The organism is Capnocytophaga sp. FDAARGOS_737, from assembly GCF_009730375.1.
Classification (GTDB): Bacteria; Bacteroidota; Bacteroidia; order Flavobacteriales; family Flavobacteriaceae; genus Capnocytophaga; species Capnocytophaga leadbetteri.
In genome coordinates, this window is sequence record NZ_CP046316.1 from 2364535 (window position 1) to 2479877 (window position 115343).

The following is a 115343-nucleotide window of genomic DNA, read 5'->3' on the forward strand; positions in this document are numbered from 1 at the left end:
CCGAAATATGGTCTACCAACAGAGAGAGCCTGCCATTATCGGTCAGCGGGTAAGTGATATTAGCGTCGGCATAGAGCGTATTGAGTAATCCGACGCCTCCGCCCACGTATGAGGTGGTGTAATCTTCGCGGATAACCTTAGGTTTTACCACCGCAGGTTTCCCTTTTTCGGGTACGAAAGTAGAAGCTACTGGGACAGAGTTGATGCTGTAGGCTATCTTTTTTTTCTTAACTGTAAGGGAGTCTTTCAGCTTAGCATCTTCGCGTTTTTTGTTGGCATCGGCTATGGTAGGGGCATACGATTTAACCACATCTACCACTTTGGTAGAGAGGCTATCCTTGCGACTTTGCCCTATCGCAGGGAGTACAGTCGCTATACATAAACCTATAAGTGTAATATATCTGTTCATTTTTTATCTCATTTTACTGATGAATTGCTTTTTGCGGCTTCAGCTTTTACGCTGGCAAGTTCTTTCTTAGCTTCGGCTACTACTTCGGGATATTCTTTGAAGTTCTTAGCCACACTTTCTAAAATATAGGAAGCCTGATAAGCGTCTTTTAGTCCGTTAAAGTTTTTAGCCATCACTATCAAGCTCTTAGCAGCCCATTCTTTATGTCCACCATAGTCTTTAGCTATGCGCTGTACTATATCATTAGAGCCTTTGTAGTCTTTGTCTTTATTTTTGTAGAAGGCCTCGTAATACATCGCCTCGGCAGCAAGGCTACCCGTAGCCGTTTTTTGTACCTCTTGGTAGTACTTGCGCGCTTGAGCCTCATTGCCCCCTTGGGTGTAGGCACGAGCCAAAACTATATAAGCATCATTTTTGATACGGGTATCTATCGATTTCTCGCTAAGCACTTTGTTAGCGTACTCTATAGCCTTATCATACAACTTCTCATTGTAGCACACGCGCATTAGGTTGCTCTGTGCATAAGTTTTATTTTGCGCTATAGTAGCAGTCTTTTCGAGCTCTTCGAGGTAAGGTTTGGCTTTCAAATAGCTGCCTGCATCGAGCAATATCTGACACACACGAGTAAGCGAAGGTTCGCCAAACTCACTTGAGCCTGCTTTGGTAACATTCTCATAATGTGTAAGAGCTTCGGCTTTTTTGCCTGTATTGTAGAGGGCTTGTGCTAAGTAGAACTCGGCATTGGTGCGGCGCATTCCGTTAGGGAACTGTTGGAGGTATTTTTCAAAAGCCACAATAGCTTCTTTGTTGTTATTTTGCAGCAACTGGCGTTCGGCAGCCTCGTAGGTAGCACTTTCTAACTCGAGGTCAGTAACCTCTACATAGCCCAAACTCTTTGCCCAAGCGGCGTAGTCATTCACCTGACCCATATCTACATATATCAGTTTGGCTGAAGAAACTGCCTGTGATGCCTCAGTAGTTTTAGGATAATCTTTAGCGATGGCCTTGAAGAGGCTCAGTGCCTTTTGGTTTTCGCCACGGTTATAATACACCAAGCCTTCGCGCAACATAGCACGGGGCACTAATGCATTGCCTTTGTAGTCTTTAGCAAGCTGTTGGTAGTACTGTAATCCTTTGTCGGTATCCCCTTGAGTTACGTAGGTATTGCCTAGTTCGTAAAGAGCATTAGGACGTAGGTTAGAAGTTGGGTAATTTTTGATAAAGCGCTCTAAATCTTCTATCTTATTATTAGGACGATCTACAAACCCATAGCTGATAGCCTTTTGGTAAGCAGCATAATCTTGGTCTGCCGATTTACTTTCTATCAGCTTGTTATACCCCTCCATAGCAGGCCAATACTTACCTGTTACGAAATAAGAGTCGGCAAGGCGCAACATAGCATCGTGCTTGAAGTCCTCATCTTTAGGGTTTTGCTTTAGGTATTTTTCGAAATTAACAATCGCTTCAGCATAATGGCGTTGATTGAAGTTAGCGTACGCCAATCCGTAGAAGGCTTTGGGGTATTCATCAGTTTTAGAGGCTGAAGGATTGGCAAAAAACTGCTGAAAATAGGTTGCCGCTTTGGGGTAATTCTTCAGCTGGTATGCTGCCTCGGCCGCCCAATAGGCCGCACGTGCTGCTATAGCACTATTGTCGGCAATGGCTTTGTCTAAATACGTGAGCGCATCAGCGTATTGCAATTCGTTGAAGAGCTCTACCCCTCTGTAGAAAGCTACTTTCTTGTAGAGTTCGCGGTCTTTTGGATCAGACGATTTTTCTAAGAGACTAATAGCCGCCTGATAGTTGCCTGATGAGATATACGAATCGACTAAGAGCCCTTGGATTTCGTCTTTGTGGTCATTAGGGTAAGCCGTAGCGTAGGCTTGCAGCACACTTGGCACACTCTCATAAGGGTTGCCTATTTCATACCCTAAGCGAGCGTAGTTTAGGTGCGCGTCTTTCTTTATCTGCGCATCAAAATCCATTTGCGAAGCATTTCTGAAAGCGTTGAGCGCCTGCTGTTTCTGCCCTGTCTTTAGGTAGCATTCTGCCAAGTGGTAATAAGCGTTTTGCGCTACTTGGTCATTGCCGTCGATTATCTTATTGAACTGAGCGATAGCTCCGTTATAATCGTTGTTTTTATAGAGGGCATAGCCTATGTAGTAATAATCGGTATTAGAGAATTTGCCTTTCTTGCCTTTATAGTTTTGCAAGTAAGGAATTGCCTCTTTGTATTTTTTGAGGTTGAAGTAACTCTCGCCTATTATCTTGTTCAGCTCTGATACTTCTTGGGCGTTTTTTGTCTTTTTGAGTTGCTTTTCGCCCTCTTCTATCGCCTCTTCGTACAATGCCTGACTGAAATACATATTGGCTTGAAAATAGGACACGTTATTATTAACGCTGTCTTCAGTATCTACTTGCCTAAAGTAGCTCTCAGCCTTAGCATAGTCGTTAGTATCATAGGCGATGTAGCCCAAGTAATACTTAGCATCTGCTCCGTATTCTTTGTGCTGCTGTATTGCCTCGAAGTAAGGCTTAGACTCGTTTTGTTTGCCGGTATTGAAGAGCGCATACCCCTTCTCAAAATAGTAACGGTCTTTCTCCTCTCCTTTTAACGAAAGTGGGTCGATAGCGTTATACCACTCAAGCGATTCGGCATAGTTGCCCTGCTGGAAGTAAAGATGCGCCATCTGTACATAGGCAGCCGAACTAAGCGGCGATTCGGGGTGATTTAGTATGAAGTTATTCACCAAAGCATCTGCTCCCTCTTGGTTTAAAAGGGCTGCAATGGTAGCGATATAATATTCGCTTTGGGCTTTGACAGCCTTATCGGGGTGCTCGGCTTGCGTTTTGCGAAAAAGGTTCTGAGCGGGCTGGTACATCTTACGATTGTAGAGAGCGATAGCTTTCTGAAACTCACTCATCGGCTCACGCACCTCGCTGCTTTCTTGCGACCATAGCAGCTGACTGTATCCCATCAGAACTACTGCTGAAAGAACTATTTTTTTCATAAATGTTGCTTATAATCGGCAAAGATAGGAAATTATTGTCAATTAACTAAATAATTATATATATTTGCAGAAAATTTTAGTCAAAAAAAGTGATTTGTACTATCAGAAATAACACCATTACTCTTGATGATGCGGTGCTCTTCACAGCCCCCGAGAGCTCATTTGCTGACTTTGCTAAGAAAGCACTCAAAGCCCTAAATGTTGAATATCCTAAGTTTTTCAAAATGGATAATCTCTCTAAGTTAGCTTTCTTAGCTGCTGAAGCCGTTTTGAGTCCGCTTTCTACTGAAGCAAAGAGCCGCACAGCACTTCTGTTTGCTAATCGCGCTGCCAGCCTCGATACCGACCTCAAGCATCAGGCTACAATAGCCAATCCGCAGGAGTATTACCCCAGTCCGGCAGTATTTGTCTATACCCTGCCCAATATATGCTTAGGCGAAATCAGCATACGCCACCAACTGCATACTGAGGGTAGTTTCTTTGTATTCGACAGCTATCAGCAGGCCGCTCCGTTCTTGCAAACCTATAGCCAAGCTCTTTTGGATCAAGGTGTAGCTGAGCACGTACTGACCGGCTGGGTAGATTTTTTAGGCGAAGAGTACGAAGCTATTTGCCAATGGATTACGCTAACTTAATTTGCTAATTTGCAAATAGTTCGCTACCTTTGCCGCAAAATAATAATTTTTATTTAGATGGAAGCACTTATTTTAGAATTGAAAAACCGTATTATCGAAGCTTTAAATCTCGAAGACATCACTCCTGAAGAGATAGATGAAAACGCGCCTCTTTTTGGCAGTGGCTTAGGCTTAGACTCTATCGATGCCCTTGAGCTCATCGTGTTGCTCGACAAATATTACGGCATACGCTTAGACGACCCAAAAAAAGGAAAAAAAATTTTTGAATCAGTAACTTCTATAGCCCAATATATCACAGCTCATCGCACTAAATAATGACAAACAAAAAAGTGGTGATTACCGGTGTAGGCATTCTCTCTTCAATAGGCGACTCTGTTGAGGCGCACCTCTACGCACTTACTCACCTCCGCCCCTGCCTAACACGCGTACATAATTTTGAAACTGCTCATAAATATCACATCAAAGTAGGCGAGATTAAGCACACTAATAATGAACTGTCTCGAGCACTACATCTGCCTGCTATCAATGCCTACTCTCGTACTGCTCTTTTGGGCATCATTGCCGCCCAACAAGCGATTGCTAATGCTCGGCTAAGTCCGCTGCACTTAGCGAGTACAGGCTTAGTGATGGCATCGAGTGTAGGGGGAATGGATATGACAGAGCGCTATCTGTATAGCTATGAAGACAATGAGCACTCCAGACGTTATATTAACACACATTATATCGGTAGTATTTCGCACCAAATAGCTGATTATTTTAGACTGAAAGGTGTCGTTACAAGTCTTAGCACTGCCTGCTCATCATCAGCTAATGCACTTATCACAGCCTCTCACCTAATACGCACAGGTAGAGCTGATTGCCTTATCGTAGGAGGCGCCGATGCTTTGTGCAAGTTTACTATCAATGGGTTTCACAGTCTGATGATACTCTCTGATACTGATTGTACTCCTTTTGACGAGCACCGAAAAGGGCTCAATTTAGGCGAAGCCGCTGCTTTTTTGGTATTAGAGTCTGAAGAAAACGCTAAGAGACGCGGAGCGCGTATTAAAGCTGAACTTACTGGCTGGGGCAATGCTAATGATGCTTTTCATCAAACAGCCTCATCTGCTGAAGGACAAGGGGCTTACTTAGCTATGCAACAGGCGCTACAGCAATCAGGATTGCAACCTGCAGAAATAGATTATATCAACGCCCACGGCACCGCTACTCCTAATAACGACCTTTCTGAAAGTCGTGCTTTAGAGCACATTTTTGGAACGCAAGTGCCTGATTTTAGTTCTACTAAACCTTTTACTGGACATACATTAGCCGCTGCTTCTGCAGTCGAAGCGGTCTTCAGTCTGCTAGCACTGCGCAATAGTGTAGTATTCCCTAATTTGAATTACGAAACGCCAATGAGTGAGGTATCTATACGCCCCCAAACAAAATCGGTGCACAAGCCTATCAAACACGTGCTTTCTAATTCATTTGGTTTTGGAGGCAATTGTTCAACCCTAATATTCAGTCGATTTACTAACAGCTAACTCGTTAATATTATGCTACAATTATTTTATCATTCTTCTTCTGAAGCAGGTACTGACGAGGCTGGAAGAGGTTGTTTAGCAGGCCCCGTTACAGCTGCAGCTGTAATACTACCTCCTGACTTTCATAACGAACTTCTTACCGACTCTAAACAGCTAACAGAAAAACAGCGCGACCAATTACGCCCTATTATTGAGCGCGAGGCGGTGGCCTATGCAGTATGCCACGTACTACCTGCCGAAATTGACGAACTAAATATTCTGCGCGCCTCTATTACAGCTATGCACCGAGCCATAGCACAACTCTCTGTTGTTCCTACTTTTATAGCAGTAGACGGCAATAAGTTCGTACGTTACGCTCAGATACCCTATGCTTGCGTAGTAAAAGGTGATGGCAAAATACAAACCATAGCAGCAGCTTCTATTCTTGCTAAAACCTACCGCGATGCTTATATGAGCGACCTTGCGCTACAATTCCCAGAATATCACTGGCAACAAAACAAGGGCTACCCTACCCCTGAGCATCGTAGGGCTATTGCCGAATATGGTGCTACTCCTCATCATCGCAAAACCTTTCAGCTATTGCCTGTAGAGCAGCTTAGCTTGTTTTAGTCAAAAGCTAATTCTACATTTTATGTATCCAAAACTCTGGATTCAGACGGGTGGTATTTTTGTATAAGAAGAATTTCATTTCGGTCTTCCCGTTCGCATTGGTGAAGATTTTGCCAAGCGGGTCTTTAGCCTTTACCTTATCTCCTTTTCGCACATATACATCTATCAAGTTGTAATAAATAGTAATGTAGTTGCCATGGCGCACTTGCACTACTTTATTGCTACCTGGTATCGACTGTATAGCCGACACTTCCCCTTCAAACACACAGCGCGCTTCAGCTCCCTTTTCAGTGGCTATCGTCACACCATTGTTATAGTGTTGCAACTCAGGATACACAGGGTCGTAATACACCCCAAAGCCTTGTGCTTTATACCCTTTTGCCACAGGCCATATAAGGTTGCCCTTATTAGCCTCAAAACTATCGGCTACCTTCCTCGATTCTGGAGTAAGCACAAAGGTTACTTCAGCAGTATTATCAGCCGACGGAGGGGTAGTAGTAACCATACCGCTACCTGTAGCATTCACTCCACTAGCGTTGTTCTTCTGTTCGCGTTTGTTAGCCTCAATAATAGCCAAGCGTATAAGTCGCTGTATTTCTCGGTCTATAGCATTAGCTTGCTTTTGTTTTTCGCGTATCTGACTTTCATAACTACGCTCCACCTCGCGTATGCTTGCAGCCAATTGCTCTAACTCTCTCTTCTCTTGCTGTAGGGTAGCTTGCTCTCGTCGCTGCTCGTCAAGCACTTGGTTCTTCTCATTGCGCTGTGCTACTAATGTATCATTCAGACTCTTTATCTTGTCGGTTTTAGCTTGTATAAAGCCCACCTGCTCCTTGCGGTAATTAGCATACTGCTTCATATACGACAGTCGCTTGTAAGCCTGCGAAAAACTCTCTGACGACAATAAAAAAAGTAATCGGTTTTGTGCTGACTTGCTTCTGTATGACTGTACAATGATTTTAGCGTATTCGTCTTTATGATAAATAAGCTCTTTCTTCAGATTGCGCAATTGGTCTTCATTATCTGCTATTTCTTTTGATAGAAGATTTGCTTGTTGCTGATTGATTTGTATCAGGCGAGTGCGGATAAGTATCTTCTCATTCGCTTCTTCTATCTGCTGAATTGTACTCTTCCGTTGCTGACTTTGTTGTTGTCGCAATGCCGACATCTGCTTGATTTGTTCAAGTAGTGCCTTCTTGCGCTGCTCTAAGTCCTTTTGCTTTGTTTGCCCTATACCCAATAAGGGCACGAACAAAAATAGTAATATGAGTTTAAAAATAAACTTCATCACTTGTCAACTGTTATCTCTTTAAATCCTTCTGGTATTTTAAACGGAAAGTTAATGCTTTTATCGAGTTCTATCCCCTTAAACTCTATGCTTATCTCTGTCTGATTAGCCCCCTCTGTAGCTACAATTTTCAGCGTATGAGGCAACAAAACCTCCCCTACCTGCTGATACTCATAAGTAGCCACTGCCTTTTGCTGCTTAACAGGTTCTAGTACTTCTGTACTCCCTACCCTATATGTATCAGGCAGAAAACGATAGATTACCTCTACAGGCGACTCATCAATGATTTGCAGATTGTAGCGGTTATTCTCTTCTGGCAATAGTTTTACCACTTTTTCTTTCTCAAAATAAGAGGCGTATAAAGCATTGCCTAATAGCAAATTCTGCAAGGCATCAAAATCTACTGTTACCCCTAACAATCTACTGATATAGCTAAAATCACCATTGAAGTAAGTACTGTCTAAACGATTGAAAAATGCGGCTTTTTCTGGAGTGATGAGCACTTTGGCTATACCCAACGGAGCTGACAACCATATAGCCTTGTCTTTTTCCATACGAAATGACAATGGTAACGACTGACTGTTTTTCCCATCATTGTAAGATACCTGCACACTCCCCACAAGGGTCTTAAACGCAGGAAACGATGCCAAGTGATGTCGCCATATTTCTTGCACTTGCTTTTCGGCAGTAACCGTACCAGTAGTACTCACTACCGCCCGCTTTGTCTTACAACCTACGGTCAAAAATAAAAGCGTAAATATTATAAGTAGTTTTTTCATCTTACTATTGTCTAAAATCGTCTCATCGGCAAATTGGCAAATCGACTAATTTACTAATTGCCAGTGCTGCCAAAACCTCCTGCGCCTCTCTCGGTTTCGCTCAATACGCTTACTTCTTCAAAAGAGGCTTGCTCATATCGGGCAAAGACCATTTGTGCTATTCTATCGCCGTGGGCTATCTCAAAAGTTTCGTTAGAGAGATTGACGATAGGCACCTTTACCTCGCCCCTGTAATCGCAGTCTATAGTCCCTGGTGCATTGATAACCGTGATACCGTGCTTAATAGACAGACCACTGCGCGGACGCACCTGCGCCTCATAACCATCAGGTATTTCTAAATACAAGCCCGTAGGCACTAACGTACGCGCCAAAGGAGCCAAACGGATAACCCCCTCAGGCAGATTCGCCCTTAGGTCTACCCCCGCAGCCCCTGCCGTCTGATAGGCCGGCAGCTCGTTAGCTGATGTGTTCTTTATTTTTACTTTCATCTTTTTTACTACATTTTATTAGTTGTGAATTGTTTAAACTCTTCTGTAGTCATTACCTTGCCATCTGGTAATACCACATACATTTCCTCATCTAATATCCCAAAAGCAATTTTTCCTTCTTCAAAATCAGTAACCTCATCAAAACGAGGTGCTAAGATTTGATTTCCTTTGGCGTCAATAAAGCCCCATAGTCCGTCAAGACATACAGCAGCACGCCCGTGACAGAAACTCCTCACTTCATCATAAGTAGGCGTTGCGATTTCTTTGGCTTCTGTATTGATAAACGTCCATTTGCCGCCCTTGTTCACTGCTGCAAAACCTTCGGTAAAGTCCATAGCTTCATCGTATTGCAACTCACAAAGCAACTGATTGTCTGTATTTACATACCCCCATAGCTCATCGCGCATCACAGCAGCATAACCCTCGCTAAAGCGCGCTAAATCTTCGTATTCCGGGCTAATAAGCCATTCGTTTTTCTCATTTATAAGTCCCCAGCAGTCTTTGGTCATTGCCTTAGCGGTTCCTTGCAAAAAGCTCTCCACCTCATCGTACATAGGCTCTATAGCCCACTCGTTTTTGGTAGTGATAAAGCCCCACTTGCCGTCTTTTTTCACTGCACCAAGCGTTTCAAAGAAAGGCATAGACTCTTCGTATTCAAAAGGAATTACCTCCTTGCCTCGTATGTTTATATAACCTGCTTTGCCGTCTCTTTTAGCTGAAGTAATCGTCTTCATAAAAGGGTGCGCATCGTCATAAATAAGCGGAATTACCACTTCTCCTTTTTTATTTACAAATCCTGATTTGCTATTTTTTACCACTTTAGCCAAGTGATTCGAGAAGTAAAACACCTGATCGTAGTACGTAGGCACTAATTCCTTTCCATTAACATCTATCACTCCCCAATAGTTACCTACCTTCACAAGCGCCGACCCCAGCAAAAAAGGAAGCACTTTGTCGTACTTAAACGGACAAATCTCTTTCCCATTACGGTTTACAAAACCCCATTTGCCATTACGTTTGGCTGCTGCCAAATCGTCAGAGGTAAACATAGCTGACTCTTCGTAGTTATTTCGCCACATTTCTTGTGCGGTATCCATAGTAATTTCTTTTTTATTATTGGGCGCAAAAGTACAAAATAATTAGCAATTAGCAAATTTGTTAATAAGCCAATTTGTCAATTAGCAAATTAGCTAACTGACAAATCGACTCATTTTAATTCTAAAGGGTTAACTCTTTAGTGGTTACGTTGCCAGGGCGGTCGGTAGCGGTTATGAGCACCTTACTGCCACTAAGCGCTGCATTGATAGCGGTAGTGGTATATACCCATTTGCCTTCGCTAAGGGTAGCGCTACCCTCTTCTACAGCCGAGTTGTTAGCAGCGACTATCTTCACCTTTACCGTCATCACTTTCGAAGCATCGGCTACCTCTATACTTATCTTCTCGCCACTACTAACCCCAGTATAAGCTGAAGTATCGATATGGTCGATTATAGGGGCTTTCAAATAGTCGGCTACAGCCATTGCATAAGCACTCACCCCTGGGCGTTTAGCCGCTTGGTCAGCATACACTTTTTTGAGGGCTGCGTTTTGCAAAGCGTTTTTAGCATATACAGTCGCTTTAGCAAACTTATTATTAAGAGCGATTTGTTTAGGTGTGCTACTCCCCTTGCGATTAGGATATTTAGCCACTATGGTTTCTCCATTTACTTGTTTGAATACTAATTGATTGCCAATTCCTCCGCTCAAACCTGCGGTTACGATGTTGTTTCTACTTTTTGCCATTTTTTTATAAATTTTTAGGTTAGACTTAAGGGCTTCTCCTTGAAACACTATACCGCACAGAACGTGCACTTTTTCTGGTGATAAGTATCTTTGAGGAGCACCCCTCGTTTGTTTTACGCTGCAAAAGTGCGGCAAAAAATAAAGCCCCGCAAAAAGTTGTCACATCGTGTTACAACCTTGTATCAACGTACTACAGAACTGTCAGAAAAAAGAGGCTATTTATTGTTCTTTATCTCAAAAAAAGTAGTACCTTTGCTATTAAATAAAAACCTTTAAATTATTCAACCAATGAAAGCAGAAGAAATAAAAGAGCTCTTCAAGAAATTTGAAGAAGCCGCTCAAGAAGTAGAGGGCATTGAATGCTGGAGTGCCAGAGATTTGCAAACACTTTTAGGCTATGCCCAATGGCGTAATTTTGAACTTATCATTCAAAAAGCAAAAGTTTCGTGCAGCAGTGTAGGTGAGAATATAGCCTATCATTTTGCTGACGTCAGCAAAACGATACCGATGCCTAAAGGTGCTGAAAAACAAGTAGATGACCTCCTGTTAACTCGTTATGCATGCTATTTAATTGCACAAAATGGTGATAATAGAAAAGAGGAAATCTCTTTTGCTCAAACTTATTTTGCAGTACAAACACGCAAAGCCGAAATAGTAGAACAACGCCTTTTAGAATATGAGCGCGTAAGAGCAAGAGAAAAGCTCTCTCAAACTGAAAAACAACTTTCAGGAATACTCTACGAGCGTGGGGTAGACGACAAAGGGTTCGCAATTATTCGCAGCAAAGGCGACCAAGCCCTTTTTAACCTTACCACTGCACAACTCAAACGCAAAATAGGAGCGCCTGACAACCGTCCTGTAGCCGATTTTCTACCTACTATAAGCATAAAAGCCAAAGATTTAGCTGCTGAAATGACAAGTGTAAATGTTGTAGGAAAAGATTTAAAAGGAATGTCGCCTATACAGAAAGAACATATAGACAACAATACTGCTGTAAGAAATATGCTTATCGATAGAGGCATAGCCCCAGAACAACTACCTCCTGCAGAGGATATTAAGAAAGTACAGCGCAAACTCAACAAAGAAGAAAAGAAACTACTAAAAAATATTTAACTCAATCCCTTTCTAACGACTAACAACTAACGACTAACGACTAATATGACTATCATTCTCAAAAGGGTATACGACCCACAAACTGACACTGACGGCTTTCGCGTATTGGCAGACCGTCTTTGGCCTCGTGGCATCAAAAAAGAGGCTTTAGCATTAGACCTATGGGCTAAAGAGATAGCCCCCAGCACTGCCTTGCGACAACGCTATCACCAAGACGGCAATTTCGAGGCTTTCAAAAAAGATTACACCGAAGAATTAGCCCATAACGAGGCTTTTACTTCTTTCTGCAGCGAACTCAAAAAGCACAAAAAAATCACCCTGCTTACCGCTAGCAAGGTGATTGATAAAAGTGCACTGCCTGTGCTTATGCAGGCTATAATTTCTTATTGTCCTACTGACCAAACGGTATAGCTGTTGGCGGGTACTTTTAGAGTAACCTTGCCATTGCTATCCGTAGCAAAACGCTCGGCTGTATTGCCGGTGTAGTCTATGAGCGTTTTACCCTTAAAATGAGTGGTAATAGTGCGCTGGGCTGGAGCATTGCTATTGTTTAAAAACAAAATAAGCCCAGGACTCTTATCTTTGCCTAAACGCGACACTACATACTCTGTATTAGATGCCAAATGAAATTTCTCTTCCCCCGCCGCTAAACTGCGGTGAATGAGTAACAACTTCTGTATTTTAGCCTTAAACTCAGCATTCTCATAATCGCTGTAGAAAATACAAGGGTACCCACTATGGGTAAGTATGTAGGCATATGCCATTAGCTTCTTATCTTGTGCTATGGTGTTAGTAGGCGACACATCGCTACGCCCATCTACATCGTGGTTGCCTACAAAAGTCACTGCTCTGTCAGGACGCAAGGTGCGCAACATAGCATTCTGACTGGTCATCAGTTTGTGCATATCTTTCTGACTGTCTAACGCCTGTTCTATCGCATAATAACAAGCAAAATCAAAAGCTGAAATGCCTGAAGCATCTACCCATTTTTTAAGGGTTTCTGCATTGCCATCCCAAAGCTCGCCTACCGCAAATCCGCCTACTTCTTTCATCCAATCTCTGATAACCCACGCACCAAAGCCTTTCACATAATCAAAACGCCAGCCGTCAAACTTCATCGTATTCTTATAATACTTAGCTACCGACTCGTCTTTCTTCCACAACCAATCTTGCACGTAAGGCACTTTATGAGCAAGATCTAAAAAGAAATCGCCTCCTTCATCAGCTGCCTCAGTAGCATTAGGGTGGAAATGCTCGTAATTGCGATTAAACTTTTCTGAAGCATTACCGTGTGTTTTATCAAATAGCGTATTGGTTTTCTCGTTGTTTTTATACGGGTTTACCTCTTCTCCTCCCCCATTACAATGGTTTATAACAATATCGGCAAGCACTTGTAAGCCGTTTTCGTGCGCTTTGCTAATTAGATTTTCAAGCTCAGCACGCGAACCAAAGCGTGTCTTTACCGAACCGTGTTGGTTGTATTCGCCAAAATCAAAGTAATCAGAAGGGTCATACCCCATAGAATAGCCCCCCGAAGCTCCTTTAGTAGCTACGGGCAGCCAAAGGCGGTCTACCCCATTGGCTTTCCAATCGGCAATTTTGGGGGTAATCGTATTCCACCACTCTCCTAATGGGGTTACATCCCAATAGAATGTTTGCATCATTACACGGTTGCCATTGTCTATAGTGCTAAGGTCTATAGGATTGACATTTTGCAGTTGGGGAGTATCTTCGCCCTTATCCTTTTTGCAGCTAAGCAAGGTGCAGGCTGCTAATAAATAGATGTATGATTTCATATTTTTGCCGTATTTAAATGATAAAATAAAGGCTGTCCAGATATGTTCGGACAGCCTTTATAAGATTATAATTTTTCTATTTTGTAAGTACCTTTGTTATTGGCATCAAAAGAGAAAGACACATTATAAGTACCAGCGGGTACTTTTATGTTATTACCACCAGATTTTATATCTCCCTCAAGAGCAGCAGCCGGATTATCTGTACTATCTGCCCCAAAGTTAGTACCCCAAGAGTGATTTAAGCGGAATTTTATTTCGCCATCAAGAGCTATATTCTTCACCACCCAAGAGTTAGTACTACCTTCGTAGGTCATTGCTACATCATCATTATCGCCCCAACCTCTGGCACCACTACCTATAATTCCCCAAGAATAGGTTTCGATAGTATAAGTGTTTTTGCTTACGTTGATAGTGATTTTGTAAGTACCTGCTGCTACGGCTATATCAGCCCCTCCTGACGAAAGTGTACCGTTAGAACCTCCGAGGTTTACACCCCAGTCATTGTTCTTTCTGAACTTAATTTTGCCAGCAGACAAAGTAGCATAAGCTACTAAATTGCCGTCAGTAGAGTTCCACATTTTGATATCAGGACCATTCCAACCATTAGGAGTAGCACTACCTACTACGCCCCATTCGCTTGCTTTTATTTCATCAAAGTAAGGGGTTACTTTTAAGGTTTTTGTCGATACAAGACTGCGTTGGTCGCTAAGGGCAGCTCTTACTAACACTCTTACATCGGTTGCTACACCGGTTTTAAGCCCTAAGCCTACCAAATACTCATTCAGCTCTTTAACTGTAAGGGTAAAAGGCGATCTTTCAGCCGAAAGAGGCTTAATTTTACCAGTAGCAATATTCTCAAATTCTACTGTATAAACAGGAGCTAATTGTACGCCCAAATCCTTAGTTTCCCAAGAAACTGTTAGGGCAGTAGTATTTGATTGGGTTTTATCAAGCACTAAAGTAGAAGCCGAGATATTTGATTCTACTCGTGCATTGGCGTTCATTGTCGCCTTTTCTTCGTCTTTTTCGCAGCCTACTAACCATACAAGACTTGCACAGATAGCTGCCGTTTTAAGTATATTTTTCATAGTATTCTTTTTTTAATATCCTGTATTCTGACTAAGGTTTTCATTGGCGGCACGCGCATCGCTCGGTATCGGATACAAGTTTCTATAGTCGGGCACTGCCACCCCTGAAGCGGCTCCACCTTTGAAAGACCAAAGGTAAGAAGCGTTAGTAAACTTGCCATAACGGATAAGGTCGGTACGGCGCAAGCCTTCCCAATAGAGTTCGCGAGCACGCTCGTCTAAGATAAAATCTAAGGTAAGATCGGCATCAGCTATGTTGCCCGCAGCACTTCCATAGGCACGAGTGCGCAACTGGTTGATATAGCCCAAAGCAGTTGCTCTGTCGCCTCCTGTACCACCACGTAATACCGCTTCAGCATAAGTAAGATACACTTCAGCTAAACGGATAAGCGGTAAGTCTGTATCAGGAAAATCTTTAGCAGGGTCTTTGCCAGGAGCACCAGTAGAAGTAATGTTTTTAAACTTAGTTGTAGCATAACCTCCTTTAGTAAAGTCTTTTACGTAATCAGTACTTTCAAAGGTTTGTCCGTCGGTGTGGAACATAGCGCGTTTGTCATTCCAAGCGGTAGGCTCATTATTACCGTTGCGAGTAGAGGCTTCAAACTTATTAACAAATTCTTTGGTAACAGTGATACCACCCCAACCACCATTAAGGCCTAAAGCGGTAGCATTCATATTACCACCAGTAGCTCCGTGCATAATGAAAGCAGTACCTCCGTAAGTTTTAGTGTTAAGCCCATCAAAACTTGCTAAAAATATAAACTCGTTTTGAGCTCCGTTTTTGTTGTTATCAGCAAGGAACAACTCGTCATAAGCAGTACCATTGCCATTAGCATCGGTATTGTTTAAGCGGTAAGACGAAGCGATTACCTTTTTAGCATAAGTGATACACTCGGTATATTTGTCTACCCCTATATACACTTTAGCATTGAGGTACAAGCGGGCAAGTAGTGCTTGTGCCGCTACTGCGTCTACACGTCCGTACTCATTAGCGCGAGCTGCTTTTAGCTTGGTTTCCAAATCTTTTAGTTCGCTTTCTACGAAGTTAAAAAGCTCGGCACGAGAGTTTTGAGTAGGCTTCAAATCAGCTTTTGATGAGGTTATCAAAGGTGCTTTCCCGTAGGCATCTATTACATTGTAATAAGCATAGGCACGAATGAAGCGTGCTTCGGCTATGTAATAAGCTACTTCGGGGTCTGAAGCCAACGCTTGTGCATTGTCGATAAACGAGTTAGCAAAAGCTATTTGTTGCCCCAAACGGTTGTAATACGCATTGGTAAAAGGGTTAGAAGGTGTCCAAGTCATATTATGAAAGTCTGGCACACCTGCATCGCTCCAACGGATGATAGCCTCATCGGTGCTAGCTTCTTGTAGGTAGAACTGCACGCGGGTATATCCGGTAGACCCCTCATCAGCACCCGCTATATCGCCATCACCTGAAGGGCCTTTTTGCCCTGTAAGGGATAATGAGGCATAAATTTTAGCTAAAGCGCTTTTGGCCTCAGTAGCGTTTTTAAATACGTCTTTTTCTGTAAAACTATCAGGGTCAATAGGCTCTTGGTCTAAGTCCTTCAAGCAGGCACTAAGCGAAAGTGCCATTGCAAGCCCTAAAATACTATGTTTGATATATTTGTTCATATTCCTATCGATTAAAAGTTAATATTCAACCCTAACAAGTAAGTTGTTGGACGTGGATACAAGTTGTTATCAATACCAAAAGTAGCTCGATTGGTAGCACTATCTACTGATAATGCTTCTGGGTCTAAACCGCTGTATTTAGTAATCGTCCAAACGTTTTGTACAGTACCATAAAGGCGGATATACCTTTTATCAGTATTAGGGAAGGTATAGCCTAAAGTGATATTGTCTAACTTGAAGAACGAAGCGTTTTCTACATAGTAATCACTATTCCACGCTTGGTCGTTATGGCGTTGGAAAATACTATTAGCTTTGATGTTGCGCAAGAAACCACTATTAGAAGTAATTTCAGAGCGTTGGTCTAAGCGCGATTGGGTATTGTTGTACACATAGTTGCCGATGTTAGCACGAGTAGTGATGTTCAAATCCCAATTTTTATAGCTAAGGTCAGTACCAAAGCCCATAGTTACAGGGGCAAATGGCGATTTGTACAAGTAGCGGTCTCCTTCATCTATTTTACCATTGCCGTTTCTATCTACAAAGGCGTTTTCTACTGGTTTGCCTTGTGCATCATACACTTGTTGGTATACAAAGAAAGAGAATGGTGTTTCTCCCTGACGGTGTAGTTGTACACGGTTGTTAGTACCTCCTTCTATACCACCAGCAGGCTGGTCGTCTGGCATACGAGTGATTTTGTTATCGTTATAACTGATGTTGTAGTTAAAACTCCAACGGATATTCTTTTCAGTATCGCGTATAGGGGTAACGGTAAGACCAAACTCTACCCCTTTGTTTTCCATATCGCCCACGTTAGCATTCACACGGTTTTTGAAGCTGGTGAAAGGGTCGATAGTGGTTTCAGCTATCAGGTCTTTAGTTTGTTTGCGATATACATCGAGTGTACCGGTGATAAGGTTGTTCCACAAACCAAAGTCGATACCAGCATTGAGGGTATTACCAATTTCCCAACGTAGCTTTTTGTTAGTTACCCCTGGGCGGTAAGTTTGATAGAAAGCATCGCCCAATTGGTAAGACGCTCCATCTTGGCTACGTGTGTAGTTAGTAAGGAAAAGATAGTCGCCCAAACCGTTTACGTTACCTACTTCACCATAACCCAAACGCAATTTTAGTTCGTTAAGGGTTTTGTTTTCTTTTAAGAATTTCTCATTGCTAACATTCCAAGCCAACGCCACTGAAGGGAAGTAGCCCCAACGGTCATCTGGGTTTAGCTTAGAAGACGCATCGGCACGAAGGGTAGCGGTAAGGAGGTAACGCTCTTTGTAGCTATAGTTAGCACGACCAAAGAAAGACATCAATACGTTTCTACTCTTGTTGATGTTAGGCACCTCTTTGTTATCACCTGGGTTGATAAAGTAAGAGTAATCAGTAGAATTATCATCAAACTCGAATGATTGATAAGAGTGCCCTAGCATTAGCCCTATACTATGAGTTTCTTTAATCTCTTTCATATAGTTTACGTAGGCATCAAAGAGTTTGTTAATAGCCTTATTAGTATACGAGGTTTTAGCTCCGTCAAACCCTGGAGTTGAGGTAGGCATATGGGGGTCAGTTATCTTATCACCTTGACTCTTGCTGTAGTCTACCCCCATATTTACTGTAGCAGTAATATCTTTGAAGAAAGGCAAAGTATAATCGGCTTTTACGTTTCCTATAAAGCGGTATACTTTTGAAGTATCATCTAAGTATTGTAGCATTGCCACAGGGTTAGTAGGGGCTAAGTTATAACGGTTGCCGTTATTAGGGTCTACCCAAGTGTGATAGTTGCCGTACTTAGCAGGCCCTCCGAATACTGATTGGGTAGGGTCGTAGCCTACTGCTGAACCTATAGCCCCCTTATCAGCAAAGCGGTTTTGCATATAAGTACCATTAGCGTTTAATTCTAACTTCAAAGCTCTATCAAAGAAAGTAGGGTTTAAGCTAATTTTAGCATTAGTACGTTTGAAGTTATCAGTACGCAACACCCCATCAGCATAAGAATGACCTACAGACACACGATAAGGAAGCGTTTTATAAGCTCCTGAAAGTACCAAAGTACTATTGCTCATTGGGGCTACTTGGTAGATTTCTTTTTGCCAGTTAGTATCGGCATTGCCTAAGAGTGCTTCGGCAGCAGGGTTGTTAAGCCCTTTTACGGTTTGGCGGAATTGCTCTGCACTCATCACATCTACATACTTATTAGTATCTTGAATAGCTATACTAGTGTTGAAGCTAATCTTCATATCTTGGTTAGCTTTTCCTTTTTTGGTAGTAATCATAATTACCCCATTGGCAGCGCGCGAACCGTAGATAGCAGTTGAAGAAGCGTCTTTAAGCACGCTCATACTCTCGATATCTTCTGGGTTGATAGAGTTGAAGATACTACGAGAACCGCCTACGCCTCCATCGTTCATTGGCACCCCATCTACTACTATAAGAGGGTTAGATGTCAATGACAAAGAACCGTTACCACGTACACGGATAACTTGTCCTTCACCAGGCGCTCCACCAGTGGTAGCCATTTGTACCCCTGCTATTTTACCCTGAATAAGTTGGTCGGCGTTTACGGCAGGTGCTTTGTTAAACTCTTTGTCGGTTACTAAGTTTACCGAACCGGTGAGGTCTTTTTTCTTCACTACCCCATAACCGATAACTACCACATCGCCCAATTGTTGTACATCTTCTTGAAGTACTACATTGAGGGTAGCGCCTTTTACGGTTACTTCTTGTGTTTTGTACCCCACTGTCGAGATAACAAGTACAGCGCCTTTATTGGCAGTAAGTTCAAAATTACCATCAAAATCGGCAGCTGCCCCGTGCGAGGTACCTTTCACAAGCACACTAGCCCCTGGTATAGGTAAGCCTGTGTTGTCTTTCACTGTTCCTTTCACAGTGATTTGCTGTGCGTAGCCAAAGCTTACACACAAGAAAAATACTACTGCATAAAGTAGTTTGTTCATTTTTACTTTCATACAAATAAAATTTGAAAATTCATCGATTCCTCTCCCCGTTCCCCTCTCCCAAGGAGAGGGGTCAATCCAAAAAGATTTTCCCTTTTCAAAAAAACGGAGGAATTTAATTATATACTTCCCGAACCTTTCCCTCCCCTTGGGGGAGGGCTAGGGAGGGGATTATTTAATTTCTTTAATGCTGATAGCGTAGCCACCACCTTTAGCTGCTGTAAGTTTCAGCTTGGTTTTAGCATTTACTTTTTGTTTGGTAATAGTGTAAGCCTTAGGGTTGGTTTGCCAATCAGCGTTCTTAGCATCGGCATAGATGGTCGCTTCATACTTCTTGTTCTTATCTAAGAAATTAAGCAAGAGTTCTGAGGTATGTCCGTTTTCGTTAGAAGTATTGCCTATATACCAATTGTCGCTGTGTTTGTCTTTGCGCGCTACGGTGATATAACGACCTGGTTCAGCCTCAAGATATACGCTCTCTTGCCAATCTACGGGTACGTCTTTGATGAATTGGAAAGCATCAGCAAATCTTTCGTAGTTCTCAGGTAGGTCGGCTGCCATTTGTAGCGGACTGTACATAGTAACATACAATGCTAATTGTTTAGCCAACGTACTGCGCACCTGACTGGTGTTGTTAGGATTTACATTCTTCACCTCAGTTTCGAGGATACCAGGGGTGTAGTCCATAGGCCCTCCTTGTAGGCGGGTGAAAGGCAATATGGTAGTGTGGAAAGGTTTGTTGCCACCAAAAGCCTCGTACTCAGTACCGCGCGCTGACTCATTGCCTATAAGGTTAGGATAAGTACGGCACAGACCGGTAGGGCGTACTGCTTCGTGCGCATTAAGCATTATTTTGTGCTTAGCAGCTTCTTTTATAGCGTACAGATAGTGGTTGATAGTAGATTGGCTGTAGTGGTGCTCGCCTATAGGAAGTATGTCGCCCACATAACCACTCTTCACAGAGTTGTAGCCGTATTTGTTCATCAACTCGTAAGCAGCTTTCATATGGCGCTCGTAGTTGCGTGTAGAACCTGAAGTTTCATGGTGCATCATCAGTTTTACGCCTTTAGCGTGTGCGTAATCATTAAGCGCTTTAATATCGAAGTCAGGATAAGGGGTTACGAAGTCGAACACATAATCCTTACGATGACCGAACCAGTCTTCCCAACCTACGTTCCAGCCTTCTACAAGTACTTGGTCAAAACCGTGTTGGGCAGCGAAGTCTATATAGCGGCGCACCTTATCGTTATTGGCAGCATGAGTGCCGTTAGGTTTCACCTTAGTATAATCTACCTCATCGAGTTTGATAGTAGGCAGGTCGTCAGTATATGCCCAAGAGCTTTTGCCGGTAATCATCTCCCACCAAACGCCTATGTATTTCACAGGTTTAATCCACGAAGTATCAGCAAGAGCGCAAGGGTCATTAAGGTTGAGGATAAGGCGTGAAGCTAATATATTGCGCGCATCATCGCTCACCATTACGGTACGCCAAGGGCTTTTAGTAGGGGTATAGAGGTACCCCTTATCGCCTTTAGCATCGGGAGTTAGCCACGACTGGAAGATGAAGTTTTTGTCGTCTAAATTAAGGTTCATCAGCGCATAATCTACCAAAGCAGCTTCGTGAAGATTGATATATAAGCCATCTTTGGTTTTCATCATTAGCGAAGTCTGTACGCCAGTAGGCGAGAAAACGTATTGCGACACATTATCGGTCATCGACTGCTTCATAAGTCCGCGAATTTCAGAGAGTTTGCTCTCGTTATAGTCGTACTCTTGGGTGTCGTAGTCGCCAGGTATCCACCAAGCGGTATGGTCGCCTGTCATTGCGAATTGGGTATTCTCTTCGGCTATCACAAAATAAGTGAGTTCTTTCTGTGTAGGGAACTCATAACGGAAGCCTACCCCCTCATTATACACGCGGAAGCGGATATTCATCAGGCGGTTGGTCTTATCTTGTTTTAGCTGTACGAGCAACTCATTGTAATGGTTGAGGATTTCTTTTTCTTCGCCCCATACAGGTTTCCACGTTTCTTTAAAAGTAGATTTGCTATCGCTTACTACTTTGAAGTGGTTCGTTAGCGGTTCCTCTTTTTTAAGAGTAAACCCTAAGGTACTTTCATTAATCACTGGTTTGCCTTTGTACGTCATCTTATAAGTAGGCGTACCGTCAGCTTTCAATGAAAATGAGAGTACTACATTGCCATCGGGAGAGGTTTGCTGTTGAGCTACCGCCCAATTCATAGCCAAAATGCTCATTAACAAAATTATCTTTCTCATTTCTTTTAATTATTTATTCGTTTCAAAAAAGGCTTCAAATCATTCCAAAAAGGGCTCAAAGTTACTAATCTTTCTGTGAATAGCAAATATTTTTAAGTTTTTTTTAAGACAAAGTTATTAACACTTCAGAGTATCAGAGAGTTATGATGATTTGTCAATTTGCCAATTTGCCAATTTGCGAAATTTGCAAGGTTTTGTGGTTTTTGTTGTTAATTTGATAACAAAGGTTCTTCGTTCTTCCTATACTCAATCTATACTTAATATATACTTAATCTATACTCAAGATATGATTGCCGTATTTTTAATAAAAAGGGAAATAATTGATAATTTGACAAATCAACTAATCGGCATATCAAAAAAATATAATTTTAACTTTTATTTGTATTGCTAAATAAGAAATAAGCTGTACCTTTGCATAGAATTTCTTCAGAACTGAAGACAAACAAAATAAAAAATATGAGCAAAAATGTATCTGACCAATTGGTCGAAATGTTAGTACAAGCAGGCGTAAAACGCGTATACGCCATAACAGGCGACAGCCTAAACCCCGTAAATGACGCTATTCGCCGCGATGGGCGTTTAGAATGGATACACGTACGCCACGAAGAATCAGCGGCTTACGCGGCTTCTATGGACGCCGAACTCAACGGCATCGGTTGCTGTATGGGTAGTTCAGGCCCCGGACACGTACACCTTATCAACGGCCTCTACGACGCTAACCGCGCTGGCAACCCTGTGATTGCCATTGCCAGCACCTGCGCCACCCATAAATTCGGCACCCACTGGTTTCAAGAAACCAACCCTTTCTTGCTTTTCCAAGACTGTAGCAAATACGTATACGTAGCCAACACCCCTAAGCAGTTCACTACGATGATGCAACGAGCCATTCAAACCGCTATCAACGAGAAAGGTGTGGCGGTATTGGGGCTCCCTGGTGATGTGGCTGGAGCTGACCTTGAAGAGGTGCCTACAGCTACCCAAACGTTCTTGGCTAAACCGGTAGTTCGCCCCTCTGACGAAGAGCTCGACAAACTTGCGGCTGTGCTTAACGATAGCAAAAACAAGAAAATTGCCCTTTATTGCGGACACGGTTGTCAGCACGCGGTGAAAGAAGTAGAACAACTTGCCGAAACCCTCAAAGCGCCTATAGTAGCCTCTTTCCGCGGCAAAATATTCTTCGACCGCGCCGACAGTCCTTATATTGCAGGTATGAACGGCCTACTTGGGCACAGTTCAGGCTATGATGCTTGTGCTAAAGCCGATGTGCTAGTAATGTTGGGCACCGACTTCCCTTACGCTGAGTTCCTGCCTAAGAAAAGCACTATCATACAAATAGACGAACGCCCCGATATTATCGGTCGCCGTGCCAAAGTAGATTACGGCTTCGCAGGCGATATAAAAGACAGCATCACTGCCCTTTTGCCTAAGCTAAGCGCACGCACCGACGACGGATTCTTGAAAGATATTCACAAAGAATATTTAGATCTTGAAAAATCATTAGACGATTACACCCAAAAGAAAACCGAAGAGAAACAAATAGACCCTGAATACGCGGCTAAGCTTTTGGATAAATACGCTGCCAACGATGCTATTTTCACCGTTGATACGGGTATGAATGTGGTATGGGCGGCACGCTTTATCAAAGGTACAGGCAAGCGCTACCTAACCGGTTCGTTCAACCACGGTTCTATGGCAAACGCCTTACCGATGGCTATCGGGGCTGCTGCCTCGGCTAAAGGCAGACAAGTGGTAGCAATGTGTGGCGACGGTGGTCTCTCTATGCTCTTAGGCGACTTGGCTACCCTAATGCAGTATCAGTATCCGGTGAAAATATTCGTGTTTAACAACCGTTCGCTTGCAATGGTGAAGTTAGAGATGGAAGTATCTGGCTACCTCGATTGGCAAACCAATATGGTAAACCCTCCTTTCGATAAACTTGCTGAGCTGATGAACATCAAAGGCTATGAAGTGACCAAAACCGAAGACCTCGAGGCTACTGTGAAAGCGGCTTTTGAGCACGATGGTCCTACTTTGGTGAACATTTACACCAATCGCGATACCTTAGCGATGCCTCCGCACATCACTTTTGAACAGATGAAAGGCTTTGCCACCAACATCATCAAGAAAATAGGTCAAGGTGATTTTGCTGAAGCTAAAGACAGTATTGCTAATAGTATGAAGCACATCAAAGATATTTTTTAATCCCAGCTGATTAGAACATAAAAAAATCGAACAGTTTATAGCTGTTCGATTTTTTTATGAATAGCCTGCACCTTTGTACATTGAATTGAGATACAAATTTAACTTTTGTTTAACTTATTGAATAAGAAATAAGCTGTATTTTTGTCGCAAATATTAATTCAAAAAATAAATCAATATGAAAAAAAGTATTTTTTTAGCAGCTTCTTTAGCTGTTTTAGCTTTTGCAAGTTGTAGTAAAAGCGATGACAATGACCATAAAAACGATGTGCCTGCCGACCATTATCAGTTGAATAGTGATGGACTTACTTTAGTGAAATGGACAAACAGCAGCACTACTACTCTTGATATGCAAGCTGACAGCAAGCTGCAAAGAGTAAACACTATAGGAACTGAAGCCTTCAAAGGTTCAAATCTTACTTCTATCGTATTTCCTAATAGCTTAAAAGAAATAGGTGAAAGTGCTTTTGCTGGGACAAAACTTACAGGAGGTGTAAAATTTAACACTGCCTCTAATGTAGTTTTTGGCAAAGGAGCTTTCTATTTCTCAGATATAGTATCTGTACAATTGCCTTATACTACCGAAATTTCTAGCAGTATGTTTTCTCACTGCTACCATCTAAAAGAAGTAACTTTTGGAAAAGTAGGGGTTATAAGTAATGGTGCTTTTCACTCTTGCCACGCTCTTACACAGATAGACTTAAGAGGCTCGGGAGTTAGGCAAATAGGCGAAGCCGCTTTTGCTAGCTGTACAGCTCTTACTAAAGTATTCTTACCTGCTTCTGTAGAAAAGATTGATGGCCTTGTTTTCGGATACTGCAAATCATTGCAAAGCATTACGATTGATGCGCTCAACCCTCCTACTTTAGGTGATGATATCTTCTTTAACTTGAGTGCCAACGAAATCCCTAATATCTATGTACCTGCTATATCAGTAGATGATTATAAAAGAGCCGCTAAATGGAGTACTTACGCAGCTAAAATACACCCTAAACCATAAACGGGTAGTCCTCAAAAAGTTTAAAACATAAAAAAATCGAACAGTTTATAGCTGTTCGATTTTTTTATATTATATTCTAAAATTAACTAATGGGCAACTTGCTTGTACACTGCCATTAGCTGCTGATATACGGCTTCGTCAGTAAAATGTTGCGCGTGGGCATAGCCTTTCTCTATCATCTCTTCACGCAAAAGGCGGTCGCTACTGATGCGCACTATCGCCTCGCGTATCTCGTCGGCAGCCTTATCTAAACGAATATAGCACGAATGCGCGCCTCCGGCTTCAGCAAAACAACTACCCTCTGAAGTAATAACCGGCACTCGTGAGAAAAGCGCCTCGATAATAGGGATACCAAAGCCCTCGAATACCGAAGGGTAACAAAAAACCTCAGCCATTTGGTAAATCATCGCCAGCTCTTGCATCGATACCCCCTTGAGGGCTAACACGCGGTGGGATAGGTTATGTGCCTTGCAATAGGCTACTATCTGCTGATAATAAGCGGTTTGCGCTCCTACTAACACCAGCGACAAGTCCGACAGCGGGGCTATAGCTTTTACTATTTCGAGGGCATTCTTGCGGGGCTCTATCGCTCCTACATTCAGCACAAAGCGCGCTGGCAGACTATATTTGGCACGTACAGCAGCTTTTTCGGCTTCGGTATACTCCTGTTTAAACGCCTGATGACAGCCCTGATACACTACTGTTATCTTACTCTCTGGCACTTTCAGATAATCGATAATATCGCGCTTGGTCTGCTCGCTAATGGCTATAATATGCTGCGAATGCTGGGCTGCGTAGAAGAATTTGCGGTAATGTATTTTCCTATCAAAATAGGAATACAGCTGAGGGTAACGCATAAAAATAAGGTCGTGAATAGTAACCACTGTAGGCACGTGCTTGTGGATATTGCGGGGTATCTCGCCTGAAAGTCCGTGATAAATATCAATAGGCAGCTGCCTAGCTATATCAGTTATTTTTACGCTACGCCACAGGCTTTTGAGCTTTTTCCAGAAGAAAGATTGTGGGGTAATTTCGGTAGTTTGGGCATCGAGGGTAAGGCGCTGCGTTTTGGCAGGTTTGGGGTTGAAAAGGAAGAGCTTCCCTACCTTATGTTCTTGTAGAATACGGATAAGGTCTCGGCTATAATTGCCGAGACCACGTGTGTTATGAAAAGCGCGTTTGGCATCAAAAGCTATGTTCATTAGTACGCTCGTTCTTTATTTCCTTCGTAAAAGTTGATAAAGGCTCTGTTTACCACTCTATTGCCTCCATCAGTAGGATAGTCGCCTGTGAAATACCAGTCACCGAGGTTTTCAGGGCAGGCTTTGTGAAGATTATCAACGGTTTGGAAAATCACCACTACTTCTGAAGCGAAGTCTTTAGGCAATAGCAAGTCACGTATTTTATCTGAAATCTCCTCGTCGGTGAAAGGAGCATACACCTCTTTCACATAATTGACTACCTTATCATCGGTCAAATCTACCTGAGTGAGGCTCTTCTTATAAACGTCCTCAATAATATGATAGGTATTGCGCTCTTTATGAAGTGCTAACGCTGCCTGAAAAGCGACCAAGTCTTCCAAACGCGCCATATCAATACCATAGCAGTCTGGGTAACGTATTTGTGGTGCTGAAGATACTATCACTATCTTTTTAGGCTCTAACCTACCCAAAATACTAAGGATACTCTTCTTGAGGGTCGTGCCTCGCACAATACTATCATCAATAATCACTAAAGTATCGCCTTTTTGCAGCGCCCCGTAAGTAATATCATACACGTGTGCTACCAAATCATCACGACTGCTATCTTCAGTGATAAAAGTACGCAGTTTCACATCTTTGATAGCTACTTTCTCTGTACGGACTTTCTGCGAGAGTATAGTAGCATAGTCAGAGGTATTAGCTTGTGCTAACTGTTCTAATTTCTGTAAGTTAAGTTGATTTTCAGCTTCTTCTATCAGTCCGAGATAAGCTGTTTCAGCGGTGTTGGGTATGTATGCAAAAACAGTATCTTTCAGGTTATTATCAATAGCTTGAGCTATACGCGTATAGAGCAATTTGCCCAATGTCTTGCGCTCGCGGTAAATATCTTGGTCGCTGCCTCGCGAGAAGTAAATGCGTTCAAACGAACAAGCTTTACGCTCAGTAGGGGTAAGAATTTCTTTGAGGGTTACTTCGCCATTCTTCTTGATAATAATAGCGTTACCAGGAGGTAATTCTTGTACCGCTTCGTATTTTACATTGAAAACCGTTTGTATAGCAGGGCGTTCAGAGGCTACCACTACTATTTCGTCATCTTGGTAATAAAATGCAGGGCGTATACCAGCAGGGTCGCGCAGTACAAAAGCATCACCGTGACCAAACATACCTTCCATAGCATATCCTCCGTCCCAATACTTAGCAGCACGCTTTAGTATGCGCTCTATATCAAGGCGTTCAGCTATAAAAGGTGAGGCTTGCTGCTTGCTGAAGCCTTCTTCTTTCAGACTTCGGTAGAGTTCTTCCACCTCATCGTCTAAGAAGTGCCCCACTCCTTCCATTACTATTACGGTATCTGTTTTGTCTTTAGGATGTTGCCCCAAGCGCACGAGGTTCTGGAAGAGTTCGTGAGCATTGGTCATATTGAAGTTGCCCGCCATTATCAGGTTGCGGTATATCCAGTTATTCTCTCTGAGGAAAGGGTGCACGCTCTCAATACTATTCTTACCAAAAGTACCGTAGCGCACGTGCCCCATAATGACTTCGCCTATATAGGGGAGTTCTCTTTTCTGTTGGGCTACATCATCTTTGAGAGTAGGATTGGCTTTAAAACCTTTATTGATTCGCTCATTTATTTGCGAGAAAATATCTTGTACAGGCTGTTGTGCATTCGAGCGTATTCGGCTGATGTAGCGTTCACCTGGCGCCATATCGAGCTTGATACTCGCCAAACCAGCACCGTCTTGTCCGCGGTTGTGCTGTTTCTCTAACATTAGGTACATCTTATTGATTCCGTAGAAAGCAGAACCATATTTTTCCTTGTAAAACTCAAGGGGTTTAAGTAGGCGGATTAGCGCAATACCGCACTCGTGTTTTATTGTATCGCTCATTATTAAAATTGATATACTACTTCTAATTTATGTCCCGCAAGGGTGCGTTTGGCTTTTTCTAAATCTTCAGTAAAACCTAAAATATAGCCTCCTCCTCCTGAACCACAGAGTTTTAAGAAATAATCACCTGTGTCGATGCCTTGCTTCCAAAGGGTATGAAACTCCTTGGGTATCATAGGTTTGAAATGATTTAGCACAATACTTGATAGGCTTTTTATATTGCCAAACAACGATTTAAAGCGTCCTTTCAGAAAATCATCTATACAAGCATCAGTATATTTGATAAACTCTTCTTTGAGCATCTTTTGAAAGGCTTCATTCTTCATATTTTCCATAAAAATATGCACCATTGGCGCGGTTTCGCCTATGATGCCACTATCTAAGAGGAATACAGCTCCTTTGCCGTCAGGAGTTTGGGTAGGAATGCCCGTAGGCTCAATGTTATCGTAAGAGTTGATGAGAATAGGCAGACTCAAATAACTATTCAGTGGGTCTAAGCCTGAAGAAGTGCCGTGAAAAAACGACTCCATACGCCCAAAGATAGCTTTTAGTTGGAGGAGCTTTTCGCGAGTAAGGTCATCAATGGCACTAATAGGGTCGATAGCGTATTCGCTGTAGATAGCAGCCACCAAAGCACCGCTACTACCAACCCCATACCCTTGTGGAATACTACTATCAAAGTACATTCCGTCTGCAATATCGGCATTGAGTTTCTCGATATTGAAGCGCACTATAGGGTTTGCCTCATTAGTTAGAGTTTCGAGGTGAGAGGCAAAGGCTTTGAGTGCTTCATTAGACTTGTGGGCATCTTCTCTCTTCTGCCCGTTTGGCTCGCACTCTGCTAGGGTCTTCAGCGTACCCTTATAAAAGTTATAGGGAATAGCTAACCCTTTAGAGTTCTTGATAATACCGTATTCTCCGAAAAGAAGAATTTTAGAATAGAAAAGTTTCATTTTTTAAAAATCACTTTGCAAAAGTACATATTTTTTGTCAATCACAAATATTTTTCTTCTGAAAAATTAAAAATACTCTATTTTTCGTTCTACGTAAAGTATAGGAACGCCCTGTTCATATGTAATCATTTTCACCCAATTACCCTGCTTGTCATCCGTATATTTGTATTCACAAAGATAATTGGTTGAAAACGTTAAATGATAGGTCAAACGCCTATCTGAACCAAACTTATTTAAAAACCCATTTTTTTCACTCTCATTTATCAAAAGATATTCCTCTTTCAGATGGTTGTTTTGGTCATAAGTATATTTAGAATGCCATATAAAGTCGTCTATTTTCTGCGAAATTGCTTTAATGAGTTCTCCTTCTGCTCCATATTCATAAAGCCCTCGCCATATAAGTTGGTCGAATTGGTAAAGTTCTTTATTTACAAGTCTCTTATTGTTATAAATGTATATTTCCTTATACAAAGGGAGGTCTTCTACTTTCTTAAAATTTCTTTGGATAAGCTCTCCATCAACATTATAAGTATAAGTGTAGATTGTTTCATCTTTTGTTTTCAGGTCAAGTACTTCCTTTTCTAATTGCCCTTTGGTGTTATAAATAAGGGTATCCTTTGTCTCTAAAAAGTCGTGTACAAACGTCGATTTATCAATAAGGTGATTCTTTTTGTCGTAAGTATACACTATTTTCTTAGGTGATACAGTATTATAGAGCCATTTTTCAGTTATAAAACCATTTTTATCAAAGGTAATAGCCGAAGGGATAATATTTACTAAAAAATGTATGAAAAAAGCTTTTACCCCCATTCGTTCCATTTCGCTGTACTGTTTAATTTTTTCAGGAGGATAAATTCCTTGAGAGAAAGGGGTGCCTTTGATAAAATCGTTATCTTTTGCCTCAGCAAAATAAATAGAAGTTTTCACCGATTTTACCTTGCCTTTTAAGCCTATTTTAGCCCAGTCAGTAGGTACTGATTGGGCATAGGTACTCAAGGAAAACATTAATAGAAATATGTAAAAGAGTTTTTTCATTACTTTTGATAGCTTTTTATGAGTAAGTCTATTTCTTGCATTACTTCATTATGGGGTATCAAAAGCCTATTATCTGCTTGTGTTATACCCTCATCTAACGCTTGCAAAAGAACTTCATCGTCTTGCAAAGTTACCTCCCCATAAGGGTTCTATTTCCACCCCTATCGTAGCAAAAAAGTCTACTATTTGCTGGTACTGATGATAATCAATACTATTACACTATAGTATTCATTTATTGTTTATTTTCTAATTAACTACTTCTCCTGTTTCTATATTAATCTTTATAGATTTAATTCCTTTTTCACCATTCAGTAAGGTGTAGTTTTGCATAAAAGTCCATACATTCCCATTTTTTGAAACACTAAGATTATCTAATCTTGTGTTCTTAGGAAATGAATTAAAAGATTTTACACTATTACTACTTAGCTCCCATTTTTTAATATTATCTTTTAGATTAATTCTGCTGAAAGAATCTCTGTAGAAATATATAATTTCCTCAGAATTCAAAAGGAAATAGTATTTACTGAAAGATGGATCGTCGCTATCTAAGTTATTCACTAACTTTAATTCTGTTTCCGAAGCATATAATAGTTCCCAATTATTGTCATAGAAGAAATATCTACTAAGCTCTCTACCATTAATAGCTATTTCTGTATGTATCTTAAAACCAAATTCTCCCCATATTTCAATATTCTCAATTCGTAAAAGTCTATTTTTGAAATCTATTTTTTTAAGAGTTTCTTGATTAAATAGATATATTAAATAATAATACCTATTTTGAGCATAAGGATCTTTATTCTCTTTGAACGCCATTAAAAATATATTATTATTACTCTTTACTATATTCCAAAGCAGCTGATTTGTTTTTATATATTCTGTTTCTCCAAATCCTTTATCGATAGAAATACTTTCAGGGATATTGACTTTATATTCTTTTATAATTTTACTATTCTCTATTTTATATAGTAACAATTCTCTCTCTGTTTTTTGAGTAATATATGTTATGTCAGTAAAAGTTCTATGGTTTGATCCTGTTTCATTTTCCTCAAATAAGTGTCCATCTACAAAAATTAATGAATAGCCTTTCTGTACAAACCTTATATTAATAAGTTTATCATTTGTATTCATTAATTCTGCTTCAACATCTTTATTGTCAAAAGGTAATTGTTCTATTTTATTACCCTGAATTTTTAGCAATGTAACTTTTCTATCTCCTTTTAATGTAATATACTCAACAGCATTTTTGGTAAGAGAATTTTCCATATATCCTAAAAGATTCCAATCATTATCGTATAAGAACCCTTTTTCATACAATGTACGTTCCTTTCTTATTAAATAACCCTCACCCTCCCTTTTTCTTATATCAAATAAAAGAGTTTTCTTCTCTATTTCTTTAAATTTATTATCATGAAAACAAAAAGCTTTACATAATAACCATCAGGAAAGTTCACATCTCCTATCCAAGCAAAAATACTTCCATCTTTATGCTTCATTATATTAGACTTAACTTTTGATACTTCAATTGTTCTTCCCTCTATCTCTACAGCATTAGGAATAGCTTCTTGATGTTGTACTATTATTTTTCTATCCTCAATTTTATAAAAGTAAAAAGTATTACCTTTTCTACCACTTATAAAAGTAGATTTCCCTTCTTCTAATGCTCCTGTTAGTTGAATGTCATTAGGAATACCTGCTTGTTCTGCTAAAAGTTCAATCCCGTTTTTAGACCTATGACCACTATCTGGTTTTTGCTCATCTTCTTTCTTAGAACAAGAAAAAGATAGGGTTATCAAAAACAAAACAAAAATAATTAGAGATATTTTTTTCATCGGTAAAATATTTTTTATGGGTTATTATTAAAAAACTTTGCCAAAGGTGCCAGCCGCACGGGCTATAAACCTTTGGCAAAGTGTATCATTAGCTTATGATTTTGCAACTACTATTCTTGTTGTTACTTCGTCGAAGGCTATTTCTTCTCCCTCTGGCAGACTCTCTACAAAACTGATGCTATCAGTAAGGGTTTCGTTCTTGATATAGGCTTCGTTGGCTGTAACGGCTGCTTGTAGGGCAGGTTGCGCTTGAAGGCGTATTTGTATACGGTCGGTGATGTCGTAATCGTTGTCCTTACGGATATTCTGAATGCGGTTCACCAACTCACGGGCGATACCCTCTTGGCGCAATTCAGGGGTGATGTGAATATCTAAAGCTACCAACAGACTGCCTGCGGTGGCTACCAACCAGCCTTCTATATCTTGGGTACTGATTTCTACATCGTCCAAACTTAAAGTAACTGCTTTGTCGGGTAGTTGCAAGCTGTATGTTTGTGCTTTTTCAAACTGTGCTATCTCTTCCTGTCCAAAGGCTTGTACCGCTGTGGCAATAGCTTTCATATCCTTGCCAAACTTAGGGCCTAAGGTCTTGAAGTTCGGCTTGATTTGTTTTACCAATATACCCGATGCATCTTCCAAGAGTTCTATTTCCTTCACATTCACCTCGTGCTTGATGAGGTTTGCTACGGCTTCTATTTCGGCACGCTCGGTAGCGTTAGCTATCGGTATCATTATCTTTTGCAAAGGTTGACGCACCTTGATGCTTTCTTTCTTGCGCAACGATAGTACTAAGGACGAGATTGTCTGCGCTTTCTGCATCTTGCTTTCCAATGACTTATCGATGTAGCTTTCGTTAGCTACGGGGAAGTCGGTGAGGTGTACACTCTCTTTGTTTTCTTTACCGGTAACGCTCACCAAGTCTTTGTATAATCTATCGGCATAGAAAGGTGCTACAGGCGCCATCAGTTTGGCGATGGTTACTAGACAGGTGTAAAGCGTTTGGTAAGCGGCTATCTTGTCTGCTTCATACTCCCCTTTCCAGAAACGGCGACGTGACAAGCGCACGTACCAGTTACTGAGGTTTTCTTGTACAAAATCTGAAATAGCGCGAGTAGCGCGGGTAGGCTCATAATCAGCATATAGTGCATCTACTTCTTTGATGAGGGTATTGAGTTCCGAAAGTATCCAGCGGTCTATTTCAGGGCGTTCAGCCAGTGGTATATCGGCTTCAGCATAAGTGAAGCTGTCGGTATTGGCATAGAGCGCAAAGAATGAATAAGTGTTGTAGAGCGTACCGAAGAACTTACGGCGCACTTCGGCTACCCCTTCCAAGTCAAACTTGAGGTTATCCCAAGGGTTAGCGTTAGAAATCATATACCAGCGAGTGGCATCGGCGCCATACTCGGCTATGGTAGTGAAGGGGTCTACCGCATTGCCCAAGCGTTTCGACATCTTTTGTCCGTTCTTGTCGAGTACCAAACCGTTAGACACTACGTTTTTGTACGCCACACTATTGAATACCGAAGTAGCAATGGCGTGAAGTGTATAGAACCAACCGCGTGTTTGGTCTACCCCCTCCGCTATAAAGTCGGCTGGATAGGCGGTGTGATTTTCTATATAGTCCTTGTTTTCAAAAGGATAGTGCCATTGTGCATACGGCATAGACCCAGAGTCGAACCATACGTCGATAAGGTCACTTTCGCGGTGCATTGGCTTGCCTGAAGGCGATACGAGCACTATGTTATCTACTATATTTTTGTGCAAATCTACCTTATCGTAATTGCTTTCGGAGTTGTCGCCCACTACAAAATCTTTATAAGGGTCAGCAGTCATCACGCCTGCCGTGATAGCTTTTTGTATTTCGGCTTTTAGTTCTTCTACCGAACCTATGCAGATTTCCTCTTGCTTATCGTCAGTACGCCAAATAGGTAGCGGGATACCCCAATAGCGCGAACGCGAAAGGTTCCAGTCGTTAGCATTTTTGAGCCAGTTGCCAAAACGCCCTTCACCGGTAGCCTTAGGTTTCCAGTTGATGGTTTCATTGAGCTCGAACATACGCTCTTTGAAATCGGTTACACGTACGAACCACGAGTCGAGCGGGTAGTACAGCACCGGTTTATCAGTACGCCAGCAGTGCGGATAGCTGTGTACGTATTTTTCTACTTTGAAGGCTTTGTTTTCTTCTTTGAGGAGAATCGCTAAACTCACATCCCACGATTTTTCAGGCGCTTGCCCTGCATCGTAATACTCATTTTTGATATATTTACCGGCAAAAGCCTCCGGAATATTGTGCCCTTCAATGAATTTTCCTTGCAAATCTACCAGCGGAATGAGGTTGCCGTGCGCGTCTTTTACCAACATTGGGGGGATACCATATTCTTTGGCTACACGGGCGTCATCAGCACCAAAAGTAGGAGCGATATGTACGATACCTGTACCATCATCAGTGGTAACAAAGTCGCCTGCAATCACACGGAAAGCCTCAGTAGGGTTTTCGGCAGGAGCCCACCAAGGAATAAGTTGCTCGTAAGTAGTACCCACGAGGTCTGCGCCTTTGCATTCTCCTAATATTTGGTAAGGAATTATCTTGCTTTCAGGCGTATAAGCTGCTAAGGCTTCTGCATCACCCTCTACGAACTTTTTGCCGAATTGTTTTGCCAAAAGCGGTTTACCAATGATGATAGTAATGGGCTGAAAAGTATATTGATTGAATGTTTTTAGCAGTACATACTCAATCTCTTTGCCTACAGCTAGTGCGGTGTTAGAAGGCAATGTCCAAGGGGTAGTTGTCCAAGCGAGGATATGGATAGGCTCGGTAGGGTTGCCCAATAGTTTGGCTGCCGCTGCTGACAATGCTTTCACTTTGAACTGTGCTACAACAGTAGTATCGCTCACATCGCGGTAGCAGCCCGGTTGGTTGAGCTCGTGCGATGACAAGCCGGTACCTGCCTTAGGCGAATAAGGCTGAATGGTATAGCCTTTGTATAGCAATCCTTTATTGTAGAGTTGTTTCAAAAGCCACCAAACGCTTTCCATATATTTGGGTTTATAGGTGATGTAAGGGTCTTCCATATCCACCCAATAGCCTATCTTCTCGGTAAGGTCGTTCCAGATGTCGGTATAGCGCATCACGGCCTCCTTACAAGCCTTGTTGTAGTCCTCTACGCTTATTTTTTTGCCTATATCTTCTTTGGTAATACCGAGTTCTTTCTCTACCCCGAGTTCTACGGGCAAGCCGTGGGTATCCCAACCTGCTTTGCGTTTTACTTGAAATCCTTTCTGAGTTTTATAGCGACAGAAAATATCCTTAATAGAGCGCGCCATCACGTGGTGAATGCCAGGTACGCCATTAGCGGATGGTGGTCCTTCAAAAAACACGAACGGAGCAGCACCCTCGCGTGAGGTGATACTCTGCTCAAAGATGTTAGCGGCTTTCCAAAAAGCCAATATTTCTTCTGCTATCTTAGTAAGGTCTAAGTGTTTGTACTCGTTGAATTTCATATACTTAGTTTTTAGTCGTTAGACATTAGTTTGCGGCAAAGATAAAAAATATTTTTTGATTTTTAAAACTCTGGAAATGGCACTACACAATTTCCTCCTGCTATTGATTGCTGAGTAAGTTCTGCTATACACGACCATAGGGCGCCATCATATACATTTTGGTCTAATGGTAAGCCATTCTTCAGGCAGTACACCAAGCGGTAATCCATTACGATGTCCATTGGTTTTTGGTCAGGAAGTAGTGTGCGTAGGTAGGCTGTTTCGCGATAGTAAGGGTGTTCGTATTCCTCTAAATAAGCCGTAATTTCATCGGGAGTAAGCTGTTTTTCCTCTCTATCGTCAAAATAAAGCTGAGGGGCAGGATATTTCTGTATAAAACCTTTAGTGCCACTGAGCATAAAGATACGCGAGTAAGGACGCGGATTGGTTACATCGTGTTGTAATATTATAGTTTTGCCTTTGGCGGTGCGCAACAGACTTATATTCATATCGCCAGTGTAGTGTGCTTGGGCTTCTGCCGAATTTTTGCCAAAATGCTCTTCGGCATATTCGCGCATCCCTACAGCTAAAGACGACATCGATACAAGACTCTCTAAGCGGTCGGTGCGCAGTATGCCCATCGCCTGACAAATAGGCGCGATGCCGTGCGTAGGATAAGGATTGCCCTCAAAGGTTTTGCTGTACTGCATTCGCCACTTGCCCCGCTCTATATCGCGGTCTGTCTGCCTAAAGTTTAAGTGTCGTAAGTCGTGTATATAAGCCCCCTCTGCGTGTACTAATTCGCCCAGTCTGCCCTGTTTTACCAGCTCAATGCTCATCAATTCGAAGTGGTCATAACACACATTCTCAAGCATCATACAGTGCCGTTGCGTTTCTTCAGCTGTGCGGACGATACGCTTACAGTCGGCTATGGTCATTGCCAGAGGCACTTCTATAGCTACGTGCTTGCCACATTGCATTGCATAGATAGCCATAGGGGCGTGTTGTTGCCAAGGAGTCGAAATATAAAGAAGATCAATATTAGGATGTTCACATAGTTTTCGCCAGTCATCAGGAGCGGTATAATAGGCTGGCTGCACGGGTAGATGTGCCGTAAGGGCTTTTACTTTTTGCATAGCTTCTTCGCCCACCTCAGCTATGGCAACTATCTGCACCTCTAACTGCAAATAGCGTTTCACTGCCTCAATACCACGCACTCCTACACCTATAAAGGCAATGCGCAGTTGTGGTATCGAAGCTACAGAAAGGTTAAAAACATCCATTTTTTAGTTTTAGTTGAATACAATTTTCTTGCCGTCTTCAGCCAAATGTACATTAGGGAACACCTCTTGAGCTTCGGCTTTGAAAAGATTGACATCAGCATAACGCGAAGAGTAATGCCCTAATATCAAGGCTTCGGCACCGGCATTCTTAGCGGTAAGTCCTGCTTGGTAGGCTGTAGCGTGCATTGTTTTAGCGGCTAACTCTTCGTTGTTTTTTAAGAAAGTAGATTCGTGATATACCACCCTTGCTCCTTGTATATCAGCAGCTAACCCTTCAAAATAGAGGGTGTCACTACAATAAGCATAGCTTTGCGGACGTTGAGGTGCAAAAGTAAGTACCTCATTAGCAATAACCTCTCCACTATTCAATACTACATCTTTACCATTTTTGATATTCTGATAGTCGCATACTTCTATTTCAGGGTATTGCTGTATAGCATCCATATTCAGTCGGCGTTCTCCTTCTTTTTCCTGAAAGAAAAAACCATTAGTATACACACGATGTTGTAGTGGAATGGTGCGGACTGATACTTTATCATCTTCATAGAGCAACTCAGGCTCTTTGCCAGAAAGTTCGTGAAAGTACAAAGGGAAAGGGGTATAAGCACCCCCCAGCTTGAGGATAAGCAGCACCGCCTCTTTGATACCCTTAGGTCCGTAGATATGCATTTCTGCCTCGCGCCCTAAAAGTTGAAAAGTAGAGATAAGCCCAAAAAGCCCATAGAAATGATCGCCGTGCAGATGCGATATGAAGATATGCTTAATGCGAGCAAACTTAGCATTGGCATTGCGCAATGCTACTTGGGTAGCCTCCCCACAATCTATCAAGAAGAGGTGTCCGCGCATTTCTAGCAACTGAGCCGAAGGGCGCGCGTTAGAGCGAGGGGTAGCGCTATGGCAACCCAATATTGTTACTTCCATAAGTCGCGTTCTATTTCGTCTATTTCTATAAGGTCGTAGGCTTCTTGCAGAGAGGGAGCTAAATTTAGTTCTACTTCAGTCCCCTCATATACTAATTCAGCACTTACCACCGCTATTGATTTTTGGTGTTTTTTGCTATGCTGTTTAGCTATAGATACTAAAGGCTTTAGGTCTTTTGCTGTCCACTTTTCATCTTCTGAAAGCAGCAAAATAAGGTGCTGAGTACTAAGGGACTCCTCTTCTTTAAAACGACTCACAAAATCAGCTACCTCCTCCTTTCTTAAAGCTACTTCAAGAGTATTTTCTTTCATTTTCTATTTATCAATGATTTGCTAATCTATTAATTGACACATTGTCTCATCAGAAAATTGTCTTATCGACTCATCAACTAATATAGGGTAATTTGCATCTTCATACCTCTCTACAATATCTGTCAGTACCATTAGTTCTATATAGTTAGGGTCGTTTTCAGAAGTTTCATCAGAGACCAATTGCAAAAGCTCTCCAATCCGTGCCATTATTGCATTATATTGTATTTCATTCTCTATCATAATGTTATATTTTATTTATACTCTCAATTTTATCGTATTCTTTATGAGTACCTAGAAAACGTATGTATATAATTTTAGGCACAAATAAAATATGTACTACTAACCGAAAGTGATTCCCTTTTATATTAAAAACAAATCTACCATTACCTACAGCATCTACACTATTAAAGTCTCTTTTAATATCTGCATAACAAGACCACTCTGCAATCATTGCCTTATTATACCAATCTTCAAGAGGTATTTTTGCTTCCGCGTGCTTTGTATAAAAATCAATAATAGTTTTCTTAGCAATAATTCTCATTGGTTATGTTTTTCAAAAATTAGTTAATTAGCTAATTATATCAAAACCGGTATATTTTCTGAGTACTTCTGGCACTACTATGCCTTCAGGGGTTTGGTAGTTTTCTAGAATACCTGCCAACACACGAGGCAAAGCAAGCGAACTACCGTTGAGGGTATGCACTAATCGGTTTTTGCCTTCGTTATCTTTGAAACGCAATTTAAGTCGGTTGGCTTGGAAAGTTTCGAAGTTAGACACCGAACTTATCTCTAACCATTTCTCTTGAGCTGTAGAATACACCTCAAAATCATAGGTTATTGCCGAAGTAAAACCTAAATCACCACCACACAAACGCAAAATATGATATGGCAACTTCAACTCATTTAGTATGCCTTTCACGTGCTCTATCATTCCCTCAAGTGCTTTGTACGAATGGTCAGGGTGCTCTATACGCACGATTTCTACCTTGTCGAACTGGTGCAAACGGTTCAGTCCGCGCACGTGTGCCCCATAGCTACCAGCTTCTCGGCGGAAACAAGGCGTGTAGGCAGTACAACAAATAGGCAAATCGCTCTCATTGAGCAATGTATCTCTGAAAATATTGGTTACAGGCACTTCAGCTGTAGGAATAAGGTAAAGATTATCTACCCCTACGTGGTACATCTGTCCTTCTTTATCAGGCAACTGACCGGTACCATAACCTGAGGCTTCATTTACTACGTGAGGTACTTGGTATTCGTTATAACCTGCTTCAGTATTCTTATCGAGGAAGTAGGTGATAAGGGCGCGCTGCAGTTTTGCTCCTTTACCCTTATAAACAGGAAATCCCGCCCCAGTGAGCTTAACACCCAATTCAAAATCAATGAGGTCGTACTTCTTAGCCAACTCCCAGTGAGGCAAAGCGTCCTTGCCTAAATTAGGTATTTCGCCTGCTTCAAACACCACCACATTATCAGCCTCTGAGGTACCTTCGGGCACCAAGTCATTAGGGATATTAGGCACACGGTATAACAATTCGTTTAGACTCTCAACAGTACCATTAAGCGTATCGGTTAGCGTTTTAATAGTATCTTTTAGAGTAGCTGTTTCAGCTTTTAGCGCATTCGCTTTTTCAGTCTCTCCTGATTTGAAGAGGCTACCTATTTCCTTAGAAAGTGTATTCGATTTTGCCAACGACTCATCAAGCGCCAGCTGAGTGCTGCGGCGTTTCTCGTCTAAGGCGATAATTTCATCTATAAGCCCCAACTCTTTGAAGTTGCGCTTTTTAAGTCCCGCAAGTACGCGGTCTTTCTCTTCTCTAATAGTGTTTAGTTGTAACATATTTTTTTAATTAACAAGGTAGAGACTATAAGTATTTTAAACTTTGCCAAAGCCCATAAGTAAAGACTTTGGCAAAGTATATGGCGTTCCTAATTACAAAGCAGTTGCAAAAGCAATAAGACCAAAGATAATACCTGGTAAGTTTGCTAATAATATAGGATAGTCACGTTTCGGTTTTTTGAAGAAACCATACACCACCCATAATGAGCAGTTAATAGCTGCTACCAAAGGCTGTACAGGATTTCCTTTGTGTCCTGCAAGGTTATCACCGATTTGTGGTATGTATGACACATACATACCAATTGAAGCAGCCATAGCTACCCAACCCAAAATGTTAAAAAATTTACTATTTTCCATATATAATTATTTTTATATTGCTTATTTTATTGGCAAATTGACTCATTTGCTCATTAATTATCCTCTTCTATAGCAAACAGAAACGCTTCTTTATTCACTACTTTTTCAGCAAAGTCAGCAATAGAATTTTCTGTCAGCTCTTTTCTAAAGTTATCGCGGAAAGGCTGTACCGAAGTGTGTAGCGGACAAGGTTTTTCATCAGAACAAGGGCGTAGGCTCATTGCACATTTTATAAACTTATCAGCCTCGCCTATCTGTTCTACTACACGCATTAAGGGTTGCTCTTTCTCGTCATCGGTCAGCCAAAAGCCACCTCCAGGCCCCTTGTTAGAGCTTATTACTTTCTTGCGCACTAAGGCTTGAAGTATTTTTGCTAAAAAAGGGAGTGGTATATGTAGCGCATCGGCTACTTCTTTTACCCCTATACGCTTGCTTTCTGATGAGTTAGCGGCAAGATATATCACTGCATTGATGGCATATTTGCTTGAATTAGATAACATAATGTTTTCTTCTTTATTTTCTATTTACAATTTATCTATTTGTCTACTAATTACCAATTTTTGTATCTCAGTAGTCCCCTCGCCTATGGTACATAACTTAGAGTCGCGGAAGAATTTTTCTACCGGAAAATCTTTTGTATACCCATAGCCTCCGTGTATTTGTATAGCTTCAGTAGCTACGCGTACGCACATTTCAGAACTGTACATCTTAGCCATAGCCCCCGATAGGGTAACGCGCTGATGGTTGTTCTTTTGGTAAGCCGCCTTGTGTAGCAAGAGCTCTGAGGCTTCTATTTCGGTAGCCATATCAGCCAGCTTAAAGCCCACCCCTTGTAGCTCGATAAGGCGTTTGCCAAACTGTACGCGCTCTTTAGCGTACTTCAGTGCTGCCTCGTAAGCCCCTTTAGCAATACCGAGTGACAGTGCCCCTATAGAGATGCGTCCGCCATCTAATATCTTCATCGCTTGTATGAAGCCCTCGCCTACTTCGCCCAAACGGTTAGCATCGGGTATTCTACAATCCTGAAAAACAAGCTCTGCCGTTTCGCTAGCACGCATACCGAGTTTGTTTTCTTTTTTACCACTGCTAAAACCAGGGGTTCCTCGTTCTACTGCAAAGGCAGTGATAGCGTGCTTATCGCCTTTCTCGCCAGTGCGTGCAATAACGACTGCTATCTGCCCACTTTTGCCGTGAGTAATGAAGTTTTTAGCCCCATTCAGTACCCAGCTATCACCGTCTTTTACGGCTGTAGTAGCCATACCGCCAGAGTCAGAACCTGTATTGTGCTCAGTGATACCCCAAGCGCCTATCCATTCACCTGAAGCCAACTTAGGCAACCAACGCTGTTTCTGCTCTTCATTGCCAAAACTTAAAATATGATTTGTACAAAGTGAATTATGAGCTGCTATAGAAAGCCCTATCGAAGGGTCTACTTTAGAAATCTCTTCTACTATAGCGATGTAATCGTGGTAATCTAAGCCTGAACCACCATATATTTCAGGCACTAAGACCCCCATAAAGCCTAAATCGCCCGCTTTTCTGAATACCTCTATAGGAAATTCCTGACTTTCGTCCCATTCCATTACGTGTGGACGTACATACTTTTCGGCAAACTCCTTAGCAGCTTGAGCTACCATTAGCTGTGTTTCTGAATAGCTAAAATTCATTCGTTAATTTCTTTTCTTTATTAAATTGCAAAAGTACAAAAATAATTACAACTAGCAAATTTGTTTTTTTAGTTGTCCACGTACAAATACAAGGCTAATCTTTTGATGCGCGCCTCATCAAACCCCTCTATTTGCAAAAGGTCATCGAGGTGTTTGAACATTCCTACCTCTGAGCGCAAGCCTATTATTTTATTGCTTTCGCCATATTTTATGTAGGGTATCTTGCTCAAATCGTATCTGCTTATCGCATTGAGGTCTTTTTTGACTATCACGGGTGGTGTTTTCACCTCAAAACGTGCTGCCACTCGCTCATATACTTCTTTTTCAAGTCCGTATACCTCTGCCACTTGGTCTATATAGGTAAAACCTTGTAGCTTTTCTTTGTATTTTAGTATCCTGTTAGAAAATCCCTCGCCTATACCGTATATTTTCATCAATTCCTCTTGAGTAGCGGTGTTGATGTCTTGCTTTTCGAAGTGCTGTGCGGCTGTTTTCTGCTCACTCTCTTTTCTCTTGTTTTTTACCCATTCGGGGAAACGAAAGGCAGGAGCTATACGGCGGAGCAGACTATCAGAAATACCCGTAACCCGCTGAAACTCTTCAGCAGAATTAACGTACTTGCCTGCTGCGCGAAATGCCTGCAGCTTATCGAGTTGCGCTGTGGTAAGTCCTAATTTAAAGCCTTTATAATCGCTGATAAAATTAGGATTAAAAGGATAAATAGTATCTTTATGGCGTGCTGCCAGCTGCCGTAGCGAATCTAACTCCTTTTGCAAACGAGTATCTTCGACCTCAGCAAATGATGACGAGATAGGCCAATAATAAAACACCAGCTGCCCTACAACCATCAATACCAAAAGTGCTAAAATACCTCTATTGCGCTGATAGTCAAAAAACATTTTTCTAAGGGTTAATTACCTCTCTGCCTAACGACTTCATACAAAAAGACGGCACAGGCTACCGATACATTTAGCGACCCTATTTCGCCTTTCATTGGCAGTTTAGCTTTGCTATCTACCACTTTCAGCACAGCAGGTGAGATGCCCACATCTTCTGCCCCCATTACGATAGCGGTAGGCACGCTAAAATCTTCAGCATATAGCAATTGGTTAGTCTTTTCAGTAGCGGCTACCACCCTAATGCCACTACCTTGTAGGTAATACACAGCATCGACAAGGTTTTCTACCTTACAGATAGGCACCCGAAAGACAGCCCCCGCAGAGGTTTTGACAGTATCGGCCGTGATGCTCACACTACCGCGCTTAGGGATAATAATACCCGACACCCCTGCACATTCAGCCGTACGGATGATAGCCCCAAAGTTGCGCACATCCGAAAGGTGGTCTAAGAGCAGGAAGAGTGGTGTAGCCCCACTTTCGGTAACCGATATTACCAAATCCTCAAAATTGTGGTAATCAACTGGCGAGAGGGTAGCCACTACCCCTTGGTGATTTTTCTTAGTAAGGCGGTTGAGCTTCTCGACAGGTACGTACTGCACCGGCACTTGTGATTGCTGCAATAGTGATAGCAGTTCTCTGAAAAGGTTGCCTTGCAAACCTTTTTGCACAAACACCTTATCGAGGGTTTTACCTGCTTCAAGCGCTTCCATCACCGCCCTAATGCCATATATTTGATATTCTTGTTCTTGCATTAACTATTAGTATTTTCTTTAAACTCTTCTGTGAAATCAGAATAATCCTCTATTTTGAAAGCGCGTATATCTCTGACTGAAAGACAAAACCAAGAGAGTTTTTTCAAACTTTGTATCGCTCTGAAGAGTGTTCTTAAATCACCTTCTGTGGCATAAGTACTCCCCTGTATCCAATAAAAACCATTTTCTTCTAACACTTTCTTTATTTCAGCATAAGCATTGTTATAAGGGTCTTTATAGTGCTTTTTAAGCTCAGAGATAATTAAATCAAAAGCTATAGCGTGCATAATTCTAAGGCTTCTAAAGGTTTAAACATATCTTCTTTTTCAAAAAAAAGCTCTCCTATATCAGTTTTCACATTGATAACTACTCCTACAAAAGGATTATTATCTATCTGCGTAACCGTAGCCTCTACCCAATCGGGTTTGCCTGTAAGTTGTGGGGATACCCATACGCGTTCCCCTACTCTAAATATACTTTTCATATATACTATTCCTTTTTTCAGAAAAGATAATACTGCTATTTTACTTTATAGAAATCGTTCCTTTTAATTTCTTAGTTTTAGCCTCTACATTTATGGTACCTGCTTTATCGCCTGCTTGTACCATCATTACTAATTTGCCGTTGAAAAGGTGCATCTTAGGCAAGTGGAATTGATCGGTGCAGGTAGCATCGCCATTAGCAGCAGCACGATAAGTACCCGCACCTTTTACGGTAAAGGTTACTAAATCATTCACTGTAGGGCATAGATTGCCGTCTTTGTCTACCGCCTCTACGGTAATGAAAGCCAACTCATCGCTATTAGGGCTGAGTTCTGTTTTGTACTCGGTGCTGAGGCGCAAAGCGTAAGGCTTGCCAGCGGTATGTATCTCTTTTTCGGCTACAGCCTTGCCATTGTCGTCATAAGCTACTACCTTCAGAGTACCAGGTTCGTACTTAGTATCCATCCACATTAGGCGGTAGCGTTTTTGTCGGTTTAGGTCTGACGGATTGCCGTCTTTCTCTTTCTCCTCTATTTTTATAGAAAGGTCTTTACTGCGTTTGCCTTGACTCTTACCATTGATGAACAATTCAGCAGAAGGGTAGTTAGTATAAACGAAGATAGGAGTTACTTCACCTTCACGCCCCTCCCAGTTCCAATGCGGTAAGATGTGTAGGGTTTCGGCTTCTTTATTCCAGTGTGAACGATATAGATAAAAACGGTCTTTAGGAAGTCCCGCTAAGTCTACTGCCCCAAAGTAAGAACTATGTGAAGGCCATTCTACGTAATAAGGCGTTGGCTCGCCGAGATAGTCGAAGCCTGTCCAGATAAACTCGCCTATCATATAAGGCAAATCCTCTTGGTGTATCCAGTCATCTTCGGGCAAGTTAGACCAACCGCAGTGCTCTACGTCATAAGAAGAAGATTGCATATCGGGGTACTTAGCCATTGATTTGCGCTGTACTGGGAATTTGTACACTCCACGCGAACTAACAGTAGAGGCTGTCTCACTACCCAACAACAAGCGTTGTGGCAATTTCTTATAGGCTTCTTGGTACTTAAACGGACGGTAGTTAAAACCTACCAACTGCATAGTAGCAGCCATATTGTTGCGCAAGATGTCGTGCGGTCTGTCCATACCATTGCTCACAGGGCGTGTAGGGTCGAGCTGCTGTATGATGCTCTGTAGGTAGTAGGCTACTTGCGAGCCACTCTCTACACTTTGTTCTTCTACCTCGTTGCCAATAAACCACATCAGCACGCTGGGGTTATTGCGATAGTGCTTCACAAGGTTCGTAAGGTCTTTTTTAACCCAGTCTTTGAAGTACAAATGATAGCCATTCTCTACTTTAGGTATCGCCCACTCATCAAAACTCTCTACAGCCAATAGCATACCCATCTCGTCGGCTAAGCGTACGTATTCAGGGGCAGGCATATTGTGTGAGGTACGGATAGCATTAACGCCCATATCTCTTAAAATTAGCAATTGTCGGCGTATTGCACTCTCATTAACAGCCGCACCCAAAGGACCTAAATCATGGTGCATACACACCCCTTGTATTTTAATTTTGCGATTATTCAGGTATAAACCATCATTAGGCTTAAGCTCTATAGTGCGAACGCCAAAGGTAGTAGTTACCTCGTCTTTCAGCTGACCGTCTTCATAGAGTTTGGTAACGGCTTTGTAAAGATTAGGCGCGCCGATGTCCCACAAGCGAGGCTTATCGATGTACATTTCTGACGTAATCTTATCGGTAGTATAAGCCGTTGCTTTGGTATTAGTATGGGCTACTCTTTCCCCTTGTTGGTTGAAAATAGTAGTTTCTGCCGCAAGAGCCCCTTTTTTAGCTGATACAAATTCTGTATTTACCACTACTTTAGCAAAGTCTTGGGTTACTTCGGGCGTAGTAATCTGTATGCCCCATATAGGGATATGCGTTTTATTTTTGGTGATGATATGCACATTGCGGTATAGCCCTGCCCCTGGATACCAACGCGACATTTGGGTTAGGTTGTTCAGACGCACCGCAAGGGTATTGTCTTTAGCTTTTACATAAGGAGTAATATCTAAGAAGAAAGTGTTATAGCCATTGTGCCACTCACCCGCTTTCTGTCCGTTTACAAATACTTCTGGATTGCTCATTGCCCCATCGAACTGTATGAACACCTGCTTATCGGCAGAGAGTTCGGGCACATTGAACTGCGTGCGATACCAGCCCACGCCTACAAAGGGTAGTCCGCCGGTACGACCTGTATGCTCAATAGCCGCTTTTTGTCCGTCTTGCTTAATAGCGGTGCGCTGAATGTCGTTTTCCATATCAAAAGGGCCATAGATAGCCCAGTCGTGAGGGACGGTTACGCGTTGCCATTTAGCATCGTTATAAAGCGTTTCGGCTGCTTGAGGATCATCCTCTCTGCTAAATTTCCACCCTTTCTGAAGGGTCTGTTGTTGCGCCCAGCCTGTAGCAGTAATGCCCAACAATAGTAAAAGGTTGATTTTATTCATTTTTTAATGTTTAATTTACGATGGTTTTAGGTAAGCCTACCTTTTCTAATTTTTCATTTACACGCGCTAATTTTTTAGTAAAAATAGGTGCATTTAGATATTTGTCTAGAGAGGTATCTACCTCTAAGACTGTATAATGAGATGTTTTTCTCAATGGCTTTTTCACCATAGGGTGATTGTTTATTTGTTTTTCTTTTGTACTCATAGTCTTTATTTTCTTTTTATCGCAAAGCCTTCATAATTAACTTTAGGGCGAAATTCCTCCCATTCTCCATTCAAAAGGCATAACAAGTGAAAATCTCTCATAACAATATCAAAGTATTTTACAATTTTCATTTGGTATAACCTTGTTCTGGATGGGGTACTCCCTTCAGCGTACACCCACACATCAGGAAAAAGTTCTGTGAAATCATAAATAACAGAAACAACAGTATTTAATACCTTTTCTGTATCTCCGTTATTAGAAACTACTTGATCATCTAATTCTCCGGTGATAGGATTTTCATCTACAAGTCCTAAGTTATAGAAATTGTTTATATTAGTTTCTTGAAAAGAGATGATTTTGATAATCTTCCCTTTGCTTCCTTCACTAATAAAATTATAGATAAGAGCTGTTTCACCAATTTTCACTTCATATTTTGGTAGATTACTCATAATAAAAAAGGTTGTTAATTTTCTATCTGCAAAGGTACGAAAATAATTCTAATCACAAAGTTTTATAAAAGTCGCGACTTTGTTGTTATCATTCGTCTTTCAGTTGCCAAGTTTCTTCTACTTCCCAGTTGGCACGGAGTTCTACTATAGGGGGGAAGTACCATACCCTTTCGGGCTGTCGCTGCTGTAGGAAGTTACCCGTATCCCAACGGCGGTTACCATTGCGATCTTCTATCAGGCGCAAACGCAACTTGGCAGGATTGACATTGGCAAATACGTATTCCACCTGTGGCTTTTCTATATACAGCTCTTGCAGTACCTCGGTAGCTTTCTCATTAGTAAGCTGTAACAATATCGGGAAAGAAAGTTTACCCTCTTCAGCTTTTAAGTGGAGCTTAAATATCGACAGGTCTTCCGCTTTTTTAGTGGAAAGTTTAATATTCAGCGTGTCGTTAGTGGCGCCGAAATAGTCCGTCATAGCGTGGGGCAACGCCTCGATGCGGTATTGCTCATCGTTTTTCTTATCGAATAAGAGCGTGTATTGCAACTGCGTGCTATCTAATACCGCCTTGAAAGGGACAGCTTTCGCCAAAGAGTCTTTGCCTTGCAGTATTTTTATCTTAGCAGGGTCTACTTTTGTCAGTGGGATATTGCTTCTGAAAGCAAAGTCTTTATACATAGGCAGGTCGCCAGAAAAAACGCTTTCTATCTGCAAGCTATCGGGTTTAACGTCCTTGCCCTCTTTCAGCCTCAGGCGAAAAGTATCTACCCGCTGCTGATGCGCCACCGTAAAGACAAGCGAGTCTTTCTGACTGGGTTGATACCAGAAGTGCAGCGTATCTTTCTTAGCGTCTTTGGCTACCGTATAGCGAAAGTCGGGGGTAGTGGGCGATATAGGAGTAATCGTTACCCCCTTAGTGCCACCGTCAAAACCAAAACTAATACGGTTGGCCGCCGCTTGGGTAGGGCGATGTGCCTTATAAGGAAGCTCTTCTTTAAACAATCGCAGTTTAGGATAGGAGCCCTGTGGCTTACCCTTAAGGTCTTCGACTGTAATGGGTTCGCTTAAGAAGGCTATCTTATCGTCTTTGGGGTTAAACAGATAGTCGCCCCCCTTATCCTTTAGGGCTATCAGCTTATATTTACCCTCTTTAAGGAACTCAAACACAAAACTGTGAAGACTATCGAGCGTGGTGGTAACATAGGTAGGCTTGTGTTTGTAGACTAAAGAGTCTTTGTACTGCTCGTTATAAGGGTAGAGCATCAGGGTAACCGATAGGTCAGCTTCAGGCATCAGCGCATCGGTGACATCGCCCTCGTACCAAAGCGAATCGATAGTGGCTCCGGTAGAAAATACGTATTTGAAGTCGGTGTACGGATTGCCCTCATTATAATCTTGTATGCTATTGCCAAAATTAAGCACGTAGGTAGTGTTAGGCTTGAGGGTATCGAGCAGACTAATGTCTAACTTGCGCGAGGCAGAGGTAGGCGATATAATAGGGAACGTATTCATAGGAGGCGAAATGATAAGCTGCTTGCGCAGGTCTTTCGTCACCACAAATTCGTCAAAAGAAAGTCGGATGTGCTTGCCGCTGAAGTTAGTAGTGCCAGAGGGCGGAAAAGCCTGTAGGAGCACAGGGGGAGTAGTATCTTTATCTCCTCCGGTAGGCGAACCACGTCGGGCACACTGCCACAAAGTCAGGGCAATGGTAAATATTAATAATAGTATGGGTAATCGGTGTTTCATATTAAAATGTTACTAAATCTCTTGCTATAAGTGCCTCTTCGCCTATGCGGCTGGCTACCTGCTCGCCTTTTTGTCCGTGTAGGTAAACCCCTAAGATAGCTGCCTGTAACGCCCCGTAGCCACGTGTGCGCAGTGCGGTAAGCATACCGGTGAGCACATCGCCACTGCCTGCGGTTGCCAACGCGGGACAGCCGGTAGTGTTTATCCAAAAGGCATCGCCGTCGGTAATCATCGTATAAGCATCTTTGAGTACTAAGACTACTCGGTGTTTCTCGGCAAAGGCTTTCGCTTTGGCTAACTTGTCATAATCATCTGTCCATTTGCCTATTAGCCGCTCTAACTCTTTAGGGTGAGGGGTGAGTATAGCCCCTTGTGGTAATGCCTGACAAAGTTCAGGCTGCTGCGCCAACAGGTTGAGCGCATCGGCATCTATCACAAACGGAGTATCGGGGTATTGCGCAAATAGGTCGGCTAAGGCAGCTGCTGTATCGGGGTGCGTACCCCAACCTACGCCTACGCCTATAGCCGAAGGGGTAAAAAGTATTGGTATGCTGCTAAAATGCTTATCGGTATCGCTGGTAAGCACCATAGCCTCGGGCAATGCCGTTTGCAGCACTGTATAGCCACAGGCGGGTATGGCGACCGTGAGCAAGCCCGCACCATTTCGGAGCACCGCCGTACCGCTGAGCACCACAGCCCCCATTTTGCCATAACTACCCCCTACTAACAACGCGTGTCCATAAGTACCTTTGTGACTAAAGCGCCTGCGGGGCTCGAGGTGTTGGCTCTGGCGTATCTCGGCTATCATTGCAGCGTCTACGCAATGGTACTCGCTAAAAAGTTCATCAGCATAGTTATCGCCCCTTTCGGCTAAGGCACATACCTCTAACACTTCGTATTTGCCGATAAACTTACCGGTACTCGGCAAGAAGAACGGCAGCTTAGGGCATTGAAAGGTAAGCACCATATGAGGATGCACAAAAGCGTGCGCATCGGCAGGAGGCATATCGGTAGGCAAGCCCGAAGGCATATCGACGCTCAGCACATAAACACGAAAGGCAGCCTCTAGATTGAGCCAATCGAATAGTGCTTGTAGCCACTCGGGCAGGTCGCCTTTGAAGCCTATACCAAAAACAGCGTCGATGACTACCTCTTCGAAATTGACTACTTTGCTGTAATTGTGTTCGTCTACCGCTATAGGCTGTACCCCCATAGCGTGCAGTAGCGACTCATTTTGCCGATACTCGTCAGACGAATGGCTGCCCACTTGCAGTATATATACCGTTACCTGCTTGCCAGCCTGTATCAGCTTGCGAGCGAGTGCCAAGCCATCGCCGCCATTATTGCCCTTACCAGCGAGAATGGTAAAGCTATTGCGGTCGGACAAATGCTGCTGTATCCACTGAAAAAGCAGGTCGGCAGCACGCTCCATTAAGCACCAAGGCGAAACCTTATGAGTGCGAATGGTATAAGCGTCGAGCTGCTTTAGTTGTTGGGAAGTAAGGAGGTTCATACTGATTTGACGATTTGCCAATTGGGCGATTTGCCGATTGGGCGATTAATTTGGCAAAGGTAGTATATAATTGGCAAATGCGCAAATTTATTGATTTGGCGATTGGGCGATTTGCCAATTTGACGATTTGACGATTAGATGGGAAGGCTGGGAGGGCTGGGAGGATTGGGAAGGCTGGGAGCTTCGGTCATCCTTCGGTGATGGTAAAGGGAAGGTGTATCTTACCTATAGCGAATTGAAGGCAGATTTGCTAATTTGTGAATTTGGTAATTTGCTAATTATTCTTACCTTTGTAGCCAATTCATATTTCACAATAAAAAAATGGTTCTATCCTCTGAAATTTTTAGGGCTTTGCAACACAAGCTGAAAGTAGGCAACCGGCGCGGCGTTCACCTCAACGCCATACCGGCTAATTCGCGTTATAAATTTGATATTGCGCGGCTGTCGGCTATCTTCAAGAGCTTGCCCGAGCGCTTGGTGCTGGATATGCTTACGCTGCGCAATGTTAAATTTTCGTTTTCTATCTACGATACCGAAAGTACTAATATAGACCAACGAGGTGCTGCTACTCCCCCAAAAACAGCCGATGAAAACCCCGAACTGCAAAAACTCGTTACCCATATCGAAACGCTTATCTTTCAGAATGAAGTAGTTAGCGCTGAAAAGGGTATCAACACTTTGGGCTTTGGCTTCCCGATACTGCTGCGCCGCGACAAGAGCGACGGGCAGCTAACCGCTGCCCCTATACTGATATGGTCGGTGAAGATGAAGCCCACTACCCAGATGAATACGTGGGAAATAAGTAGGAACGAAGACGACCCCATCTACCTAAATGAGGTGCTTATCAACCACCTGCAGAGCGATTCGGGGGTAAAACTTTCGCCCATACCCGATGAGATGCTGGAAGACGGCAAGATAGACAAGCCCGAACTGCTAGCTATCTGCACCGAGATACTTCAGCAGCTAAAAATAGAGCAGAATTTAGATTTTCTGCTGAATAACTACGCCGAAATTCCGCCCCTTAAAACAAAAGCCGAATACGAAGCCCTTTTGCCCAACAAAGGCGAGGGTATGATAGAAAAATGTGGTATCCTGTCGCTCTTCGAGGTGCAAAAACAAAATATCATCAATGATTATGAGGGTTTAATCGGCAACTTTAAGGCGGAAGATATAACCCCTTCTACGGATTTTCAAACGCTGACCTCTGTACCCACCGACCCCTCGCAGCAGTATGTGCTGGAGCAACTGAAGCAACAGCGCAAAGTCCTGATACAAGGTCCTCCAGGTACGGGGAAGAGCCAAACGCTAACGGCTATACTCATCAATGCGCTGCAAAACAAGCAGAAAACGCTGGTAGTGTGCGAGAAGCAAACCGCCTTAGAGGTGCTGTACAACGCCCTGCAGCAAAAAGGGTTGGGCAAGTACTGCACTATGGTGAAAGACGCTATTGCCGACCGCAAGCTGATAGTAGAGGCGGTACGCCAAACCCTCGATGCCCCCGACTTTAGAAAACCCTCTGCCGACAACCCTACACAAACGCTAACAGAGCAGATAGTCACCCTACAAAACCACAAAGCGGCTATCAATGCTATTCACCACAAGCTAAACCAACCCCTAATAGCCGGACAGAACTGGACGTACATAGCTGCCAAGCTATTAGAATACGCCCCTGATTGCGAGGCTATAGACCTCAGCGGTGTACACTTTCAGTTCACCGATGAGGAATGGGCTACCCTCAAGGCGCTATGGCAAGAGGGCGAACGCCTATACGAAGATTACCGTCCTTATGCTAACACCGACTTTTTAGCCCCCGACACCCTAACGGCGCAGAACTTTTTTAGCACTGAACAGCAGCTCGCTACGGTCTTTAAGCAATACGAGCAGCAGTGGGAGACCATCTGCCAAACGGCTATCGCCTACCGCCAGCAATATGAGGCAAAGCGCAAAGCAGCTTTTGCGGCACAGCTCACCACCCTTGAGCAGCATCGCACCGAGTACGAGGTGCTAACGGCTACCCTCGCCCCTACTTCCGATGTGTTTATGCCGCAGAAAACCGAAGGCTTTTTCTACCGATTGGCAGCCGTATTTTCGTCAGCAAAGAAAAAAGCTATACGCACCCAGCAGCGCCTACAGCAGATAAGTCAGGAGATAAAAGCGCTAAGCGTACACCGCAATTTTTCGCCTATAGCTATCAGTGCCGACCTATGGGCTAATAAGGCTGCCATAGCCGATTACAGCAGTGCTATTGCGCAAGCCCAAGCCGATTTTGCCGACAAGGTAGCAGCTGACTTCGCAGCCCTCGACCTGCTGCACTATACCGACCCTGCCCTAAGCGACGACAGCCTACCCCTGCTACAGCAGCAGGTGCAAGCCCTAAAAAGTGCCATACAGCGCGACGGCTGGCTACAGGCGCCCCAATGGGGGACTACTTATGCCGATTTTGCTGCCTTTATGCAGCAGACACTCGGCATTTATAAGCAGTATATGTCCGACCCCGCTCACCCGCTAAAGGCTACCTATCAGTGGCACAGTTGGTATCGAACTCTTAGCACTCTGCAACAGCAATGCGTAGCTGCCTTGCGCCCCGTAAAGGCGTGGGAAGCCTCGCTACTGACGGTATATTACCCCTTACTACAACAGCAGCACGCCGATGAGAGTCTGAACTTCAGCACCCATACTTACAGTCACTTTACAGCTGAAATGGAGCGTTTTGCCGCCACTCAGCACGCTTTTATACAGTATTATTGGGACGAGGAGCAGCGCCGCACCGTTAAGGCTTTTGAAAAGCAACACTCAGCACTAACGGTAGCCAATCTGTACAACAAGCGCAAGAGCGAGAAGCACAACCGACTGACATTGCGACAAATAGCCCAGCAAGATATAGACCTTTTCACCAGCTTCTTCCCTATCGTACTGACTACCCCCGATGCGTGTTGCAACCTATTTGAGGGCAAGCACTTCTATTTTGATAATGTAGTGTTTGACGAGGCGAGTCAGTTAAAGCTAGAAGACAATCTACCGGCTATGCTAAAAGGCAAAACCATAGTGATAGCGGGCGATGAGCACCAAATGCCGCCCTCTAACTATTTTAGCAAAGTATTTGACGGCACGGCTGAAGACGAAGAGGACGAGGACGAAAGCGACACTTCGCCTGCTGTGCTCTCTAGCAAGGAGGCAATGCTAAACATAGAGTCGTTATTAGACTATGCTCTTGAATATCAGTTCAGTAAAAACCACTTAGATTTTCATTATCGTTCGCGCCACCCTTATCTGATTGATTTTTCTAATCACGCTTTTTACAATGCTCGTTTGCGTCCGTTGCCCAATACGAAGCCTTTTACCCCTATAGCCTTTGCTCAGGTAGATGGCACTTTTGAAGAGCATATCAACAAAGAGGAAGCCGTAGAGGTTATTCGTACCCTCGAGCGATTAGCCCCGCGCGGTGATGGCAGTTATCCTTCGGTGGGTATTGCGACTTTCAACATCACTCAGCGCAACTACATACGCAAGCAACTACTGCTGAAGCAGCAAAACGACCCCGCTTTTGCTCAAAAATTCAGCGCCCTTGAGCAGGCTGGGTTATTCATCAAAAACCTTGAAAACATACAGGGTGATGAGCGCGACATCATCATACTATCGGTAACCTACGGGCGCAAGAAAGATGGTAAGTTCGTACAGAGTTTTGGTCCGCTGAACCACAGCAAGGGCTACAAACTGCTGAATGTGATTATCACCCGCGCCAAAGAGAAGATATACGTATGCAACTCGATACCCGAAGAGGTTTTTAGCAACTACAAAGAGGCTTTGGCTACCGAGGGAGCTAACAACCGACGCGCTGTGCTATACGCTTATTTGGCTTATTGCAAAGCCGTAAGCACTGGCGATGAACAAGCGCGCGCCGAGATACTCAGCGAGTTAGACCGCTATGGGCATACTCACGCACAGGCGGCAACGGCAGGCGAAGAGGCGTGGAAAACACAGACTTACCTAAGGTTGAAAGCCAAACACCCTGACAAAAAAATAACCCCTGACTATCCGTTTGGGGGGTATACTATCGATATATTATTAGCGCCCGATGCGGGCAAACCTATCGCTATAGAGTGTATGAGTAAGCCGCTATATGAAGGGGAGTTAGCTTATTTGGAAGATTTGCACAAAGAGAAGATATTAAGGGGGGCAGGCTATGAGTATGAAAGGATATGGGCGGTTAATTAGGTGATTTGGACTCATATAACATCCCCCCTTTGCACATACTCCGCTGTGCCAACTCGCGGACTTCCTTCGAAGGGGGAGATGTGATGGTTAGCATACACGAGCCTCATAATAGTATAATATACCTTATATTGGACTCTTGGGAGATTTAAGTCATAAAGGTAACTTTTTATTATGTTTTGGACTCATATAACATCCCCCCTGCCCCCTTCAAAGGGGGAGATGTGATGGTCAGCATACACGAGCCTCATAATAGTATAATATACCTTATATTGGACTCTTGGTAAAGGTAACTTTATTATATCCTGAAAAGTGCATTTTTTGTCCTAAAAGTGATGCTAACATAATGCATTTAGGTTGTATCTTTGCCCTGTGATATTTTAATTTAAATAAACTATGAAACAGCTAATAATATTCATTCTTATCATTCCTCTATTGGGAATGGTACCCCCAGACGAAAAAAAACAGCGGAAGGTAGTAGAGCATTATGTAACTACGCTTCTTAATACCGAAGACGAAAACATTAAAGATGTATTTTCTTTGATGAAAATAACAGAAGAACACGAAGAAAGGCTGATGAATGAGCTAACGGATATTCTTTTATTTTTAAAAAAACAACTAAAAGGGCATAAGTACAAAATCTTAACCTATTGCCAAGCGTATAAGAAAATTGCAGATACTTTTGGAGATCCCTTCCCCTCAGAGAGAGGAGATATTTATTATATATATGATATCACTGAAGGTGTTGTACTTTGGTTTGCTCCGGTAGTAGTAAATCGCAATAACGAGATTATTAGTTTTACTATAGGTTTTAATAACGATAGGCAAGAACTTTGCTTTATATACCTTTAGAAAAGAAATAAAAAATAAAAAACAGAAAACATATTACTATGAAACATCTTATAATAGCTATTCTTATCATTCCTTTATTGGGAATGGTACCCCCAGATGACGCGCAAGAAGAACGAAAGGTAGTGGAGCATTATATCACTACGCTTCTTAACACTGATGATGAAAACATTAAAGATGTATTTTCTTTAATGGAAATAACAAAAGAACACGATAAAGAGGAAATGGATGCGCTAACCAATTTTCTTTTAGAGTTAAAAAAACAACTAAAGGGGCATAAGTACAAAATCTTAACCTTTTGCCAAGCACGTAAGATACTCAGAAAGAAACAACACTTATATCCTTTCCCCTCGGAGAGAGGAGGTACGTTTTATATTTACGACCTTACTAAAGGTATCGTACTTTATAAAGCAGCGGTAGTACTAAATAGCTATAACGAGATTATTAGTTTTGCTAGTGAAGGTGAGAATGATGATGTGCACTTTATATACCTTTAGGAATGTAAATGATAGATTCAAGTTATAATGGTGTGCTCTTTGTAAGAGGTCTATCTTAGGAGATATCTTTGTAATCTGAAAATTAATGTTTTAATTAACGTGAGTTAAGTACATCTTTTTTAACTCACGTTAATTAATTAAAAGAATATTTTACCAATATGAAAAGAGAAAATTTATCTAAAATATTTATAGCTTTATATGTAATGCTATTAATTATGTATGTGTCAGTTATCATATTTGACTTTCAAAAAGAATATTTTGCTGACTCTTATTTAATGAATATAGTAGTACTTATTACTTTACATTTAGTAGTGCCTTTTATATATTCTGAAAAATATAAGGAGGGTAAAACAGTAGCCAATGTAGTGCAGTTTCTTAAGAATCCATTCTTTATAGGGTATTTTGTGTTGAGTAGCCTATATCTTTGCAAAAGTATTGTAGATTATCAGTGGTATGAAATTCTTATAGTAAATGTAGTAGCAATCCCTATAGTTATTTTTATTTTAGAGTTATTAAAACAATATATAGTGAAACATTATAAAGCAGCATACTATGTTATTGTTTGTTATTTTATATTGTTTCTGATATTTCTTACAAAACTTATTTGTTTTTAAAGTTTTTAGAAACTTACGAGAACAAGAAAAAAAGCAAAATATGAACGTGAAGCAAATCCTAACGATCTTTGTCATTAGTATATTAATGTTTTTTAGTGGGTGTAACTCATTAAAAAGAAGAATAGTTGTTGGTCAAGAAAAAGTAGGTGTAGAAGGCGAAGACTATACTCTTCATTATTACAAAAGGAAAATAGGAAGTAGAGGTTTTTTGAAAATTAATGTAACGGAATATGGTGAGCCTCTTTCAAAAAATGAAATAGCAATTAGAATTAATGGTATTAATATTTTAGGAAAAGAAGAGCCTTCGTATTATCTTGATGTTAATAAGAAATATAATTTTTATATAATGGGGGTAGGTGCTGGTAAGTACTTGTATATAAATAACGTAAAGGTAAGAGAAGGAGATTCTATTATACTTAATGTACATTTAAAAGATACTTTATGGATTGAGTAAAGTAAGAATGAAGCAACGAACGAGGAAGACTGGGAGGAATGGGAAGGCTGGGAGGAATGGGACTGGTGGGAGCGGTGTAAGAGAGAAGAGCAAGAGCGCAAATAGGCTTAGAACCCACAAATGAAATTCTTGTTTAACCTAAAAAATAAATGTTTTTTATGAAACCTTTTTTAAAAAGAGATGTAAGAAGCGCTATATTTGTTGTTACCCTTCTTACTGCAGGAGTTAATATTGCTTACATTGTAGTAACAAATCTTGAACCCAAAGTATTTTGGACTATGATGATTAATGTCTTTATATGCCTATCTACTGGTATATCTGCTGGTATAGACATTTACAAAATACGAAAAAAAGAAGAACAAGAGCGTGAAGAAAATCGTAATACTATCTGTAATTAGCCTTTTAGTGGCCTTTAGCAGTTGTAATACTTTTAAAAGACCCCTTAAGCCACACGAGAAAATAGGTAAAAAAGGAGAGGACTATACTATTAACTATTATAAACTAAAAAAAGGAATAACAGGGCTCTTGCACATCAAGGTTATTGAAGATAATAAGTTTGTGCCAAGCGATAGATGGTTATTAAAGATTAATGGAGTATCTATTCACCGCTTTCAGGAACCCTTTTATTATCTTTCTCCTAATCGGAAATACAATATACGAATAATAACCTTGGGAGAACATAAAGCTTTATATGCCTATAATATAAAAGTAAGAGAGCGCGATTCGATAGTGCTTACTGTACATCTAAAAGATACAGTGCCAACAAAGGGTTGTAGGTAGAAATATTATTTTTGACTTACGAACAAGTATCTTAATTTGCTAATTATTAATTGATTAAAAAAAATATTCAAAAAAAAAGCTGCAAAAATTTGCAGTTTTGAAAAAGAGTTGTACCTTTGCACCGTCAATCATTGAGAAATTCATCATTTGCGGGTGTGGTGAAATTGGTAGACACGCTAGACTTAGGATCTAGTGCTTCACGGCGTGGGGGTTCGAGTCCCTTCACCCGCACTTGCAAAAGGCTGCCAATTATGGTAGCCTTTTCTTTTTAGTACCTTTAAAGATTTGCTAATCTGCTAATTATTTTTTACTTTTGCACCATTAAAAAACAACAACCTAATGATATATTATGCTATTCTCTGTATAGGTGTGGCTGTGCTGCTTTATATGATTATAAGGCAGGGCATTGCTAACTTCAAACGCGAAAAGGCAATAGAAGAATTGCGCGAAAAATGGCAAAATGCCTTAGTAGACGAACGCCAAACGCGAGAGGTTATTATGAACTTAGTGCGAAACACTTATGGCGAAAACACTGTTAGCGCCATAGAAAAAGGACTATATGCCGAGGGTATGCCTAACTATTTAGTGAAAATGGCCGTAGGCAGACCACGCGAGGTGCAAAGTGCCGTATTTCAGGGGGCTACTACTGAGCGTTGGCATTATAAAACCCTTACTCTTACCTTTCAAAACGGCAGACTTATAGGCTGGGAAAGTGTTGATAACTCTACTCCAAAAGCAGGAATATAATGATGTTAAAAGATTACTACGAAATATTAGGCGTAAACCAAAAAGCCTCGCCTGAAGAAATCAGAGAGGCGTATAAAAAACTTGCCAAAGCCTTTCACCCCGACAAGCATCAGGGTGATACGTTCTTTACTGATAAGTTTAAAAGCCTACAAGAAGCCTATAACATACTGTCTGACACCAATAAGCGCCGCGACTACGACAACCAATTGGTGTCGCAAATGAACAAGTCGGCGGCACAGTCTGCCCCAAGTAGTAGCAGCGAGCGCACCAGCACGGGCGAGTCAGCCCCGCCTTCGACCTCAGTTATCGACCTGCCTACGCTCATCGATATGTACTTCAACAAACGCATAGCTACTGTACAGGCACGCAAGTTTTACGATGGTTTTCTCGCTACGCCTCGTGAGCGACACATCACTTGGCTGAAGTTTATCATCGTTTTGCTTATCATAGGGCTTAACCTACTGCTATTCAACCCCTCTTGGGGCTTTCTGAAAGACTTACTACCCTAATTAAACACTAATTTATTTATTTTTGCTACCTGATATTTTCTCTATACAAACAGATGCCGATTTTGTGCAGGCTGCCCTACAGACTTTTGGGTATCAGTACCAGCACAATCAGGTGTACCAACGCTTTTGCACCTTGCTTGGTCGTACTCCAGACAAGGTGCGCGAGCTTACTGACATTCCGTTTCTACCTATTGAATTTTTTAAATCAGAAGCTGTTTACTGCGGAAATGAGCGTCCTACAACGGTATTTACCAGCAGTGGCACTACAGGCAGTCAGACCTCGCGCCACTACGTGAAAGACCTCGCAGTATACCAACAGAGTTTCCGACAGGGATTTGCTGATTTTTATGGGAATATAGAAGAATATACTGTTTTAGCATTACTCCCCTCCTACTTAGAGCGCACAGGCTCTTCGCTCATCACTATGGTTGCTGACCTTATAGAGCGGTCGGGCAGTGCTGATAGCGGGTTTTACCTAAATGAATACGACTTATTAGCCAAAAAACTGACCTCTTTAGACTGCAGCGGACGCAAAGTGCTGCTAATAGGGGTATCGTTTGCGCTATTAGACTTGGTAGAGACCCATCGTTTTCAGCTAAAAAATACGATTGTAATGGAGACAGGGGGAATGAAAGGAAGGCGTAAGGAGTTAATACGCGAAGAGTTGCACGCTATATTGTGCGAAGGGTTTGGAGTGGAGTATATACATTCAGAGTACGGAATGACTGAGTTGCTCTCGCAAGCCTATTCAGCAGGGAGCGGGCTTTATGAATCGGTGCGTTGGCTAAAGGTGCTGATAAGAGATACTAATGATGCGCTAAGCTACCAACGCCCGCTAAAAACAGGTGGCATCAACCTTATTGATTTGGCAAACATACATTCGTGTAGCTTTATTGCTACCCAAGATTTAGGTCGTTTGCACCCCGATGGCAAGTTTGAAGTACTCGGTAGGTTTGACAATGCCGACATCAGAGGCTGCAATCTACTAATCGGCTGATTTATCAATAGTTAAATCGTCTTTTAGCTTCTCTATTTCTTTCTGAGTTTCTTGCACTATGTCGTTATGAGGGGTAACCTCATTTACACCGCGTTGTATTTCGTTTTTAATTTCATCGGTAGCCTCGCGTACTTGTCGGGCGGCTTTGCCTAAACCACGCGCTATCTCTGGTAGCTTATCAGCCCCAAAGAGGATTAACACCATAAAAAGAATAAAGAATATTTCTGAAATGCCCATAGTTGATTTGTCGATTTGTCGATTTGTTAATTAGTCGTTGCTAACAAGCTGATAGACTAACTGTTCTGCAAAATTACATTTTTTTCTTCACAAAATAGCGATTTTGATATTTTTTTTATACCTTTGCCCGTATGAAAAAGGTAAAATATTATTATGACCCCGAGACGCTTTCGTATAAGCGCATTCGGAATAAGAAGCGTACAAAAGTGCGTAACGCCTTGATTTTCTTATTAGCCGCCGCTCTTTTTGGAAGTATCTTATCACTGATTATTATCAATTCTCGCTTGTTTTTCACCCCTCGCGAGGTGATGTTAGCACGCGAGATAAAAGCCTACGAAACCAACTACGAAATCTTAAACAGAAAGATGGAATTGGTAGAGCAGGTATTAGCCGACGTACAAGAGCGCGACAATAATATGTATCGGTTGTACTTCAACGCCCCTATCATACCCGATAGCGTGCGCAAAGGGGGCTTCGACCCTAATAAATATAAAGACTTAGAGAAATTAGGTAGCTCTAAATTAGTAGCCAATACCACTAAACGTTTGGACAAACTTCGGAAACAGTTAGTTATACAATCTAAATCATTAGATGAAATCAACAAGCTATCTAAAGAAAAAGAGAAGTTTTTGGCCTCAATACCTGCTATTCAGCCGGTAAACAACAAGGATTTGAAGCGTATGGCATCGGGTTATGGCTGGCGTTCTGACCCTTTTACTAAAGCGCGCAAATTTCACTACGGTATGGACTTTTCATCGCCACAAGGCACCCCTGTATATGCAACAGGCGATGGGGTAGTAATACGTGCTGACGACGGTTCATCGGGCTATGGCAACCACATACGCATAGACCACGGTTATGGCTATGTGACCCTCTACGGGCACCTTTCGGCCTATAATGTACGAGCAGGGCAGCACGTAAAGCGTGGCGACCTAATAGGCAAAGTGGGGAGTACAGGGCGTTCGGAAGCCCCTCACTTGCACTACGAAGTGATAAAAAACGGCGAGCACATCAACCCTATACACTTCTACTACGGCAACCTATCAGCTGACGAATATGCTGAAATGCTACGCGTATCTACCCAAGAAAACCAATCTCTTGACTAACGGATAATGGACATCAATCTACCTGATAAATTGTATTACTCTATAGGTGAAGTGGCTACTGCTTTTGGCGTAAACTCTTCGCTTATACGTTTTTGGGAAAAAGAATTTGAGATTATCAGTCCGAAGAAGGACACTAAAGGAAGTAGAAAGTTTTCAGCCGACGATGTGAAGAAGCTGCAACTGATTTACCACTTAGTAAAAGAACAAGGTTTTACCCTTGAAGGAGCACGTCAACGGCTAAAAGATGAAAAGCAAAAGACGCTTTCTAACTTTGAGATAGTAGCAAAATTAGAAAAGATAAAACGAAAACTCGTAGCACTAAAAGAGGCAATGGATAATTAAAAAAAAGAGATTGCCACATAAATGAGGCAATCCCTTTTTAATATCTGATTTTTGTTTTATTATTTCACTCCGTGCATCATACGTTGTAGCTTCTTGTTGAGCAACACCATACCCAATCCACAGAGAATTACAAATCCTGAAATAACAGTAAATACGATACTAGGGCCTAGCTTTTCTACATATGAAGCAATAACACCCCCAGCAGCATTAGCAAAGAAAGCAGCGGTCATCCAAACCCCCATTAAGAGTCCTGCCAATTTAGGAGGAGAAAGTTTCGTAACGATTGAAAGCCCTACTGGCGACAAGCATAACTCGCCCATAGTGTGCGTTAAGTAAGTAAGTACTAACCACGCAAGGCTTGCTTTTACTGCCATATCAGAAGGATCGTTGCCTATACTACCCCCGCGTTCGTACACAGCTCCTAACATAAAGAAATAGCCTATACCCAAGAGGATTAAACCAGTACCCATTTTAAATGGTGTAGTGAGCGTTTGTCCGAACTTGCTATTCCAGAAGCTCGCAAATACAGGTGCTAATACTACTATAAATAGCGGATTTACTGATTGGAACCAAGCGGTAGGTATTTCAAAACCACCAACCACACGGTCTATAAACTTATCGGTGTAAAGGGTAAATGACGAACCTGCCTGTTCAAAACCTGCAAAGAAGAATATCGCAAAGAAAAAGTATACAAATATAACTGCGATACGCTCTTTTTCTTCCTTAGTAAGCGGTGCATCAGACACTTCAACATCAGCCACTTTTTTCTTACCACCTTTAGGGTGTAAGCCCAAATCACCAAGATATTTTTGCGCAAATAAAAGAAATATAACTTCGCTGACAAGCATACCTATAGCAGCTGCCAAGAAACCGTATTTATAACCGAATGACATCACTACTTCGCCTGTTTCGGGGTTAGTAACGTTGCTTGCAAAGATATTGTCAGTAAGCAACCCTGTAAGAAGCGGTGCTAAGAAAGCCCCAAGGTTGATACCCATATAGAAAATAGAGAAAGCTGAATCGAGGCGTTTATCACCAGGTTCGTAGAGACCCCCTACCAAAGCTGAGATATTAGGTTTGAAGAAACCATTACCAATAATCAGCAAGAAGAGCCCCAAATAAAGCCCTATGTGCGAGTGCATAGCAAATAACACAAACTCACCAAAGAACATAATAAGCCCCCCGAGTAGCACTGCTTTGCGTTGCCCTAAGAAATTATCGGCTATCCAACCACCAATAAGCGGCGTAAAGTAGGTAAGCCCTGTAGCAAACCCGTAAATAAGACTCGCTGTTTGGGGGTCGAATGCTAGACCGCCTTCTAAGAATGTTTTGGTAAGGTAGAGCATCAAGATGCCTCGCATACCGTAATAACTAAAGCGCTCCCACATCCCTGTCAGGAACACTAAGTAAAGCCCCTTAGGGTGCTTCTTTTTCACATTTTCTACGTTTGTATCCATTGTATAATTAGTAATTAAAAAAGTTCTATTTTATAAATTCTCTTCTATAAATTGGGTCATTTTGTGGTATAGCTGCCAGCGTGTGCTGCCGGTATTATCGTATATACCGTGATTGCGGTCGGGGTAGATGAGCCAATCAAAATCTTTGCGCTGAGTGACCAATTGCTCTATGAGCGACATTGCGTTTTGCACGTGCACATTGTCATCGGCAGTACCGTGCACAAGCAAGTATTTACCTTTTAGCTTATGGGCGTGTGTAAGCGGCGAATTGAGGTCATACCCTGCTGGGTTTTCTTGTGGAGTACGCATAAAGCGCTCGGTATAGACCGTATCGTAAAAACGCCAGTTAGTAACAGGGGCTACAGCTATTGCCATCTTGAAGATATCACCTTTTTGGAAGATACAGTTGCTCGACATAAAGCCCCCAAAGCTCCAGCCCCATATACCGATTCTACTTTTATCTACATAAGAATAATTCCCCACTATAGTAGCCACTTCGGCTTGGTCATCTACCTCAAACTTGCCTAACTGCTCATAGGTGCATTTTTTGAATTCTTCACCACGATAGCCCGTACCGCGACCATCTACACAAAGCACTATATAGCCTTTCTGGGTGAGCATAGCGTGCCAAAAATCGTTCATATCCCACCATTCATCAGCTACCTCTTGCGAGCCAGGGCCTGAATACTGATACATCAGCACAGGGTATTTCTTCTCTGGGTTGAAGTCAAAGGGCTTCATTATATAAGCATTGAGGGTAGCACGAGAGGTTTTTACCTGAAAGTATTCTTTAGTAGGTAGCTGGTAGCCTTTTAGTCTTTCAGCAAAAGCATTGTTGTTAAGTATCTCTTTCAGCTCTTTGCCATTGGCTGCGTGCAGAGTATAACGTGGCGGGGTAGTAGCGCTGCTAAAAGCATCAATATAATAAGCAAAGTCACCGCTAAAAGTAGCCTTATGTGTGCCTGCTACTGCCGAAAGAGTGCGTTGGTTTTTACCATTGAGCCCCACTGCACAGATAGCACGCTGTATGCCATCGGCTTGGGTAGCTTGGTAAAACAGCTGTTTGTTTTTGGCATCATAGCCGTATAGGTCGGTTACCTCTGTCTGCCCAAAGGTGAGCTGTCGCACGCTCTTACCCTGTGCATCGCAGTGGTAAAGATGATTATAGCCATCTCTCTCTGACTGATAAATAAAGCTATTATCGGCTAAAAAGGTTATTTTGTCATTAATTTCTACATAAGTTTTGCTTTTTTCTATCACTAACGGACGTGTTTGAAAAGTTTGAGCATCTACTTGCACTACTTGCCAGTCGTTTTGATGCCTATTGAGCGTCTGTACCGTTAGGTACTTAGGGTTGTTAGACCATTGCAGGCGCGGAATGTAGTACGCCTCTAAAGCTATAGGGGTAGTCTTAGCTTTAGCAAGGTCGTAGATATGAAGACTTACCACCGAATTAGGTTCCCCTGCTTTAGGATATTTAAAAGTCTGCTGGGTAGGATAAAGCCCTGCACCATAAACATCCATTGAAAACTCAGGCACTTGCTGTTCATCAAAACGGACGAACGCCAGCTGTGTACCATTGGCATTCCAGTCGAAGAAGCGCACTGTGCTAAACTCTTCTTCGTACACCCAGTCAGCAATACCATTGATAATCTTATTCTTAGCACCATCAGTAGTGATGCGTTTTTCCTTGCCGGTAGCCAAATCATACACATACAGGTCGTTATTGCGCGCAAAGGCTATCTTCTTCCCGTCAGGAGACACTAACGGACTTTGTATCTTATCATTAGTAATTTTCCGTAGCTTACCGCTAGCCAAATCGTATAGGTAATAATCGGCTATGAATGAATGGCGGTAGATATACTCGCTATTAACAGCGATGAGAAGCTGCTGCTCATTGGGGGTAAAGGTGTAGCTATTCAGGCGCATGAACTGCTTATGGTCAGCCGCCCTAAAGATAGTTTTTACTTTGGTGAGGGTAGCAAAATCATAGAGGTTAATCTCTTGAGCCCCATCAGCAGGACTGTACTCTAACACAGTGTATTGAGGTGCGTGCTGTAGGGTTTTAAGATTGTACATACGGCTCGGGTAGAAAGTGCCCTGCGTCCATATTTTGTCGAGGGTAATAGCGGGTTGCCCCCAAGCTATCCCCGTAAAAAGGGTAATAAGAAGAAATAATATTCTCATAATTAAAAAATAGATGCGTAAAGACGATGCCTCCTGATTAATTTGGCGTCAATATTATGAAATATTTTTTAAATAACGGCTATTGTTCAAAAGATTTTTTTATCAGCATTTCTTAAAATACTGATAATCAAATAGCAAAAAGATAATCGGGCTACTTATTCTCGTTCCAATAGTAGCTATCAGGGTAGATACGTTGCCCGAAGATAGCCGTTCCTACACGCACAATAGTAGCGCCTTCTTCTATAGCTGTTTCTAGGTCGCCACTCATTCCCATAGAAAGCTCCTGAGGATCTACATTAGGCAAGCCAAGAGCGATAATCTCTTGCTGAAGGCGTTTAAGCAGTTTAAAGCAAGCGCGTACCTTTTCGGTTTCGGCACTAAAAAGTCCAATGGTCATCAACCCTTTAATGTGTAGGGTAGGCAGTTGTGCTACCTGCTTCACTAAATCGAGCACCTCAGCGGGGTCAGCCCCAAACTTGCTTTCCTCATTAGAGGTATTCACCTGAATAAAAATGTCGAGTTCCTTGCCTTCACTCGCCAAACGGTTGTGCAGCTTCTGCGCCAAGTCAATACGGTCTACCGACTCTACACAGCTGACCTCATAGCGCAATATCTCTTTGATTTTGTTGGTTTGCAAATGCCCTATAAAGTGATTGGTATGGGGCACATCTTTCAGCGCTTCGTACTTCTCCTTCAGTTCTTGTATTTTATTTTCAGCGATGAGAGTATTCCCAGCCTTAAGCGCTATTTTGATGCGCTCAGGGGTTACGGTTTTAGTAGCCAAAAGTAGTTTTACTTCCTCTGGCTTCCGCCCTACACGAGTACAAGCGGCAGCAATGCGCTGCTTAATAATCTCTATATTTTGTAATATGTTTTCCATTACTTTCTATTGTTTAAACAGGCTCGTTTTCTTCTATAATACCCTCCAGCTCAGCTTTAGTTTTGCGACGCGACAGACGGCGTTTTATAAAGTCGTTTAGGTCTTTACCTTTCACCGAATAGGTATTGAAAAGTAGCATCGGGGTGATTACCCCAAAAGCCAAACACATAGTGATGAAGCCCGTTTGTAAGCCTAATTTAAAGGTTTGATACAGCAAATCAAGGGTCTCTTCCTGAGGCGTTTCAACCGTTACTATCTGAATGATTTTCATCATAAACTCATAGCCGTATTTGCCCGGAATCATATTGATAACTGCCGGAATGGTAAATACGATAGGAGGGGTATGTACGCGGTGTGCAAAATAGACTGCCAAGAGCCCTACAGCACAGGCGCCTAAAAAGGAAGTAATCACTATCTGTTCGGGCATTATAGTGCCCAAAAGCACAAACTTGATACCCCAACCTACACCGCCTAACAAACCTGTAATCCAAAGGGCGCGGCGTGGAGTGTTAAACAATAAGGCAAAACCTATAGAAATCCACATCGACCAAAAGATGCGGACAGAAAGTGCTAATAATACATCAAGGAAGCTCATAACCAAATAACAATAACGCTAAATAAAAACCTAAAGAAATCATAAATACCAAGATAGCTGCGTGGGTAAGCTTTGCCACCCCTGGCACTACACACCCCGAAAGCATATCAATAAACCCATTGATGAGCGGCACCCCTGGCACCAACCATAGCACACAGGCGGCTAAGGCATTGTGATAATGCTCAACCCCTAACAGACGAAAGATGCTCATCACCGACACCGATACGAAAGCCGCCCAACCCCAACAGATATACACGTTAAACTTGCGCAACTGCAGTATGCGTCTGCCTGCTAAGCCTAAGAACGTAGCGAGGAATGACATTCCGAACTCAGCATAACTAGCATTTTCTTTGCCAAATACATAGGCTAACGAGCCGCCGGCAATAGACACAAAAAACCACATTACATACATATTGTAGTGTGGTTTGGCTTTTATAGTAGCTACGTGTTTTTCAATTTGTTCGATAGGCAAATGCTTCTCGAGGACTTCCCAAGAGAGGATGCTTATATCAGATATAGCACTAAAATTCACCCCGTGATGAGGAATAGTGCGTACTACGGTTTCTTTCTCGCCAGTAGCTTTGTCTTGTACGGTGAGAACTATAGCCGAATGCGAATAGAAGCTTTCACAGTGGTAATTCAGTGCGTTAGAGATACGCTCTACATTGCGTTCTACCCTACGCGTATTAGCTCCGCTGGAAATCAACAGTTCATTAATATCCGCAAACAATTTTGCCGCTCTTTCGATAGCCTTCATTCCTTATATTCTTTGTTTTTTCTAAAATTATCTTCGTTATCAGGGCACAAAGGTACAAATTAATTAACAATTTACAATTGATAATTCTCATTTTTGGGTTAATAAACCAGCTCCCCCCCATCGGTAATCTCTTTAAAATGCAAATAGCGCCTGCCTAAAGGCTTGCCGTTTAGCTGCAGCTGCCCATTAGTGCTGCCTTTGCGTATGCTGAAAGTCTTACCATTATCCAAATGCAAAGTAGCTTTGCTAAAGAGGGGTTGCCCTATATAATAGGGGCTATCAGCAGGGTTGATAGGGTAAAAGCCCAATGCACTAAGCACATACCAACTCGACATTTGTCCGCAGTCCTCATTGCCGCAATGTCCATCGGGGGTATTGTGGTATTGGGTGCGCAATATCTCGCCCACTCGCTCACTGGCTTTCTCAGGGTGAGCGGTAAAATTGTACAGATAAGCTACGTGGTGACTTGGTTCGTTGCCGTGTACGTACTGCCCTATCATACCGGTACTAAAGATAGGCAAACGCTCATCAGGGGTAGAAGCAAAGGTAAACATCGAGTCGAGTTTTTGCTCAAAAGCCTCTTTGCCCCCCATCGCCTCTATAAGTCCCGATACATTGTGGGGTACAAACCAACGGTACTGCCAAGCATTGCTCTCGCAGAAATAAGGGGTGTAGTCTTTTGGGTTAAACGGATTGATAAAGGCGCCTTTGCTGTTTCGAGGTCTGAAGAAAGTAGTACGAGGGTCGAAGAGATTGCGCCAGTTTTCTGCCCTTCTGGCAAAATAGTCAGCATCAGTACCCTTGCCTAAAGCAGCAGCAAACTTAGCGATGCACCAATCGTCATAAGCGTACTCTAAGGTCTTAGACACCGACCAGTTTTCGCCCGACTTGTCTAAGTCGTAAGGTATGTAGCCATATTGGCGATAAAGGTCTATCTCGCGTTCATCTACCATTGCGCTGGCACGACAGGCTTCGTAAGCCAGCTTAACGTCCATAGGTATATTTTTAAAGTAAGCATCTACAATCACAGGCACGGCGTGGTAGCCTATCATCATATTGGTTTCACCCCCTTGCATACTCCACACAGGCAGCGTACCATTCTCTTTGTAATGGGCTAAGAAACTACTGATAAAATCGGCATTCGCTTCGGGCTGCAACAGCGTGTAGAGGGGGTGTGCCGCCCGAAAGGTATCCCACAGAGAGAAAGTGTCGTAGCGCACAGGCTCTTTTACATCGCTGTAGAGGTTCGGGGCTAACATAGTTTGGTAGAGCATAGTGTAGAAAATGGTTTTCTGCTGCTCATCATCGCTGGTTACCGTTATTTTCTGCAATTGTTTTTCCCAGAGGGCGCGGGCTGCCTCGCGATAGGTATCAAAAGCAAAATGAGGGGCTTCCTCTTGCATATTCTTATATGCCCCGCTAAGGCTATGCATTGAAAGGGCGGTTTTTACCACTATCTGCTCGCCTTCAGCTGTAGCGTACAGCAGTTCTGCTCGCCCTATCTGGCTTTTGCCGTCTATTTTTTCAGAAAGAAGACTACTTTTGGCAAAAGGTTTTGAAAACTTCATCACAAAGTATACCTTTTGGTCGCGTGCCCAGCCGGTAGAGTAGCGATACCCCTCTAAGGTGCTATCATCTACCACTTTCATATAGGTTTCGGTAGGCTTATCCCAGTTGATACTGTAGCCCAAATCTACCGTTATTTTAGAAGTGTCATCTTTAGGGAAAGTATAGCGCTGCACGCCTACACGTGGGGTAGCAGTAAGTTCAGCACGTATGCCATAGCTACTGAGGTCTACCGCATAATAACCAGCAGTAGCTTTTTCGCTTTGGTGCGAGAAGTAAGAGAAAGGTTTGCCATTATTCTCTTTGATGCGCTCATTAAACCGACTATTGGTCGGCATCACTAATATATCGTATAGGTCGCCAGCCCCTGTGCCCGATAGGTGGGTGTGCGAAAAGCCAGTGATGAGGCTATCGGCGTAGAAGTAACCCGGAATTCTATCCCACCCTGGTATTCCTATATCCGGACTTAATTGCACCATACCAAACGGAGTGGTAGCCCCTGGGTAGGTATTGCCCATACCGTCAGTACCTATAAACGGATTGACGTAGCGGGTAAGTTGCTCATCAGTATGCTGCACCTGTTTGTCAGCTTGGGGCGTTTGGCAGGCCACAAGAGCTAAAAAAGCTACAATAATAATTTTTGAAGTTTGAAGTTTAAGTTTTTGCATTTCTATTATTAGGTTATCCTATTGGTTACTTGTCATTTATCATTGTCATTAAAAAATCTGGAGGAAAAGAGGCTACAGAATGCAGGCAGGCGTGCGATAGTTGAGGGGCTTTCAGTCCGTTAGTGAAAACGGTATCGCCTCTGAATACAAGGGCTTCGTCCCATAGGTCAGCTTTAATAAACTGCTGAAGTGTATGCGCCCCACCCTCTACTATTAGGCTTTGTACCTCGCGCTCGTAAAGCACCTTGCAGAGCTGCGGCAACACCTCTCCGCCAAAATCAATACAGGCTACCTCGGTGCGTTGCCCAAAATGCCTAACGCCCTTATAATCGCGGTCGGCTATAAAGAGAGTTGGTACCTCGTCATTCCACACGTTGAAATCTTTGCGCGTACTTAGGCGCGGGTCAATAATAACGCGCAGCGGACTCTTGCCGTACCAGCTGCGGGTGCTTAGCGAGGGGTTATCAGCCCACACAGTGCCAGCCCCTACGAGTATAGCCGCCTCAGTACTGCGCAACAGATGCACATATTGGCGGGCATAAGCGCCAGTTATCCATTGGGGCGCGATCTCCTGCTTGTGCAAAGGCGCTATCAGTCCGTCGCGAGTCTCTGCCCATTTAAGGAATATATAAGGTCTTTTTTTCTGGTGAAAAGTGAAAAACCGCTTATTAAGCGCCTCGCACTCTTCTTGGCAGACCCCTACCACCACCTCGCAACCAGCTTCGCGCAGCTTCTGTATGCCCCTGCCGGCTACCTTAGCAAAAGGGTCGGTACAACCAATCACCACCCGCGGTATACGATGCGCAATGATAAGGTCGGCACAAGGGGGCGTTTTGCCATAATGGCTACAAGGCTCTAAGCTAACGTACAGCGTACTTTCCGATAGCAGCTGTTTGTCTTTTACCGAGGCAATAGCCCGTACCTCAGCGTGCGCCTCGCCTGCTCGCACGTGCCAGCCCTCGCCTATCACCCTATCGTTATAAACAATAACACTACCTACCACCGGATTGGGGTAAGTAGTGCCTAAGCCGTTTTGGGCTAATTGTATGCATCTATGTATATATTGCTGGTCTGTCATTGGTTATTTAGAAAAGGTCATTTTCGCTGATGCTCTTATCGTGTTTGGTATAAGCGGTAGGTCGTTTAGCGAAAAAGTCGTCTAACTCATTGCTAAATACTTCCTCTTCAAACCACATCATCGGTTTAGCCTCATCGGCACTGATGTTGAAAGGTTTAGTAAGTCCTAACTGAGTAAGCGAGTCGTCTAAGCGATAGCGCATATAGTTAGCGAGGTCTTTTTTGCCAAAAAAGTCAAGTTCGCCTTGCTCAAAAATCCAATCAAGCATCTTGTCTTCTAAAACAATGTAGTTGCGGATAAAGTCGGTAGCATCGGCTTCGGCTTTGGCTTTCATCTCAGGTCTTTCTTCAAAAATCTTCTTGAGGATATAAATACCCGCATTGGCGTGTAGTTGCTCATCTACCGATGTCCAAGCGATGATGTTGGCTACGTTTTTGAGGTATCCTTTAAAGCGTGCAAACGATAGCACAGTAGCAAACTGACTAAACAAAGAGGCATTCTCGATGATAAGGGTAAAGAAGAGAATACGCTCCATAGCGTTTTCGCGGTTTTTAGCCAGATACTCTTTTAGCACCGTGTTGCGCTCTTTGAACACCGGCACTTCCAAAAGGTTTTCGAACTCATTGTTATAGCCTAATACCTCTAATAGGCGCGCATAGGCTTCACTGTGGCGGAACTCGCACTCGGCAAAAGTAGCGCCCAGCCCGTTAAATTCTGGTTTAGGAAAAAGGTCGTATAGGTCGCCCCAAAAGGTTTTAACCGACACTTCTACCTGCGCAATACCCAACAGTGCGCGTTTGATAGCCTCTTGCTCTACGGCAGAGAGGTTTGATTTAAAATCCTGCACATCGGCAGTAAATTCAACTTCAGAATGCACCCAAAATGATTTGTGCATAGCGTTTACGAACTCCATCACCTCCGGATATTCAAAAGGTTTGTAGCTCTCGCGTTTGTCAAAGATTCCCATTGTTTTTGTTTAATGTATATATGTAAATGTACGAGCGGCAAAGATAACAACATTTTTTGTGAAAACAGAAATTAAACTACAAAAAATAATGTAATCATCTCATACAAAGGGTATTATTTTTTTAAACAGAAAAAACAAGAAAAAGGTCATAACCTCATTCCCAAAAACCTATTCCCTTTCACCACTCCCACTTGTCGCTCTTACCTCACCAGTCCCACTCGTCCCACCTGTCCCACTCGTCTCACCACTCCCAGCCCTCTCAGCCCTCACAGCCTTCTCACTCCTCCCACCAGTCCCACATCTTTGCCCGTGCGGCTCGCACTCCCAGCCTTCCCAACCCTCTCAGCCTTCTCATTCCTCCCACCAGTCCCACCTGTCCCACTTGTCCCACAATTCATAATTCCCTTTACACTATTTAGAGCACTTTATAGGCTTAAAAAACTCTTATCTTTATAGTAAGTAAAGAAAAAATAAAGGTTTAGTTCTTTTGTATTTTACTAATTGTAAAGCTATTGTAATTTTAACAACACATTTGAAACATTACCCCATTTCATTCCAATTGATTATTCTTAAAATCTTCAAATATAAAAGGAGGATGTCCTAATTCTTTATATTTCAATTCAGATGGCTTCCTAAATCGCATACTAATATATAACTCAAAAATAGAAAAAAAATGATCTTTTTCAAATAATACTACTTTAATCCACAAAGGATATCTTTCATTAGAAAAAGATAAAAAATCTATAGCTTCTTGAAAATAAAAATATCTATTAATATTTTTTTCTTGTAAAAACCATATTCTAACATAATCGTCAAATGAATTATAAGAAACATTCTTTTCCTTAATAGGTTTTATTATAAACTTATCCTCACTACTAATATTTATATTATTTTCTATTAGTAATGAAATGAGATTATCTCGAAATTCTTTTTTTGTTAATGGCATACCTTACAACTATTTATTTTATCATCAATAACTGTCACGTCCCACCAGTCTCACTTGTCCTACTCGTCTCACCACTCCCACCAGTCTCACCACTCCCAGCCCTCTCAGCCTTCTCATTCCTCCCACTCATACCACAATCACTCGCACCGCCCATTTCATCATTAAGTGCTATTTTTCAGTGTATTAACAGTATTTTCTAATGATAATAACACACCAAAGAGATTTGTATTTATTTCTTCATTTGAAAAACGGACAAATGTTATCCCATATTTTTCTATAGCTTCTTGCCGCTGACAATCTTCTAAGAAGTTAAACTCGTGTATATTGCCATCTACTTCAATAGCCAAAGCCAATTCGTGACAGTAGAAATCTACTATATACCCCAAAATAGGAACTTGTCTATGAAATTCCACTCCTAAAGCTTTTCTTCTTATATGATTCCAAAGAGTTATTTCGCTTGCAGTGCTATGATTTCGCAGATATTGTGCAAAATCCTTTAGTTTAGGGTTGTATGGTATAATTTTGTTTGACATAATTTTGTTGGTATAATTTTATTTATCACAAAGTATTGATTTACTATAAGTTACATTTCCCTTCTATACAGGCCGCTACATCTCCCCATCCTAATGCTCATCTATGCTAACCATCCCATCTTCCGTCACATTCTCCCATCCTAATGCTCATCTATACTAACCGTCGCATCCTCCCATCTTAATGCTCGTCTATGCTAACCATCGCATCTCCCCCTTTGAAGGGGGCTGGGGGGATGTTTTATTTAAAAGATGTGATATCTTATTTACAAAGTGTTATATTCTAAAAGTCTTTACCTAACCATCACATCCTCCCGTCCCAATGCTCGTCTATGCTGACCGTCACATCTCCCCCTTTGAAGAGGGCTGGGGGGATGTTTTATAAAGGATCGATGTTTTTATTTAAAAGATATGATATCTTATTCACAAAATGCAATATTCTAAAAGCCTTTACTGACCATCACATCTCCCCGTCCCAATGCTCGTCTATGCTGACCGTCACATCTCCCCCTTTGAAGGGGGCTGGGGGGATGTCTTATAAATGTGCAACATTAATCATCCCCCTACGAATAAATCCCTCCATTAATATTAATAACTTCCCCTGTGATATAAGAAGCTTTTTTAGAAACGAGGAACGACACAAGGTCAGCAACCTCTTCAGCCTCACCAAACCGACCTACAGGTATCAGCTTTACCAAATCCTCTTCTTTAAGCGAGGATGTCATATCGGTGCGGATAAACCCAGGGGCAATAGCATTAACGGTAATATGCCTTTTAGCGACCTCTTGTGCCAGAGCCTTAGTCGCAGCAATGATAGCGCCTTTGGCAGCCGAGTAGTTCGTTTGTCCTGCGGTACCTTTTACGCCCGATACCGAAGCAATGTTGATAATGCGCCCGTAGCGGTGACGCAACATCTTCTGAATGAAGAAGTTAGTAACGTTGTAAAAACCATCGAGCGAGGTAGAAATAACCTTGCTCCAATCTTCGGGGGGCATCCACATAAAAAGCCCATCGCGGTTGATGCCCGCGTTGTTCACAATCACCTCTACCACAGCGTCTTTGTTATCGTGTTGCCATTGGGTAAGGGCTTTCACAGTGCTCTGGTGGTCAGACACATCAAAGCGAATAATCTCACCTTCACGACCTAATTTTTTAACGTGTCCTAAGGTTTCTCGGGCAGCAATTTCGTTGCTTTGGTAGGTGATAAGCAAGTGATAGTCAGTATCCTGAGCGAGTTTCTCAGTTATGGCACGACCTATGCCGCGCGAGCCTCCGGTAATAATAGCAAATTTTCTCATATTCAGTTACGTTTATTTTCGAGCGACAAATATACGAAACATTTTACTAATTTACAAAATCTTTTTTCTCTCCTTAGGTACCCTTTACATTTGATATAGGAATGATACAGGAAGAGCGAAGAATAACCAAACGAAAGCCGATGAACTGATTTTAATATTTATTTTATAGTTTGGTATAATTTTTGCATTTTATTTAAAGTTATTAACAACTTAAAAGTTAAAAAAATGATGAAAACATTCGTGCTAACAGCTGTAACAGCGCTCTTTGCGTTGGGCTGTGCCCATAAAAAAACTAACTCTTATACTTCTTATCAAAAAACAGAACAAATGGCTGAAAATCAAGACAAATACTATGAGGTGATAGACGAAGAAGAACCTCAATCTAAAACTTATATCTATTTTGCAGGAGGCTGCTTCTGGGGTACTGAGCACTTTTTTAAGCAAATACGTGGCGTACTCGCTACCGAAGTGGGCTATGCTAACGGCAATCGCGACAAAGCCCCTACCTACGAGCAAGTGTGTGAAGGAAATACAAATTTTGCCGAAACTGTAAAAGTTATTTACAACCCTCAGCTTATCGACCTGCGCAAACTCATCGACCTATATTTCAAAATCATCGACCCAACCTCGCTCAACAAACAGGGCAACGACCGTGGCACGCAATATCGCACAGGCATCTACTACACCGATGCCACAGAAAAACCGCTTATCGAGAAAGCTATCCATCAGCTTGCCACTCAGTACACCAAGCCTATCGTGGTAGAGGTATTGCCTTTGCGCAATTTCTATAAGGCTGAAGAGTACCACCAAGCCTATTTAGACAAGAATCCTAATGGATATTGCCATATCTCGCCTGCTATGTTCGAGTTGGCACGCAAGGCAAATCCGGTACCAACTAAGTACAAACGCCCTGCAGAGAGCGAGTTGCGCAAACTACTGACCCCAGAGCAATACGCGGTAACTCAAGAGAGTGCTACCGAACGTCCGTTTGCCAATGAGTATTGGAACGAATATCGCGAGGGCATTTATGTAGATATTACCACAGGCGAACCGCTGTTTATCTCTACCGACAAATTCGAATCGGGCTGTGGTTGGCCTAGCTTCTCAAAGCCTATTAACAAAAAACTCATCACCGAAAAGACAGACACCTCACACCAAATGGTACGCACCGAAGTGCGCAGTACCTTAGGCAACGCTCATTTAGGACACGTATTCAATGACGGACCTAAAGAGTTGGGCGGCTTGCGCTATTGCATCAATAGTGCCTCTCTGCGCTTTATTCCAAAAGAGAATATGGAAAAAGAGGGCTATGGAGAGTATCTAAAATTGCTAGAAAAGAAATAAAATTGTCTATTAGTAATTATTTTGTAACTTTGCCTTTAGAAAATAAAGCAAATACAAGCTATGACAACAAATACAATTACCTTTAAAGAACATTTACCTTTCGAGAAATATCAATCAATAATGAAATTTTTAGATGATATAGGCGTAGAGGTGATAGAACCTGAACAAACTACTTTTTCTGAACTAACGGCTGATGACCTCAAAAGCATTTACCTATCAAAAGAACAATCCAGAATGGGAATGGTAATAGATCATTCTGAGGTACAAAGAGAGGCTATGGAAAGAAGATATTGCAGAAAATGAGAGTAGTATGGACAACAGAAGCGATAAAAAGCTATTATGAAACTCTTGATTATTGGGATGAGCATAATGGCAGCAACTCCTATTCAATCAAAATAATGACTGCAATAGATGTGTTGATAAAAGAGCTTGTAGAAGACCCTTATTTTTTAGGACAATACGATGAGCAACTAAACCTGCATAGAAGAACTATACTAAAAGGTCGATTTCTTATCTATTATGAAATAAAAGATGCTGAAAGTACTATTGAAATACAATATTTCCGCAGTAGTTATCAAAAACCTCTTTCAAATTATAGCTAAAATGAAACCTCTAAAAAAACTCCTATTCTTTTGTATTGCAGCACTATTTTTTAGCTGTCAGCATACCCCACAACGCCCCGTAGAGATGAGCGACCGGCAAATCTTAGGGCTAACAGATAAAGTGCAGCAAGTCACCCTTATCAGTCAGCATATAGACGAAGAGAAACGCGATACTACCTTTCTAACTTTCGACTCCAAAGGACGGATGACAGAGAAAATAGAACATCTGCAAAAAGCAAAAGATAGCATACTCAAAACCAAGTATGTGTATGACGATGTCCAACACACCCGACTCGCCCAAACTTACAAAAGCGATGGAACGCTCTTAAGCGAGGAGCTGGCAACCTATAATGCTTATAATTTCGTAGAAAAGTACACCCTTACCAATGGCGAAACCAAAGAGGTAATAACCGTAGTTTTCAACTACAGTGCCGACGGACTAAAGGCTGAAGCAAAGGCTACAGACGGAAAAGGTGAGCTATTCCTTACCTCTAACATAGAATACAACCCACGCGGACAAGCCGTAAAAGAAGAGGTGTACATCACCAAAGATAAAAAGCACTCCTCTACCACGTATTATGTGTATGACGAAAAAGGCGCCCTAATAGACAAGAAAGATTATAACATAAAAGAAAAAAACATCAGAAATTACACTTTCACTCATACCTACGACAATGCAGGCAATAAGAAAGAAGAACGCATATACATAGACGGTAATCTTAGTATTATAAACAAAACAGAAATCAGGAAATAAAAAGTTAAAAAAGAAGGGAAATGAGATAGGGGTATAAGGTCTTTAAATGGCAATACACACTTTGCAATAAAATCATTGTTTTAAAAGAATTATCAGAAATAAAACACCCTATTCTTTGCAATTATTATTATAAAAACATCTAAAACAACACATATATAGCAATACTAAATAACATAGCCAAAAGTGTTAAAAAAACTATAAATATGTTAAATCTGCGTATTTTGTAGGTAAAAAAATAGGGTAAGATAAAAAAAATAGGTATATTTGCTGAAAATTTTGCAACTTGTGCCTACGTACTATATAGGTGTAATAGGTGGCAAAACCACAATGAAAAAATAGCAAGCAAACAGTTAAAAAGTTAATTTTTATCGACAATGAAAAGAATAGTATTGTTACTTTTAGCAGTATGTGCTTTTGAGGGGAAGACCCTTGCACAAGAGTTGAACTTACCACAGCAAAACCAGTATTTAGCTGATAGTGAGTTTCTTATAGCACCTACATACGCAGGTATAGGAGACTTCGTGCGCATCCGTCTTTCGGGTATTACCCAATGGGTAGGCGTAAAAGGTGCTCCTGATTATCAATCATTAGCTGGCGATATGCGTTTAGGCGAACGCAGCGGGGCTGGTGTAATGCTTTATAACGACCGCAACGGGCATACCTACCAACGCGGTGGCAAAGTGTCTTTCGCTCACCACCTTACCCTCGACAGATATGATAACCATTTTGTGTCATTCGGTATCTCATACGCTCTTAATACTTTTGAAATTGATATAAAAAAATTCAACCAATCTATTAGAGATCAGGCGGTTACTAACGACCGTTTCACCGTAAACCACAACTTCGACGTAGGGGTACTTTACCGCTACAAAAATTGGTTCGTAAACCTTAGTGCTATGAATATCCTCAACAAAGATATCGAGCATTTCTATAAAGAAGAACCTAAAGCTCTGCGCAATTATATGATTTTTGCCGGTTATCGCTACAAACAAGATAAGAAGAGCAACTTCGAAATTGAACCATCATTGCTATATCAACTTTACGAAAGCGATGGGCGTTCTACTACCGACTTCAACCTTAAATTCCGTTGGATGGACTTAGAGGATTATTACTGGGTAGGGGTGAACTATCGTTCCCTAAATGACCAGTTATTCCGCCCATTAAACATAGGTCCAATGGCAGGACTTAAACGCGGAATGCTTTATTTTGCTTACTCATATCAGCTAACACTCAACGAGATCATAGGCTATAACTCTGGCACACACGTTATTACATTGGGTCTTGACCTATTCCAAGGGGTTAGTAACTGTAAATGTGCGCAACGATAAATGGAACAGATTATTCTTAAAAACATACGCTCATACGCTTATCACGGTTGCTTAAGCGAAGAAACCACTATAGGGAGTGACTACCGCACCGACCTAAAAATCAGTGCTGACCTAAAAAAATCAATGCTCTCTGATGCCCTACAAGATACGGTAGATTATGTACACCTAAACAGAATTGTAAAGGAAGAAATGGCAATACCTGCAAAACTATTAGAAAATGTAGCGGCGCGGATAGTAAAACGCATTTTTGATGAACTACCTGAAGTTCAGAAGGTTACCCTAAAAGTTGCCAAGATAAATCCACCTATAGGCGGAGATGTAGAGAGTGTATCAGTAAAAATAAAACAAGAAAGATTTGGTTAATTAAAAAATAAGATATATCTTTGCACCCAGAATACAAAAAGGCATCGTGGCCGAGGGGCTAGGCGGAGGTCTGCAAAACCTTATACAGCGGTTCAAATCCGCTCGATGCCTCACCTTTTTAAATAAATAATCCCATCTCTAAAAACTTTTCGAAAAATGACAAATGTTCTAGACAAATTTATTCAGGACATGAAGAATAACATTCCTGGTTTTATAGCAGTTTCAGTAACAGAGGTACGTTCAGGTGTATCATACGGTTCTGACTCTGTTGACCCAAGTTTTGACCCTAACCTTGCTTCTGCTTACAACCTAGAAGTAGTAAAGGCAAAACAAAACGCTCTACAAGTATTAGGATTAGCTTCAAAAGAGAGAATCGTTGATATCCTAATTACACTTACAGACCAAATCCACATCATTGACATTTCATCAAATGGTAGCTACATTATCTACTTAGCTGTAGATTCAAACAAAGCGAACTTAGGTCTTACAAGAGCCCTACTTTCTAAATACAAAAAAGATTTAGTAGCTATATTCTAATATAAAGCTATTCATAATAATACAATAATAAAAAAGAGTTCCTTAGCACAAGGAGCTCTTTTTTATTTAAAATTTAAACCAAAATATATTAAAAAATGAAGAAGTTAGTATTTACAGCCGCTGCCCTAATGAGTTTAGGCTACGGCTATGCACAAGACAATACTGTGCCAATGGCTACCCTAACCCCTGCCCAACCTATTGAGCCTGCACAAAAAGTAGAAGAGAAAGTAGAAATTAAATCGGTAGGGCGCATTCATTTTGATGGTGGCGTGTTAGGAGCCAATAACTACCACAACGAGTTTGTAAGTGGTATAGCTCTAGCTGACTTCCGTGCTGGCCTACTAATGCGCTACGGACAATGGAAAAGCAAAATAGAAATGGGCTATGCTAATCAAGCTCTTTCAGTAAAAGATGTATTTATAGAGTACGATTTTAACAAACACACCCTACTTAGGGGAGGTTATTTTCTGCATCAATTCGGTATGCAGAGTGTTTTTGGGGCTTCTGCTAAAATATCAATGGAAGAACCTCTAAGCAATAGTGCTTTCTACAACAATAGGCTTGTAGGACTTATGTTGATGCACCAAAAAGACAAGTTCTTTGGCACATTGAGCCTTTTTGCTGAAAATGAAGTGATGAAGAAGAGTGCTGACAAAACAGGCAGCCAAGGTATGGGTATGATGAGCCATCTATTGTACCGACTCCATCGCGAAGAAGGTAATATCTTTCACATAGGTATTTCAGGAGCTTTTGAGACACCTCGTTATACTGAAGTAAAAGATAATGCAGGAAAAGTAACAGGTATAAGCCATAGTTCTTATGTACTTAAAACATATTTTCCTACACGTATAGCTAGGGTAACAGCACAAGAAGCTACTATTAATAATGCTACCTTCCTCTACAAATTCTCGCCCGAACTCTTATTGGCAAAAGGTCATTGGGGCTTGGAAGCACAGTATTATTACCTAAATGCAAACCGCAAGAGTGGTTTTGAAGCATTCGATGCTAGCGGGGCTTACGCTATGGTGCGCACTATCATCAAAGGGAAGCCATATGCTTATGCCGATGCAGATGCCGTTATGGCAACCCCTAAAGCTGGGGCAATGGAGTTAGTAGCCGGTTATAACTACACCGACCTTTCGAATAGCAAAGCAGGTATCTTAGGGGGCAGACTAAACGATTATTCGCTTACTTTCAACTACTATATCAATAAATATGTAATTTGGCGGATACGTAGCTCATATACCTCAGTTGGCTATCGTAGAGACAGAGAGAACACTAATTTAAGCCTTATAGAAACACGTCTGCAAATCAAATTTTAATTGAGAACTAAAATGAGTCAATTAGCAAACTCTTCATTTCCTAATTGACTCATTTGTTATTTAATGTTACAAGGTTGTCGCAGTATGAAACAACTATTTGCCTATTGCTGAAAATCTTCTGAATTTTGCAGCGTAAAAGTCTTAAGACTTATAGTTCGTTCTTTGACATACTGGGATTTTATTTTATTGCCTCATAGGCACGTATAGCTTTATCAAAGCGGTCATTTACGCTCTCTATAGTGTAAAGTCCATCAGCATTGGCTTGTAGTCCTTTTAACTTAAGCGAGAAAACTACAGGCGGGTTCTCTAAGTTTAGCAAAGACACATTGCGTAGCTGTTCGGTAGTCTGATAAACGATGTTTACCGCTACAAACTCTTTGCCTGCCTTGTCTACCCATTTCTCAAACACCAATTTGCTGCCTATAGGAGTCTTCTTCTCAATCGATTGAGGTAAGCTATATTCTTCTACCTCTAAAGCAGCATTTACACTGGCTATATTAGAATCGTGTCCGCAAAGGAAAGTAAACTTGCGGTTTTTAGCGTTTAGCTCGTCTTTCATATACACCAATAGTGGATGCGCTACGTTTACCGCTACTATAGGTGCCGTGAAGAGCACATCGCCATACACGTCTTTTACCTTAGCTATTTTCTCCCAATCGGCATTGGTAAGCTTTTGTCCGAAAGCGGCTTGTACAGGGTCTGCATCTTCATAATACTGAAGTATAAGTGCATCAGAAGCCGAGTTAGCAAACTTTAGCGAACCTTTCATATTAGGTTCATCTCCTTTTTCTAACTTTAGCTGAGTATTGTAATCGTCGAAAGCACATACCTCACCCGACTGACAAGCAGGAGAATGTTTTAGGTCTAATACCTTTTCAATCAGTTGGTATGAGTCTTTTAAACCTTCGTTGATGCCTACAATACCTTTTTTTCCTCCCATAGCTGCTATTTCTTTAAGTGCTTGTGCCTTAAAGGCTTCACTACTCTTAGTAAGAGCAGGGAAAAACACTGGGTCCATCTTACTAGGAGTAAAACGGTGATTGATATGCAGATTGGCTACCGGCATAAACCCTGATGAGAAGTACTGGGCTGTAGCTATAGTGCGCTGCATACTATTAGCATAAAAGTTTACTTCATCAACAGTGGGGACAGCATTTTCGGTAAAAAGCCCTTCGTTTACCGTCCATTTGCGGAAGAATTGCCCCATAATAGTTTCGAGAACTCCGCCACGCAAAGTCAATTCGCTAGGGGCTGCGCTCCATTTTATCCATTGGTGAGGCGTCATCTTTTGTAAAACACTACCATTTACTGACAATGACGAACGAATATTATGTCTGCTGAGTATTACTACTTCTTTTAGCTTATATTGGTTTTTAAACGCCTCAGAGCGTTGTAGCTGCCCCATTGCTAAAAGTGGGCACAATAGGAGCAACGCTATGTTTATAATTCTTATTTTCATATTGCTTTATTGCTTTGTTAAAATTTAATTTGCAGACGGGTTTCGATAAGGCTCAAATTGGTATTTTCTTTATCCTTACGATAGCCTACAGCAGTGTACGAAGCGCGCACCCTCCAAATCATATATTTATTAATATAGTAGTTGAAAGTAAGCGAATAGTCGTTTAGTCTGCCCCCTAAGATACCTGCTTTGGCATTAGAAAGGTCGGTGTAGTTATAGCCTGCTACCAACTCCATTGCTCCAGCTTTAGGGGTTGCAATACCTCCATCGGCATCAGCATAAGTATACGGACTGCCTTTGATGATAGTGCGCACCATAGCGTAAGCCCCGCTAGCATCGAATGCTTCAAAACCACTCTTGCGGTTTACATTTAGATAGTAATACTGTGCTTCTAACCCCCAATTGCCTTTGGCATACAATAACTCTGGTGAGAATTTATAGAGGAAAGTAGCGTTTTCAATATTAGCTTGCTGAGCGGTTACCTTTGCTATACGTGTAGGGAAAGGCGTTTTGAGCACATAAGAACTATGGGTAACTGTTACTTTACCTGCATTATCTTTTATTTCACCATAACGGGGTGTCTCAAAAGCCCCTGAAATACCTACGTGAAAGATATTACCTTCCTCGCGGCGAGGGCGATACAATAGACGGCTCATCATACCCATACCTTGGCTACCTGTTACTGTTGGACTCTTTTTCATTGCTTCGTTTTCAGCAAAAAGGCTCAATGTACCGAAGAATTTATCTTTTTGGTGCATCAGCATAAGCCCTACAAGCCTGCCATTAAAAAAGGCTTCGTTGCTCTGAGGTTCTTCCATAGATATTTTGAAAGAAGAACTCGTTGCACTTTGCATACCGAATTGGTGCACAAAATAGCCCCCACGGAGTAGTGTATGCTTGCTAAAACCATACTCTATCAGTACGTCTTTCACCGAGAGTGCATTGTAAGCATAGCCGATATCTATCTTAGCTTTCCATTGGCCGTAGCGCGCTCCTAAACCTGCGCGGAAGTCGGGCATCGCTACACCACTAACAAATTGGTCGTGGTAGTGATTAGCCCCAAATACACCTCCATCGATGAGGATACGCCCTGCTGGCTTTATTTCTATTTTCTCTTCAACCTTTTGAGCTGGCTCAATAGGCTGTGCTGGAATGAGTTCTGCCATCGGAGTGCTATTGTCTTGCGCATAGCCGTAGCCTAAACTCATTAGTGCAGCAACTGTAAATACGAACTTCTTCATAGCCTACTATTTAGTTTCACGTTCACTTTTTTTCACTTTGCCCTTCTTTACAAGTTCGGCAAACTCCTTTTTAGCTTTCGCTAATTGTGCTATGAAAGCATCGTTGGCATGTAGGCGTGCTACTACGGCACTAGCTACCAAGCGAGCTGCATCAACATCACTTTGGAAGTGATAACCACAAATCACGCGGCTTTGCCCCATTTCGTATCCACGTTTTAGTATCTCGTTTTGTCTATCTACGTTGATTTCTGCAAGTACCAAAGCTGTAGCCCAACCAATAGCAGTGTGCCCTGAAGGATAAGACCCATTAGTAGAAAGCTCTTGTTGCTGCTCTGGGTTGCAAGTAGTTTTTTCGTAGAAAGCAAACGGACGTACGCGCATATAGTGCTCTTTGGCAGCGCGGGTAGCAAGGTCGCCAGCGTCTTCGCGCATATTTACCACTAACTTAAAGATTTCGGGGGTATTTTCTTTAGAGATTTTCACCCCAAAAGCTTCAGAGAAAGCATTAGGAACCCCTGCTCCATCTACACGCGCATCGGTTACCGCTTGGTCTCCACGAGGGGTACGGCGTTGCATCAATCCCCAGCGATATTGCGCTTCGTCATTTAGGAAGAGGATACTACCCGGTTGTGGTGGCGGTGGGAGCAATTCTAAGCTGTTAGCAACATCACCTATTTGCAAGAAATAAACGTCTGGTTTAGTTCTTACGTCTTTAATTTTCTCTTGTGCCCACGTAGCTACTGACACTGCCAGCAAGGCTACTAGTAATAAATTTCTTTTCATATGATAAAACTTTTTAAATTATTAATTTCACTATCGAAAAAAAGTAGATTTTCAACTCTTTTGCCCTACAAAGGTATAAAACAAGTTTATGTCTTACAAGAAAATTATGATATTTTAACTTTTTGTATAGGTCTTTAGTAATGTATCGGTAGTTAGCCTAAATTAGGTATTGAGAAGAATAAGGAGAAGAAAGCAAATGTTGAGGCGCTTTTTTGCATTATTGTTAGCATTTTTGACTTTTTATTGCGAATTTGTTAATTGCATTTCATTTCTTTAGCTACACTTAGTAACCACTTAGTGACCACTTAGTGGCCTCTTAGTGTATACTTGAGATATTGATAACCTTTTTGAGAAAACGTTGCGAAAAATGTAATTTCAGTAGCTGGCAGTTATCAGACTAATAGCTAACGACTTGATGCTAAGTATTAATTTGCTGTTTCTCAAATTTGCTGAATTGCTAATTGTTTTGTAGCTTTGCGGCATAAATAATTTTCTAAATGATGAAAAAAATAGTTTTTGCCGCATTAGCTTTGGCTTTTACGCTTGATAGCGCAGCACAAGAGGTTGATTCGCTTCCTAAAAAACAGGAGGTTATCCCTACTTTTGCTAAGAAATTGAACATCGATTTGTTTTTTAGAGGAGGCGGTATTAGCGATAGCTATACTGATGACTCTAAGAATAGTACCCACTTTGTGATTGATAACGCACGACTCAATTTGCAGGGAGATTTTAATGAAGACCTTTTTTATAGGGTGCGTTTTCGTCCAAATCTGCCATTCAACGCTACTACGCAAGATGGTGGTACGAGCGCTTTAGACTATGCTTTTTTGACTTACCGCTTTGGGTCTGCCCGCCAGTGGGATGTGACTGTAGGCAAGCAATTGGCTGCTTTTGGTGCTTTTGAGAAGGAAATCAATCCGTTGTACGAATATATTTTCACTGATTACCTAAACGGGGTGTACAACAATGTCTTTCTTTCGGGGCTTACTCTTGGCTATAAAATCAACAGGGCGCATAAGATAGGCGTGCAGTTGCACAATACGGTGAATACTAAATTTGCTAACTTGCTTAGCTCTAAAGGGTTTGTAGCAGGCGATTTTAAGGCTTCGAAAGCTCCTATTGGTATGTACCTCTTTTGGAATACCGATTTGTTGGACGGCAAACTCAAGCTGCGTTATTCTTACAATCTTTCGCAATACGCAGCTAACAATCTAACTCACTCGCTTGCGCTCGGCAACTGGTATAAAAGCGGGCGACACACTCTCTACCTAGACCTCAGCTATACTTATATGGGGGCTGACTATGGGCTTACTGCCTCGCAGCTACTCAGCGCTTATGATGGTTTGGCTAAGAACAATTACCTTATGCAGAAAAACGCTGTGTATAAGCGCGCTGTGTCTCGCTACGACTATCAGCTGACTGACCGCTGGAGTTTGTCGGCTAAACTTGGGATTGAGCAGGCGGGTATCACTCAGCGACTAAGTGAGCAGTTGCGCACTAACTATATTTATTTTGCGGCTGCACAGTATGCGCCACTTCGTGGGCAAGACCTTCGTTTCTATTTAGCTTATGTGGGCAACACTATCAGCTACGATAAGACTTTGCATTTGAAAAACGAACAAATGCACCGCATAGCCATAGGGGCGTATTATACACTACCAATACTAAAGACTAACAACTAAGATGAAACATATAGACGGTTTTTCTAAACTTACCAAAGCCGAGAAGATAGCGTGGCTTTGCGACACGTATTTCACCGAAGTAGAGAATGCCACTGCTCTCTTTGAAAGATATCAGAACGCTGATGCTGAACTGCAAAAACTGCACGATGAGTTCATAGAGAATACAGTTTCTAACTATTACCTGCCCTTTGCGGTAGCTCCTAACTTCGTTATCAACGGACGTACTTATACAGTGCCAATGGTTATCGAGGAGAGTTCGGTAGTAGCGGCCGCAAGTAGAGCAGCTAAATACTGGCAAACGCACGGAGGCTTTCATACAGAGGTGCTCGACACCCAAAAGACGGGACACGTGCACTTCTTTTTCTATGGAGAAAAGGCTGACTTAACTGCTTTTTTCGCTCGTGTGCAACCTTTGATGCTCGCTAATGCTCAGCCTATCACTTCCAATATGGAAAAACGAGGCGGAGGGATTACTTCGCTTACTTTGGAAGATAAAACAGAGGCTTTAGCACATTACTACCAGCTGTCGGCGACTTTTGAGACCCTCGATGCTATGGGGGCTAACTTTATTAACTCGTGCTTAGAGTCGTTTGCCGATACTTTTAGAGACGAAGCCGATAGAGACCCCCTACTACAGGGCAAATACGAGGTAGTGATGTCGATACTTTCTAACTACGTGCCTAATTGTGTGGTACGCGCTGAAGTGTTTTGCCCCGTGAAAGACCTTAAGATAGCCCACTTAGAGGGTGAGACGGCAGCACGTAAGTTTGTGCAAGCTCTTGCTATCGCTAATGCTGATGTATACCGCGCTACGACCCACAATAAGGGAATAATGAACGGTATAGATGCGGTAATTCTAGCTACTGGTAACGATTTTCGCGCTATAGAAGCTGGTGCGCACGCTTATGCGGCTCGGACGGGGCGCTATAAAAGTCTGTCAGATGCGTGGATAACCGGAGATACGTTTCACTTTGCTTTAGAACTGCCCTTAGCATTAGGGACTGTTGGTGGGCTTACAAACTTGCACCCTTTAGTGAAGACTGCTTTAGCTATATTAGAGAAGCCTAACGCACGCGAACTGATGCAAATAGTGGCTTGTGTGGGCTTGGCTCAGAACTTTTCAGCAGTGAGTTCTCTCATCAGCTTGGGCATTCAAAAGGGGCATATGAAGATGCATTTAAACAATATTTTTAATCAATTAGGGGCGAGTGAAGACGAAAAAAAAGTGCTCACCGCCTACTTTAAAGATAAGACGGTGACGCACAGTGAGGTGAAGCGTGAGCTTGAGAAATTGAGAGGATAGTACTGAAATCCTACTTCACTTGGTAATCTTGCCTCTTAGGAGGAACACGACGATCGAAGTTAGGGGTGAGCGATACTACGCCTTTCACATTTTGTAGGGCTGAGACTATCTGCAACAAGCGCTCTGTAGCATAATTAGATGAGAGTATATACCGCTCAGGATTCTTGCTATCAGGGGTAATTGTGAAGCCTAAGCCCTTAATTTCGGCAGGCATAGTAGCGCCTTTTTCTAAGACCACGATTACCTCTCCTTTGAGCAGTAAGCGTGTACCATCGGGCTCTACTAACACGGGCTCTACGCGCAATTTAGGGTACAGTTCTTGAAGATATCTTGCCCGAGTGGGGTAAGTGCCTAAGAACGTTTTCTTGATAACCGCTGTAGTAAATGTGAGATACTCATAGGAGTCTTTTTCAACACGTTGCACTCTTTGCATCTCGTCAATAGCACCTGATATATACAGCTGATTGCGTGCTACACTTAGGGTAATGCGTTCATCTTTTTGTAGGTAGCTCATCTTCTCGGTACTGCTATCCTCATCACTTTGAGCTTTAGTACAAGCGGCTGTTGCACCTATCAGAAGGGCAATAGCCACAAGGGTTTGTGTTAAATATTTCATAATTATCTATTTAAAAAGCGGCGCAAGTTAAGAATTAATTAATAAATAAGCAAATTTTAAATGCGGAGATGCCTCGTGATACCATACTATGGATTGGGAAGATATTTGTAAGAAAAATAATGTAGACAGTTCTTTTCTGAAGGAGTTTAGACCTTCAGCAGGGCTCCGCCTACTAAACTATGGCGAGTTCTTAGCAGCTAAAGAACGCTTAACCTCTTATCAGTTAGGGTTTAACTTATTGCCGATTTTCATAGATAACGAAAAGTCTGTAGTAGCAATCTATACTAATGATATTTTCAAGGGGAAAGTAGTGGTGTATGAAGACGAACCTTACCCCGACTTCTCTCCTGATTTTAGAAACATAAACTCTTTTCTGAATGCCTATCATCAGTGCCTCCGAAAGGGTGAGTTTCATCATCTGTACTGTTTAGAATACGCAATAGAGTATTCACCAGGGATAACAGAACCTGAACCACTATTGTTAGAAGCCTGCTGGAAATATATAGAAAAAGATATTTTCGCTTCAGACATACAGCGAGATGTAGTCTATAGAACTGCTATCTTCCTCACACCTAATGACCAACGCGAACGCTTGTTACCTTTTATACAAAGTCCGTTTGTAGATGAGCAAAAAAATAGCCGTATAGTAGATGTTGCTCTATACTCCTTAGGAGGGCAGCAACCCTATAGCCCTGCTAAGCCTTTAGTAGAAGCGCTGCTAAAGAAAAAGGAGTATAAAGAGCATTTCCTAAGAGATAATCTTTTTGAAGGCGCTTTCAAAAAGAAGACAATAGACGACGAAGATGATCTATTATCGATGATAGTATTAGCCGTGCGCACCGACCGGCAAGCAATGGGCTGCGCTATCGTAATAGCAGCTTTAACCATATTATATATCGCGGCTATCTTTTTGCTTTTTCCTATAGAGAATGCGCTGATGCACCTATTTATACTGTTTATTATAGCAATGATTGCCTTTACTATTTTCACTATTAAATAAAAATGAAAAGAATATTACTAAGCCTTGTACTGATAACCGCCATAGCTTGTGGCGATAAAAAAGAAAAAGAAATAGCCGCCATACCAATGCACTTTGAGACTGTGCGGTTAGACTCTTTATTTGTAAAAACCTCCGATGCTGACCTGCCCAAGCTGTGCCGGAAGTATCCTTACTTCTTCACCTCTACTATTAGCGATGAAGAGTGGCTCGAAATTCGCAACGGACTTATCTTCCCTGATGAACCCTCAGTAAACTTACGTTATGCTGATATTTACAACGAAATACACAAGAGTTTAGGCGACTTTTCAGCAGAAAAGAAAGAGCTAAAACGCCTATTCCAGCATATCAAATACTACTTCCCTAAATTTGAGCCTCCCCGCGTAGTAACCCTTATCAGCAGAGTAGATTATGAGTCGCGAGTGATTTATGCCGACACCTTGCTGCTAATAGGTGCTGACAACTATTTGGGGGCTAAACACCCTTACTATCAGGAGATGCAGCAGTACATCAGTACTGAGCTCGACAAGCAATACCTAACAGTAGATGTAGCGGAGGCATTTGCTAACAAACTCGTACCTCGTGGAGCACATCTCACCTTTTTAGACAATATGATTTACGAAGGCAAAAAGCTGTATTTAGAGAGTCTTTTGATGCCCGATAAAAAGCCGGCAACACTACTAAAATATACTTCTGACCAATACGATTGGGCAAAGGCAAATGAGGTAGAAATATGGCGGTATTTTATAGAAAAGGAGCTACTCTACCAAACTGATAAGAAACTGCTCTCTCGGTTCTTATATCCTGCACCTTTCTCTAAATTCTATTTAGAGTTAGACAACCAGTCACCAGGACAGATAGGGCGTTATATAGGCTATCAGATTGTGCAGGCTTATGCCGAAAATCACAAAGATACTCCTTTAGTAAATCTATTGGCAATGAAAGCTGATGAATTGTTTAAACAATCACTGTATAAACCAAAATAATATCCCAATATGTCAAAGAACAAACTCTGGCTTTTTTAAAACCTTTACGGGGGCAAAGTTCGTACGTTTTGCTGAAGTGTGCAAATACTTGTCTCATCGTGTTACAGAGTTGTCTCATATCTAAATAGGCGCGAGCTGTAGCTCGCGCCTGTATTATTTTGATTTATAACATATACAAAAAACAAGAGCCTCAGTTGTTACTGAGGCTCCTGCAATTCCTAATCCTTAAAAATATGAAAAATTTCCTCTATGAAGAAGATCTCGTGGTACCTCCAGGAATCGAACCAGGGACACAAGGATTTTCAGTCCTTTGCTCTACCAACTGAGCTAAGGTACCAGTTGTTTCATTTTTACGGGTGCAAAAGTAATACTTTTTTTGAAACTTGCAAAATATTTCGCGAATATTTTGCAAGTTTTTTATCTACCTTTTTATAACTACTTAATATTCAGGCTTATCATTTGGGTACTTCGCCATAAATTCTTCTGCTTTTTTCACCATATTTTCTGATCCACAGAAGAAAGGCACACGCTGATGTAGCTTCTTTGGTTCAATATCCATTATGCGTTGGTAGCCATCAGAGGCTTTTCCTCCCGCTTGTTCAGTCAAGAAAGCCATAGGATTACACTCGTACAGCAGACGCAATTTACCTTGGGGGGTACGCGTACCTGATGGGTAAATATAAATACCTCCTTTCAGCATATTACGGTGAAAATCTGACACCAAAGAACCTATATAACGCGAAGTATAAGGGCGATCCTCTTCTAATGCCTGACAGTATTTTAGATAGTCTTTCACCCCTTGTGGGAAGTGTACATAATTCCCCTCATTTATTGAGTAGATATTGCCGTCTTTAGGATACTTCATATCGGGGTGCGATAGGTAGTAAGTACCGATAGAAGGGTCGAGAGTAAAGCCATTTACCCCGTGCCCCGTGGTGTAGACTAACATAGTAGAAAGCCCATATACCACATAACCTGCCGCTACTTGCTTGTTACCCGGCTGCAAGAAGTCTTCTAACTGCACTGGCGTACCTACAGGAGTTACGCGTTTGTAGATAGAAAAAATAGTACCTACCGTTACGTTTACATCTGCATTGCTCGAGCCGTCTAACGGGTCGATAAGCACTACATATTTGCTGTTAGGGCTATTTTCGGAAGCGTTGATGGGTATGAAAAATTCGTTTTCTTCGGAAGCAATACCACATACCACATCGCGCTGAGTGAGTGCACGGATAAAAAGGTCGTTAGCAAAAACGTCTAACTTCTTTTGCACCTCGCCCTGCACATTTTCTTGTCCCATATCGCCGAGAATATCCTCTACAAGTCCTGCTTTGTTCACCTCTCGATTTACTAATTTCGAGGCTAATTTTATAGCACTCAATAGCCGAGAAAATTCTCCAGTAGAATGTTGAAAGTCCTTCTGATGCTGAATGATGAACTCTCCTAAAGTTTGGTGTGTTTTCATTTTGTTATTATTTAATTTATGTTTATTGCTAATTAGCCAATTTATTCAGGTAGAGTTGTATCACATTCTCTAACCCTAAATAAAGTGCCTCACAGATAAGAGCGTGCCCTATCGATACCTCTAAAAGGTTAGGTATTTGCCTTCTGAAGTACTGCACATTATCAAGGCTTAAGTCGTGCCCTGCATTGAGCCCTAAGCCTACTTTTTCAGCCTCTTGGGCTGCTCTTACATACGGAGCAATAGCACCCTTATTGCCTAAGGCATATTCGCGGGCATACCCTTCGGTGTAAAGCTCTACGCGGTCAGCCCCTGTAGCCGCCGCCGCTGTAACCATCGCCTCTACAGGGTCTACGAATAGTGAGGTACGAATGCCATTGCGCTTAAACTCTGCCACTACTTCTGTTAAAAAATCCTTGTGTTTAACAGTATCCCAGCCAGCATTAGAGGTGATAGCATCTTCGGCATCGGGCACAAGCGTCACTTGGGTAGGTTTTACTTGCAGCACAAGGTCTACAAATTTAGGGATAGGATTTCCCTCTATATTATACTCAGTGGTTACCACCTTCAGCAGGTCGAACGCATCTTGGTAGCGTATATGTCGCTCATCAGGACGTGGGTGAATGGTGATACCCTCTGCTCCAAATTGTTGCGCATCTTTAGCTACCTGCAAAAGGTCGGGCATATTGCCGCCACGTGCATTGCGCAATGTAGCTATTTTATTGATATTTACACTTAGTTTCGTCATTGTAAAAGTCTGTTTTACGAGTACTATTTTTTCTCTTCTTCGGCTACTTCGGCTCTGAGTATAGAGTCTTGAGCATTAGGGGTTACCCTATAGGCTTTAGGGTCGTTCTGAGGATTAGAGATATTAAAGCTAACCGTATCTTTATCGTGTTGGGGCTTGATATTCCCTACAAGCACTTTTTTTATCGATGCCAAATACTTCTCATTATTCTCTATCTCTTGCTGTAACGAATCTACTTTAAAAAGCAGTCCTAATGTTTCTCTTTTGTTTTCTACTGCCGTATAGCCCAAAATATACTGCCTCAAAGGCGAATAAATGATAAATACAGTAGTAAGAGTGATGAGTATAAAGGCAAAAAGCGAACCGAACACAAAAATGTTCATTCTACTAAGTTTAAACGATGTTTTTTCTTCAAAAGTACTATCGTCCATTACTACTAAGCGGTATTTACTTAGCCATTTTCGCTTCCAGTATTCTTTTTTTGATATCTTATTCACACTCATTACTACCTTATCTAAATACTAATTACTTGTTCTATTTGGGGTACAAATTCTTTTATAGTCATTTCTACCCCACTCTTTAGGGTCATTTGGTTTACGGCACAATTGGTGCAAGTACCCTCTAAGCGCACTTTCACTATTTTGTCATCTTCTATATCTACTAACGTAATGTCACCTCCGTCATTTTGCAGATACGGACGTATTTTGTCAAGGGCGTTTTTTACTTCTTCTCTTAATTCTTCTGAGGTCATTGATGTTTTTTATTAGTTATTACGATTTAGTACTCAGTTAAATCCAATTCTTCAGGATCATTTCTGTTGTCCCAGAAAGCAATAAAACGAATTTCTCCCCTACTCTCTATAATTTTGTAATAAATAGAAAAATTATGAAGCACTATTACTCTTCTTAATTCCTCGTCAACTATTTCAAAATCATATACTCTTTTTCCTATTCTTGGAGTTTGTTTAAGAAGGTTAGAAATCTTTTCAACTTCTGCTTCTATTTTATCACTATAAGACCTTGAAAAAGTCTTTTCCATCCAAAACAACAAAACATCTAAGAATTGCATTCGTGCTCTAGGTACCCATACAATTCTTAATTCAGCATCTTTTGTTCCCATTGGTTTATAATTCTCTTGGCTTCTCTCATCACTTCATCGTGAGGTATAAAAATACCTTCTTTTTCTTCTACTAAGCCTTCTTTTATAGCTTTTAGTGCTCCTTTTGATATTTTTTCAGTAGCACCTAAAATGGGAGAAATAGCTTTCTTTTGTGATTCAACAATCAGTGTGTCCATAATTGTGAATTATTAATTGTTAATTACTACAGCCTGCTGTATTGGTAATCCTGATAGCTTCAGAGGGGGGTAGATTTTCATTGCGCGCTACCACTTGTTTTACTACCTCTTGTGCTAATTGCTGAAAGGCTTTTGCTTGTATAGTGCCTTCTTGTAGCACTATAGGTCTGCCTGTGTCGCCTGACTCTCTGATACCTTGTACCAAAGGTATTTCTGCTAACAATGGCACATTTAGGTCAGTAGCGAGGTTCTTAGCGCCCTCTTTGCCAAAAATATAGTATTTATTATCTGGCAGTTCTTCAGGGGTGAAGTACGCCATATTCTCTACGATACCAAGTACCGGCACATTGATGTTTTCTTGTTGAAACATCGCTACCCCGCGTCTCGCATCAGCAAGAGCTATCTTCTGAGGGGTACTTACTATTACAGCGCCCGTAACAGGCAGTGCTTGCATAATGCTTAAGTGAATATCGCCTGTACCAGGAGGTAGGTCGATGAGGAGGAAATCTAACTCGCCCCAATGCGACTCGAATATCATTTGATTGAGGGCTTTTGATGCCATCGCTCCTCGCCATATCACTGCCTGATTGGCATTGGTAAAGAAGCCTATGGAGAGTATCTTCACTCCGTAGTTTTCGATAGGCTGTATAAACGATTTCCCTTCGATTACTACCGATTGAGGGCGCTCGCCTGCTACATCAAACATAATAGGGATAGAAGGACCATAAACATCGGCATCGAGTATCCCTACTTTAAAGCCCATTTTAGCTAATGAGGCTGCGAGGTTGGCCGTTACGGTGCTCTTACCTACGCCTCCTTTGCCTGAGGCTACCGCTATCACATTCTGAATACCTGGTATAGGTTTGCCTTTTATTTCAGGTGTTTCGGGTACGACTACTTTTACATTTACCACCACCTTTGCTTTTTCGTGCACCTCGCCGTGTATGGCTTTCATAATTTCTACTTCGGTGCGTTTTTTGGCTTGCATACTGGGGTTGTTGATAACCACATCTACTACCACCTCATCGCCAAAAACTACTATGTTTTGTACTGCCCCACTATCTACCATATTTGCCCCTTCACCTGGGGTAGTTATTTTCCTAAGGGCTTCTAATATATCTTTTTTATTAATATTCACTATGTTAATTTTTTAATTTATAAATTCGTAAATTAGCCTATTTGCTAATTCTCTGGATAATGCAGGTTTTCTGCGGTTAGTTTATAGAGCGTTTCTTCTAAATATTTTTTAGCCTCATACTTGGCTATTGGCAGGTTGTTGTTATAAAAGTTACCACACTCTAAGGCTGAAGCCCCTGGTATTTCGCCTTCAAAATCGGCGATGTACTCAAAGAGCTGTGTAATAAGAGGGGCGATATCTTCAGCACTATAGTCGCCGGCAATAATCAGGTAATTACCCGTCATACAACCCATAGGCCCCCAATAGATAATCTTGTCTTTCCACTCTGGGTTATTGCGCAACCAAGTAGCGGCAAGGTGTTCAATAGTGTGTATTTCAGCACTCCCAAGTACGGGTTCGCGGTACGGAAGTTTCATACGGATATCAAAAGAGGTAAGCGTTTCATTACCTACGTGATCTTTACGCGATACGTATATACCCCTATTAAGTTTCAAGTGGTCTATACAAAAACTGGCTATTCTTTCCATTAGTAATAAATGATATTTTTGCAAAGATATAAAATAATTAGCAAATTAACAAATTTGAAAAATTAGCCTATCTGCTAATTCACCCATTTGCTAATTTGCTAATTTATTGTTATTACAACGGTTTTACCAACTCTAAAAACCATTGTTTTACCTCGCCTTGTAGGTGCTTAGCTAACTTCTCTTCACAAGTTTTGTGATAAGCGTTTAGCCACTGTCTCTCTACATCGGTTAGAAGCGATACGTTGATACCCGATGGCATAAACGGACAAAGGGTGAGGGTTTCAAAATCGTAGAAAGTACCAAACTCATTGGTTATTACCTCGCGTACAGCTACCAAGTTTTCGTGTCGTATACCGTATTGATTTTCTAAATAGAAACCAGGTTCGTCAGAACATACCATTCCTTTGAGGAGCACCTGTGGATTTAGGTCTTTGCGGATATTCTGAGGCCCTTCGTGTACGTTCATAAAGCTACCTACTCCGTGCCCTGTGCCGTGTCCGTAGTCTTTGTGGTTTTTCCAAAGCGCCATACGTGCGTAGGCATCTAACTGCACCCCTCTGGTCCCTTTAGGGAATTGTACCATAGCCAACTGAATCATTCCTTTGAGCACCAAAGTACTGTCGTCAATAAACTGTTGTGATACTTTTCCTAACGGAATGGTACGGGTGATGTCGGTAGTACCCTCTAAATACTGTCCGCCAGAGTCTACCAATATACTGCCCTCAGCGTGTACCTCTTTGCTGCCGTGCTCTGGAGCCGAATAGTGCACTATAGCCCCATTGCCCTGATAACCGATGATACTGCCGAAACTTTCGCCTACAAAGTTAGCGCCAGCAGCACGGAACTCGCGAAGTTTCTTGCCGATGCTATACTCCGTCATTGGCTCTTTACCTACTTGGTGAGTAAGCCAATAAAGGAAGTTTACCATTGCTACCCCATCGCGCTCCATCACAGTGCGGAAACCTGCTAATTCGGTCTCATTTTTCACCGCTTTCATCAGATTGCCAGGTGCTGGTGCTTGTACTATGTGGTTGTCTTTCTGCAATGCTTCAAAAATAGCTTGATTGGTATTAGCTGCCAAAAGTATATTCTGACCTTTTACGGTAGAAAGATAGTCGTAAAATGCGTCGTAGTCGCAGATGGCCACTTGCGCTTTAGCCAAATGCGCTTCTACCTCTGGGGTTAGCTTTGCCTTATCTACGAAAAGGGTCGCCTCTTTATCAGTTAGCGCTATATAGCCCAAAAACACAGGATTATAAGCCACATCGCTACCGCGTAGGTTGAGTGTCCAAGCCACATCGTCGAGAGCGGTAATAAGGTGTAATTGTGTGCGTTTTGCCGCCATAGCCTCTCTGATAGCTTTAAGCTTATCGGCTACCGTTTGTCCAGCCCACTTATCGGGGTGCACAAAAATGTGGTGTAAAGGGTCTTTTTCGCGGTTTGTCCAAATAGTATCGAGCAGTGGCTTGTGTACCAATTTGAGTCCGTTAGCATTTAGGGTAGCTTGTAGCTTTTCCCACGCTACGTGCGAAGTTGCCAAGGCATTAACCGCTACGGTTGCTCCTTGAGGGAGTACTGACACTAACCAATCAGCATAGTCGGGCGTCCCTTCTACCCCATCTTTAAAAAGGTCGATACCTGAGCCTTTTAGCTCTATAGCCGACTGCACGAAGTAGCGCGAGTCTGTCCATAATCCTGCCTTGTCGTCAGTAATCACTACGAAGCCCGCAGAGCCAGTAAATCCTGATAGCCAAGCGCGTTCGAGCCATTCTTTAGGCAAATACTCACTAAGGTGAGGGTCGGCGCTATACACTACGAAAGCACCGATATTGTTTTCTTGCATTTTAGAGCGCAAGAGGGCTAATTTTTCAACTGTATTCATCGTTTATAGTTTTGTAAATTCATCGTTATTTAGTAACCACTGTAGTTAATACTAAAATTTAGGCAATCCAGCCGTTCTTAGCACTTCATTAGCTCGAGCCAATTTTTCAGGGAAAAGTACCTTGCCTGCATATTGATCTAATAAAGGGTCTGGTTCTAAAAGCACATAATGAGGTGTTACCTTTATTACTTTAGGTTTTTTAGGTTGCTCTGGATTCTCTTTTATCTGTTTTTTTTCTACACTCATAATCATTATTTTTTACGTTTTACTACAAACCCTTGATAATCGACAGAAGGATTAAATTCTTCCCACTCTCCATTTAATAAACATCTCAGGTCAAAATCTTCATTAATAGCTGACAAATATTTAACAATATTTATTCTGTATAGTCTTGTTCTTGCAGGAGTACTTCCTTCAGCATATATCCACGCCTCAGGAAAGCGGTCAGTAAAAGAATAAACTGCGGCGACAATAGTAGCAAGTACTTTCTCCATATCACCATTATTAGAAACTACTTTATCATCTATTTCACCTGTGATAGGGTCTTTATCACCAAAAGCCAAATTATAAAAATCTTTCAGATTAGTATACTGAAAGTCTATCATTTTCTGAATACTTCCTTTAGTTCCCACACTTGTAAACTCATATATAAATACGGTTTCACCGGTTCTTATATCATATTTAGGTAAGTTCATTGGTTATGTTAATCTTAATTCATCATTATTTAGCAAACACCGCTAGGGCAATCGTAACGGCTATTGCTAATACTGAGCCTACAATCCCTAATACCCAATAGATAGTTTTGATTTCGGTTCTAAGGGTTTGAAACTGTAGCTCGTAGGCTTCTTTCAACTGCTGCGTCATCATTTTGTTTGCCTCAGTTGATTTTTCTATTGCAAATATTAAATCTTTCATATCGTCATTCATTTTTATTTCTATAATCCGCAATAAGGCATCTCGCTGCTCCTGCGGAATACGTTCTGTTATTTGAGTAAAGTTGGCAATGTCCATTTCAATTCAAAATTTTATATTTATCAAATTGCCCCGCAAAGTTACAATATATTTTTCTAAAAAGCAAAAAAAAACTTTGCTAAAGAATTTCCTTAGCAAAGTTTTTAGCACGGGTGGAGGGATTCGAACCCCCATCAACGGTTTTGGAGACCGCTATTCTACCCTTGAACTACACCCGTATTTTTAAAAAAGTTTTGAGAGAGAAGCCTCTCAAAACTTTTTAATGTTTAATCTATTTATTAACTTAATTAGTCAAGAATTTCAGTTACCTGACCAGCACCTACGGTACGACCACCTTCGCGGATAGCGAAACGAAGACCTACGTTCAATGCAATTGGTTGTAACAATTCTACTTCGATAGTTACGTTATCACCTGGCATAACCATTTCTACACCTGGTTGTAGGTGGATAGTACCTGTTACGTCAGTTGTACGTACGTAGAATTGAGGACGATAGTTGTTGTGGAATGGAGTGTGACGTCCACCTTCTTCTTTAGAAAGGATATACACCTCAGCTTTGAATTTAGCGTGTGGAGTAACAGATCCTGGTTTGCAGATTACCATACCACGTTTGATATCTTTTTTGTCAATACCGCGAAGTAGTAGACCTACGTTGTCACCAGCTTCACCACGGTCAAGGATTTTGCGGAACATTTCAACCCCAGTAATAGTAGAGGTTAATTTATCAGCGCCCATACCGATGATTTCAACAGCTTCACCTGTTTTAGCTACACCAGTTTCGATACGACCAGTAGCAACGGTACCACGACCAGTAATAGTGAAGACGTCTTCGATAGGCATCAAGAATGGTTTATCTACGTCACGAGTTGGAAGTTCGATCCATTTATCTACAGCGTCCATAAGGGCAAGAACGGTATCAACCCATTTCTTTTCGCCGTTAAGAGCACCAAGAGCTGAACCTTGGATGATAGGAGTGTTATCTCCGTCATATTGATATGAGCTCAATAGTTCGCGCATTTCAAGTTCTACAAGCTCTAAAAGCTCTGGGTCATCCACCATATCCACTTTGTTCATAAACACAACGATACGAGGAATACCTACTTGGCGACCTAGAAGGATGTGCTCACGAGTTTGAGGCATAGGCCCGTCAGTTGCAGCAACCACAAGGATTGCACCGTCCATTTGCGCAGCACCAGTAATCATATTCTTTACATAGTCGGCGTGGCCAGGACAGTCTACGTGTGCGTAGTGACGAGTAGCAGTTTGGTACTCTACGTGTGAAGTATTGATGGTAATACCACGTTCTTTTTCTTCTGGAGCGTTATCGATTGAATCGAAGCTACGAACTTCTGAAAGACCAGCATCAGCTAAAACTTTGGTAATAGCAGCTGTTAAAGTTGTTTTACCGTGATCCACGTGTCCAATAGTACCAATATTCAAGTGGGGTTTTGAACGATCAAATGTTTCTTTTGCCATTTTAAATAAATTTTAAATCTTAGTTATATAAATGAGTGTTTGATGTGTGTACAAAGGTAAAATGAGCTGATGACGAGATTTGAACTCGTGACCTCTTCCTTACCAAGGAAGTGCTCTACCCCTGAGCTACATCAGCATACCAAAAAAGAGCGGGAGACGAGGTTCGAACTCGCGACATTCAGCTTGGAAGGCTGACGCTCTACCAACTGAGCTACTCCCGCAAAAAAATATAAATATTATGTACATTTTAGTGGGGAGAACAGGATTCGAACCTGTGAAGGTATAACCAGCAGATTTACAGTCTGCCCTCGTTGGCCGCTTGAGTATCTCCCCTCAATTAACATTTTAAACCTATTAAATAATGAACTTTTCTTGAGCCGGCAGAGGGATTCGAACCCACGACCCCGAGATTACAAATCACGTGCTCTGGCCAACTGAGCTATGCCGGCGGTATAGTACCTTTGTTACAGAGTGCAAAAGTATAACCTTTTTTTTAACTACCAAAATTTTTAGTAGTTTTTTTTATTATTTTTTTTCTATTTATTTACAATCTATTGATTATCAATACCTATCACCTACACCCTAACTGCTAATTCTTAATACTGTTCAAGCACTGCTATGCGCTTTTCTATAGGCGGGTGGGTAGCAAAGAGGGCAAAGAAACCCTCAGCTTTATAATCAATAAAGAGCTCTTTTACCTCATCATTCTGTACCTCCTCAAGGGTAGAGTGCCCTGAAATCTTCCGTAGGGCACTGGCCAGTGCCAATGAATTATGGGTCATCTCTACAGCTCCTGCATCGGCCATATACTCCCTGCTGCGCGAAAGTGCCAACTTGAAGAGTATCGACAGGAAATAAACAACAGCTGCCACAATAATTACTACCACCATTATAAGGGCGCCGCCTCCTTTGTCGTCTTTTCTTCTCGACGAAGAAAATGAGGAGTTGATAACACTGCGGAAAGCTATATCGGCAATAGCGGCAAAGATACCCACAAACACAATAGTAACGATAAGCAAGCGCACATCGCGGTTGCGAATATGGGTAAGCTCGTGGGCTATCACCCCTTCGAGCTCTTCATCAGTAAGTCGGTTGATAATACCTCTGGTAAGGGTAACGGCATACGTTTGCTGATTGATACCCGAAGCAAAGGCGTTGAGTGCGTCTGTTTCGATAATGTAGAGCTTAGGCATCGTCATCCCGACGCTCATACACAAGTTTTCGGTAAGGTTGTACACCCGCATATTGTCGCGCCGCTGTAAGGGCTGAGAGTGGGTAGCGGCTTGTATCATTTGCGTATTGAAAAAATACGAAATAACAAACCATATCGCTACTCCCACCACAACAAGAGGGGCTACCGAAATAAATTCGGCATTTGCCCGTTCGAAGTCTTTTAGAGTGATAAACCACAGCACTATATAGGTGCCCGCTAACAATAGTAGAGGGAAAGCTAACAAATACAAGATTGACTTTGTATTGTTAAGAGCAATTTGCTGTCGAATGCCACGATACTTCATAAAGGCTTCGCTATTTATTTGAACGAAATTTCTGGTGCTTTATCGAGCTGCTGACGCTGTTCGGTGCCTAAATCAAAGAAAGGCTGAACGGTCATCTGTTTGAAACCTGCTACTATATTAGTAGGTATTGACTGAATAGCGGTGTTGAGTTCTTTGGTAGTAGAATTGAAATAACGGCGTACAGAAGCCAATTTGTTTTCGATGTCGGCTATCTCTTGCTGCAAGTGCATAAAGTTGGTGTTAGCTTTCAGGTCGGGATAGGCTTCTACTTGTATGTTGAAAGCCCCCATAGCCGATGATAGTTCTTTTTCAGCAGCTATTTTGCTATTGATGTCAGTCGCACTAATAGCACGGCTGCGCGCTTGGGTCACGCGGGTAAGTACCTCTGCTTCGTGGTCCATATATCCTTTTACGGCAGCAACCAACTGAGGGATAAGGTCGTAGCGTTGCTTTAGCTGCACGTCTATATCAGCAAAAGCGTTTTCTCTGTTATTAGCTAAAGCCACTAAGCGGTTGTTGGTGCTGATGTACCAAACTACCACTATTACTATAAGAGCGATAACAATAATAAGTGCTGTCATATTTTTATGTTTTTTTTTATAAATTTTAAAATATTTATTGAGGTGTCTATTTAGCTACATACTAATTGAGTTTGGGAAACGGGAGAACGTTCTACAATTCTTTTCATTAATTTGTTAAAGATAGTGTCTTTATTTTGTGAGCGATTAATTCTAAAACTGTATTCCGCTAAATAGCAGTCTATGTTAAATTCTGATACCCAAGAATATATATCTCATAGCTTCTACCTTGTTTTCCTTCCTCTTTTCCTCCTATGGTAAATTCATCAACCTGCACTCTATCATTCATTTTGTGCGATTCATGAGTAGATTGTTCATTGTTCTATCTTGTTTATTTGTTTTGCAAAGGTAAGGGTTTTTTATTTAAGGTTTATAGTCTTCCCAGCCATATTTTTTATATTCAGGAGCAGGAGAAAATTCAGCTGCACCTATATCTAAGTCTCCTGAGCAAGGAATTCGACAAATGCCCCAATTAGCTACTTTTTTAACTCCTGTCTTATAACTTGTCCAAGTCCCTACAAATTGGTTGTTTCTATAGTCATCTGAATATTCTTCAATATCATCAAATAAAAACACTCCTTTATTGTTAATATACCATCTTAATAAAACCTTTCCTTCAAAGATACCCGTAGCTGATAATTTTTTATCTTCTCTAAAATGATAATCTGCAATGATAATTCCTTGTGATTTTATTTTCCCCACCATATCATCCTCTAAACCTTTAGAATGCTCTGCAAAAAAATATATATGTTTGATTTTTATATCTCCTTCAAACAATCTTACATTTTTACCAACTTTTGTTTTCCCTTTTGCTATATAAAGACTATCATTTGTTGTTGATTTTTCTATTTTTAGAAAATTAATCTCTAATCTTCTTTTAATCTTTATATCAATAAACCCAATATAAGGAATAACCTCAATATAAGGAAAAGATGGTTTAGAGAGCATTGAACTTATATTAATGTTCCCTAAATCAAGTCTTCCTTTGCTATTAAAACCGCCATTTAAATAGCCAATCTCTTCCTTAATAAAATCTTCAAAATCACAATGTTCTTGTGCATTAGATATGGTATCAGATATGGTATCAGATTCGATACTTAATAATTCATTTTGTGGATCTTTTTCAGTGTTATTATTAACAACATTTTCACAAGAACTCACTGTCCCTATTAAAAATAAACTAATAAGTAATAATTTCATATGTTGGCTTATATTTTGTTTTGCAAAGGTAAGGTTTTTTTAAGATATTTATGCAATATAAAATAGAATTTACCTTTGTGTTATTATTTTTATTCCATTAGCTTAATGATCAAAAAATTTAATTGAGGCGTCAAAGTATTTTCAGAGTGCAAATATATGAAATTATTTAGACACCTCAATCCTATTATTTACTTTGTAAAACTTTTACTCTATAAATTAACTTTCCCAGTCAATAGCAAGGATTTCCCCATTTAGGTGATACTTCACAGCAAGGATTTCATCAGTTTCCTCTGGGCGTATCATATAGTTGACAATTACCTCGCCTATTGATCTTTCACAAATGGTATACCACAGTTCAATAGTTTCTACCTTCATTTCTCATCGAAACCACACCTCTCACCGTGATTTGAGCCTTTACAGAAAGCCCTATCACTAAACTGAATAATACAAATACTTTTTTTATTACTCATTCTTTTTCTGAAAAAAACCTATATACTAATAGTTGGAGAATAAAAATCCTCCGTTGGGAAGAACTCCTTCTTTGTTTTCGAATCTTGGAGCTTAATGATATTTTTCTTGTCCTTATCTAAAAAAATCTTAAAAATTTGCTTTTCTTTCGTTTCATCATTTGTTAGTTCTACATTATCGCCAACAATTTTAACGGATTCAGAAATCCATGGATAATCCACTAAATCAAAATAATGTGTACGAGGGGTAAGGTTTTTATCCAATTTAGTTCCTTTTTCTACAGAGTAAATTACTTTCAGAGCAGAAATATCAGGTTGCTTTTTATAAGGTCTTAATTCTTTATCCGACTGAAATTCAAGATAGATTTTATAAATCATCCTGTCTTCATTAGCGATAATAATAGAATCCTTTACTTCCATTTTCCATTGAAAAGCAAGCATCATATTATCTTCAAAAATCCTTCGGTAAGGAGATTTTTGCACTTTTTGTTTGGTAATTTTTTCAGGTGGTGGAGGAATAGATTTTTTCTTATTTTGTCCAAAAGCCACAAAGTGAGCTGCCACCATGACAATTAAAAGTAATTTTTTCATATTAATTAGATTTTATAAAGGTTTGTTTTTCAGCTAAATGATAGTAAGCCAACATTTTATAGTATAATTTTGCTGCTAAAAATGCGGTAGGTTTTGCCATTGGCGAATCCATTAGCTCTACAATATCAAAACCAACAACAGGGTTCCTCTGCCTCTTTTTTTGTGCGTTTAGCAACTTTAGGCAACTCTATTTTTACATACGGCAAAGTCTGCACAAACTCTAAAAAAGATTGCGCAAACTCACTATTATTATCTACTTTAAGGACAGTTGTATTCATAATTAAGAATTAATGAGTGCCTCTCTCCAGTGTCTTACCTCATAGGCAAAGTCGGTTTTGAGCTTGGCTTTGTCGAGGACTGAATAAGGAGGACGCGTTACTTTGCTGGGGAATTCACTTGAGCGACAAGGCAGTACCTTGCAAGCATTGCCTGCTTGGGCTACAATTTCGGTAGCGAAATCATACCAAGAGCAGACCCCTTCGTTAGAAAAATGATACACCTCGCGCTTGCCTTTATACAAGGCGTTTTCGATAACATACACCACAAAAGCGGCTAAGTCGGCAGCATTGGTGGGCGAGCCTACTTGGTCGAATACGACCTTTAGCTCGTTGCGCTCGCGGCTGAGTCGCTGTATGGTTTTTACAAAATTATGACCGAACTGCAGCGAGTACAACCACGCAGTACGTATGATAAGATGCTCAATACCAGCCTGCTGTATAGCCTGCTCTCCTGCTAATTTGGTACGACCATATACCCCCAACGGACAAGTGTTATCGGCTTCGGTATAGGGCGTATTGCCATTGCCTCCGAACACATAGTCGGTGGAGATATGAATAAGAGGAATAGAAACCTCAGCGCATACGGTCGCCAGATGGGCTACAGCCGTGTGGTTGATGCTTTCAGCCACAGCCGTATCGTCTTCAGCTTTGTCTACATTGGTGTAAGCGGCGCAATTCACTATCAGTCCGATGTGATTTTGGTGTACAAAAGAGCGTATCTCGTCTATTTGGGTAATATCGAGAACGTCTGCATCGGTGAAAAAATAGCGTGCTTTGCGGTCGGCGTTAGCTTTTATTTCGGAGCCTAACTGACCGTTAGCTCCTGTTACTAATACGTGCATCAGTAATAGGGGGGCTAACGGATTAATAACTAAAACTAAAAGCGTTAGCGCCTACAGCAGCATACTTGTTAGCCAAACGCGCTACATCGCCTTTGTATTTTTCAGGTACACCAGCAGCAAAGGTGCCATACATTTGCGCAAATTTTTGCTTTAAATCAGGAGTTATTTCGATATTGAAATTCTCCATATAAAGGATTTGCTCTACTACTTTTACAAATTCTTCCATAATACTTAACTTATTAAATGATTACTATATAATTTAGTCGATTTGCCGATTAGTCGATTTGCCGATTGGTAAACTATCTAATTGTCTCATTTTCCGGTGGCAAAGGTACAAATAAATTTTGAAATAGCAATCAATAGTTATCAATAAAAATTAACAGCATATTAACAAGTTATCAACAGGGGTTGTTAATTTGATGATTTTTCGTTTTTTGTTCGCTCATCCTTCGCTCATCCTGTATTGTTCCTATAGTGTGTGATTTTTTTTAATATGAGAAGGCTGGGAGGGCTGAGAAGGCTGGGAGGCAAATGTAGTATTTGTATGCTAATAGATAAAAATAATTTTATATCTTTGCGGCAAAATAATCGATAATTAGAAATAATCAAAATTAGCTAACAAACTATGAACAAATGTATGATGCTCTTGCTTGCTTGCGTTACTGCCCTGCAAGCACAAGAGATTAAAACTTCTCAACAGCTTTGCGCTGATGGGCAATCGCGCCCCTATGTGGTTTATACTCCTACAAAACCCAACCCTAAAACTAAACCTTTATTGGTATTCTTGCACGGAGCCGTAGCCTCGCCTCAGGTCAATGCTAACCCCGAAGGCTATGTGCGCAAATCGCCCTTGGTAGCCTTAGCCGAGGCTGCTGATTGTTATCTGCTTTTCTGCTTCGGACAAAAAGGCGCTACTTGGTTCGATGCCGTAGGGCAACAAATGGTAATGGACGAAATCACTGCCGTAAAACAACAGTACCCTATCGACCCTGATAAAATCTTCCTGTCGGGCTTCTCTGATGGCGGTTCGGGGGTGTATTACTTCGCTATGACGCAACCCGACCCTTTTGCCGGCTTTATCGCGATGAATGGCAGCCTAAAAGTAGCCAGTATGTTGGGCGAAGAGGAGATTTTTCCCTGCAATATGAATCAAAAACCGCTGTATATACTCAATACCAGCGGCGACAGTCTCTATCCGCTTGAGCAAATCACCCCTTCTATCGACTTCCTACGGAAAGAAAATCCTAATATTACTTTCAAAACCCCTACAGGCGACCACTTTTTGGGTTACCTGCCCGAAGAACAGTCCGCATTAGTCGATTTTATTAAAAACCACACGCGCCAACCCCTTACCCATATAGTATGGGAGACCTCTAGTATTAACAAAATCAATCGGATAGGGTGGCTAAGCCTCAAATCGCTCGCCCTCGAGCAAGAGCGCGCCCCTTGGCATACTCTCTATCCCAAAGTGACCATACAGAACAACAAAGCCGATTTGGGCATCAAATACGACTATACTTACAAAGGCAAGGGCTTGCGCATAGCAGGTTTTAAGAATGACACCGTTACTGCCAAGCGTTTGGGCGCCAAAGAGGGCGATATACTCCTCGCCTTAGAGCGTGACAGTATCAGCTCGCCAATGGCACCGATGCTCTACACCGCCCAAAAGAAAGCAGGCGACCCTACCGAACTGACGGTGCTACGCGAGGGAGCGACCCTAGTGCTAAAAGGCAATTTTAACCAAGGATACCCCTATGCACTGCTAAAACATCAGCATAAAACCGCCAAGATTGAGGCGGAAATAAGAGGCAATGAGCTATATGTACGCACCTCGCGCATAGCTGCATACGAAATAGATAGGAAGCAAACGCCGGTGAAAATCAAGGGTAAAGTAAAAGATTTCATAAATAAACCTTAAAAAAGTTTTCGTTTTTGTTGTTTTTTAGGAAAGGTTTATATATTTTTGCCCCCGAATTTTCGATTTGGCGATTTGGCGATTTGTCAATTTGGCGATTTGTCGATTTACTTTTTCTAAGAAAATAAAAACTAAAATATCAAAATAATGGAACACCAAGATCAACAAAACAAAAGTTACGTATTGCCTATTGCGATGATGTTCGCACTATTCTTTATGATTTCATTCGTAACAGGCTTACAAAACCCTTTTGGGGTAATTGTTAAAAACCAATTTATGGCTAGCAACCTCGAATCGCAATTGGGGAACTTAGCGAACTTTATAGCCTATGCCTTTATGGGTATCCCTGCTGGGAAAATGTTAGAGCGCATTGGCTATAAGAAAACTGCCTTAGCAGCTATTGCAGTAGGTTTCGTAGGGGTATGTGTTACCTTCTTATCGGGCTCTGCAGGTAGCTTTGCCGTATACCTAACCGGTGCTTTTATCTCTGGTTTCTCTATGTGTATGCTAAACGTGGTGGTAAACCCTATGCTTAACACCCTTGGTGGTGGTGGCAAACGCGGTAACCAATTGCTACAGTTCGGAGGGGCTATCAACTCTATCGGGGCTACTATTGTGCCTGTATTGGTAGGTTACCTTATCGGTACTATCAGTTCAGAGACTTCTATAGCCAACGCTAACCCTGCCTTATTCTTAGCAATGGGTATTTTTGCCTTAGCGTTTATCGTATTGTTCTCGATGAACATTCCAGAGCCTCACGCAGCGGCTGCTGTTGCCAATGGGGTGAAGAATAGCCACAGTCCGCTATCTTTCCGTCACTTTGTATTAGGAGCTATCGCTATTTTCTTATACGTAGGGATAGAAGTAGGTATACCAAATATAGCCAACCTATTTATGACAGGTAGCACTGAAGCTAACGGTTTAGGCATTGACACCACTACCGCTGGTTCGGTAGTAGGTACTTATTGGTTTTTGATGTTTATCGGTCGTCTTACCGGTGGTTCATTAGGCGCTAAATTCTCAAGCAAAGGAATGCTTTCATTCGTATCGCTCTTAGGATTAGTGTTTGTACTCTTGGCTATCTTCATACCTGAAACACAAATGGTAAATATGCCTGTATTCAAAGCTGATATATCATTCGGTTTAGCACAAGTGCCTATGAGCATTATGTTCCTTATCCTTTGCGGCTTATGTACTTCGGTAATGTGGGGAGGTATTTTTAACCTTGCTACTGAAGGTTTGGGCAAATATACGGCTGCTGCTTCGGGTATCTTTATGGTGATGGTATGTGGTGGAGGTATCCTACCAGCTATACAAGGATGGGCTGCCGATGCTGTAGGTTATATACAAAGTTACTGGGTAATCGTACTTGCGATAGCTTACCTATTGTTCTACGCATTAGTAGGTAGCAAGAATGTTAATACCGATATTGATGTAGCTTAATTTTAGAATGTTTATAATGTGAAAAAGGCTGCCCTGCTCTTTAGGGTAGTCTTTTTCTTTTTTAACATATGGAGCAGATTTTCTATTTTATTGCAGAACTCACCGTAGCAGCAGGCGTATTTTACGCTCTTAAATGGTATTTGAAAACCCATCAAAACGATTTTGAAAAGCGTTTAGAGAGCTATTGCCCTCCTTCTCCCCTACCTGAGGCGCGACAACTATACCTAACTAAGCGGAAGAGAATTCTGAAGTATCTATTTACAACTGTAGTGATTGTCTTTTCGTTAATCCCTTTTCTGTTTATTGGGCTGTGCGTCGATTTTGAGGTGATACGCCAAATGGATAGCGTACCCTACTTGCTTTTTGGTTATATATTGGTAACGTCTATTACCACATTTGTCCCCTATTTGCTAATAATTTTCTATTATTTATACTACACTATCAACAGGACTACGCAAGCGCAACAACTGCTTTTGGCAGAAATGAGCGAAGAAGATTTTGCCTATTTGGAAAAGGTGAAACAGGTATCGAGATTGTTATACCTCTTGCCGCCATTTGTGTTGTGCCAAGAGAAGCTATACTTCTTTAAGCTAACGCATATCATTGAAGTACCGGTAACCAGCATTACGAACGTCAGTGCTATTTCAAAAGACAAATACAACAATATAACGGTGCTCATAGAGCACTCGCAGCGCACTACCCTAACAATACCCAGTGAATTGTATCCGTTTCTCACGGCATTTATGTTTAAATACCGTTTGGCTACAGGCTATGTAGCAGAGGGGCAAAGGGGTATTGAAGTGTGAGTTTTTTATCGTTAAGCTTTGTTTGTTCAGATTTTATTATTACCTTTGTAACCATAAAAACTAAAATACTATGCAGACATTAATTACAAAAACAGCTAAACCCGCTAAAAAAGAAGCTAAAAAAAAACTAACCAATGCCGAAAAAGATAAGCTTATAAAAGAACTTTCAGAACAAGCCAACAGAAATATAGCTTATAAATTTATGTTTAACTATTTAGGGAACAACACTATTTAAAAAAATAATTCTTCTTTTTTTCTTGCTAATTGAGAAAATAGTAGTACCTTTGCCGCCGAATTACGAACAAATCATTGTTTAACCTGATAAATACACACGAAGAAATGACCTACATCAAGTTACATATCGCATCTGTATTACCTTTGCACAAGGTAACGCTTCGTGGCGTATCCGCTTGATTAGAATAATAGTATAAAATATAGAAGAGCCCGAAGCACCCGCTTCGGGCTTTTTTGTATCCTCTCCCCCTTACCACATACCCAGCTGTGAGCCCTCGCTGGCTTCTCCCAAGGAGAGGGAGATTTTCCCGAAGCAATTTGTTAATTATTAATTGTCAATTGTTAATTGAAAAATGGGAAATCTATATATTACTCCCGAAGGAGGTGGTCGCCTCCGCAATTTGCGTTCTCGCAAGCTCATTGCTCGAGAAGACCACGAGAAGTATTTGCGCGAATGTATCAAACGCCAAAAAGTACTCTTTAAACAACGCCGTGAACTGCCGCTTGTGCCACTCGAAAAACCCTACCAAAAGGGCTATGTGCGTTTCTTTGTACTGAGGGAAGATGTGCGACAAGGCAAGCAAGCCGACTTTTTCGCGACACTTTTGGAGAAAATCAACACCTATCAATATGCCGATACACGCAAGTTCCAGAAGAAGAAAAAGCGTCGTGGCAAGCGTGTCTATATAGCTCGCAAACAAGAATTGTACGCTTTTAGTCAATGGGAATGGGAAAGAGCTCTTGAAAAAGGAAAATTTACCCAAAAAGAACGTGCCTATTTTGCAAAAATAGAGTGTTTCAATCGCCAAAAAGACCGTTTTGAAATCTATTACGAGTTTACCGAGGCGTGGCGTTTTGAGTTGCGTGTAAAGCCTAATATGATTACGCATTACCGTCCGGTAGATATAGCCATAGAGCAAGAACTCGCCGAGCTTGATAAAATCATAGATAACCATAAGAACTGGGGGATTATCCATAGCAAAATCTATGGAGGCAGTTATTCGTGGAATCAATTCCAAAAGCGCTATACGCCTAAGGAAAAGTACAAACGCACCCCGCTGAAAGAAATTGCAGCCCTTAAGTATCACACCTCAGCAATGGAAATCGCAGATATACTTTTAGAAGTCAATCTTTAACCTTATCCGACCAGTCCGCCCCACCGGACTCGTTCGATTTACAAAAAACAAAAGAAAAAATGGAAGAAAAAATCATACAAATCACTGCAGGGCGTGGTCCTTTAGAATGCCAATGGGTGGTAGCCAAAGTGCTGAAAGTCTTTTTGCAAGAGGCTACCCAAAAAGGCATTGACTATACTATCGTCAGCCGAGAGGAAGGCGACGCTAATCTGACTATAAAATCAGTTACTGTGCAACTTAAAGGCAAGGAGCTATCGGCTTTCCTAAAAAGTTGGCTCGGCACGGTTTGTTGGGTGGGCAAGAGTACCTTTCGCAAATTCCACCAGCGTAGCAATTGGTATATAGGCGTTTTCGAGCTCGACCAACTGCAACGTCAGTCTTTTTCGGAGCGCGATGTACAGTTCCAAACCACTCGTTCGCAAGGCAATGGCGGACAGAATGTGAACAAGGTCAATTCGGCAGTACGCGCCACTCACCTGCCTACTGGTGTCAGCGTATTTGCACAAGATTCGCGTTCGCAACTCGACAATAAGAAGCTCGCCCTCAACCGTCTGAGGGAAAAGCTCGCCGAAATAGAGCTTCAGCAACTTGCCGAGCAAGCGCAAAACCATTGGAATAATCACACCCAAGTGCAGCGGGGCAACCCTGTTCGCACCTTTAATGGCTCTGACTTCAAAAGCACTTATGTAGAAAAGAGTTATAAGAAGGAACGTGCTGCGGCTAAAAAGAAAATTAGTCGATTTGCCGATGAGTCGATTTGCCGATGAGTCGATTTGTCGATTAGCAAATGATTGTGTCGCTACGACCTTTGGCGAAGTTGAGTAAAAACTAAAAGCAATATGATCAGAACAATTATTTTTGAAAAAGAAGAGGATATATCCTCTACGATTAGCGATATATTGATTCCGAGTTTGGGTGTAACACTGCCTATATGGATATATAATGAAGCAGGAGAAGCAGGTTTCTTTTCGCCTAAGCAAGAAGTTGTCTTTGAACAGTTCTTTTATCACAATTCCTATCAGGAACAACTCAAAGAGCAATTGCGGGACTTTTACGAAGAGCTAGTTAACAAAGGAGAACTGGAGCGAAAGAATGAACACCATTTTGAGCTTGATTTTGAGTTTGTAGCTATCCCCAGTCAGTGTAAAACCTCTAAAAACATTGTTTATGTAGGAGCTTTTACCAATTGGGATAGAGAGGATAGTGAATTCCCTTTGGAAGTAGAAATTTATTTTGAAGAAGGAGAAGTGATGTGGATAGATGAACTCCGTGGCACTTATACTTTTCCACATTAAAGAATTAAAACAATGACAAACAAAATCATTATTATAGACTTAGAAGCGACTTGTTGGGAGGGAATACCCCCAAAAGGAGAAGTCAGCGAAATTATAGAAATAGGCATTTGCCTGCTTGATACCCTTACAGGTGAGATTAGCGATAACAGAGGTATTTTGGTAAAGCCTACGCATTCCAAAATCAGTCCTTTTTGTACTCAACTTACCACCATTACCCCCGAACTGGTAGCGCGGGAAGGCGTAAGTTTTGAAAAAGCCTTGCAAATCCTTAAAAGGGAGTACCAAGCCTATCAGTACACTTGGGCGAGTTATGGGAATTACGATAAAAATATGCTCCAAAAGCAATGTGCACTTAGGAAACTACCTTACCCAATGCGCAATGAGCATATCAATGTAAAGGAACTCTTCCAAGAGGTAACCCAGCACCCCAAGCGATTGGGAATGCATCAGGCACTGAACTACCTGAAGATACCCCTTGTAGGAACCCACCACCGAGGCAAAGACGATGCTTATAACATCGCTAAAATAATGCACTGCTTGTCTCATTATCAATTGACAAATTAATTCGCAATGAAAAACAACCTTATTCACGGCGTTCATATTTTTGAAAGCGATCTCGCTAATGAGTTGGATAGCATAGTAGAAGATGCTTATCACTACGGCGCTACAGAAGCCGAAATACGCTCCCTTATAGACACTTTTCGCAAGGAAGCAGTGCGCACTGCTTTGGAGAAGGAAATATTTTTGACCCTTCGCCTTGCTATTTTGTGGCAGTATGGGTGGTTGCGCCCCGAGGAGGTAGCTCCTCTGCAACAGTTGGTACAAAAAGGAGTTTCTAAAAAGTGGCTACAGCAGTTTGGTACTGATACCCCTCAGATGAGCTATGCAAAGCGACAACAGCAAGTAGTACGACTGCTCTCTCGCCTTGCCACTGCCAATACAGCAGTGCCTGCACGCGAACATTGGCAAAAGGTAACCGATTTCCTTTTTGTGCCTTATGAAGTGCTGAGCGTACCCTTGTTGGGAGGTCAGTATGGTGCGGTATGGCTATTGAGGACTGATAACTATGAGGGCGACGGACATTATACTTTCGTGGAACTATTGTATAAAAGCACTGAAAAGCCAACGATGGAATCGCTAATGGAGGCGCGCCTTCAGCTGATGGGAGATGGTGAGAAGAAAGTGCTCAGTGATGTGCGTAGGGTAAGTCATAAAGCCTTGTTGCTCTTTGCCGAACGTTTGGAGCGGATAGGTACTGCCATTCCTAAAAAATCCCTACCAGAGCCTTCGCCCTATATAATAGCCTACGATTCTTTTGAGAAATTCGTACAGCGATGGAACAGCGATACAGGTATCCCCGATAAAAGGAAAAGAAAGAAGTTCAAGTCAGTCGTTGCCCATTGGTATATTAGTAAATTGACAAATTAATCCTATGAAAAAGTTTGAATTTAAATACCAATTTGAGTTCTTTTGTTCCCCTATTTGGATAGAGGAAAACGTGAAGAATCCTACCCCTCGCAATGTGGAAATTGCGGATTTGGATATCAATCCATATCTAAAAGAAGAATTAGAGGAACTCAATCACTTGTATCAAGAGATTTTCAATGACAATTACCCTCCAGAATCCGATTTCAAAGATGCCGTAAGTGAGTACATATTTGTAAACCGCGTACTTGTTTCGGCAGAACTCTTAGAGAAAGAAGTAGGGGAGCAATACATTTTTGTCTTTGATTATCCAAAATGGAGAGAAAAATTAGCAGATTTGAAAATTAGCTAATGAGTGCAATACTCCACTTGATTACTCTGTTAATCAATTACTTTATTGCCCCCTTCGGGGGAACGGGGGCATTAGCAAATCAACAAATTATTATGGCAAATTTAAAACTTAAAGGGAAAGACCTACTCAAGTTAGGTTTCCCGAATAATCAATCTATTAATGTAGCGTTGGAAGTGATGAAACGCAATTACGCTACTAAAAACTTAGCGTATGTAAAGTCGGTACTTGAGGATATTCTAAAAAATCCTGCACAGTACGAAGGTCACCTTACTTTCGGGCAGATAGCCGAAGCGTTGCTTTCGTCTACTAAAACCGAAAAACGACAGCTCAATAGCTTGCGCGCGCCTTATCACATCTTTGGCGAGGACATCACCGAAGAGGCAAAAACGCAACTCTATACGGCTCTGAAACTCCCTATTTCGGTTGGCGGTGCCCTGATGCCCGATGCCCATAGTGGCTATGGTTTGCCCATTGGGGGCGTGCTGGCGGTAGAGAATGCGGTCATTCCTTATGGGGTGGGCTTGGACATCGGTTGCCGTATGTGCCTTAGTATCTTGGATATCCCTGTGTCGTACCTCTCAGGGGCACGCGATAAGTACGAGAAAGCCCTTGCCGAGCATACGAAGTTTGGTATGTACGAAACCCACAAATCGCACGTAGAACACGAGATTTTCGACCGCGATACTTTTTCGCTTATCCCTATCCTCAAACGTTTGAAAGATAAGGCAATCAAGCAGATGGGTACTTCGGGCAGTGGCAACCACTTTGTGGAGTTTGGCGAGGTAGAGCTTTTAGAAGACGACCCACAAATAGGGCTACCTAAAGGCAAGTACTTGGGAATCCTTTCGCATAGCGGGTCGCGCGGGTTCGGGGCGGAGATAGCGCAATATTACGTGCGCGTGGCAGCCGAACAATGTCCGCTACCCAAAGAAGCACAGCAGTTTGCGTGGCTCGACCTCAGCACTCACTTAGGGTTAGAGTATTGGACGGCTATGAACCTTGCAGGCGATTACGCTTCGGCTTGTCACGATGACATTCACCGCCGACTTATTCGCGCGGTAGGCGGGCGACTAAGAGCGCGTATTGAGAACCATCATAACTTTGCGTGGAAAGAAATTCATAACGGCAAGGAGGTGGTAGTGCACCGCAAAGGGGCGACTCCTGCTGGCGAGGGGGTATTGGGCATTATCCCTGCCTCGATGACCGATGCTGGCTATATAGTGCGCGGCAAGGGCAATGCTGAGAGTTTTAGTTCAGCCTCACACGGGGCTGGGCGTGCCTTCTCGCGCAATGAGAGTAGAAATCGCTTTACCAGTTCAGATATTAAAAAAGCCCTCAAAGCCAAAGATATTACCCTTATTGGGGGCAATGCCGAAGAAGCCCCTATGGCATATAAAAACATCGAAACGGTAATGCAATCGCAAAGAGATTTGGTAGAGGTAATAGGGCGCTTTCAGCCTCGTATTGTGCGTATGGATAAGTAAATTTTGTGTATCTCAACATAAAATAGTACTTTTGCCTAACTTTCTTAGTCAAAAACAAACGTGATTACCAAAAACACTATCGATAAAGTATATGATCAGATGCGAGTAGAAGAGGTCATCGGCGACTTTGTACAGCTCAAACGCGCCGGCTCTAACTACAAAGGCTTAAGTCCGTTTTCTAACGAACGGACGCCGAGCTTTATGGTCTCGCCAGTGAAGCAGATTTGGAAAGACTTCAGCAGTGGCAAGGGGGGTAATGCTATCGCTTTCTTAATGGAGCACGAGCATTTTACCTACCCCGAAGCCATTCGCTATCTGGCTAAGAAATATCACATAGAGATTGAAGAAAGCCAACCATCTACAGAAGAAAAAGAGAAAGCCGATGAGCGCGAAAGCCTCTACATAGTGTCGGAGTACGCACAGCAGTTTTTTCAAGACTCGCTGCTCAACACTGAGGCTGGCAAAGCCATCGGACTTTCTTATTTCAAAGAGCGCGGCTTTACCGATGATACTATCAAAAAGTTCTGTTTGGGCTTTTCGCCTGATGAATGGACAGCCTTTACTGATGCTGCCCTTGCCAAAGGTTATCAACTGCCTTATTTAGAGAAAACGGGACTTACAATTGTTAATGGCGACCGCAAGTTCGACCGCTTCAAAGGCAGGGTGATGTTCCCCATACACTCTATGAGCGGGCGTGTGCTCGGCTTTGGGGGGCGCATTCTTACTAACGACAAGAAACAGGCCAAATACCTCAACTCGCCCGAGAGTGATATTTATCACAAG

Annotated in this window: 117 protein-coding genes, 8 tRNA genes and 1 pseudogene (2 of these 126 only partly in view); 46 read left to right on the top strand and 80 right to left on the bottom strand. The window is 41.8% G+C overall.

Annotated elements, in window-relative coordinates:
- Both FOC45_RS10485 and FOC45_RS10490 read right to left on the bottom strand, forming a co-directional pair.
- Window positions 1-409 carry the start of a TonB-dependent receptor gene (locus FOC45_RS10485; RefSeq protein WP_009390353.1) on the bottom strand. 1325 nt of this gene lie to the left of the window's left edge, so 409 of the gene's 1734 nt are visible here — the first part of the coding sequence; its start codon is at window positions 407-409; its stop codon lies beyond the left edge, outside the window.
- An 8-nt stretch (window positions 410-417) separates the two neighbouring features.
- Complete coding sequence (locus FOC45_RS10490; protein WP_009390352.1) at window positions 418-3420, bottom strand: tetratricopeptide repeat protein; 3003 nt, start codon at window positions 3418-3420, stop codon at window positions 418-420.
- Between the two features lie 89 nt (window positions 3421-3509).
- Between FOC45_RS10490 and FOC45_RS10495 the strand changes: the two genes are divergently transcribed.
- Genes FOC45_RS10495 through FOC45_RS10510 form a run of 4 tightly spaced genes read left to right on the top strand, consistent with a single transcriptional unit; the run spans window position 3510 to window position 6187 of the window.
- Window positions 3510-4055 (top strand): hypothetical protein, encoded by a 546-nt coding sequence (locus FOC45_RS10495; protein ID WP_009390351.1) that lies wholly within the window; start codon window positions 3510-3512, stop codon window positions 4053-4055.
- Window positions 4056-4112: 57 nt separating this feature from the next.
- Window positions 4113-4370 (top strand): phosphopantetheine-binding protein, encoded by a 258-nt coding sequence (locus FOC45_RS10500; protein WP_009390350.1) that lies wholly within the window; start codon window positions 4113-4115, stop codon window positions 4368-4370.
- Window positions 4370-5578: a beta-ketoacyl synthase gene (locus FOC45_RS10505; protein ID WP_009390349.1), complete on the top strand. Its 1209-nt coding sequence runs from the start codon at window positions 4370-4372 to the stop codon at window positions 5576-5578. Before FOC45_RS10500 ends, FOC45_RS10505 begins: the two co-directional genes overlap by 1 nt.
- Window positions 5579-5590: 12 nt before the next feature.
- Window positions 5591-6187 (top strand): ribonuclease HII, encoded by a 597-nt coding sequence (locus tag FOC45_RS10510; RefSeq protein ID WP_009390348.1) that lies wholly within the window; start codon window positions 5591-5593, stop codon window positions 6185-6187.
- A gap of 13 nt (window positions 6188-6200) precedes the next feature.
- On the opposite strand, the gene FOC45_RS10515 is transcribed toward FOC45_RS10510, so the two are convergent.
- The 5 genes from FOC45_RS10515 to FOC45_RS10535 all read right to left on the bottom strand — a co-directional run bounded on the left by FOC45_RS10515 (window position 6201) and on the right by FOC45_RS10535 (window position 10524).
- Window positions 6201-7475 carry a murein hydrolase activator EnvC gene (locus FOC45_RS10515; protein ID WP_009390347.1) on the bottom strand — a complete coding sequence of 425 codons (1275 nt, stop codon included), beginning with the start codon at window positions 7473-7475 and terminating at the stop codon, window positions 6201-6203.
- Window positions 7475-8254, bottom strand: coding sequence for a DUF4292 domain-containing protein (locus FOC45_RS10520; RefSeq protein WP_009390346.1), 780 nt, complete (start codon window positions 8252-8254; stop codon window positions 7475-7477). The genes FOC45_RS10515 and FOC45_RS10520 overlap by 1 nt, the downstream gene beginning before the upstream one ends.
- Before the next feature lie 53 nt (window positions 8255-8307).
- Entirely contained in the window at window positions 8308-8742 is a 435-nt protein-coding gene (dut, locus tag FOC45_RS10525; RefSeq protein WP_009390345.1) for a dUTP diphosphatase, read from the bottom strand.
- A gap of 8 nt (window positions 8743-8750) precedes the next feature.
- The gene (locus FOC45_RS10530; RefSeq protein ID WP_009390344.1) at window positions 8751-9839 is read right to left on the bottom strand and encodes a WG repeat-containing protein; all 1089 of its coding nucleotides are present in this window, start codon (window positions 9837-9839) and stop codon (window positions 8751-8753) included.
- Window positions 9840-9960: 121 nt separating this feature from the next.
- Complete coding sequence (locus tag FOC45_RS10535) at window positions 9961-10524, bottom strand: hypothetical protein (RefSeq protein ID WP_034539599.1); 564 nt, start codon at window positions 10522-10524, stop codon at window positions 9961-9963.
- A gap of 288 nt (window positions 10525-10812) precedes the next feature.
- On the opposite strand from FOC45_RS10535, the gene dinD reads away from it, so the two are divergent.
- Both dinD and FOC45_RS10545 read left to right on the top strand, forming a co-directional pair.
- Window positions 10813-11637: a DNA damage-inducible protein D gene (dinD, locus tag FOC45_RS10540; RefSeq protein WP_009390342.1), complete on the top strand. Its 825-nt coding sequence runs from the start codon at window positions 10813-10815 to the stop codon at window positions 11635-11637.
- 45 nt (window positions 11638-11682) lie between these two features.
- Window positions 11683-12048, top strand: a complete 366-nt coding sequence (locus tag FOC45_RS10545; RefSeq protein ID WP_009390341.1) for a DUF488 domain-containing protein — start codon at window positions 11683-11685, stop codon at window positions 12046-12048.
- Here the strand turns inward: FOC45_RS10545 and FOC45_RS10550 are convergent.
- The 5 genes from FOC45_RS10550 to FOC45_RS10570 all read right to left on the bottom strand — a co-directional run bounded on the left by FOC45_RS10550 (window position 12021) and on the right by FOC45_RS10570 (window position 21393).
- On the bottom strand, window positions 12021-13433 hold the full coding sequence (locus FOC45_RS10550) for an alpha-amylase (protein WP_009390340.1): 1413 nt from the start codon (window positions 13431-13433) through the stop codon (window positions 12021-12023). The genes FOC45_RS10545 and FOC45_RS10550 overlap by 28 nt on opposite strands.
- Before the next feature lie 65 nt (window positions 13434-13498).
- The gene (locus FOC45_RS10555; protein WP_009390339.1) at window positions 13499-14521 is read right to left on the bottom strand and encodes a SusE domain-containing protein; all 1023 of its coding nucleotides are present in this window, start codon (window positions 14519-14521) and stop codon (window positions 13499-13501) included.
- A gap of 12 nt (window positions 14522-14533) precedes the next feature.
- Window positions 14534-16159, bottom strand: a complete 1626-nt coding sequence (locus FOC45_RS10560) for a RagB/SusD family nutrient uptake outer membrane protein (RefSeq protein WP_009390338.1) — start codon at window positions 16157-16159, stop codon at window positions 14534-14536.
- 11 nt (window positions 16160-16170) lie between these two features.
- The gene (locus FOC45_RS10565) at window positions 16171-19128 is read right to left on the bottom strand and encodes a TonB-dependent receptor (protein ID WP_009390337.1); all 2958 of its coding nucleotides are present in this window, start codon (window positions 19126-19128) and stop codon (window positions 16171-16173) included.
- Between the two features lie 159 nt (window positions 19129-19287).
- Complete coding sequence (locus FOC45_RS10570) at window positions 19288-21393, bottom strand: glycoside hydrolase family 97 protein (protein ID WP_009390336.1); 2106 nt, start codon at window positions 21391-21393, stop codon at window positions 19288-19290.
- 456 nt (window positions 21394-21849) lie between these two features.
- Here FOC45_RS10570 and FOC45_RS10575 point away from each other — a divergent pair, with 456 nt between their 5' ends.
- Both FOC45_RS10575 and FOC45_RS10580 read left to right on the top strand, forming a co-directional pair.
- Complete coding sequence (locus FOC45_RS10575; protein ID WP_009390335.1) at window positions 21850-23595, top strand: thiamine pyrophosphate-dependent enzyme; 1746 nt, start codon at window positions 21850-21852, stop codon at window positions 23593-23595.
- A gap of 175 nt (window positions 23596-23770) precedes the next feature.
- Window positions 23771-24592: a leucine-rich repeat domain-containing protein gene (locus FOC45_RS10580; RefSeq protein ID WP_009390334.1), complete on the top strand. Its 822-nt coding sequence runs from the start codon at window positions 23771-23773 to the stop codon at window positions 24590-24592.
- A gap of 86 nt (window positions 24593-24678) precedes the next feature.
- Here the strand turns inward: FOC45_RS10580 and FOC45_RS10585 are convergent, their stop codons facing one another.
- The 25 genes from FOC45_RS10585 to FOC45_RS10705 form a co-directional block, all read right to left on the bottom strand.
- A complete protein-coding gene (locus FOC45_RS10585; protein WP_009390333.1) occupies window positions 24679-25794 on the bottom strand; it encodes a glycosyltransferase family 1 protein in 1116 nt (371 codons plus the stop codon).
- Complete coding sequence (locus tag FOC45_RS10590) at window positions 25794-27680, bottom strand: hypothetical protein (protein ID WP_009390332.1); 1887 nt, start codon at window positions 27678-27680, stop codon at window positions 25794-25796. Before FOC45_RS10590 ends, FOC45_RS10585 begins: the two co-directional genes overlap by 1 nt.
- A gap of 2 nt (window positions 27681-27682) precedes the next feature.
- Complete coding sequence (locus FOC45_RS10595; RefSeq protein WP_009390331.1) at window positions 27683-28633, bottom strand: mevalonate kinase; 951 nt, start codon at window positions 28631-28633, stop codon at window positions 27683-27685.
- 66 nt (window positions 28634-28699) lie between these two features.
- Window positions 28700-29668, bottom strand: a complete 969-nt coding sequence (locus tag FOC45_RS10600; RefSeq protein WP_009390330.1) for a hypothetical protein — start codon at window positions 29666-29668, stop codon at window positions 28700-28702.
- 246 nt (window positions 29669-29914) lie between these two features.
- Entirely contained in the window at window positions 29915-30931 is a 1017-nt protein-coding gene (locus FOC45_RS10605; protein WP_009390328.1) for a hypothetical protein, read from the bottom strand.
- A 122-nt stretch (window positions 30932-31053) separates the two neighbouring features.
- Window positions 31054-31497, bottom strand: coding sequence for a hypothetical protein (locus FOC45_RS10610; protein ID WP_009390327.1), 444 nt, complete (start codon window positions 31495-31497; stop codon window positions 31054-31056).
- A 93-nt stretch (window positions 31498-31590) separates the two neighbouring features.
- A complete protein-coding gene (gene ileS, locus FOC45_RS10615; protein WP_009390326.1) occupies window positions 31591-34998 on the bottom strand; it encodes an isoleucine--tRNA ligase in 3408 nt (1135 codons plus the stop codon).
- Window positions 34999-35060: 62 nt separating this feature from the next.
- Window positions 35061-36260: a Gfo/Idh/MocA family protein gene (locus FOC45_RS10620; RefSeq protein ID WP_009390325.1), complete on the bottom strand. Its 1200-nt coding sequence runs from the start codon at window positions 36258-36260 to the stop codon at window positions 35061-35063.
- A gap of 9 nt (window positions 36261-36269) precedes the next feature.
- Window positions 36270-37181, bottom strand: a complete 912-nt coding sequence (locus FOC45_RS10625; RefSeq protein WP_009390324.1) for a ribonuclease Z — start codon at window positions 37179-37181, stop codon at window positions 36270-36272.
- Window positions 37172-37492 (bottom strand): hypothetical protein, encoded by a 321-nt coding sequence (locus tag FOC45_RS10630; protein WP_009390323.1) that lies wholly within the window; start codon window positions 37490-37492, stop codon window positions 37172-37174. Before FOC45_RS10630 ends, FOC45_RS10625 begins: the two co-directional genes overlap by 10 nt.
- Window positions 37493-37513: 21 nt before the next feature.
- On the bottom strand, window positions 37514-37699 hold the full coding sequence (locus tag FOC45_RS10635; RefSeq protein WP_231121863.1) for an XRE family transcriptional regulator: 186 nt from the start codon (window positions 37697-37699) through the stop codon (window positions 37514-37516).
- Between the two features lie 37 nt (window positions 37700-37736).
- Window positions 37737-38033 (bottom strand): type II toxin-antitoxin system HigB family toxin, encoded by a 297-nt coding sequence (locus FOC45_RS10640; RefSeq protein WP_009390321.1) that lies wholly within the window; start codon window positions 38031-38033, stop codon window positions 37737-37739.
- A gap of 27 nt (window positions 38034-38060) precedes the next feature.
- Window positions 38061-39332 carry a serine--tRNA ligase gene (serS, locus tag FOC45_RS10645; protein WP_009390320.1) on the bottom strand — a complete coding sequence of 424 codons (1272 nt, stop codon included), beginning with the start codon at window positions 39330-39332 and terminating at the stop codon, window positions 38061-38063.
- Window positions 39333-39425: 93 nt separating this feature from the next.
- Window positions 39426-39689: a SemiSWEET family transporter gene (locus tag FOC45_RS10650; protein WP_009390319.1), complete on the bottom strand. Its 264-nt coding sequence runs from the start codon at window positions 39687-39689 to the stop codon at window positions 39426-39428.
- A 53-nt stretch (window positions 39690-39742) separates the two neighbouring features.
- Window positions 39743-40189, bottom strand: a complete 447-nt coding sequence (locus FOC45_RS10655; RefSeq protein ID WP_009390318.1) for an Rrf2 family transcriptional regulator — start codon at window positions 40187-40189, stop codon at window positions 39743-39745.
- Between the two features lie 24 nt (window positions 40190-40213).
- Window positions 40214-41356: an acyl-CoA dehydrogenase family protein gene (locus FOC45_RS10660; protein WP_009390317.1), complete on the bottom strand. Its 1143-nt coding sequence runs from the start codon at window positions 41354-41356 to the stop codon at window positions 40214-40216.
- A 68-nt stretch (window positions 41357-41424) separates the two neighbouring features.
- Window positions 41425-42255: a helix-hairpin-helix domain-containing protein gene (locus FOC45_RS10665; protein WP_009390316.1), complete on the bottom strand. Its 831-nt coding sequence runs from the start codon at window positions 42253-42255 to the stop codon at window positions 41425-41427.
- 11 nt (window positions 42256-42266) lie between these two features.
- Window positions 42267-43007, bottom strand: a complete 741-nt coding sequence (rlmB, locus tag FOC45_RS10670) for a 23S rRNA (guanosine(2251)-2'-O)-methyltransferase RlmB (RefSeq protein ID WP_009390315.1) — start codon at window positions 43005-43007, stop codon at window positions 42267-42269.
- Window positions 43007-43294, bottom strand: a complete 288-nt coding sequence (locus tag FOC45_RS10675) for a virulence protein (protein ID WP_009390314.1) — start codon at window positions 43292-43294, stop codon at window positions 43007-43009. The genes rlmB and FOC45_RS10675 overlap by 1 nt, the downstream gene beginning before the upstream one ends.
- Window positions 43282-43491 carry a hypothetical protein gene (locus FOC45_RS10680; protein WP_009390313.1) on the bottom strand — a complete coding sequence of 70 codons (210 nt, stop codon included), beginning with the start codon at window positions 43489-43491 and terminating at the stop codon, window positions 43282-43284. The genes FOC45_RS10675 and FOC45_RS10680 overlap by 13 nt, the downstream gene beginning before the upstream one ends.
- A 40-nt stretch (window positions 43492-43531) precedes the next feature.
- Entirely contained in the window at window positions 43532-45994 is a 2463-nt protein-coding gene (locus FOC45_RS10685; RefSeq protein WP_009390312.1) for a DUF4982 domain-containing protein, read from the bottom strand.
- A 10-nt stretch (window positions 45995-46004) separates the two neighbouring features.
- The gene (locus FOC45_RS10690) at window positions 46005-46199 is read right to left on the bottom strand and encodes a hypothetical protein (protein ID WP_009390311.1); all 195 of its coding nucleotides are present in this window, start codon (window positions 46197-46199) and stop codon (window positions 46005-46007) included.
- 5 nt (window positions 46200-46204) lie between these two features.
- Complete coding sequence (locus FOC45_RS10695) at window positions 46205-46648, bottom strand: hypothetical protein (protein WP_009390309.1); 444 nt, start codon at window positions 46646-46648, stop codon at window positions 46205-46207.
- An 88-nt stretch (window positions 46649-46736) separates the two neighbouring features.
- On the bottom strand, window positions 46737-48395 hold the full coding sequence (locus FOC45_RS10700; RefSeq protein ID WP_009390307.1) for an Ig-like domain-containing protein: 1659 nt from the start codon (window positions 48393-48395) through the stop codon (window positions 46737-46739).
- Between the two features lies 1 nt (window position 48396).
- Window positions 48397-49908, bottom strand: coding sequence for an NAD(P)H-hydrate dehydratase (locus FOC45_RS10705; protein WP_009390300.1), 1512 nt, complete (start codon window positions 49906-49908; stop codon window positions 48397-48399).
- Window positions 49909-50229: 321 nt separating this feature from the next.
- On the opposite strand from FOC45_RS10705, the gene FOC45_RS10710 reads away from it, so the two are divergent.
- The 11 genes from FOC45_RS10710 (at window position 50230) to FOC45_RS10760 (ending at window position 59567) form a co-directional block, all read left to right on the top strand.
- Window positions 50230-54123 (top strand): AAA domain-containing protein, encoded by a 3894-nt coding sequence (locus FOC45_RS10710; protein ID WP_009390298.1) that lies wholly within the window; start codon window positions 50230-50232, stop codon window positions 54121-54123.
- Window positions 54124-54516: 393 nt separating this feature from the next.
- Complete coding sequence (locus tag FOC45_RS10715; protein ID WP_009390295.1) at window positions 54517-54972, top strand: hypothetical protein; 456 nt, start codon at window positions 54517-54519, stop codon at window positions 54970-54972.
- A gap of 38 nt (window positions 54973-55010) precedes the next feature.
- Entirely contained in the window at window positions 55011-55466 is a 456-nt protein-coding gene (locus FOC45_RS10720) for a hypothetical protein (protein WP_009390293.1), read from the top strand.
- A 158-nt stretch (window positions 55467-55624) separates the two neighbouring features.
- Window positions 55625-56080 carry a hypothetical protein gene (locus FOC45_RS10725; protein WP_009390291.1) on the top strand — a complete coding sequence of 152 codons (456 nt, stop codon included), beginning with the start codon at window positions 55625-55627 and terminating at the stop codon, window positions 56078-56080.
- A gap of 40 nt (window positions 56081-56120) precedes the next feature.
- Window positions 56121-56534: a hypothetical protein gene (locus FOC45_RS10730; RefSeq protein ID WP_009390290.1), complete on the top strand. Its 414-nt coding sequence runs from the start codon at window positions 56121-56123 to the stop codon at window positions 56532-56534.
- 158 nt (window positions 56535-56692) lie between these two features.
- Window positions 56693-56932 (top strand): hypothetical protein, encoded by a 240-nt coding sequence (locus FOC45_RS10735; protein ID WP_155846666.1) that lies wholly within the window; start codon window positions 56693-56695, stop codon window positions 56930-56932.
- Window positions 56901-57314: a hypothetical protein gene (locus FOC45_RS10740; protein WP_034540424.1), complete on the top strand. Its 414-nt coding sequence runs from the start codon at window positions 56901-56903 to the stop codon at window positions 57312-57314. The genes FOC45_RS10735 and FOC45_RS10740 overlap by 32 nt, the downstream gene beginning before the upstream one ends.
- A 149-nt stretch (window positions 57315-57463) precedes the next feature.
- Window positions 57464-57545: transfer RNA gene (locus FOC45_RS10745), tRNA-Leu, on the top strand.
- Window positions 57546-57653: 108 nt separating this feature from the next.
- Window positions 57654-58061, top strand: coding sequence for a hypothetical protein (locus FOC45_RS10750; protein WP_009390284.1), 408 nt, complete (start codon window positions 57654-57656; stop codon window positions 58059-58061).
- Window positions 58061-58570, top strand: a complete 510-nt coding sequence (locus FOC45_RS10755) for a J domain-containing protein (protein ID WP_009390282.1) — start codon at window positions 58061-58063, stop codon at window positions 58568-58570. Before FOC45_RS10750 ends, FOC45_RS10755 begins: the two co-directional genes overlap by 1 nt.
- 22 nt (window positions 58571-58592) lie before the next feature.
- Entirely contained in the window at window positions 58593-59567 is a 975-nt protein-coding gene (locus FOC45_RS10760) for an acyltransferase (protein WP_009390278.1), read from the top strand.
- On the opposite strand, the gene FOC45_RS10765 is transcribed toward FOC45_RS10760, so the two are convergent.
- Window positions 59556-59804: a twin-arginine translocase TatA/TatE family subunit gene (locus FOC45_RS10765; RefSeq protein ID WP_009390277.1), complete on the bottom strand. Its 249-nt coding sequence runs from the start codon at window positions 59802-59804 to the stop codon at window positions 59556-59558. The two genes, FOC45_RS10760 and FOC45_RS10765, sit on opposite strands and share 12 nt — an antisense overlap.
- A gap of 131 nt (window positions 59805-59935) precedes the next feature.
- On the opposite strand from FOC45_RS10765, the gene FOC45_RS10770 reads away from it, so the two are divergent.
- Both FOC45_RS10770 and FOC45_RS10775 read left to right on the top strand, forming a co-directional pair.
- Window positions 59936-60910: a M23 family metallopeptidase gene (locus tag FOC45_RS10770; protein ID WP_009390276.1), complete on the top strand. Its 975-nt coding sequence runs from the start codon at window positions 59936-59938 to the stop codon at window positions 60908-60910.
- Between the two features lie 6 nt (window positions 60911-60916).
- Window positions 60917-61252 (top strand): MerR family transcriptional regulator, encoded by a 336-nt coding sequence (locus tag FOC45_RS10775; RefSeq protein ID WP_009390275.1) that lies wholly within the window; start codon window positions 60917-60919, stop codon window positions 61250-61252.
- Window positions 61253-61311: 59 nt separating this feature from the next.
- Here FOC45_RS10775 and FOC45_RS10780 read toward each other — a convergent pair whose 3' ends face one another.
- From FOC45_RS10780 to fabG, 11 genes are all read right to left on the bottom strand, one after another.
- Complete coding sequence (locus tag FOC45_RS10780) at window positions 61312-62709, bottom strand: peptide MFS transporter (RefSeq protein ID WP_009390274.1); 1398 nt, start codon at window positions 62707-62709, stop codon at window positions 61312-61314.
- 30 nt (window positions 62710-62739) lie between these two features.
- The gene (locus FOC45_RS10785; protein ID WP_009390273.1) at window positions 62740-64896 is read right to left on the bottom strand and encodes a S9 family peptidase; all 2157 of its coding nucleotides are present in this window, start codon (window positions 64894-64896) and stop codon (window positions 62740-62742) included.
- Between the two features lie 151 nt (window positions 64897-65047).
- The gene (locus tag FOC45_RS10790) at window positions 65048-65776 is read right to left on the bottom strand and encodes a YggS family pyridoxal phosphate-dependent enzyme (protein ID WP_009390272.1); all 729 of its coding nucleotides are present in this window, start codon (window positions 65774-65776) and stop codon (window positions 65048-65050) included.
- 13 nt (window positions 65777-65789) lie between these two features.
- Complete coding sequence (locus FOC45_RS10795) at window positions 65790-66371, bottom strand: threonine/serine exporter family protein (protein ID WP_009390271.1); 582 nt, start codon at window positions 66369-66371, stop codon at window positions 65790-65792.
- Complete coding sequence (locus FOC45_RS10800; RefSeq protein WP_009390270.1) at window positions 66358-67128, bottom strand: threonine/serine exporter ThrE family protein; 771 nt, start codon at window positions 67126-67128, stop codon at window positions 66358-66360. Before FOC45_RS10800 ends, FOC45_RS10795 begins: the two co-directional genes overlap by 14 nt.
- Before the next feature lie 98 nt (window positions 67129-67226).
- Window positions 67227-69362: a GH92 family glycosyl hydrolase gene (locus FOC45_RS10805; RefSeq protein ID WP_009390268.1), complete on the bottom strand. Its 2136-nt coding sequence runs from the start codon at window positions 69360-69362 to the stop codon at window positions 67227-67229.
- Between the two features lie 25 nt (window positions 69363-69387).
- Window positions 69388-70440, bottom strand: a complete 1053-nt coding sequence (gene ribD, locus FOC45_RS10810) for a bifunctional diaminohydroxyphosphoribosylaminopyrimidine deaminase/5-amino-6-(5-phosphoribosylamino)uracil reductase RibD (protein ID WP_009390267.1) — start codon at window positions 70438-70440, stop codon at window positions 69388-69390.
- A 7-nt stretch (window positions 70441-70447) separates the two neighbouring features.
- Window positions 70448-71407 carry a ribonucleotide-diphosphate reductase subunit beta gene (locus tag FOC45_RS10815; protein WP_009390266.1) on the bottom strand — a complete coding sequence of 320 codons (960 nt, stop codon included), beginning with the start codon at window positions 71405-71407 and terminating at the stop codon, window positions 70448-70450.
- A gap of 550 nt (window positions 71408-71957) precedes the next feature.
- Window positions 71958-72353: a hypothetical protein gene (locus tag FOC45_RS10820; protein ID WP_009390262.1), complete on the bottom strand. Its 396-nt coding sequence runs from the start codon at window positions 72351-72353 to the stop codon at window positions 71958-71960.
- A gap of 161 nt (window positions 72354-72514) precedes the next feature.
- Window positions 72515-72886, bottom strand: coding sequence for an endonuclease domain-containing protein (locus FOC45_RS10825; RefSeq protein ID WP_009390260.1), 372 nt, complete (start codon window positions 72884-72886; stop codon window positions 72515-72517).
- A 560-nt stretch (window positions 72887-73446) separates the two neighbouring features.
- Window positions 73447-74181: a 3-oxoacyl-ACP reductase FabG gene (fabG, locus tag FOC45_RS10830; protein WP_009390258.1), complete on the bottom strand. Its 735-nt coding sequence runs from the start codon at window positions 74179-74181 to the stop codon at window positions 73447-73449.
- 327 nt (window positions 74182-74508) lie between these two features.
- Here fabG and msrB point away from each other — a divergent pair, with 327 nt between their 5' ends.
- The 9 genes from msrB to FOC45_RS10875 all read left to right on the top strand — a co-directional run bounded on the left by msrB (window position 74509) and on the right by FOC45_RS10875 (window position 80431).
- On the top strand, window positions 74509-75525 hold the full coding sequence (gene msrB, locus FOC45_RS10835; RefSeq protein WP_369700498.1) for a peptide-methionine (R)-S-oxide reductase MsrB: 1017 nt from the start codon (window positions 74509-74511) through the stop codon (window positions 75523-75525).
- A gap of 60 nt (window positions 75526-75585) precedes the next feature.
- Window positions 75586-75828: a hypothetical protein gene (locus tag FOC45_RS10840; RefSeq protein WP_009390254.1), complete on the top strand. Its 243-nt coding sequence runs from the start codon at window positions 75586-75588 to the stop codon at window positions 75826-75828.
- Window positions 75825-76127 carry a plasmid stabilization protein ParE gene (locus FOC45_RS10845; RefSeq protein ID WP_009390251.1) on the top strand — a complete coding sequence of 101 codons (303 nt, stop codon included), beginning with the start codon at window positions 75825-75827 and terminating at the stop codon, window positions 76125-76127. Before FOC45_RS10840 ends, FOC45_RS10845 begins: the two co-directional genes overlap by 4 nt.
- Window position 76128: 1 nt before the next feature.
- The gene (locus FOC45_RS10850) at window positions 76129-76881 is read left to right on the top strand and encodes a hypothetical protein (protein WP_009390250.1); all 753 of its coding nucleotides are present in this window, start codon (window positions 76129-76131) and stop codon (window positions 76879-76881) included.
- A 374-nt stretch (window positions 76882-77255) separates the two neighbouring features.
- On the top strand, window positions 77256-78209 hold the full coding sequence (locus FOC45_RS10855) for a type IX secretion system membrane protein PorP/SprF (RefSeq protein WP_009390248.1): 954 nt from the start codon (window positions 77256-77258) through the stop codon (window positions 78207-78209).
- Window positions 78210-78572: a dihydroneopterin aldolase gene (gene folB / locus FOC45_RS10860; RefSeq protein ID WP_009390247.1), complete on the top strand. Its 363-nt coding sequence runs from the start codon at window positions 78210-78212 to the stop codon at window positions 78570-78572.
- A 40-nt stretch (window positions 78573-78612) separates the two neighbouring features.
- Window positions 78613-78683: transfer RNA gene (locus FOC45_RS10865), tRNA-Cys, on the top strand.
- Between the two features lie 45 nt (window positions 78684-78728).
- The gene (locus FOC45_RS10870; RefSeq protein ID WP_009390245.1) at window positions 78729-79109 is read left to right on the top strand and encodes a hypothetical protein; all 381 of its coding nucleotides are present in this window, start codon (window positions 78729-78731) and stop codon (window positions 79107-79109) included.
- A 95-nt stretch (window positions 79110-79204) separates the two neighbouring features.
- Window positions 79205-80431 carry a porin gene (locus FOC45_RS10875; RefSeq protein WP_009390243.1) on the top strand — a complete coding sequence of 409 codons (1227 nt, stop codon included), beginning with the start codon at window positions 79205-79207 and terminating at the stop codon, window positions 80429-80431.
- A 178-nt stretch (window positions 80432-80609) separates the two neighbouring features.
- Here the strand turns inward: FOC45_RS10875 and FOC45_RS10880 are convergent, their stop codons facing one another.
- Genes FOC45_RS10880 through FOC45_RS10890 form a run of 3 tightly spaced genes read right to left on the bottom strand, consistent with a single transcriptional unit; the run spans window position 80610 to window position 83914 of the window.
- A complete protein-coding gene (locus FOC45_RS10880) occupies window positions 80610-81890 on the bottom strand; it encodes a histidine-type phosphatase (RefSeq protein WP_009390242.1) in 1281 nt (426 codons plus the stop codon).
- Between the two features lie 17 nt (window positions 81891-81907).
- The gene (locus tag FOC45_RS10885; RefSeq protein ID WP_009390240.1) at window positions 81908-83131 is read right to left on the bottom strand and encodes a porin; all 1224 of its coding nucleotides are present in this window, start codon (window positions 83129-83131) and stop codon (window positions 81908-81910) included.
- A 6-nt stretch (window positions 83132-83137) separates the two neighbouring features.
- A complete protein-coding gene (locus FOC45_RS10890; RefSeq protein WP_009390238.1) occupies window positions 83138-83914 on the bottom strand; it encodes a phosphatase PAP2 family protein in 777 nt (258 codons plus the stop codon).
- Between the two features lie 497 nt (window positions 83915-84411).
- On the opposite strand from FOC45_RS10890, the gene FOC45_RS10895 reads away from it, so the two are divergent.
- Entirely contained in the window at window positions 84412-85596 is a 1185-nt protein-coding gene (locus tag FOC45_RS10895; RefSeq protein WP_009390236.1) for a porin, read from the top strand.
- A gap of 1 nt (window position 85597) precedes the next feature.
- On the top strand, window positions 85598-86899 hold the full coding sequence (locus tag FOC45_RS10900; RefSeq protein ID WP_009390234.1) for a hydroxymethylglutaryl-CoA reductase, degradative: 1302 nt from the start codon (window positions 85598-85600) through the stop codon (window positions 86897-86899).
- A gap of 10 nt (window positions 86900-86909) precedes the next feature.
- Here the strand turns inward: FOC45_RS10900 and FOC45_RS10905 are convergent, their stop codons facing one another.
- Window positions 86910-87515, bottom strand: a complete 606-nt coding sequence (locus tag FOC45_RS10905) for a hypothetical protein (RefSeq protein WP_009390233.1) — start codon at window positions 87513-87515, stop codon at window positions 86910-86912.
- An 88-nt stretch (window positions 87516-87603) separates the two neighbouring features.
- Between FOC45_RS10905 and FOC45_RS10910 the strand changes: the two genes are divergently transcribed.
- Window positions 87604-88515: a hypothetical protein gene (locus FOC45_RS10910; protein ID WP_009390231.1), complete on the top strand. Its 912-nt coding sequence runs from the start codon at window positions 87604-87606 to the stop codon at window positions 88513-88515.
- A gap of 2 nt (window positions 88516-88517) precedes the next feature.
- A complete protein-coding gene (gene gldB / locus FOC45_RS10915) occupies window positions 88518-89498 on the top strand; it encodes a gliding motility lipoprotein GldB (protein ID WP_009390229.1) in 981 nt (326 codons plus the stop codon).
- A 264-nt stretch (window positions 89499-89762) separates the two neighbouring features.
- On the opposite strand, the gene FOC45_RS10920 is transcribed toward gldB, so the two are convergent.
- From FOC45_RS10920 to FOC45_RS11055, 27 genes and pseudogenes are all read right to left on the bottom strand, one after another.
- Window positions 89763-89835 (bottom strand) — tRNA-Phe (locus FOC45_RS10920).
- Between the two features lie 102 nt (window positions 89836-89937).
- Complete coding sequence (gene fbp / locus FOC45_RS10925) at window positions 89938-90963, bottom strand: class 1 fructose-bisphosphatase (protein ID WP_009390225.1); 1026 nt, start codon at window positions 90961-90963, stop codon at window positions 89938-89940.
- A 28-nt stretch (window positions 90964-90991) separates the two neighbouring features.
- Window positions 90992-91708 (bottom strand): pyridoxine 5'-phosphate synthase, encoded by a 717-nt coding sequence (locus FOC45_RS10930; protein ID WP_009390223.1) that lies wholly within the window; start codon window positions 91706-91708, stop codon window positions 90992-90994.
- A 23-nt stretch (window positions 91709-91731) separates the two neighbouring features.
- Window positions 91732-92211 (bottom strand): hypothetical protein, encoded by a 480-nt coding sequence (locus tag FOC45_RS10935; protein WP_009390220.1) that lies wholly within the window; start codon window positions 92209-92211, stop codon window positions 91732-91734.
- A gap of 11 nt (window positions 92212-92222) precedes the next feature.
- On the bottom strand, window positions 92223-92459 hold the full coding sequence (locus FOC45_RS10940; protein WP_009390218.1) for a NifU family protein: 237 nt from the start codon (window positions 92457-92459) through the stop codon (window positions 92223-92225).
- 26 nt (window positions 92460-92485) lie between these two features.
- Window positions 92486-92827 carry a hypothetical protein gene (locus FOC45_RS10945; RefSeq protein WP_009390216.1) on the bottom strand — a complete coding sequence of 114 codons (342 nt, stop codon included), beginning with the start codon at window positions 92825-92827 and terminating at the stop codon, window positions 92486-92488.
- Complete coding sequence (locus tag FOC45_RS10950) at window positions 92803-93003, bottom strand: hypothetical protein (protein WP_009390214.1); 201 nt, start codon at window positions 93001-93003, stop codon at window positions 92803-92805. The genes FOC45_RS10945 and FOC45_RS10950 overlap by 25 nt, the downstream gene beginning before the upstream one ends.
- Window positions 93004-93022: 19 nt before the next feature.
- Window positions 93023-94141, bottom strand: coding sequence for an Mrp/NBP35 family ATP-binding protein (locus FOC45_RS10955; RefSeq protein WP_009390212.1), 1119 nt, complete (start codon window positions 94139-94141; stop codon window positions 93023-93025).
- A gap of 44 nt (window positions 94142-94185) precedes the next feature.
- The gene (locus tag FOC45_RS10960; protein WP_009390210.1) at window positions 94186-94668 is read right to left on the bottom strand and encodes an S-ribosylhomocysteine lyase; all 483 of its coding nucleotides are present in this window, start codon (window positions 94666-94668) and stop codon (window positions 94186-94188) included.
- A 112-nt stretch (window positions 94669-94780) separates the two neighbouring features.
- Window positions 94781-96550 carry an aminopeptidase P family protein gene (locus FOC45_RS10965; protein ID WP_009390209.1) on the bottom strand — a complete coding sequence of 590 codons (1770 nt, stop codon included), beginning with the start codon at window positions 96548-96550 and terminating at the stop codon, window positions 94781-94783.
- A gap of 51 nt (window positions 96551-96601) precedes the next feature.
- Entirely contained in the window at window positions 96602-96796 is a 195-nt protein-coding gene (locus tag FOC45_RS10970) for a hypothetical protein (protein ID WP_034540169.1), read from the bottom strand.
- Between the two features lie 5 nt (window positions 96797-96801).
- A complete protein-coding gene (locus tag FOC45_RS10975; RefSeq protein ID WP_009390207.1) occupies window positions 96802-97245 on the bottom strand; it encodes a hypothetical protein in 444 nt (147 codons plus the stop codon).
- A gap of 25 nt (window positions 97246-97270) precedes the next feature.
- Window positions 97271-97561: a hypothetical protein gene (locus FOC45_RS10980; RefSeq protein WP_009390206.1), complete on the bottom strand. Its 291-nt coding sequence runs from the start codon at window positions 97559-97561 to the stop codon at window positions 97271-97273.
- 108 nt (window positions 97562-97669) lie between these two features.
- Window positions 97670-97740, bottom strand: a tRNA-Trp gene (locus FOC45_RS10985).
- Between the two features lie 69 nt (window positions 97741-97809).
- Window positions 97810-98997 carry an elongation factor Tu gene (gene tuf, locus FOC45_RS10990; RefSeq protein WP_009390204.1) on the bottom strand — a complete coding sequence of 396 codons (1188 nt, stop codon included), beginning with the start codon at window positions 98995-98997 and terminating at the stop codon, window positions 97810-97812.
- A gap of 64 nt (window positions 98998-99061) precedes the next feature.
- Window positions 99062-99133, bottom strand: a tRNA-Thr gene (locus tag FOC45_RS10995).
- A 12-nt stretch (window positions 99134-99145) separates the two neighbouring features.
- A tRNA-Gly gene (locus FOC45_RS11000) sits at window positions 99146-99218 on the bottom strand.
- 30 nt (window positions 99219-99248) lie between these two features.
- Window positions 99249-99330: transfer RNA gene (locus FOC45_RS11005), tRNA-Tyr, on the bottom strand.
- Between the two features lie 42 nt (window positions 99331-99372).
- Window positions 99373-99446, bottom strand: a tRNA-Thr gene (locus FOC45_RS11010).
- Between the two features lie 147 nt (window positions 99447-99593).
- The gene (locus tag FOC45_RS11015) at window positions 99594-100514 is read right to left on the bottom strand and encodes a M48 family metallopeptidase (RefSeq protein WP_009390203.1); all 921 of its coding nucleotides are present in this window, start codon (window positions 100512-100514) and stop codon (window positions 99594-99596) included.
- A gap of 14 nt (window positions 100515-100528) precedes the next feature.
- Window positions 100529-101095, bottom strand: a complete 567-nt coding sequence (locus FOC45_RS11020; protein WP_009390202.1) for a LemA family protein — start codon at window positions 101093-101095, stop codon at window positions 100529-100531.
- Between the two features lie 50 nt (window positions 101096-101145).
- Window positions 101146-101393, bottom strand: a pseudogene (locus FOC45_RS11025) (hypothetical protein); the annotation flags it as partial.
- Window positions 101394-101455: 62 nt separating this feature from the next.
- A complete protein-coding gene (locus tag FOC45_RS11030; RefSeq protein ID WP_009390195.1) occupies window positions 101456-102292 on the bottom strand; it encodes a hypothetical protein in 837 nt (278 codons plus the stop codon).
- Window positions 102293-102508: 216 nt separating this feature from the next.
- On the bottom strand, window positions 102509-102667 hold the full coding sequence (locus tag FOC45_RS11035) for a DUF2004 domain-containing protein (protein WP_009390193.1): 159 nt from the start codon (window positions 102665-102667) through the stop codon (window positions 102509-102511).
- A 113-nt stretch (window positions 102668-102780) separates the two neighbouring features.
- Window positions 102781-103350 carry a hypothetical protein gene (locus FOC45_RS11040; RefSeq protein WP_009390191.1) on the bottom strand — a complete coding sequence of 190 codons (570 nt, stop codon included), beginning with the start codon at window positions 103348-103350 and terminating at the stop codon, window positions 102781-102783.
- 280 nt (window positions 103351-103630) lie between these two features.
- Window positions 103631-104470 carry a dTDP-4-dehydrorhamnose reductase gene (rfbD, locus tag FOC45_RS11050; RefSeq protein ID WP_009390187.1) on the bottom strand — a complete coding sequence of 280 codons (840 nt, stop codon included), beginning with the start codon at window positions 104468-104470 and terminating at the stop codon, window positions 103631-103633.
- A gap of 22 nt (window positions 104471-104492) precedes the next feature.
- Window positions 104493-104696: a hypothetical protein gene (locus FOC45_RS11055; protein WP_009390185.1), complete on the bottom strand. Its 204-nt coding sequence runs from the start codon at window positions 104694-104696 to the stop codon at window positions 104493-104495.
- A 399-nt stretch (window positions 104697-105095) separates the two neighbouring features.
- Between FOC45_RS11055 and FOC45_RS11060 the strand changes: the two genes are divergently transcribed.
- The 12 genes from FOC45_RS11060 to dnaG form a co-directional block, all read left to right on the top strand.
- Window positions 105096-106388: a phospholipase gene (locus tag FOC45_RS11060; RefSeq protein WP_009390183.1), complete on the top strand. Its 1293-nt coding sequence runs from the start codon at window positions 105096-105098 to the stop codon at window positions 106386-106388.
- Between the two features lie 144 nt (window positions 106389-106532).
- Entirely contained in the window at window positions 106533-107828 is a 1296-nt protein-coding gene (locus FOC45_RS11065; RefSeq protein ID WP_009390179.1) for an MFS transporter, read from the top strand.
- Between the two features lie 68 nt (window positions 107829-107896).
- Complete coding sequence (locus FOC45_RS11070) at window positions 107897-108634, top strand: hypothetical protein (protein WP_009390178.1); 738 nt, start codon at window positions 107897-107899, stop codon at window positions 108632-108634.
- 70 nt (window positions 108635-108704) lie between these two features.
- Window positions 108705-108869, top strand: coding sequence for a hypothetical protein (locus FOC45_RS11075; RefSeq protein ID WP_009390176.1), 165 nt, complete (start codon window positions 108705-108707; stop codon window positions 108867-108869).
- Between the two features lie 352 nt (window positions 108870-109221).
- Window positions 109222-110004: a hypothetical protein gene (locus tag FOC45_RS11080; protein WP_009390174.1), complete on the top strand. Its 783-nt coding sequence runs from the start codon at window positions 109222-109224 to the stop codon at window positions 110002-110004.
- A 59-nt stretch (window positions 110005-110063) separates the two neighbouring features.
- Window positions 110064-110771: a peptide chain release factor H gene (gene prfH / locus FOC45_RS11085; protein ID WP_009390172.1), complete on the top strand. Its 708-nt coding sequence runs from the start codon at window positions 110064-110066 to the stop codon at window positions 110769-110771.
- Window positions 110772-110843: 72 nt separating this feature from the next.
- Complete coding sequence (locus FOC45_RS11090) at window positions 110844-111299, top strand: hypothetical protein (RefSeq protein WP_009390170.1); 456 nt, start codon at window positions 110844-110846, stop codon at window positions 111297-111299.
- 12 nt (window positions 111300-111311) lie between these two features.
- Complete coding sequence (locus tag FOC45_RS11095; protein WP_009390168.1) at window positions 111312-111863, top strand: 3'-5' exonuclease; 552 nt, start codon at window positions 111312-111314, stop codon at window positions 111861-111863.
- Window positions 111864-111869: 6 nt separating this feature from the next.
- The gene (locus tag FOC45_RS11100) at window positions 111870-112727 is read left to right on the top strand and encodes a hypothetical protein (protein ID WP_009390166.1); all 858 of its coding nucleotides are present in this window, start codon (window positions 111870-111872) and stop codon (window positions 112725-112727) included.
- A gap of 4 nt (window positions 112728-112731) precedes the next feature.
- Window positions 112732-113076: a hypothetical protein gene (locus tag FOC45_RS11105; protein WP_009390165.1), complete on the top strand. Its 345-nt coding sequence runs from the start codon at window positions 112732-112734 to the stop codon at window positions 113074-113076.
- 92 nt (window positions 113077-113168) lie between these two features.
- Window positions 113169-114560 (top strand): RtcB family protein, encoded by a 1392-nt coding sequence (locus FOC45_RS11110; RefSeq protein WP_034540350.1) that lies wholly within the window; start codon window positions 113169-113171, stop codon window positions 114558-114560.
- A gap of 60 nt (window positions 114561-114620) precedes the next feature.
- A protein-coding gene (gene dnaG / locus FOC45_RS11115) for a DNA primase (RefSeq protein WP_009390162.1) crosses the window boundary here: on the top strand, window positions 114621-115343 show its 5' portion. 1245 nt of this gene lie beyond the right edge of the window; the window shows 723 of its 1968 coding nt (coding positions 1-723); its start codon is at window positions 114621-114623; the stop codon falls past the right edge of the window.

Excerpts from the sequence above, each read along its gene's own strand:
- FOC45_RS10490 (WP_009390352.1), bottom strand. The coding sequence starts at position 3,420 with ATGAAAAAAATAGTTCTTTCAGCAGTAGTTCTGATGGGATACAGTCAG.
- FOC45_RS10500 (WP_009390350.1), top strand. The coding sequence starts at position 4,113 with ATGGAAGCACTTATTTTAGAATTGAAAAACCGTATTATCGAAGCTTTA.
- FOC45_RS10505 (WP_009390349.1), top strand. The coding sequence starts at position 4,370 with ATGACAAACAAAAAAGTGGTGATTACCGGTGTAGGCATTCTCTCTTCA.
- FOC45_RS10510 (WP_009390348.1), top strand. The coding sequence starts at position 5,591 with ATGCTACAATTATTTTATCATTCTTCTTCTGAAGCAGGTACTGACGAG.
- FOC45_RS10515 (WP_009390347.1), bottom strand. The coding sequence starts at position 7,475 with ATGAAGTTTATTTTTAAACTCATATTACTATTTTTGTTCGTGCCCTTA.
- FOC45_RS10520 (WP_009390346.1), bottom strand. The coding sequence starts at position 8,254 with ATGAAAAAACTACTTATAATATTTACGCTTTTATTTTTGACCGTAGGT.
- dut (WP_009390345.1), bottom strand. The coding sequence starts at position 8,742 with ATGAAAGTAAAAATAAAGAACACATCAGCTAACGAGCTGCCGGCCTAT.
- FOC45_RS10530 (WP_009390344.1), bottom strand. The coding sequence starts at position 9,839 with ATGGATACCGCACAAGAAATGTGGCGAAATAACTACGAAGAGTCAGCT.
- FOC45_RS10535 (WP_034539599.1), bottom strand. The coding sequence starts at position 10,524 with ATGGCAAAAAGTAGAAACAACATCGTAACCGCAGGTTTGAGCGGAGGA.
- dinD (WP_009390342.1), top strand. The coding sequence starts at position 10,813 with ATGAAAGCAGAAGAAATAAAAGAGCTCTTCAAGAAATTTGAAGAAGCC.
- FOC45_RS10545 (WP_009390341.1), top strand. The coding sequence starts at position 11,683 with ATGACTATCATTCTCAAAAGGGTATACGACCCACAAACTGACACTGAC.
- FOC45_RS10550 (WP_009390340.1), bottom strand. The coding sequence starts at position 13,433 with ATGAAATCATACATCTATTTATTAGCAGCCTGCACCTTGCTTAGCTGC.
- FOC45_RS10555 (WP_009390339.1), bottom strand. The coding sequence starts at position 14,521 with ATGAAAAATATACTTAAAACGGCAGCTATCTGTGCAAGTCTTGTATGG.
- FOC45_RS10560 (WP_009390338.1), bottom strand. The coding sequence starts at position 16,159 with ATGAACAAATATATCAAACATAGTATTTTAGGGCTTGCAATGGCACTT.
- FOC45_RS10565 (WP_009390337.1), bottom strand. The coding sequence starts at position 19,128 with ATGAAAGTAAAAATGAACAAACTACTTTATGCAGTAGTATTTTTCTTG.
- FOC45_RS10570 (WP_009390336.1), bottom strand. The coding sequence starts at position 21,393 with ATGAGAAAGATAATTTTGTTAATGAGCATTTTGGCTATGAATTGGGCG.
- FOC45_RS10575 (WP_009390335.1), top strand. The coding sequence starts at position 21,850 with ATGAGCAAAAATGTATCTGACCAATTGGTCGAAATGTTAGTACAAGCA.
- FOC45_RS10580 (WP_009390334.1), top strand. The coding sequence starts at position 23,771 with ATGAAAAAAAGTATTTTTTTAGCAGCTTCTTTAGCTGTTTTAGCTTTT.
- FOC45_RS10585 (WP_009390333.1), bottom strand. The coding sequence starts at position 25,794 with ATGAACATAGCTTTTGATGCCAAACGCGCTTTTCATAACACACGTGGT.
- FOC45_RS10590 (WP_009390332.1), bottom strand. The coding sequence starts at position 27,680 with ATGAGCGATACAATAAAACACGAGTGCGGTATTGCGCTAATCCGCCTA.
- FOC45_RS10595 (WP_009390331.1), bottom strand. The coding sequence starts at position 28,633 with ATGAAACTTTTCTATTCTAAAATTCTTCTTTTCGGAGAATACGGTATT.
- FOC45_RS10600 (WP_009390330.1), bottom strand. The coding sequence starts at position 29,668 with ATGAAAAAACTCTTTTACATATTTCTATTAATGTTTTCCTTGAGTACC.
- FOC45_RS10605 (WP_009390328.1), bottom strand. The coding sequence starts at position 30,931 with ATGGAAAATTCTCTTACCAAAAATGCTGTTGAGTATATTACATTAAAA.
- FOC45_RS10610 (WP_009390327.1), bottom strand. The coding sequence starts at position 31,497 with ATGAAAAAAATATCTCTAATTATTTTTGTTTTGTTTTTGATAACCCTA.
- ileS (WP_009390326.1), bottom strand. The coding sequence starts at position 34,998 with ATGAAATTCAACGAGTACAAACACTTAGACCTTACTAAGATAGCAGAA.
- FOC45_RS10620 (WP_009390325.1), bottom strand. The coding sequence starts at position 36,260 with ATGGATGTTTTTAACCTTTCTGTAGCTTCGATACCACAACTGCGCATT.
- FOC45_RS10625 (WP_009390324.1), bottom strand. The coding sequence starts at position 37,181 with ATGGAAGTAACAATATTGGGTTGCCATAGCGCTACCCCTCGCTCTAAC.
- FOC45_RS10630 (WP_009390323.1), bottom strand. The coding sequence starts at position 37,492 with ATGAAAGAAAATACTCTTGAAGTAGCTTTAAGAAAGGAGGAGGTAGCT.
- FOC45_RS10635 (WP_231121863.1), bottom strand. The coding sequence starts at position 37,699 with ATGGCACGGATTGGAGAGCTTTTGCAATTGGTCTCTGATGAAACTTCT.
- FOC45_RS10640 (WP_009390321.1), bottom strand. The coding sequence starts at position 38,033 with ATGAGAATTATTGCTAAGAAAACTATTATTGATTTTTATACAAAGCAC.
- serS (WP_009390320.1), bottom strand. The coding sequence starts at position 39,332 with ATGTTACAACTAAACACTATTAGAGAAGAGAAAGACCGCGTACTTGCG.
- FOC45_RS10650 (WP_009390319.1), bottom strand. The coding sequence starts at position 39,689 with ATGGAAAATAGTAAATTTTTTAACATTTTGGGTTGGGTAGCTATGGCT.
- FOC45_RS10655 (WP_009390318.1), bottom strand. The coding sequence starts at position 40,189 with ATGTTATCTAATTCAAGCAAATATGCCATCAATGCAGTGATATATCTT.
- FOC45_RS10660 (WP_009390317.1), bottom strand. The coding sequence starts at position 41,356 with ATGAATTTTAGCTATTCAGAAACACAGCTAATGGTAGCTCAAGCTGCT.
- FOC45_RS10665 (WP_009390316.1), bottom strand. The coding sequence starts at position 42,255 with ATGTTTTTTGACTATCAGCGCAATAGAGGTATTTTAGCACTTTTGGTA.
- rlmB (WP_009390315.1), bottom strand. The coding sequence starts at position 43,007 with ATGCAAGAACAAGAATATCAAATATATGGCATTAGGGCGGTGATGGAA.
- FOC45_RS10675 (WP_009390314.1), bottom strand. The coding sequence starts at position 43,294 with ATGCACGCTATAGCTTTTGATTTAATTATCTCTGAGCTTAAAAAGCAC.
- FOC45_RS10680 (WP_009390313.1), bottom strand. The coding sequence starts at position 43,491 with ATGAAAAGTATATTTAGAGTAGGGGAACGCGTATGGGTATCCCCACAA.
- FOC45_RS10685 (WP_009390312.1), bottom strand. The coding sequence starts at position 45,994 with ATGAATAAAATCAACCTTTTACTATTGTTGGGCATTACTGCTACAGGC.
- FOC45_RS10690 (WP_009390311.1), bottom strand. The coding sequence starts at position 46,199 with ATGAGTACAAAAGAAAAACAAATAAACAATCACCCTATGGTGAAAAAG.
- FOC45_RS10695 (WP_009390309.1), bottom strand. The coding sequence starts at position 46,648 with ATGAGTAATCTACCAAAATATGAAGTGAAAATTGGTGAAACAGCTCTT.
- FOC45_RS10700 (WP_009390307.1), bottom strand. The coding sequence starts at position 48,395 with ATGAAACACCGATTACCCATACTATTATTAATATTTACCATTGCCCTG.
- FOC45_RS10705 (WP_009390300.1), bottom strand. The coding sequence starts at position 49,908 with ATGAACCTCCTTACTTCCCAACAACTAAAGCAGCTCGACGCTTATACC.
- FOC45_RS10710 (WP_009390298.1), top strand. The coding sequence starts at position 50,230 with ATGGTTCTATCCTCTGAAATTTTTAGGGCTTTGCAACACAAGCTGAAA.
- FOC45_RS10715 (WP_009390295.1), top strand. The coding sequence starts at position 54,517 with ATGAAACAGCTAATAATATTCATTCTTATCATTCCTCTATTGGGAATG.
- FOC45_RS10720 (WP_009390293.1), top strand. The coding sequence starts at position 55,011 with ATGAAACATCTTATAATAGCTATTCTTATCATTCCTTTATTGGGAATG.
- FOC45_RS10725 (WP_009390291.1), top strand. The coding sequence starts at position 55,625 with ATGAAAAGAGAAAATTTATCTAAAATATTTATAGCTTTATATGTAATG.
- FOC45_RS10730 (WP_009390290.1), top strand. The coding sequence starts at position 56,121 with ATGAACGTGAAGCAAATCCTAACGATCTTTGTCATTAGTATATTAATG.
- FOC45_RS10735 (WP_155846666.1), top strand. The coding sequence starts at position 56,693 with ATGAAACCTTTTTTAAAAAGAGATGTAAGAAGCGCTATATTTGTTGTT.
- FOC45_RS10750 (WP_009390284.1), top strand. The coding sequence starts at position 57,654 with ATGATATATTATGCTATTCTCTGTATAGGTGTGGCTGTGCTGCTTTAT.
- FOC45_RS10755 (WP_009390282.1), top strand. The coding sequence starts at position 58,061 with ATGATGTTAAAAGATTACTACGAAATATTAGGCGTAAACCAAAAAGCC.
- FOC45_RS10765 (WP_009390277.1), bottom strand. The coding sequence starts at position 59,804 with ATGGGCATTTCAGAAATATTCTTTATTCTTTTTATGGTGTTAATCCTC.
- FOC45_RS10770 (WP_009390276.1), top strand. The coding sequence starts at position 59,936 with ATGAAAAAGGTAAAATATTATTATGACCCCGAGACGCTTTCGTATAAG.
- FOC45_RS10775 (WP_009390275.1), top strand. The coding sequence starts at position 60,917 with ATGGACATCAATCTACCTGATAAATTGTATTACTCTATAGGTGAAGTG.
- FOC45_RS10780 (WP_009390274.1), bottom strand. The coding sequence starts at position 62,709 with ATGGATACAAACGTAGAAAATGTGAAAAAGAAGCACCCTAAGGGGCTT.
- FOC45_RS10785 (WP_009390273.1), bottom strand. The coding sequence starts at position 64,896 with ATGAGAATATTATTTCTTCTTATTACCCTTTTTACGGGGATAGCTTGG.
- FOC45_RS10790 (WP_009390272.1), bottom strand. The coding sequence starts at position 65,776 with ATGGAAAACATATTACAAAATATAGAGATTATTAAGCAGCGCATTGCT.
- FOC45_RS10795 (WP_009390271.1), bottom strand. The coding sequence starts at position 66,371 with ATGAGCTTCCTTGATGTATTATTAGCACTTTCTGTCCGCATCTTTTGG.
- FOC45_RS10800 (WP_009390270.1), bottom strand. The coding sequence starts at position 67,128 with ATGAAGGCTATCGAAAGAGCGGCAAAATTGTTTGCGGATATTAATGAA.
- FOC45_RS10805 (WP_009390268.1), bottom strand. The coding sequence starts at position 69,362 with ATGCAAAAACTTAAACTTCAAACTTCAAAAATTATTATTGTAGCTTTT.
- ribD (WP_009390267.1), bottom strand. The coding sequence starts at position 70,440 with ATGACAGACCAGCAATATATACATAGATGCATACAATTAGCCCAAAAC.
- FOC45_RS10815 (WP_009390266.1), bottom strand. The coding sequence starts at position 71,407 with ATGGGAATCTTTGACAAACGCGAGAGCTACAAACCTTTTGAATATCCG.
- FOC45_RS10820 (WP_009390262.1), bottom strand. The coding sequence starts at position 72,353 with ATGCCATTAACAAAAAAAGAATTTCGAGATAATCTCATTTCATTACTA.
- FOC45_RS10825 (WP_009390260.1), bottom strand. The coding sequence starts at position 72,886 with ATGTCAAACAAAATTATACCATACAACCCTAAACTAAAGGATTTTGCA.
- fabG (WP_009390258.1), bottom strand. The coding sequence starts at position 74,181 with ATGAGAAAATTTGCTATTATTACCGGAGGCTCGCGCGGCATAGGTCGT.
- msrB (WP_369700498.1), top strand. The coding sequence starts at position 74,509 with ATGGCTGAAAATCAAGACAAATACTATGAGGTGATAGACGAAGAAGAA.
- FOC45_RS10840 (WP_009390254.1), top strand. The coding sequence starts at position 75,586 with ATGACAACAAATACAATTACCTTTAAAGAACATTTACCTTTCGAGAAA.
- FOC45_RS10845 (WP_009390251.1), top strand. The coding sequence starts at position 75,825 with ATGAGAGTAGTATGGACAACAGAAGCGATAAAAAGCTATTATGAAACT.
- FOC45_RS10850 (WP_009390250.1), top strand. The coding sequence starts at position 76,129 with ATGAAACCTCTAAAAAAACTCCTATTCTTTTGTATTGCAGCACTATTT.
- FOC45_RS10855 (WP_009390248.1), top strand. The coding sequence starts at position 77,256 with ATGAAAAGAATAGTATTGTTACTTTTAGCAGTATGTGCTTTTGAGGGG.
- folB (WP_009390247.1), top strand. The coding sequence starts at position 78,210 with ATGGAACAGATTATTCTTAAAAACATACGCTCATACGCTTATCACGGT.
- FOC45_RS10870 (WP_009390245.1), top strand. The coding sequence starts at position 78,729 with ATGACAAATGTTCTAGACAAATTTATTCAGGACATGAAGAATAACATT.
- FOC45_RS10875 (WP_009390243.1), top strand. The coding sequence starts at position 79,205 with ATGAAGAAGTTAGTATTTACAGCCGCTGCCCTAATGAGTTTAGGCTAC.
- FOC45_RS10880 (WP_009390242.1), bottom strand. The coding sequence starts at position 81,890 with ATGAAAATAAGAATTATAAACATAGCGTTGCTCCTATTGTGCCCACTT.
- FOC45_RS10885 (WP_009390240.1), bottom strand. The coding sequence starts at position 83,131 with ATGAAGAAGTTCGTATTTACAGTTGCTGCACTAATGAGTTTAGGCTAC.
- FOC45_RS10890 (WP_009390238.1), bottom strand. The coding sequence starts at position 83,914 with ATGAAAAGAAATTTATTACTAGTAGCCTTGCTGGCAGTGTCAGTAGCT.
- FOC45_RS10895 (WP_009390236.1), top strand. The coding sequence starts at position 84,412 with ATGATGAAAAAAATAGTTTTTGCCGCATTAGCTTTGGCTTTTACGCTT.
- FOC45_RS10900 (WP_009390234.1), top strand. The coding sequence starts at position 85,598 with ATGAAACATATAGACGGTTTTTCTAAACTTACCAAAGCCGAGAAGATA.
- FOC45_RS10905 (WP_009390233.1), bottom strand. The coding sequence starts at position 87,515 with ATGAAATATTTAACACAAACCCTTGTGGCTATTGCCCTTCTGATAGGT.
- FOC45_RS10910 (WP_009390231.1), top strand. The coding sequence starts at position 87,604 with ATGGATTGGGAAGATATTTGTAAGAAAAATAATGTAGACAGTTCTTTT.
- gldB (WP_009390229.1), top strand. The coding sequence starts at position 88,518 with ATGAAAAGAATATTACTAAGCCTTGTACTGATAACCGCCATAGCTTGT.
- fbp (WP_009390225.1), bottom strand. The coding sequence starts at position 90,963 with ATGAAAACACACCAAACTTTAGGAGAGTTCATCATTCAGCATCAGAAG.
- FOC45_RS10930 (WP_009390223.1), bottom strand. The coding sequence starts at position 91,708 with ATGACGAAACTAAGTGTAAATATCAATAAAATAGCTACATTGCGCAAT.
- FOC45_RS10935 (WP_009390220.1), bottom strand. The coding sequence starts at position 92,211 with ATGAGTGTGAATAAGATATCAAAAAAAGAATACTGGAAGCGAAAATGG.
- FOC45_RS10940 (WP_009390218.1), bottom strand. The coding sequence starts at position 92,459 with ATGACCTCAGAAGAATTAAGAGAAGAAGTAAAAAACGCCCTTGACAAA.
- FOC45_RS10945 (WP_009390216.1), bottom strand. The coding sequence starts at position 92,827 with ATGGGAACAAAAGATGCTGAATTAAGAATTGTATGGGTACCTAGAGCA.
- FOC45_RS10950 (WP_009390214.1), bottom strand. The coding sequence starts at position 93,003 with ATGGACACACTGATTGTTGAATCACAAAAGAAAGCTATTTCTCCCATT.
- FOC45_RS10960 (WP_009390210.1), bottom strand. The coding sequence starts at position 94,668 with ATGGAAAGAATAGCCAGTTTTTGTATAGACCACTTGAAACTTAATAGG.
- FOC45_RS10965 (WP_009390209.1), bottom strand. The coding sequence starts at position 96,550 with ATGAATACAGTTGAAAAATTAGCCCTCTTGCGCTCTAAAATGCAAGAA.
- FOC45_RS10970 (WP_034540169.1), bottom strand. The coding sequence starts at position 96,796 with ATGAGTGTAGAAAAAAAACAGATAAAAGAGAATCCAGAGCAACCTAAA.
- FOC45_RS10975 (WP_009390207.1), bottom strand. The coding sequence starts at position 97,245 with ATGAACTTACCTAAATATGATATAAGAACCGGTGAAACCGTATTTATA.
- FOC45_RS10980 (WP_009390206.1), bottom strand. The coding sequence starts at position 97,561 with ATGGACATTGCCAACTTTACTCAAATAACAGAACGTATTCCGCAGGAG.
- tuf (WP_009390204.1), bottom strand. The coding sequence starts at position 98,997 with ATGGCAAAAGAAACATTTGATCGTTCAAAACCCCACTTGAATATTGGT.
- FOC45_RS11015 (WP_009390203.1), bottom strand. The coding sequence starts at position 100,514 with ATGAAGTATCGTGGCATTCGACAGCAAATTGCTCTTAACAATACAAAG.
- FOC45_RS11020 (WP_009390202.1), bottom strand. The coding sequence starts at position 101,095 with ATGACAGCACTTATTATTGTTATCGCTCTTATAGTAATAGTGGTAGTT.
- FOC45_RS11030 (WP_009390195.1), bottom strand. The coding sequence starts at position 102,292 with ATGAAATTATTACTTATTAGTTTATTTTTAATAGGGACAGTGAGTTCT.
- FOC45_RS11035 (WP_009390193.1), bottom strand. The coding sequence starts at position 102,667 with ATGAAGGTAGAAACTATTGAACTGTGGTATACCATTTGTGAAAGATCA.
- FOC45_RS11040 (WP_009390191.1), bottom strand. The coding sequence starts at position 103,350 with ATGAAAAAATTACTTTTAATTGTCATGGTGGCAGCTCACTTTGTGGCT.
- rfbD (WP_009390187.1), bottom strand. The coding sequence starts at position 104,470 with ATGCACGTATTAGTAACAGGAGCTAACGGTCAGTTAGGCTCCGAAATA.
- FOC45_RS11055 (WP_009390185.1), bottom strand. The coding sequence starts at position 104,696 with ATGGAAGAATTTGTAAAAGTAGTAGAGCAAATCCTTTATATGGAGAAT.
- FOC45_RS11060 (WP_009390183.1), top strand. The coding sequence starts at position 105,096 with ATGAACAAATGTATGATGCTCTTGCTTGCTTGCGTTACTGCCCTGCAA.
- FOC45_RS11065 (WP_009390179.1), top strand. The coding sequence starts at position 106,533 with ATGGAACACCAAGATCAACAAAACAAAAGTTACGTATTGCCTATTGCG.
- FOC45_RS11070 (WP_009390178.1), top strand. The coding sequence starts at position 107,897 with ATGGAGCAGATTTTCTATTTTATTGCAGAACTCACCGTAGCAGCAGGC.
- FOC45_RS11075 (WP_009390176.1), top strand. The coding sequence starts at position 108,705 with ATGCAGACATTAATTACAAAAACAGCTAAACCCGCTAAAAAAGAAGCT.
- FOC45_RS11080 (WP_009390174.1), top strand. The coding sequence starts at position 109,222 with ATGGGAAATCTATATATTACTCCCGAAGGAGGTGGTCGCCTCCGCAAT.
- prfH (WP_009390172.1), top strand. The coding sequence starts at position 110,064 with ATGGAAGAAAAAATCATACAAATCACTGCAGGGCGTGGTCCTTTAGAA.
- FOC45_RS11090 (WP_009390170.1), top strand. The coding sequence starts at position 110,844 with ATGATCAGAACAATTATTTTTGAAAAAGAAGAGGATATATCCTCTACG.
- FOC45_RS11095 (WP_009390168.1), top strand. The coding sequence starts at position 111,312 with ATGACAAACAAAATCATTATTATAGACTTAGAAGCGACTTGTTGGGAG.
- FOC45_RS11100 (WP_009390166.1), top strand. The coding sequence starts at position 111,870 with ATGAAAAACAACCTTATTCACGGCGTTCATATTTTTGAAAGCGATCTC.
- FOC45_RS11105 (WP_009390165.1), top strand. The coding sequence starts at position 112,732 with ATGAAAAAGTTTGAATTTAAATACCAATTTGAGTTCTTTTGTTCCCCT.
- FOC45_RS11110 (WP_034540350.1), top strand. The coding sequence starts at position 113,169 with ATGGCAAATTTAAAACTTAAAGGGAAAGACCTACTCAAGTTAGGTTTC.